The 115,343-nt window shown below is 31.6% G+C and carries 102 protein-coding genes, 1 other RNA gene, 4 pseudogenes, 1 riboswitch and 1 other annotated feature (2 of these 109 only partly in view); of the genes and pseudogenes, 17 read left to right on the top strand and 90 right to left on the bottom strand.

Features of this window, described 5'->3' with window-relative positions; translation table 11 throughout:
- From KTC92_RS15825 to KTC92_RS15810, 5 genes and pseudogenes are all read right to left on the bottom strand, one after another.
- On the bottom strand, positions 1–770 hold the 5' portion of the coding sequence (locus KTC92_RS15825) for an aspartate kinase (RefSeq protein ID WP_220286126.1). Its footprint begins 430 nt before the window's first position; 770 of the gene's 1,200 nt are visible here — the first part of the coding sequence; it begins with the start codon at positions 768–770; its stop codon lies off the left edge, out of view.
- Between the two features lie 184 nt (positions 771–954).
- Positions 955–1,126, bottom strand: a riboswitch (Lysine riboswitch).
- A gap of 56 nt (positions 1,127–1,182) precedes the next feature.
- Positions 1,183–1,326, bottom strand: a pseudogene (locus KTC92_RS18595) (cysteine synthase); the annotation flags it as partial.
- Positions 1,325–1,453, bottom strand: a complete 129-nt coding sequence (locus tag KTC92_RS15820) for a hypothetical protein (protein WP_258280624.1) — start codon at positions 1,451–1,453, stop codon at positions 1,325–1,327. The pseudogene KTC92_RS18595 and the gene KTC92_RS15820, both read right to left, overlap by 2 nt.
- Positions 1,437–1,889 (bottom strand): S-ribosylhomocysteine lyase, encoded by a 453-nt coding sequence (locus tag KTC92_RS15815; protein ID WP_220286127.1) that lies wholly within the window; start codon positions 1,887–1,889, stop codon positions 1,437–1,439. The genes KTC92_RS15820 and KTC92_RS15815 overlap by 17 nt, the downstream gene beginning before the upstream one ends.
- Entirely contained in the window at positions 1,882–2,523 is a 642-nt protein-coding gene (locus KTC92_RS15810) for a class I SAM-dependent methyltransferase (protein WP_165412454.1), read from the bottom strand. Before KTC92_RS15810 ends, KTC92_RS15815 begins: the two co-directional genes overlap by 8 nt.
- A gap of 124 nt (positions 2,524–2,647) precedes the next feature.
- Positions 2,648–2,879, bottom strand: a binding site (T-box leader).
- 194 nt (positions 2,880–3,073) lie between these two features.
- Between KTC92_RS15810 and KTC92_RS15805 the strand changes: the two genes are divergently transcribed.
- Entirely contained in the window at positions 3,074–4,186 is a 1,113-nt protein-coding gene (locus tag KTC92_RS15805; protein ID WP_216303944.1) for a PRK06851 family protein, read from the top strand.
- A 133-nt stretch (positions 4,187–4,319) separates the two neighbouring features.
- Here KTC92_RS15805 and KTC92_RS15800 read toward each other — a convergent pair whose 3' ends face one another.
- Entirely contained in the window at positions 4,320–5,633 is a 1,314-nt protein-coding gene (locus tag KTC92_RS15800) for a hemolysin family protein (RefSeq protein WP_220286128.1), read from the bottom strand.
- Between the two features lie 240 nt (positions 5,634–5,873).
- Here KTC92_RS15800 and KTC92_RS15795 point away from each other — a divergent pair, with 240 nt between their 5' ends.
- Positions 5,874–6,986 (top strand): DUF362 domain-containing protein, encoded by a 1,113-nt coding sequence (locus KTC92_RS15795; protein ID WP_216303942.1) that lies wholly within the window; start codon positions 5,874–5,876, stop codon positions 6,984–6,986.
- A 412-nt stretch (positions 6,987–7,398) separates the two neighbouring features.
- Here the strand turns inward: KTC92_RS15795 and KTC92_RS15790 are convergent, their stop codons facing one another.
- The 4 genes from KTC92_RS15790 to KTC92_RS15775 form a co-directional block, all read right to left on the bottom strand.
- Positions 7,399–8,592 (bottom strand): DUF2812 domain-containing protein, encoded by a 1,194-nt coding sequence (locus KTC92_RS15790; protein WP_220286129.1) that lies wholly within the window; start codon positions 8,590–8,592, stop codon positions 7,399–7,401.
- A complete protein-coding gene (locus KTC92_RS15785) occupies positions 8,585–8,911 on the bottom strand; it encodes a PadR family transcriptional regulator (RefSeq protein WP_220286130.1) in 327 nt (108 codons plus the stop codon). The genes KTC92_RS15790 and KTC92_RS15785 overlap by 8 nt, the downstream gene beginning before the upstream one ends.
- 166 nt (positions 8,912–9,077) lie before the next feature.
- On the bottom strand, positions 9,078–11,351 hold the full coding sequence (locus KTC92_RS15780) for an ABC transporter permease (RefSeq protein ID WP_220286131.1): 2,274 nt from the start codon (positions 11,349–11,351) through the stop codon (positions 9,078–9,080).
- Complete coding sequence (locus tag KTC92_RS15775; protein WP_216303940.1) at positions 11,351–12,055, bottom strand: ABC transporter ATP-binding protein; 705 nt, start codon at positions 12,053–12,055, stop codon at positions 11,351–11,353. The genes KTC92_RS15780 and KTC92_RS15775 overlap by 1 nt, the downstream gene beginning before the upstream one ends.
- A gap of 155 nt (positions 12,056–12,210) precedes the next feature.
- Here KTC92_RS15775 and KTC92_RS15770 point away from each other — a divergent pair, with 155 nt between their 5' ends.
- Positions 12,211–12,816: a TetR/AcrR family transcriptional regulator gene (locus tag KTC92_RS15770; RefSeq protein WP_216303939.1), complete on the top strand. Its 606-nt coding sequence runs from the start codon at positions 12,211–12,213 to the stop codon at positions 12,814–12,816.
- 186 nt (positions 12,817–13,002) lie between these two features.
- On the opposite strand, the gene KTC92_RS15765 is transcribed toward KTC92_RS15770, so the two are convergent.
- The 6 genes and pseudogenes from KTC92_RS15765 to KTC92_RS15740 all read right to left on the bottom strand — a co-directional run.
- Positions 13,003–13,254, bottom strand: a complete 252-nt coding sequence (locus tag KTC92_RS15765; protein ID WP_220286132.1) for a hypothetical protein — start codon at positions 13,252–13,254, stop codon at positions 13,003–13,005.
- 15 nt (positions 13,255–13,269) lie between these two features.
- The gene (locus KTC92_RS15760; protein ID WP_220286133.1) at positions 13,270–13,695 is read right to left on the bottom strand and encodes a hypothetical protein; all 426 of its coding nucleotides are present in this window, start codon (positions 13,693–13,695) and stop codon (positions 13,270–13,272) included.
- Between the two features lie 273 nt (positions 13,696–13,968).
- Entirely contained in the window at positions 13,969–14,391 is a 423-nt protein-coding gene (locus tag KTC92_RS15755) for a VOC family protein (RefSeq protein WP_216303937.1), read from the bottom strand.
- A 407-nt stretch (positions 14,392–14,798) separates the two neighbouring features.
- Entirely contained in the window at positions 14,799–15,071 is a 273-nt protein-coding gene (locus KTC92_RS15750; protein ID WP_216303936.1) for a hypothetical protein, read from the bottom strand.
- 498 nt (positions 15,072–15,569) lie between these two features.
- The gene (locus KTC92_RS15745) at positions 15,570–16,910 is read right to left on the bottom strand and encodes an MATE family efflux transporter (RefSeq protein WP_220286134.1); all 1,341 of its coding nucleotides are present in this window, start codon (positions 16,908–16,910) and stop codon (positions 15,570–15,572) included.
- Positions 16,911–17,166: 256 nt separating this feature from the next.
- Positions 17,167–17,289: pseudogene (locus KTC92_RS15740) on the bottom strand (MarR family transcriptional regulator); the annotation flags it as partial.
- 239 nt (positions 17,290–17,528) lie between these two features.
- Here KTC92_RS15740 and KTC92_RS15735 point away from each other — a divergent pair.
- On the top strand, positions 17,529–18,320 hold the full coding sequence (locus tag KTC92_RS15735) for an esterase family protein (protein WP_220286135.1): 792 nt from the start codon (positions 17,529–17,531) through the stop codon (positions 18,318–18,320).
- Positions 18,321–18,608: 288 nt separating this feature from the next.
- Here the strand turns inward: KTC92_RS15735 and KTC92_RS15730 are convergent, their stop codons facing one another.
- The 9 genes from KTC92_RS15730 to KTC92_RS15690 form a co-directional block, all read right to left on the bottom strand.
- The gene (locus KTC92_RS15730) at positions 18,609–19,136 is read right to left on the bottom strand and encodes a hypothetical protein (RefSeq protein ID WP_216303933.1); all 528 of its coding nucleotides are present in this window, start codon (positions 19,134–19,136) and stop codon (positions 18,609–18,611) included.
- A gap of 2 nt (positions 19,137–19,138) precedes the next feature.
- Entirely contained in the window at positions 19,139–19,345 is a 207-nt protein-coding gene (locus tag KTC92_RS15725) for a helix-turn-helix transcriptional regulator (RefSeq protein WP_216303932.1), read from the bottom strand.
- 442 nt (positions 19,346–19,787) lie between these two features.
- The gene (truA, locus tag KTC92_RS15720; protein WP_216303931.1) at positions 19,788–20,525 is read right to left on the bottom strand and encodes a tRNA pseudouridine(38-40) synthase TruA; all 738 of its coding nucleotides are present in this window, start codon (positions 20,523–20,525) and stop codon (positions 19,788–19,790) included.
- A gap of 102 nt (positions 20,526–20,627) precedes the next feature.
- The gene (locus KTC92_RS15715) at positions 20,628–22,310 is read right to left on the bottom strand and encodes an alpha-glucosidase (RefSeq protein WP_220286136.1); all 1,683 of its coding nucleotides are present in this window, start codon (positions 22,308–22,310) and stop codon (positions 20,628–20,630) included.
- 35 nt (positions 22,311–22,345) lie between these two features.
- Positions 22,346–23,017: an AraC family transcriptional regulator gene (locus KTC92_RS15710; RefSeq protein ID WP_220286137.1), complete on the bottom strand. Its 672-nt coding sequence runs from the start codon at positions 23,015–23,017 to the stop codon at positions 22,346–22,348.
- Positions 23,018–23,095: 78 nt separating this feature from the next.
- Positions 23,096–24,094, bottom strand: a complete 999-nt coding sequence (locus tag KTC92_RS15705) for a LacI family DNA-binding transcriptional regulator (RefSeq protein ID WP_220286138.1) — start codon at positions 24,092–24,094, stop codon at positions 23,096–23,098.
- Positions 24,095–24,237: 143 nt separating this feature from the next.
- A complete protein-coding gene (locus tag KTC92_RS15700; protein WP_220286139.1) occupies positions 24,238–25,098 on the bottom strand; it encodes a sugar ABC transporter permease in 861 nt (286 codons plus the stop codon).
- Complete coding sequence (locus KTC92_RS15695; protein WP_216303926.1) at positions 25,098–26,384, bottom strand: carbohydrate ABC transporter permease; 1,287 nt, start codon at positions 26,382–26,384, stop codon at positions 25,098–25,100. The genes KTC92_RS15700 and KTC92_RS15695 overlap by 1 nt, the downstream gene beginning before the upstream one ends.
- Before the next feature lie 84 nt (positions 26,385–26,468).
- Positions 26,469–27,737 (bottom strand): maltose ABC transporter substrate-binding protein, encoded by a 1,269-nt coding sequence (locus KTC92_RS15690; RefSeq protein WP_220286140.1) that lies wholly within the window; start codon positions 27,735–27,737, stop codon positions 26,469–26,471.
- Positions 27,738–28,217: 480 nt separating this feature from the next.
- On the opposite strand from KTC92_RS15690, the gene KTC92_RS15685 reads away from it, so the two are divergent.
- On the top strand, positions 28,218–29,942 hold the full coding sequence (locus tag KTC92_RS15685) for an alpha-glycosidase (RefSeq protein ID WP_216303924.1): 1,725 nt from the start codon (positions 28,218–28,220) through the stop codon (positions 29,940–29,942).
- A gap of 90 nt (positions 29,943–30,032) precedes the next feature.
- Here KTC92_RS15685 and KTC92_RS15680 read toward each other — a convergent pair whose 3' ends face one another.
- The 7 genes from KTC92_RS15680 to KTC92_RS15650 all read right to left on the bottom strand — a co-directional run bounded on the left by KTC92_RS15680 (position 30,033) and on the right by KTC92_RS15650 (position 39,072).
- Complete coding sequence (locus KTC92_RS15680) at positions 30,033–31,397, bottom strand: VWA-like domain-containing protein (protein WP_216303923.1); 1,365 nt, start codon at positions 31,395–31,397, stop codon at positions 30,033–30,035.
- A gap of 8 nt (positions 31,398–31,405) precedes the next feature.
- On the bottom strand, positions 31,406–32,524 hold the full coding sequence (locus tag KTC92_RS15675; RefSeq protein WP_216303922.1) for an ATP-binding protein: 1,119 nt from the start codon (positions 32,522–32,524) through the stop codon (positions 31,406–31,408).
- 12 nt (positions 32,525–32,536) lie between these two features.
- Positions 32,537–33,340, bottom strand: a complete 804-nt coding sequence (locus KTC92_RS15670; RefSeq protein WP_216303921.1) for a hypothetical protein — start codon at positions 33,338–33,340, stop codon at positions 32,537–32,539.
- A 126-nt stretch (positions 33,341–33,466) separates the two neighbouring features.
- Positions 33,467–33,655, bottom strand: a non-coding RNA gene (gene ssrS, locus KTC92_RS15665) — 6S RNA.
- 106 nt (positions 33,656–33,761) lie between these two features.
- A complete protein-coding gene (locus KTC92_RS15660) occupies positions 33,762–35,117 on the bottom strand; it encodes a serine dehydratase subunit alpha family protein (protein WP_216303920.1) in 1,356 nt (451 codons plus the stop codon).
- A 233-nt stretch (positions 35,118–35,350) separates the two neighbouring features.
- A complete protein-coding gene (locus KTC92_RS15655; RefSeq protein ID WP_220286141.1) occupies positions 35,351–37,138 on the bottom strand; it encodes a sigma 54-interacting transcriptional regulator in 1,788 nt (595 codons plus the stop codon).
- A gap of 83 nt (positions 37,139–37,221) precedes the next feature.
- A complete protein-coding gene (locus KTC92_RS15650; protein ID WP_216303918.1) occupies positions 37,222–39,072 on the bottom strand; it encodes a PAS domain-containing sensor histidine kinase in 1,851 nt (616 codons plus the stop codon).
- A 341-nt stretch (positions 39,073–39,413) separates the two neighbouring features.
- Here KTC92_RS15650 and KTC92_RS15645 point away from each other — a divergent pair, with 341 nt between their 5' ends.
- Both KTC92_RS15645 and KTC92_RS15640 read left to right on the top strand, forming a co-directional pair.
- Positions 39,414–40,118: a DUF421 domain-containing protein gene (locus KTC92_RS15645; RefSeq protein WP_216303917.1), complete on the top strand. Its 705-nt coding sequence runs from the start codon at positions 39,414–39,416 to the stop codon at positions 40,116–40,118.
- A 20-nt stretch (positions 40,119–40,138) separates the two neighbouring features.
- Entirely contained in the window at positions 40,139–40,504 is a 366-nt protein-coding gene (locus tag KTC92_RS15640) for a DUF4363 family protein (protein ID WP_216303916.1), read from the top strand.
- A 55-nt stretch (positions 40,505–40,559) separates the two neighbouring features.
- On the opposite strand, the gene KTC92_RS15635 is transcribed toward KTC92_RS15640, so the two are convergent.
- The 7 genes from KTC92_RS15635 to KTC92_RS15605 all read right to left on the bottom strand — a co-directional run bounded on the left by KTC92_RS15635 (position 40,560) and on the right by KTC92_RS15605 (position 50,470).
- Positions 40,560–42,722: a UvrD-helicase domain-containing protein gene (locus KTC92_RS15635; protein ID WP_220286206.1), complete on the bottom strand. Its 2,163-nt coding sequence runs from the start codon at positions 42,720–42,722 to the stop codon at positions 40,560–40,562.
- Positions 42,723–42,797: 75 nt separating this feature from the next.
- The gene (locus KTC92_RS15630) at positions 42,798–43,886 is read right to left on the bottom strand and encodes a dipeptide epimerase (protein WP_220286142.1); all 1,089 of its coding nucleotides are present in this window, start codon (positions 43,884–43,886) and stop codon (positions 42,798–42,800) included.
- A 236-nt stretch (positions 43,887–44,122) separates the two neighbouring features.
- Entirely contained in the window at positions 44,123–45,514 is a 1,392-nt protein-coding gene (gene pepV / locus KTC92_RS15625; RefSeq protein ID WP_220286143.1) for a dipeptidase PepV, read from the bottom strand.
- Between the two features lie 135 nt (positions 45,515–45,649).
- The gene (locus tag KTC92_RS15620) at positions 45,650–46,003 is read right to left on the bottom strand and encodes a PqqD family protein (RefSeq protein WP_216302657.1); all 354 of its coding nucleotides are present in this window, start codon (positions 46,001–46,003) and stop codon (positions 45,650–45,652) included.
- Between the two features lie 103 nt (positions 46,004–46,106).
- Positions 46,107–48,035 carry an OPT family oligopeptide transporter gene (locus KTC92_RS15615; RefSeq protein ID WP_216302656.1) on the bottom strand — a complete coding sequence of 643 codons (1,929 nt, stop codon included), beginning with the start codon at positions 48,033–48,035 and terminating at the stop codon, positions 46,107–46,109.
- 469 nt (positions 48,036–48,504) lie between these two features.
- Positions 48,505–49,020: a signal peptidase I gene (lepB, locus tag KTC92_RS15610; RefSeq protein ID WP_216302655.1), complete on the bottom strand. Its 516-nt coding sequence runs from the start codon at positions 49,018–49,020 to the stop codon at positions 48,505–48,507.
- A 199-nt stretch (positions 49,021–49,219) separates the two neighbouring features.
- Positions 49,220–50,470 carry a hypothetical protein gene (locus KTC92_RS15605; RefSeq protein WP_216302654.1) on the bottom strand — a complete coding sequence of 417 codons (1,251 nt, stop codon included), beginning with the start codon at positions 50,468–50,470 and terminating at the stop codon, positions 49,220–49,222.
- Positions 50,471–50,784: 314 nt separating this feature from the next.
- On the opposite strand from KTC92_RS15605, the pseudogene KTC92_RS15600 reads away from it, so the two are divergent.
- Positions 50,785–51,348: pseudogene (locus KTC92_RS15600) on the top strand (cupin domain-containing protein); the annotation flags it as partial.
- 455 nt (positions 51,349–51,803) lie between these two features.
- On the opposite strand, the gene KTC92_RS15595 reads toward KTC92_RS15600, so the two are convergent.
- From KTC92_RS15595 to uvrB, 20 genes are all read right to left on the bottom strand, one after another.
- A complete protein-coding gene (locus KTC92_RS15595; protein WP_216302652.1) occupies positions 51,804–52,493 on the bottom strand; it encodes a radical SAM protein in 690 nt (229 codons plus the stop codon).
- A gap of 18 nt (positions 52,494–52,511) precedes the next feature.
- Positions 52,512–53,219 (bottom strand): B3/4 domain-containing protein, encoded by a 708-nt coding sequence (locus KTC92_RS15590; RefSeq protein WP_216302651.1) that lies wholly within the window; start codon positions 53,217–53,219, stop codon positions 52,512–52,514.
- 86 nt (positions 53,220–53,305) lie between these two features.
- Positions 53,306–53,695 (bottom strand): LysR family transcriptional regulator substrate-binding protein, encoded by a 390-nt coding sequence (locus tag KTC92_RS15585; protein WP_258280623.1) that lies wholly within the window; start codon positions 53,693–53,695, stop codon positions 53,306–53,308.
- A gap of 43 nt (positions 53,696–53,738) precedes the next feature.
- A complete protein-coding gene (gene rlmD / locus KTC92_RS15580; protein ID WP_216302649.1) occupies positions 53,739–55,130 on the bottom strand; it encodes a 23S rRNA (uracil(1939)-C(5))-methyltransferase RlmD in 1,392 nt (463 codons plus the stop codon).
- Positions 55,131–55,286: 156 nt separating this feature from the next.
- Positions 55,287–55,646 (bottom strand): DUF1540 domain-containing protein, encoded by a 360-nt coding sequence (locus KTC92_RS15575; protein ID WP_216302648.1) that lies wholly within the window; start codon positions 55,644–55,646, stop codon positions 55,287–55,289.
- A 284-nt stretch (positions 55,647–55,930) separates the two neighbouring features.
- Positions 55,931–57,691, bottom strand: a complete 1,761-nt coding sequence (pyk, locus tag KTC92_RS15570) for a pyruvate kinase (RefSeq protein WP_216302647.1) — start codon at positions 57,689–57,691, stop codon at positions 55,931–55,933.
- 122 nt (positions 57,692–57,813) lie between these two features.
- The gene (gene pfkA, locus KTC92_RS15565; RefSeq protein ID WP_216302646.1) at positions 57,814–58,773 is read right to left on the bottom strand and encodes a 6-phosphofructokinase; all 960 of its coding nucleotides are present in this window, start codon (positions 58,771–58,773) and stop codon (positions 57,814–57,816) included.
- A 311-nt stretch (positions 58,774–59,084) separates the two neighbouring features.
- Entirely contained in the window at positions 59,085–62,648 is a 3,564-nt protein-coding gene (locus tag KTC92_RS15560) for a DNA polymerase III subunit alpha (protein WP_220286207.1), read from the bottom strand.
- Positions 62,649–62,692: 44 nt separating this feature from the next.
- Positions 62,693–63,997: a DRTGG domain-containing protein gene (locus tag KTC92_RS15555; RefSeq protein ID WP_216302645.1), complete on the bottom strand. Its 1,305-nt coding sequence runs from the start codon at positions 63,995–63,997 to the stop codon at positions 62,693–62,695.
- 8 nt (positions 63,998–64,005) lie between these two features.
- A complete protein-coding gene (gene whiA / locus KTC92_RS15550; protein ID WP_165412424.1) occupies positions 64,006–64,956 on the bottom strand; it encodes a DNA-binding protein WhiA in 951 nt (316 codons plus the stop codon).
- 4 nt (positions 64,957–64,960) lie between these two features.
- Positions 64,961–66,298 (bottom strand): uridine diphosphate-N-acetylglucosamine-binding protein YvcK, encoded by a 1,338-nt coding sequence (gene yvcK, locus KTC92_RS15545; protein ID WP_220286145.1) that lies wholly within the window; start codon positions 66,296–66,298, stop codon positions 64,961–64,963.
- Positions 66,295–67,179 carry an RNase adapter RapZ gene (gene rapZ / locus KTC92_RS15540; protein WP_165412422.1) on the bottom strand — a complete coding sequence of 295 codons (885 nt, stop codon included), beginning with the start codon at positions 67,177–67,179 and terminating at the stop codon, positions 66,295–66,297. Before rapZ ends, yvcK begins: the two co-directional genes overlap by 4 nt.
- 255 nt (positions 67,180–67,434) lie before the next feature.
- Positions 67,435–68,520: a histidinol-phosphate transaminase gene (hisC, locus tag KTC92_RS15535; RefSeq protein ID WP_216302643.1), complete on the bottom strand. Its 1,086-nt coding sequence runs from the start codon at positions 68,518–68,520 to the stop codon at positions 67,435–67,437.
- 23 nt (positions 68,521–68,543) lie between these two features.
- A complete protein-coding gene (gene murB, locus KTC92_RS15530) occupies positions 68,544–69,479 on the bottom strand; it encodes a UDP-N-acetylmuramate dehydrogenase (RefSeq protein WP_216302642.1) in 936 nt (311 codons plus the stop codon).
- 188 nt (positions 69,480–69,667) lie between these two features.
- Positions 69,668–71,533, bottom strand: a complete 1,866-nt coding sequence (gene uvrC / locus KTC92_RS15525; RefSeq protein ID WP_220286146.1) for an excinuclease ABC subunit UvrC — start codon at positions 71,531–71,533, stop codon at positions 69,668–69,670.
- A gap of 152 nt (positions 71,534–71,685) precedes the next feature.
- Positions 71,686–73,119, bottom strand: a complete 1,434-nt coding sequence (locus KTC92_RS15520) for a penicillin-binding protein 2 (RefSeq protein WP_220286147.1) — start codon at positions 73,117–73,119, stop codon at positions 71,686–71,688.
- Positions 73,112–74,356, bottom strand: coding sequence for an FtsW/RodA/SpoVE family cell cycle protein (locus tag KTC92_RS15515; RefSeq protein ID WP_220286148.1), 1,245 nt, complete (start codon positions 74,354–74,356; stop codon positions 73,112–73,114). The genes KTC92_RS15520 and KTC92_RS15515 overlap by 8 nt, the downstream gene beginning before the upstream one ends.
- 26 nt (positions 74,357–74,382) lie before the next feature.
- Positions 74,383–74,811, bottom strand: a complete 429-nt coding sequence (locus KTC92_RS15510) for an FHA domain-containing protein (RefSeq protein ID WP_216302638.1) — start codon at positions 74,809–74,811, stop codon at positions 74,383–74,385.
- Positions 74,812–75,035: 224 nt separating this feature from the next.
- Entirely contained in the window at positions 75,036–77,858 is a 2,823-nt protein-coding gene (uvrA, locus tag KTC92_RS15505; RefSeq protein WP_220286149.1) for an excinuclease ABC subunit UvrA, read from the bottom strand.
- A 25-nt stretch (positions 77,859–77,883) separates the two neighbouring features.
- Positions 77,884–79,869 (bottom strand): excinuclease ABC subunit UvrB, encoded by a 1,986-nt coding sequence (gene uvrB / locus KTC92_RS15500; protein WP_216302636.1) that lies wholly within the window; start codon positions 79,867–79,869, stop codon positions 77,884–77,886.
- A gap of 363 nt (positions 79,870–80,232) precedes the next feature.
- Here uvrB and KTC92_RS15495 point away from each other — a divergent pair, with 363 nt between their 5' ends.
- On the top strand, positions 80,233–81,612 hold the full coding sequence (locus KTC92_RS15495) for a radical SAM protein (protein ID WP_216302635.1): 1,380 nt from the start codon (positions 80,233–80,235) through the stop codon (positions 81,610–81,612).
- Between the two features lie 366 nt (positions 81,613–81,978).
- Positions 81,979–82,428 carry a hypothetical protein gene (locus KTC92_RS15490; protein ID WP_220286150.1) on the top strand — a complete coding sequence of 150 codons (450 nt, stop codon included), beginning with the start codon at positions 81,979–81,981 and terminating at the stop codon, positions 82,426–82,428.
- A 373-nt stretch (positions 82,429–82,801) separates the two neighbouring features.
- Here KTC92_RS15490 and KTC92_RS15485 read toward each other — a convergent pair whose 3' ends face one another.
- Positions 82,802–83,170, bottom strand: coding sequence for a DUF7010 family protein (locus KTC92_RS15485; RefSeq protein ID WP_220286151.1), 369 nt, complete (start codon positions 83,168–83,170; stop codon positions 82,802–82,804).
- Positions 83,171–83,485: 315 nt separating this feature from the next.
- Between KTC92_RS15485 and KTC92_RS15480 the strand changes: the two genes are divergently transcribed.
- Both KTC92_RS15480 and KTC92_RS15475 read left to right on the top strand, forming a co-directional pair.
- Complete coding sequence (locus KTC92_RS15480; RefSeq protein WP_220286152.1) at positions 83,486–83,653, top strand: hypothetical protein; 168 nt, start codon at positions 83,486–83,488, stop codon at positions 83,651–83,653.
- A 33-nt stretch (positions 83,654–83,686) separates the two neighbouring features.
- Positions 83,687–83,959, top strand: coding sequence for a hypothetical protein (locus tag KTC92_RS15475; protein ID WP_216302631.1), 273 nt, complete (start codon positions 83,687–83,689; stop codon positions 83,957–83,959).
- Between the two features lie 97 nt (positions 83,960–84,056).
- Here KTC92_RS15475 and KTC92_RS15470 read toward each other — a convergent pair whose 3' ends face one another.
- The 6 genes from KTC92_RS15470 to KTC92_RS15445 all read right to left on the bottom strand — a co-directional run bounded on the left by KTC92_RS15470 (position 84,057) and on the right by KTC92_RS15445 (position 88,795).
- Positions 84,057–84,488, bottom strand: a complete 432-nt coding sequence (locus KTC92_RS15470; RefSeq protein ID WP_220286153.1) for a hypothetical protein — start codon at positions 84,486–84,488, stop codon at positions 84,057–84,059.
- Positions 84,489–84,568: 80 nt separating this feature from the next.
- Positions 84,569–85,477, bottom strand: a complete 909-nt coding sequence (locus KTC92_RS15465; RefSeq protein ID WP_220286154.1) for an MBL fold metallo-hydrolase — start codon at positions 85,475–85,477, stop codon at positions 84,569–84,571.
- A gap of 136 nt (positions 85,478–85,613) precedes the next feature.
- Positions 85,614–86,114 carry a dihydrofolate reductase gene (locus KTC92_RS15460; RefSeq protein WP_220286155.1) on the bottom strand — a complete coding sequence of 167 codons (501 nt, stop codon included), beginning with the start codon at positions 86,112–86,114 and terminating at the stop codon, positions 85,614–85,616.
- Positions 86,114–86,899: a thymidylate synthase gene (locus tag KTC92_RS15455; protein ID WP_375294772.1), complete on the bottom strand. Its 786-nt coding sequence runs from the start codon at positions 86,897–86,899 to the stop codon at positions 86,114–86,116. Before KTC92_RS15455 ends, KTC92_RS15460 begins: the two co-directional genes overlap by 1 nt.
- 107 nt (positions 86,900–87,006) lie before the next feature.
- Positions 87,007–87,786, bottom strand: a complete 780-nt coding sequence (locus tag KTC92_RS15450) for a hypothetical protein (RefSeq protein WP_220286157.1) — start codon at positions 87,784–87,786, stop codon at positions 87,007–87,009.
- Between the two features lie 205 nt (positions 87,787–87,991).
- Positions 87,992–88,795, bottom strand: a complete 804-nt coding sequence (locus tag KTC92_RS15445; protein WP_220286158.1) for a lipid II flippase Amj family protein — start codon at positions 88,793–88,795, stop codon at positions 87,992–87,994.
- Between the two features lie 169 nt (positions 88,796–88,964).
- Here KTC92_RS15445 and KTC92_RS15440 point away from each other — a divergent pair, with 169 nt between their 5' ends.
- The gene (locus KTC92_RS15440; protein WP_220286159.1) at positions 88,965–89,300 is read left to right on the top strand and encodes a YnfA family protein; all 336 of its coding nucleotides are present in this window, start codon (positions 88,965–88,967) and stop codon (positions 89,298–89,300) included.
- Between the two features lie 132 nt (positions 89,301–89,432).
- On the opposite strand, the gene KTC92_RS15435 is transcribed toward KTC92_RS15440, so the two are convergent.
- From KTC92_RS15435 to KTC92_RS15325, 22 genes and pseudogenes are all read right to left on the bottom strand, one after another.
- Positions 89,433–89,816 carry a type II toxin-antitoxin system death-on-curing family toxin gene (locus tag KTC92_RS15435; RefSeq protein WP_220286160.1) on the bottom strand — a complete coding sequence of 128 codons (384 nt, stop codon included), beginning with the start codon at positions 89,814–89,816 and terminating at the stop codon, positions 89,433–89,435.
- A complete protein-coding gene (locus KTC92_RS15430) occupies positions 89,813–90,055 on the bottom strand; it encodes a type II toxin-antitoxin system Phd/YefM family antitoxin (protein ID WP_220286161.1) in 243 nt (80 codons plus the stop codon). Before KTC92_RS15430 ends, KTC92_RS15435 begins: the two co-directional genes overlap by 4 nt.
- 91 nt (positions 90,056–90,146) lie before the next feature.
- A pseudogene (locus tag KTC92_RS18725) lies at positions 90,147–90,532 on the bottom strand (helix-turn-helix domain-containing protein).
- Between the two features lie 376 nt (positions 90,533–90,908).
- Entirely contained in the window at positions 90,909–91,133 is a 225-nt protein-coding gene (locus KTC92_RS15415) for a DUF3791 domain-containing protein (protein WP_216302624.1), read from the bottom strand.
- Position 91,134: 1 nt separating this feature from the next.
- Positions 91,135–91,377, bottom strand: coding sequence for a hypothetical protein (locus tag KTC92_RS15410; RefSeq protein WP_216302623.1), 243 nt, complete (start codon positions 91,375–91,377; stop codon positions 91,135–91,137).
- Entirely contained in the window at positions 91,377–91,877 is a 501-nt protein-coding gene (locus tag KTC92_RS15405) for a DUF3990 domain-containing protein (protein ID WP_220286162.1), read from the bottom strand. The genes KTC92_RS15410 and KTC92_RS15405 overlap by 1 nt, the downstream gene beginning before the upstream one ends.
- A gap of 275 nt (positions 91,878–92,152) precedes the next feature.
- Complete coding sequence (locus KTC92_RS15400; protein WP_165412532.1) at positions 92,153–92,353, bottom strand: helix-turn-helix transcriptional regulator; 201 nt, start codon at positions 92,351–92,353, stop codon at positions 92,153–92,155.
- Positions 92,343–92,861, bottom strand: a complete 519-nt coding sequence (locus KTC92_RS15395) for a hypothetical protein (protein WP_220286163.1) — start codon at positions 92,859–92,861, stop codon at positions 92,343–92,345. The genes KTC92_RS15400 and KTC92_RS15395 overlap by 11 nt, the downstream gene beginning before the upstream one ends.
- A gap of 1,000 nt (positions 92,862–93,861) precedes the next feature.
- Positions 93,862–95,160 (bottom strand): PDZ domain-containing protein, encoded by a 1,299-nt coding sequence (locus tag KTC92_RS15390; protein WP_220286164.1) that lies wholly within the window; start codon positions 95,158–95,160, stop codon positions 93,862–93,864.
- Positions 95,161–95,412: 252 nt separating this feature from the next.
- A complete protein-coding gene (locus KTC92_RS15385; RefSeq protein WP_220286208.1) occupies positions 95,413–96,621 on the bottom strand; it encodes a S41 family peptidase in 1,209 nt (402 codons plus the stop codon).
- 344 nt (positions 96,622–96,965) lie between these two features.
- Positions 96,966–97,862, bottom strand: a complete 897-nt coding sequence (gene ftsX / locus KTC92_RS15380; protein ID WP_220286165.1) for a permease-like cell division protein FtsX — start codon at positions 97,860–97,862, stop codon at positions 96,966–96,968.
- The gene (gene ftsE, locus KTC92_RS15375; RefSeq protein ID WP_165412528.1) at positions 97,852–98,538 is read right to left on the bottom strand and encodes a cell division ATP-binding protein FtsE; all 687 of its coding nucleotides are present in this window, start codon (positions 98,536–98,538) and stop codon (positions 97,852–97,854) included. Before ftsE ends, ftsX begins: the two co-directional genes overlap by 11 nt.
- Before the next feature lie 237 nt (positions 98,539–98,775).
- Positions 98,776–99,714 (bottom strand): transketolase family protein, encoded by a 939-nt coding sequence (locus KTC92_RS15370; RefSeq protein ID WP_216302617.1) that lies wholly within the window; start codon positions 99,712–99,714, stop codon positions 98,776–98,778.
- Positions 99,714–100,538 (bottom strand): transketolase, encoded by an 825-nt coding sequence (locus KTC92_RS15365; protein ID WP_216302616.1) that lies wholly within the window; start codon positions 100,536–100,538, stop codon positions 99,714–99,716. The genes KTC92_RS15370 and KTC92_RS15365 overlap by 1 nt, the downstream gene beginning before the upstream one ends.
- Before the next feature lie 346 nt (positions 100,539–100,884).
- Positions 100,885–101,232, bottom strand: coding sequence for a type II toxin-antitoxin system PemK/MazF family toxin (locus KTC92_RS15360; protein WP_071614469.1), 348 nt, complete (start codon positions 101,230–101,232; stop codon positions 100,885–100,887).
- Complete coding sequence (locus KTC92_RS15355) at positions 101,192–101,512, bottom strand: CopG family ribbon-helix-helix protein (RefSeq protein WP_165412526.1); 321 nt, start codon at positions 101,510–101,512, stop codon at positions 101,192–101,194. The genes KTC92_RS15360 and KTC92_RS15355 overlap by 41 nt, the downstream gene beginning before the upstream one ends.
- A 159-nt stretch (positions 101,513–101,671) precedes the next feature.
- A complete protein-coding gene (gene alr, locus KTC92_RS15350; protein WP_216302615.1) occupies positions 101,672–102,832 on the bottom strand; it encodes an alanine racemase in 1,161 nt (386 codons plus the stop codon).
- A gap of 32 nt (positions 102,833–102,864) precedes the next feature.
- Complete coding sequence (locus tag KTC92_RS15345; RefSeq protein WP_220286166.1) at positions 102,865–103,479, bottom strand: germination lipoprotein GerS-related protein; 615 nt, start codon at positions 103,477–103,479, stop codon at positions 102,865–102,867.
- Positions 103,480–103,620: 141 nt separating this feature from the next.
- Positions 103,621–104,019 carry a holo-ACP synthase gene (gene acpS / locus KTC92_RS15340; protein WP_220286167.1) on the bottom strand — a complete coding sequence of 133 codons (399 nt, stop codon included), beginning with the start codon at positions 104,017–104,019 and terminating at the stop codon, positions 103,621–103,623.
- Positions 104,020–104,370: 351 nt separating this feature from the next.
- Positions 104,371–104,724: a DUF6514 family protein gene (locus KTC92_RS15335; RefSeq protein WP_165412522.1), complete on the bottom strand. Its 354-nt coding sequence runs from the start codon at positions 104,722–104,724 to the stop codon at positions 104,371–104,373.
- Positions 104,725–105,281: 557 nt separating this feature from the next.
- Positions 105,282–105,740, bottom strand: a complete 459-nt coding sequence (locus tag KTC92_RS15330) for a small multi-drug export protein (protein ID WP_220286168.1) — start codon at positions 105,738–105,740, stop codon at positions 105,282–105,284.
- Positions 105,741–105,789: 49 nt separating this feature from the next.
- Complete coding sequence (locus KTC92_RS15325; protein WP_220286169.1) at positions 105,790–106,680, bottom strand: DegV family protein; 891 nt, start codon at positions 106,678–106,680, stop codon at positions 105,790–105,792.
- 271 nt (positions 106,681–106,951) lie between these two features.
- On the opposite strand from KTC92_RS15325, the gene KTC92_RS15320 reads away from it, so the two are divergent.
- Positions 106,952–109,504 carry an FAD-dependent oxidoreductase gene (locus KTC92_RS15320; protein ID WP_220286170.1) on the top strand — a complete coding sequence of 851 codons (2,553 nt, stop codon included), beginning with the start codon at positions 106,952–106,954 and terminating at the stop codon, positions 109,502–109,504.
- Between the two features lie 65 nt (positions 109,505–109,569).
- Here the strand turns inward: KTC92_RS15320 and KTC92_RS15315 are convergent, their stop codons facing one another.
- On the bottom strand, positions 109,570–110,463 hold the full coding sequence (locus KTC92_RS15315) for an N-acetylmuramoyl-L-alanine amidase (protein WP_220286171.1): 894 nt from the start codon (positions 110,461–110,463) through the stop codon (positions 109,570–109,572).
- Between the two features lie 229 nt (positions 110,464–110,692).
- On the opposite strand from KTC92_RS15315, the gene KTC92_RS15310 reads away from it, so the two are divergent.
- Positions 110,693–110,836 carry a hypothetical protein gene (locus tag KTC92_RS15310; protein ID WP_216302609.1) on the top strand — a complete coding sequence of 48 codons (144 nt, stop codon included), beginning with the start codon at positions 110,693–110,695 and terminating at the stop codon, positions 110,834–110,836.
- Between the two features lie 243 nt (positions 110,837–111,079).
- On the opposite strand, the gene yidA is transcribed toward KTC92_RS15310, so the two are convergent.
- Complete coding sequence (yidA, locus tag KTC92_RS15305; protein ID WP_220286172.1) at positions 111,080–111,904, bottom strand: sugar-phosphatase; 825 nt, start codon at positions 111,902–111,904, stop codon at positions 111,080–111,082.
- Between the two features lie 258 nt (positions 111,905–112,162).
- Here yidA and KTC92_RS15300 point away from each other — a divergent pair, with 258 nt between their 5' ends.
- Positions 112,163–114,334 carry a diguanylate cyclase gene (locus KTC92_RS15300; protein WP_220286173.1) on the top strand — a complete coding sequence of 724 codons (2,172 nt, stop codon included), beginning with the start codon at positions 112,163–112,165 and terminating at the stop codon, positions 114,332–114,334.
- A 414-nt stretch (positions 114,335–114,748) separates the two neighbouring features.
- Positions 114,749–115,343 carry the 5' portion of a beta-propeller fold lactonase family protein gene (locus KTC92_RS15295; RefSeq protein ID WP_216302606.1) on the top strand. The gene runs 464 nt beyond the window's last position, so 595 of the gene's 1,059 nt are visible here — the first part of the coding sequence; the start codon lies at positions 114,749–114,751; its stop codon lies beyond the right edge, outside the window.

The following is a 115,343-nucleotide window of genomic DNA, read 5'->3' as shown; positions in this document are numbered from 1 at the left end:
GTTGCTATTCCTGTTACTGGCTTATTTTCCATATTCATATTTTTTACCTCCTTAATTACAGTTCCTTTAATATCACTATTACTAAGCCCTACATATATAGGTATGCTATATTTTTGAGCAAGTTCTATAGACCTTGAATGCATTATTTGAGCTCCCAAACTTGCTAGCTCGAGCATCTCCTCATATTCTATTTCATCTAATTTTTTAGCTGCGCTGTATGCTCTAGGATCTACACTATATATTCCAGAAACGTCCGTATATATTTCACATCTGCCATTAAGCTTCACAGCTAAAGCAACTGCAGTAGTATCAGATCCACCTCTGCCGAGTGTTGTAATATCACCTTCCCCATTTATTCCTTGGAATCCAGCAACTATTACGATTTTGCCTTCTTTTAAGCTTTTTTTAATCCTGCCACCGTGTATATCTTCAATTAACGCTTTACCATATTGTCCACTAGTCTTAATCCCAATTTGGTATGCAGTATAACTTATGGCATCATATCCAAGTCCCTTAATTGCCATGGCGAGTAGTGCACTTGAAATTATTTCACCTGTTGATAATAGAACATCCAATTCTCTCTTATCTGGTTTTTCTCCTATACCTTTTGATAGAGATAATAAATCATCTGTAGTGTCCCCCATAGCAGATACTACTATAACTAAATCTGTATCTTCATTTTTCCTCTTTACTATACTTTGTGCAATTCCTTTAATTTTCTCTGTAGTTCCTACAGATGAACCTCCATATTTTTGAACAACTACTGCCATAATTAAATCACTCCTATTATTTATCACCTTCGGTGCTATTATCACCTTCGGTGCTATTATCACCTTCGGTGCTATTTATCACCTTCGGTGAAATTTAGAACTTTATATATTGCTTCCAAAAAAAATAAATACAGCAAAGGAACACCTTTGCTGCATAAAATACATGTTTTTATACAAACTTCGTGTACCTTGTAGCTCACCACTGAAAAATCAGTGACAATTTTACATATATTATATGCAATCTCAGAAAATAATTTCACCAAATACATTTTCTTCGGCCATAGCTCCTTTTCTTATTCATCTTAGCCTGTCAGCTCCGAACAAGTACTCTTAGATACAGCACCTCTACCCTAGGTAGTTTACTTATTAAATTAGTTATTATATTATCACAGTATGTTTATAAGTACAAGCATTAATTACAGATGTTCTTACTAAAATGTCTATCTCCCCTCTCAGGCAGTATTGCAACAATGTTCCCACCTTCAATGGATTCTCCAAGTTTTATTGCAGATACTATGGCAGTCCCTAAAGAACTGCCTACAAATAGCCCCTCTTTACATTGTATCCTTAATTGATGGCTGCAGTTTTGCGAAGATATTTACACCTTCTTTTACACCCAAATTATTTAGCTTAATAAGTGGTGTATTTCCTATAATATTTAATATACTATTTATATATCTCACTGCTAAGACCTCTACTTAGAACTAATTTTGCATATTCTTTTGCACCATTTAAGGAATGATCTCTATAATTTCCACATTGAACTTCATTGGCTGCCGGGATTTCCTCTGTTTCTATCACCTTTTTCAATCCATAATTTAGGGCTTCTATAACCCTATCTACACTGACATCATTCCATACGATCATGTAAAAACCTGTTCTACATCCCATAGGTGAAATGTCTATAATTCCGTCCATTACTTCTCTCATATATCCAGCAAGCAAATGCTCTAAAGTATGGATAGCTGATATATTCATAAACTCCTTGTTTGGTTGCATAAATCTTAAGTCAAACTTTGTTACTTTATCACCCTTTTCGCCTATCTTTACCTCACATTTTCGTACAAAAGGTGCCACAACCTTTGTGTGATCTAATGAAAAACTTTCAACCTTAATCATTTACCCTTACCTCCTTATTTGCTACTGCAATGAAAATGCCAGTTTCAGTATATTCGCCTTTGCTAGAATAACCTTTGCATCTTAAATCTGTATTCTCAATGTTTACTATATTAAACCCTGCGCCAGTTAACCACTCTTCCATCTGATTATTTGAAAAACCAAGCCATTCGTCAAACATTTCAGTCCTTGCCCACTGCCCATTATGCTCTTCTACATCCGATATTATTAAAGTCCCACCTTTTTTAATTATTCTGTGCATCTCTTCAATAGCCTTTTTAGCATCGCTCACATGGTGAAGAGCCATATTAATGAAGACCACATCTACAGATTCATCAAACAAAACCAAGTTGTCTATGGAGGATTTTATTGGATATACATTATCGAATTTTTTAGTTTCCATTAATTTTTTGGATTCTTTAAGCATATTTACTGATTGATCTATAGAAAACACAATGCTTGCATCTAAGGCCAGCGCTAAGGATAAAAATCCAGCGCCGCATCCAAGATCAGCCACTACCTTATCTTTTATACTTACTTTGGATAATACCTTGTACTTTAACCTTTCATCAAAATACTCACTTCTTATTACGTTCCAACTTTTAGCTATTTCGTTAAAATAATCTAATGAACTCATAATATTACCTCCATTTATTTTTTTTAAGTTTAAATTTTACATTTTATACTTAAAAAATAGTGTTAAGGCCAAGTTTTTTTTAAAATTCAAATATTTTTGGTGTCAAAAAAACACCGTCTCATTTTATAGAGGCGGTGTTATTACACTCCGCGGTCCACTCTAATTAGATATAGAATCTCACTTAAATCCAAGCACAAAATGCTTTATCGCTTTAACGGGCGAACCCGTAGTACCCTACTATAATTTCAGGTCCATGCTCCAAAGGGCACTTCATATATATTTAGGTAAAAGCTTCTCAGCATCGCTTCCTCTCTGTACCCATGCAATATACTACTTTCCTTTTTCATTGCATTTCCTAGTATTCATATTGGAATGGTTATATTTTTATTATATGCCATATTTTATTTTTGTCAACCTCAATTTAAAAATAATAATTTACTATTATTCAGAATATATACAAAATATTTTCAACAAAAATATAAAATAATTATAATCAATTTCAACATCTATGAATAGTATGTATTGATATGATGAAATGGAGTGTGATATTATGCAAGGTACTATTAAAAATTTTTTCCCCGGTGGCAATACTTCAAGAGGATTCTATTCCTACTATAGGTATATACTAGGTCAAGATGAAGCAAGAAGAATAATATGCATAAAAGGAGGCCCTGGAACAGGTAAATCATCCTTAATGAAGAAAGTTTCTAAATACTTCAATGAAAAAGGCTACGATATAGAACAACATCACTGTTCTTCCGATAATAATTCACTAGACGGAGTAGTTATTAAAAAACTTAACGTTGCAATACTTGATGCAACAGCACCTCATATAGTGGATCCTATAAATCCAGGAGCCGTAGATGAAGTTCTAAACATGGGAGATTGTTGGAATGAAGAAGGCTTTAAGAAATATAGGCATAAAATAATTGGCATAAATAAAAAAGTTGGCAAAACTTTTAAAAGGGCCTATCGATTCTTTGGAGCAGCTAAATTAGTTTATGATGATTGGCAAAACTATAATGATGAAGCCTTGAATATTAATAAATTAAACATACTGAAAGAAAATCTAAAAGAATCTTTATTCACCACGCCACCATCTACTATAGGCTATGATAGACATTTATTTGCTACAGCCTTTACACCTAACGGTATTGTCACTTATATTGAAAACTTAAGCGCAGGTTATAAAAATATTTATGTATTAAAAGGCGGACCTGGTACTGGAAAATCAGATGTACTAGAATTTCTATCCACCGAAGCCTTAAGGCGTGGATACAATGTAGAAATTTTTCATACGCCACTTATCCCTGAAAAAATTGAGCATATATTGATTCCTGACTTAAATGTTGCCATTTTGACCTCTAATGAAATAAATAATTCAGATCTTCCAGGTATTGTAATTGATATGGAGGATTGTTTAAATCTAAGTACACTTGAAAATAACAAAGATGAAATAGAATATGATGCAACTGAGTTTTACACGCTATTAGACAAGGGTTTAGCTACAATAAAAGAAGCTAAATGTCTACATGACGAGCTTGAAACTTACTTTATACCAAATATGGATTTTTCTAAAGTGGATGCAGTATTCACAAAGATCATTAAAAAGATAAACGAGTATGAAGAAGATTATTTAAATGATCCGTATACAGATTTTTAGTTAAATCGTATATGATAAATTCATAATCCTCATAAATACAAGTAAAAAGAATATTTATGAAAATAATCACCTTTATATAACTTCCCTATATGAAAAAAAGATGCTCTACTTTTTTTTGAAAGTAGAGCATCTTTTATATATAGATTTTAATTTTTTCTATTCTTCTTTGTTTAACTTGCTCTATTTTAAATATTACATTCCCATATTCAATAGTTTGGGTTTCATTTTTCTTTGGAATACATCCTATAAGGCTAATTAAAAAACCTCCTATAGTATTGTAATTCTTCGACATTAAATTTAAATCAAGATGATCATTCAATTCGTCTAAAGAAAGTAATCCATTCACTATATAAGTATTATTATCAACTTTTCTTATATCAGGTTCGTCATCATCATATTCATCTTCAATATTTCCCATAACTTCTTCTATAAGGTCTTTAATAGTAACTACCCCTGAAAATCCTCCATATTCGTCTATAAGTACTGCCATATGATTTTTAGATATTTTTAATTCTCTAAATAATTCATCTATATTTTTACTTTGATAAACAAGGTAAGGAGAATGTAATATATTCTTAATGTTTACATTTTCAAAGCCCTTAATGCGAGCCTCCATTATAAAATCTTTCATGTGAAGTATTCCTATGATATTATCAACATCACCGTCATATACTGGCACTCTTGAATACTTTTTCTCTAATAACTCATCTAAGAACTGTGTAACATGATCATTTATATCAATCAAAAACACTTCAGTTCTTGGAGTCATAACTTCTCTAGCTGATTTATCATCGAATTCGATAATGTTATTTATCATCTTTTTGGCAGTTTCGTTTATAGCGCCGCGTTGTCGTCCAACTTCTATAAGTGATTTCATTTCCTCTTTTGATAACTTCTCCTCTAATTTTTCACTATTAAGACCAGTAATCTTAACTAAAACATCAGTGGATGCTGAAAGTAGCATTGCAAAAGGAACCAGCAGCTTAGATACATAGAAAACAGGCACTACGCAAAACATTGCAATAGCTTCTGATTTTTGTAGTGCTACTCGCTTTGGAAACAATTCACCAAACACAAGTGTTATATAACATAGACCAATTGTTATGCTAGCTAAAGCAATTTGCTTACTATAAGGTACATTCAAATTGTTTAAATATCCTGAAAAATGATTAGATATTCCAGTAGCCGCAGTTGCAATAGAAAAAAAACCAGCGAGCATAATTCCAATTTGAACAGCCGATAAAAACTTTGTTGGCTCCTCAATAAGTTTTACTAATAGCTGTGCTTTTTTGTTATCCTCTTGCGCAAGATGCTTAATTTTATTTTTGCTAAGTGACGCTATTGCCATTTCCGCCGATGCAAAGAATGCATTTATCAGTGTTAAAATACCAATTGTTATAAATTGCGCCATTATATTATTGGGCGCAGGGTCAGGGTCTGAATCCATTAAAATTCCTCCTCTTAAATAAAAACTTTTCATACTACAATAATATCACAAATATTGTATTCTTTATTGATAATATGAAAATTAATATTTAATTATATCTAATTTATTGCAATTATTTAAAATAATGTATGTTTCGATCTATACATAAAAAAAACAAACGCATACTGCAATATGATATAATATTATAATCAAATGAACCAACCCAATAACATTATGATAGAAATCATAGGAGGTAAATAAATGGATAAATCAAAAGTATACTTTACAAACTTAAGAACAAAACCAGGATGCAATCTATTAGATAAACTTCAAAAACTTGTGGTAGAAACAGGTATAAAAAATATTGATTTCAAAGATAAATTTGTAGCTATAAAAATTCATTTTGGAGAGCCAGGAAATCTTTCTTACATTAGGCCAAATTATGCTGCAAGTATTGTTAAGCTTGTGAAAGGACTAGGCGGTAAACCTTTCCTTACTGATTGCAATACACTATACACAGGAAGAAGATCTAATGCTGTAGACCATATTGAAGCCGCTATGGAAAATGGTTTTAATCCGATTTCAGTTGGATGTAACTTAATTATAGCTGATGGATTAAAGGGTGGGGATTATAGAGAAATCCCAATTAACCAAAAACATTGCAAAACTGCTAAAATAGGTTCAGCCATTGCTGATTCAGATATAGTTATTTCTATGACTCATTTTAAAGGCCATGAAATGACTGGGTTTGGTGGATCATTGAAAAATTTAGGTATGGGCTCAGGCTCTGTTGGCGGCAAGCTTGAAATGCATTCTGCATCAAAGCCATTTATGAAACATCGTAAATGTGTAAGCTGTGGTCAGTGCGTTAAAAATTGCCTACATGAAGCAATTACCTTTAATGAAGATAAAAAGGCAACTATAGATTATGATAAATGCGTAGGCTGTGGTCAATGTGTTGCCGTATGTCGCTATGGCTGCGCAACAGTAAAGTGGAATGAATCTGCTGATAGCGCTAATGAAAAAATTGCAGAATACACCTATGCAGTTATTAAAGATAAGCCACATTTTCATATTAGTTTCATTATGAATGTTTCCCCTAATTGTGACTGTTCACCGGAAAATGACGTTGCAATTGTTCCAGATATAGGAATAGCTGCATCCTTTGATCCAGTAGCCTTAGATCAAGCCTGTGTTGATATGGTTAATAGTGCAATTGCATTAAATGCAACTGAACTTTCAGATAACCACTATCATGATGGAGACGATAAATTTTCTACTATACATCCTGATACAAATTGGAAAGTTGGACTCGACCATGCAAAAGCTATCGGAATTGGAACTGACGAATATGAACTAGTAACAGTTAAATAAAAAAGTGCATCAGTATAACTTTCTCCTGCGTGACTTGAAATAAGAGATTGAAACGTGAAATTTCATTAAGGAATTCTAATCTTTTGCAAATATAAAATTCTCTGACGCTCACATTCGGCTTACAGCCGGTTCACTAGCCTGCCCTCCAGTCAGGCTCACGAGAATTTTATATTGGTAAAAGAAGAATTTCTAAATGAAATTTCAATGTTCCTGCTCTTCTTATTGCGAGTCACTTCAGGAGAAAGTTTATACTATTATGCATATCTATCTTCAAAGGAGAGACCCTTGCGTTACCATGGGACGATATTGTCGATCGGGAAAACATCAGTTTCCTATATAATAAAAAGTTTTTATGAAACTAAATAATTATAATCTAAAAATATTATGATAATACCTATCCCAAAGTAAGTAATTAACTAACTTTCCTTCTAATTCTTAAATAGTAGCCTAGAGATTTTACAACAAAACAACCAAATTCAACCATGCATATCAACATTACTATTAACGCTATTAATCCTGTTCGCATTACTGGAATACCTTCTAAATACATTTTTATGTTAAACCCGATTATAACTAAATACATTATAATTAAAGGTATAAATAAAAAGCAATACACCATACACTGCTTTTTTGCATGTTTAAGTATATGACTAGTATCTGAATATAACGCTGGCTTTTCATCCCAATATTCTTTTCCCCATAATGTATGTTTTGTAAAATTTGAATAACTTGTAAATATCATTTTCCACCCACTAGACTTATGAAATTCGAAATAACTATCATTTACAGTAATCTGAAAATCCAGAGAATATTTAACGTTTCTTGGTTCACCCTTCATAAAGTAAAAAGTATTACCTGATTTGCTCATTCTATACAGGTTATAACCCTTTAGTTCCATGTTTTCAAGCCATTCCTCTGTTATATCTGGAGAATAAAACCAACATAATTTAATTTTCTTAATAACTTTTCCATCTTTACGTAATTTTCTCTCTTCTTTATTATCTAAAATTGTGTCTTTAGGTCTTGTAAAGTTTAAATTTAAATCTGTATTATTTTCATTTCGAAGCTTCTTATCTGATTTATTAAGTTTTATCATAATGTAGACTAAAAAAACCAAAACTAATACAATTAACATCATTGATAATTTAGCTCCTGGCATAAAAGTAGCATTTAAAGACTCATCATTAAGATTAAAAAGTAACTCCGTAAGAAAAATCATTGGCACTATTGATATAATTATCCACATTGAAAGTAGTGTTCCTATAGAGTATTTTATAATACGACTTCTATTTAATAGACTTTCTCTTGAAGGATGTATTTTTATTTGAGATTTATCATTTTCATTCGCTAATATGTTCCATTTTTTCTTTGAAAAAGCACTATACCATCCATTTTTTAATAATGATTGCGAAGCACCATTAATTCGCGATTTATTATATCCAATTCTATAGTATATTTCTTTGCTTTCACCTTTTTCAAACACAAATACTTTAGTTACAGCTTTAATCTTTTTCAGGTGATAACCTTTGGCAGACATTTTACACAACCAATTTTCAGTTTCTATAATATCAAGGCTCCAAAATGGTCTAAATACCCTTTTACTCATAAAAGTCCCCCTCAAATCTTACTGCATTTTTATAAATTTCCTTTATTCTCTGTATTTCCATAAGAATAAGTTTCTTACCTATTTCCGTTATTTCATAAACAGTCCGTCTTTTGTCGTCTGAAAAAACAGAAATTATGCCCTTATCTTGTAACTTTGTAAGGGTTCCATAGACCGTTCCTGAACCCAACTTAATTCTACCCTTCGTTATCTCTTCCACATGTATTATTATTCCGTAACCATGTCTAGGCTCCGCTAAAGATAGCAAAATATAATAAGCTGTCTCAGTCATAGGCAGGAATTTTTTAAATACCTTATCCATATAGCTCCTCCATATTAACCTTAATTCTAGCTGTTGTATGTCACGACGTGACATGTCTCAATTCGACTATATCATATTACTTTATAATTGTAAAGTAATATGAAAGCTTCAGTGGAGCAGATAACAATTGAGAATTATTATCTGCTCCAAAGGTCTACAACGAGGCTTATTCTACACTTTTAAGAGAACTAACCATATCAATATCTTTAACTTTCTTTGAAAACATAAGGTTAACAAGAATAGATATCAAAATTGTTCCGAAAATACTGTAAAACAATGATTGAACAGATATTATGGTCATCATATCAAAGGTATCACCCATGAATGAAATCATATAGCTAATAAGCCATTTTCCGCAAGGTATCCCAATTATAATTCCAAGGGTTGTAATCCAAATGGTTTGTGTAAGAAGTAGCCACCTAATTCTCTTTGTTTTAAAGCCTAATACCTTTAGCGTGGCAAGTTCTCTTTGTCGCTCTGTAAAGGATAATATGCCGAGATTGTAAAGCACTACTATGCCCAAAATAGCTGCTCCTAAAATAAGTATATATACCATAATATTCATGGCTTCTGTCATGGTTTCATAACTTTTAGTTAAATCTACCCTTGACCAGATGCGCGTTACACCAGTAACATTAGAATTTATTTTTTTAGAAGTTATGATAGAGGTAGCTTTAAAGTTGTATCCCAGCCTTTCAAAATTATTTTTTGTCAATGTGATGCCTTGGGATATGGGTGTACGGTAAATGGCCCCGATTGTTGATGTAACGTAACGTTCATCACCATAAATGTGAAAGGAAATTTCATCGCCTACTTTAACTCCTAAAAGATTAGCCATTTTATAGCTTATTGATACTTTGTCTTGTGGTAATTGAATAGCCTCACGCTTGGCATTTTGAGGGTTAATAAGTGTTACATTTTCAGTTACAAGTAGCTGCGCAGTTTTCTTTTTATCCTTTGCTTTAATTTCGATAGTACCTTCCATTATTGATTCTCCAGCATAGCTATTTTTAATTGATGAAATTTCTTTTTTGGATACTTTTTCAGAAAGTGTCAACTTTGTTTCATAGTGGTTAATATCCGAATACTGCCAACTAATAACATCCTTTACGCTATCTTTCATACCAAAAGCACATACAAGCAGTGATGTACATCCCATTACACCGATTATAGCCATAATGGAACGAACTTTACTTCGAAACATATCCCGTAAATTCCACTGTGTATTGAACCCAATCTTTGCCCATAACTTTGTTTTTTCAAAAAAGCCTTGTTTCATAATCCTTGGAGCCTTAGGCAAAAGCAATTGAGATGGTATATCTTTTAGAACTTTACGGCAAGTAAGGTAAGTTGCCAAAGTACATGCAATTACAGAAACTAGAGCCATTATAAATGAAGAGACTGAAACTTCCGGTTTCCAAACAGGTAAGGTGTATGCTGTTTTTAATGAATCGTAGAAAAGATGTGGCAGAATAAGTGGGCCTGCTACTAATCCAATAACAGCACCAGCAATGGAAATCCATAAGCCATAAGAAACATAGTGGAATAATATGTGTTTCTTCTTGAAACCTATCGCTTTTAATGTGCCGATTTGCGTACGTTGATTATTGACTAAACGCGTCATAGTTGTAATTATTGTAAGTAAGGCAATTGCAAGAAATACAATTGGGAAGACCTGCCCTATCGCTTTATGCTGCTCGATTTCTTCCTGAAACATTGCATAACTTCCAAAATTATTTCTTGTTAAAAATACACTGTACTTACCGTCTAAAGCGGTATCAATTTTTTTTTCTAACTTTGAGTAATCTGTCCCATCGGTAGTAACCAAAAGGTCTGTGTAGAATATTGGTATTGATTTTGGTAAAGACTTGTCGGAGAGATAAGCAAATCCAAAGTTTTCATGGTTTGGAACAATGTCATTATCGCCTGTTGCATACACATATTCAGGATTTAAAACTGTTCCTAGTATTTCTTTTTTCATAGTAATACCATTGAATGTTGTGGATATAGTATCTCCAAGGGTGAGTCCCTTTGCTTTAGCAAATGCGTCGTCCAGCCATACACCATCTTTATCAACAGAAAATTCCTGCCCATCAATAAGCTGGCACTTTGAAATCTTGTTTTCATTTGTAAAATGTAGTGTTATCTTTGGTTTGTTTTCAAATCTCGCAACACTGTCTATTGTGAGCCTTCTTTGTACGGAGGTAACACCATCAACTGATAAAACCTTATCAGCATCCGATTTCGTAAACCCACTGCCATAAATCCAAACATTAGCAAAATTAGTATCCCGATAATACTCATTTGATGCAGTTTGCAATCCATACCATTCACTGTTTATACCTACGTATATAAAAACGCCTAAAATAGACATTATAAAAATTGAAATGAATTGAGTTTTGTTTAGCTTCATATCTCGAATCATTTTGAGAAAAAGCATTACCAGTTCACCTCCTTTACATCAACGGGTGCAGCATTAATACTTATATCCCTCACTTTGCCGTTTTTAATTCGGATAACCTTATCTGCAGCCTGAGCCAGTGCTGAATTGTGTGTAACAATAATAACTGACTTATTTTTCTCTCTGCTCATTTTCTGTAGTAAGGAAAGAATAACAATACCTGTTTCACTATCTAGTGCACCTGTTGGCTCATCGCAAAGAAGCATGGTTGGATTTTTGCATATGGCCCTTGCTATAGACACTCGCTGTTGTTCCCCACCTGATAGCTGTGATGGAAATTTATTTAAGTGATCACCTAGTCCAACTGAGGTCAGTATTTCGGCAGCATCCAATGCCCCTTTCACTACATCCTTTGTAAGTGCCACATTTTCAAGGGCAGTTAATGTTGGAATGAGGTTGTAGAACTGAAATACAAAGCCCACATTTTCTGCTCGATATTCCGTCAATGCATCATCTTTGTAATTCGCTATATTTTTACCATTAATAATGATTTCTCCATTTGTAGCAAAGTCCATACCACCAAGCAAATTAAGAACTGTAGATTTGCCGGCGCCACTCGGACCTAATATAACAACAAATTCACTATCATTAATAGTAAAACTGATATTATCTGCAGCAAGTAGCGTCTTTTCGCCTAAATTATAAGCTTTTGTAACATTTTTAAATTCAATTGTATTTTTCATAGTCCCCCCCTATAATCTGAAACATGTTTCAGATTATATTATACCAACCCGTCCCTTTGTTGTCAATATTAACCTGAAATATATTTCAGTTTTGTTGACTGCTTCACTTAAACTAGTTATAATTAAATTAAAATCTTAGTCTAAGGGAGGACACCATGAGTAATAACTCAATTAGAGAACCTAAACAAAAACGTTCTATTGAAAAGAAAAAAAAGATAATTGAAGTTGGATTTAAACTAATGTGCGAAAAGGGCTACCACAATACAAACTCAGTGGAGATTGGTAAAGCTGCTGGAGTATCAACTGGTATTATATATAACTACTTTACAGACAAAAAGGATATTTTTATTAGCGCTATTCAAGATTATGCTAACAGTCTAACAGCACCAATGTTTGAAAAAATAAGTACACTTAAAGAACCTATTGATTTGACAGACCTATTAAAGCAATTTATTGATATTTTTATACAGTCACACTATATTTCAAAGTCTGCTCACGAAGAAATGATGGCTATGGCTCATTCTGATAAAGATGTAGCTAAGTTGTTTTACCAGTTTGAAATTGATACTACAAACACCCTTATTGAGTTAATGAAACAAAAAGGTATTACACCAACAAACCCTAGAGAGAAAGTTCATATTTCTATTGGGCTAATTGAAAACCTTTGCCATGAAAGGGTGTACCATAAACACGAGTCTATGGATTATATGATTATGACAGACGAAGTTATAAATCTTGTGATTAGTATGTTAACAAATTAAATATTTGTTGAATTAGTGCAACATCTTTATTTTGCTTTTAGAGCCAATATCCACTTAAATCAAGTAACTCCATATCATTAGATATGGAGTTACTTGCGACGAAATATAAAGAAGATTGTAAAGCAATGATTCACTTTATTTTAATGCATTTTTTAGCTTTTTTAGATAAAATAATCATTTTAAAAATCAATTATTAAACCCATATATACTTGAGGTAAGACCAATTACGACAATAGTGAAGCCTATTAGATTAGCATGAGGGATCTCATTAGACGAAGCCCCCCCACCGATTACTATGATTGCTACTCCAACAATAGTAACTTCTATACCTATTAACATTATTTGTATTGGAGTCTTATTCTTTGTATGTTTATCTAAAATAACTATAGTTAAAAGTATTGGAATAAGTAAAATAACGATCAAAATCAAAGCTAACATAAAACACCCCTCATTCTATATTTGTTTATACAAATGCTTTAATAATAGTATTTTCTTTTTAAACTCATCTTCTACAATAATATTTTTTTGAGATAAATTGAATATAAATTTAACACTTTCATCGTATTTCCTGAAATTTTCATTGTCCTCATCAACTAAATTAAGATTACATAATGATTTTTCATATTCATCATCAGTAAGTATGTTATTGCTCTTTAAATCATCAAGTGTTGAGAGTACATCAACATCAAATTTAATTTTATTACTATGTTTGCTATCAGTGTATATTTTATTCAATTCATAAAATGAAGGACCAAAAAAACCAATGAACCCAAATAAAATAATACCAAAAACTCCAGCTTGACCACCTACATTTAAAATTACCGATGCCAATATTAGACCTAAAAACCCACAAATTATTGAGTATATAATTAACTTCATAGCCATCACCCCTCGTATAATATCTATATGCCGCAATTTTTTACAATTTCGACTAATAATACATATTCAATCATACCATAATTACCATAAATTGAGTATATTAAAAATTCTTTTGAAATGAGTAATAGACTCACTGTGAATGTAACTCAATTGGTTATTGTGTTACATTCAGAATATCAATATATATAATAAAGTAAACCCGTATTTACTGATATGGGTTTACTTGTGACGACATATTCGAATGTTGCATATTACATTTACTATAGAGTATGCTTATTTTACTCTTTGAGCAATTGGATGGTTCTCTTTAAATTGAACTAAATCCCATAAGTTTCCGTATAAATCTTTGAATACTGCAACTGTACCATATGATTGTTCTTTAGGTTCTCTAACAAATTCTATACCTTTTGCTATCATTTCGTTATAATCTCTCCAAAAATCATCTGTTCCAAGGAATAGGAAAACTCGTCCTCCTGCCTGATTTCCAATAAACGATAGTTGTTCAGGTTTAGAAGCTCTTGCGAGTAATATTGTAGTTCCTGACGAACTTGGTGGAGACACTACCACCCAACGTTTATCTTGGTCTTCTTGGTATGTGTCTTCTATTAATGTAAAATGAAGTTTCTTTGTGTAAAATTCAATGGCTTCATCATAGTCTTTGACTACTAACGCAATGTGTACAATAGATTGTATCATTTTATTTGCCTCACTTTCCTTACAAAATATAAGTAATATTATTGTGTCGTCTATTTTTACAAGTTCCTCATAAATATTTATTCACTTATACCACTATTGCCTTATCCAAGAGTAAGCATAATTCCCAATATGTTTAGGAATATTATTCATATCTATAGAGCAATCTTCAATTATTAATAGTTTCTTTTTTTTTAAAATATTCCACCTTAATGTTATTCTCCCCCCTCCTATGTAATCCTTACCTAATAATACTATGACATTATAAATAGCTAAACTTTAATTCCCCTAGGGAATACAATATAATATGGATGGGAAAAGAACAAATAACGTGAAACCAAAATTTCACGTTATTTTATTTTATAAGTATTTATAATGTTTACAAAAGGCTAAAGTAATAATAGACATACTTATTTACACAAGAAAGTAATCCCTAATACTGTTGTACAAACTCCAATTAACAATAATAATATAAAACCGATTATATTTTGTTTTTTAAGTTGCAAAATACTATAAAGTAAAGTATCGATACCAACACAAACCATTACTAAATTCAATAGAGACTTATCGTCTATACCATTGTAGGAATTAAATATATGAATAAAAAACAATATAAATATGGCCACAGAAACTATTTTACGTGAACTTTTATAAAATAAAGAATTTTCATTATATAGATTCATAAACATTCTCCTTTATTAAAAAATAAGATAGTATCTTATTTTTATATTTATATTTATATAAATATTTTAATACTTTGTGTAATTATTTTCAAGAAAATCAGTTTGATGCTACCCCCGTCATTCAATATAATAAGATGTTATAAAGATGTTATATTATCTATTTGGATCTGAGTTAATACATTGTTGTCTTTATTTCTTTATTTCAGATGTTCTTAATAATATTATCTAAATTAACTTCTAAAGGCGAAAATATATCCTGTAAGTACAATGTATCACCTTCAATTATGGAATTACAATCGCATCCTGCTCTATATAATGTCTTCTTTATTCTTAATTGTAAGTAAGGTGACTTACTTGCATGCTATACTTTGCTGCTTTTATTGTCAAGATATTTATTAAGGTACATTAATTTTAAATATACCGATCAATCAAACTAACTTATAAATACGCATATAAACATATAATAATTGTTATATTTTTAGTTGAATATATCTATTTTTACTCCTTCATAGAAATATCTCGTTGAAGTTGAATCCATAAATATAATCCTATTATGCAAGTTAATATTTCTGTTATAGTCATCGACCATATAACTCCATGTAAACCAAACGTATATTTTCCTAAAATCATAATAGGAATTAATAATGTTCCCTGCACTACAGACATTATGGTTGCATCTTTACCTCTTCCAGCTCCTTGGAATATTGCTATAAAAAGACCAGTAATGCCAGCAAACAAAGCTGAAATAAGCATAGCTAGCAAAATGTATATCCCAGTGTTTATTACGTAAGTATTATGGCTAAATAAATGTAATATTGGTTTTCTGAAGATAAATATTATCAATGAAAAGGCCATAGTTAGGATTGCAATATAGGCTGCAGTAATATTTATAATACTCTTCATTCGTTTTATATTGTTAGCTGCATACGCATAAGCAATTAAGGGAATAACTCCAATATATAACCCTTTAGCAGCAAATTGAGCAAGTTGGGCAATTCGCAGAGATATTCCAAATGCAGCAACAGCATAGTCGCCATAGTATGCTGAAAAATTATTTAACAATAAAACGGAAACAATCAAAAATGCATCTAATAGGAAAGAGGATATTCCTATCTTAAAAATATCTTTCAACATGCTAAGCGTTGGTTTGAATGTACTTATGGAAACTGTCAAAGTAGAACTTTTGTTTTTAAGGTAATAAACATAGTACAATACTGCACATGTATTCGCAACAACTGTTCCAATTGCTGCTCCTACAATATTTAAATGACATGTAAAAATTAATATGGGGTCCAAAACAATATTTATGATAACACTTATAAACATACCATTCATCGAGACTTTTGATGATCCCTCCGCTCGTACTACTTGTCCTAATGCAAAGTTAGAAATTACAAATGGACTTCCTAAGATAAGAACCATAATAAAATCTTTGGTGAACAAAACCGTATCACCTTTTGCCCCTAATACTTTTAGAATAGGATGAATTAAAGGTATCGCGAATAACATAAAAATAAATCCAGCTAATATACTTAAGAAAAAAGTAACTGATGAAACTTTTTTTGCATCTTCTAATTTTGTTTCCCCAAGTAACCTAGATATATAGGTTCCACCACCTACACCAAAAATATTTCCAATTCCCGATAATATGATTGTAAAAGGTAACGCTAAGGTGACAGCTGTCATCATCGATGTGTTATTTAGCATTCCAATAAAAAAAGCGTTAATAACATTATAAATCATAATAACGGACATCCCCAACATCATAGGCACTGCCATGTGTGCAATCGCTTTTGGTATAGTTGCTTGTTCAAAATAATAATTTTCTGTATTTTCCATATAATGATCCTCCTTAAATTCTCGGTAGTGTAAATTTTTTATTTCTTATCAACGGTTTGTTCTGTATATTGTGTATTGATTTTAAATTTACACATTTAAAATTCACCTCTCGCAAAAGAATATTTATGTTTCCTCGGCAACATAACTATTCTATCACTTTATTGTTTCCTTGTCAATAATAAAGGAGGCTGTATCATACGCTGATGTTTCAGCGCTTTGAAACAGCCCGCCTTAGGCTATTTTTTATACAACTCCATTATTCAGAACCATTTCGATTTGTTATATCTACACCTTGCTTCTTTATTTCTGCATCCAAATGCCTACTATGCTTTTCCACGAAGCTAAGCATGATATCAAATTGTTCCTCGGTTACCTGTTCAGTTCTGAATGTGACTCGATTGGCATTGTATTACATTCAGAATACCAATACACTTAATAAAGTAAACCCATATCTAGTGATATGGAATGCCGTGATTAGTGACACCGGCTCTTTTAGTAATTGGATTAATAACAAAATAATGCTAACAGCAATTAAGGTTATTCATGACAAATATGGTTAATAATGATATCATAAACATAACAATTTAAGTTTAAAATTTCAAATGAGGTGGTAAAAAAATGAATAAATCAAAAGTAGAAAAAGTAAATTTTTATAGTGATGTCCTTGGTAAAGAAATGCCAATGTTAGTGTATTTACCTGAATGCTATAATAGTTTAACTCCTCTACCGGTATTATATTTTCTACATGGAAGAAGTGGGAATGAAAATTTAATGTTTGAAATGGATATAAACGCTAAAGCTGATCGAATGATAAAAAATGGGGACATTAAGCCTATGATAATTGCATGTCCAAGAATTGAAAACAGCCGTGGTTTTAATTCATCCTTAATCTGTAAAGAGGTGCCTGATCCTGGAGATAATAATAGAATCATAAATTTAGGAATGTATGAGGATTACTTTATGAAAGAAATATTGCCTTTAACAGATAAAACTTTCAATACTATAAAAGATAGAAAAGGAAGATATATTGGAGGGATATCTGCTGGGGGTTATGCAGCTCTTCACAATACATTTCGACATCAGCACATATTTTCAAAAGTAGGAGGGCATATGCCTGCCTTAGAACTGAAACTTGAAGAGGAAGACAAGCCATATTATAAAGACATGGATGTATGGGAAAAATATGATCCAATATATATTGCAAGAAACAATAATATTTCTTCTGGTATTGATGTATATCTTGATGCTGGAGATAAGGATGAAGGTAGATTTTATGAAGGCTGTTCAATTTTACATAAAACATTGAACGAAAAAGGCATAAATTCTCAAAATCATGTATTCCCTGGTAATCACAGTGCTGAATATATACAATCAAATATTGAAAAATATCTAAAATTTTATGGATGTTAATATGTTGTGTACAGGCCTTGTGTAATTTATACAAGTATAAAAAATAATAAACCACTTTCTGTAGATGTATGATAAATCAATAGTAGGATAGTTTTTAATAAAGCTAAGAACTATTTTATATAATAGGGGTTGAAAAAACAAATGACGTGAAAATAAAATTTCACGGACATTTGTCTTTTACCTCTATACGTCCTATAGCTAATAGTTACTTTAATGTACGTAATAAACCATCATGTAATTGATATTTTTAGCCTATAATTGAGAATATACACTACTTTTTTGCAGGATTTACCCCTTTTTATATTCCAAATTCTTACCATTAATCTGGCAAAAACTATATTCACTTATGTAAGCTAAAATATATGCCACTATAGCTAAAACTTTTAATCCTTTTGAATCAAAATACTTGTAACTTATAACTATTGCAAATAGTACAATTAAATCTGTAACCATAGTTATACAAAATGTATTCCATATTAAGTTACTTTTTTCTTTTTTTTCCATTTTATTTATAAAATTCAAAGAACTAAACTCAGTATTAATATTTAATTTGTATAACAGAACAAAACAAAAACAACTAATTATAGCAATAATAAATATATACATAATTGGTAATAAAGTAACGCCATTTAATAGGTTCAAAATTATTATTAATCCGAGTACAAATACCGCAAGTATTAGAGTGGTTTTTAGCGCAGTAAATATTAATAAAATTTCCCGCTCGTCTCTTTTTCTAGGAAACAATATATTTCTTGCCATATTCCATATAATCAATAAAGCAATGCCCACTTCACCTATAATTTTTATATCATTCAAACTTAATCATCCTCCCTAATAAATTCAAAAACATCATCAATTTTCTTGTTCAAATAGTTAACAATTTTAAAAGCTAATTTTAAAGATGGATTAAATGCTCCTCGCTCTATTTCAAGGATTGTTCCTCTCGAAACACCAATTGCTTCAGCTAATTCCTCTTGGGTTATTTCTTTTTCAGCTCTTAAAACTTTAATCTTAGTTTTAAACATTTTTGTCTTAGTTAAATTTTAATGCACCTCCCTGTTAACCAATCTACTATAATATAATTATAGTAGTATATATAATATAAAATATCAATATTATATTAGTTTGAAAATAGTAATGGGCATACAACATAATAAGTCTTGTATTGAGCCAAAATAAAGACCCCTCTGAAATAATATAATGTATCCTATAGAGTAGACATTAAAAAAAAGTGAACTGCCCCCTGTCAAGTAGACAGGGGGCAGTTCATTAATACTTCTAACGCTGAACCTATATCTTCATAGGAGTTGGTTCTGTTAAATAACATAATATTTCTCCGAAGTAACCTTGCACTGAGTGCTTTGCAACAAGAAACGAAAAAACATTGAATTTCCATTTAGAAATTCTTGTTTTGCTAATATAAAATTCTCGTGAGACTTCCTGGAAGGAAAACTCGCATACTTTTATTTAATATTCAACATTTCTTAGAGATAATCCTTTTGCTTTTGCCATCGGTATATACTCTGATGCTGTTTCTTCATTTAGTAATTTTTCTATATCCATTGCCTTAATTTTTCCTTTACCCACTTCTAAAAGGCTTCCTATAATAATTCTTACCATATTCCATAAGAATTCATCTGCATTAATTTCTATTTCAATAATGCCTTCTTTTTCTGTTATATTTATATAATTGATAGTCTTAGTAGTTGATTTAGTATTTGTAGATACTGTCGCTAAATACTTAAAATCATGAGATCCAACTAAAGACTCTGCCGTAATTCTCATTTCTTCTAAATTAAGATTCATCTCAGAGTGATAAACATATTTTCTATTAAATACATTTCTTAGTTCATTATTATTTATTTTATACACATAAGTAATTGATTTTATATTATACCCTGCATGAAATTTTTCACTTGCATCCACCATGGATTTCACTACTATGTCCTCTGGTAAAAATTCATATAAACATTCTCTCATCTCATCTATGCTTAACTCACAATTAGTATGAAAGTTTGCCATATAATTTTCAGCATGTACACCTACATCAGTTCGCACGCAGCCTGTAACCTCTATAGGTTCTCCTGCCATTTTAGATAATGCACCTTCTAGTTTACCTTGAACCGTTAAATCGTTATCTGATTGTTTTTGCCATCCTTTATATCTACTTCCATCATATTCTAATATCATTTTTAAATTTCTCATATATATCCGCCTTTAACTTTTTTGATTATTCATGTTTTAATTTTACCCAATGAACATTTTAATTATAGCTTTTCTATTAAAATAAAGCTAATATATTTATCATTATTTAATTTCATATACCCTAGTTTCATAAGGTCTTAATTTTATATTCACACTAGCGGCATAACCTTCCACCACATAATTTGATAGCAATAGTTTAGCCTTTTCATAATGGATATGCTTTGGAAACTCAAATATTGGTTCATTTCCAAAGAAATTAACTATGATTAAGATCATCTCCCCCTCTAATTGTCTTAGATATGCATATATTTCCTCATCTTCTCTATTAATTTCCTCAAAGCTTCCATATACCAATACAGCCTTGTTTTTTCTTAAAGCTATCAATTTTTTATAATAATTTAGTATTGAATTTGAGTCTTCTATTTGTTCATCCACATTAATTTTTCTATAATTTGAATTAACTTTTATCCAGGGTGTGCCAGTAGTAAACCCTGCATTTTCACTATTATTCCACTGCATTGGTGTTCTTGAGTTATCCCGCGACATATAGCGTAGTCCCTTTAGATAGTTTTCTTCACTCACTAACCCGCCCTTAACTAAATCTTTGTGTTTATTAAAAACAGCCACATCTCTATAATCTTGTAATTTAAAGTCCCAAGCATTGGTCATTCCTATTTCATCTCCATAATAAATAAAAGGAGTTCCCTTTTGAGTTAATTGAAGACAAGCTAACATTTTTGCAGATTCTTTTAAATAATTCTTCTCTTCTCCTAGTCTTGATATAGTTCTCGTAGTGTCATGGTTCGAGTAAAACAAGGGGCACCAACCTTCTTCTTCAGGCCTTCCTTGCCATCCACTCATATTTTCCTTTATATCTTTTATTAAGTTTATAGGTTTCCTTTCCCAATCAGTTTCCCCTCTACCCACACTATGCATATCAAAATGGAAGGTAAAGTCTAATTCACCTTTATCTTTTCCTGTATAAACATAGGCATTTTTATAGTTTACTCCACCCGTCTCACCAATTACTACATGATACCCAGTGTTAAATACCTCTTTTCTTAATTCTTTTAAATAATCATGAACTTCAGGTAGATTTTGTACATATTTTATAAAATCACCATATACATGACCTTCTTCTATTATTCCATCTGGAAAGGAATGATCTTTTCCGAGATGATTAATAGCATCCATTCTAAATCCATCTACCCCTTTTTCCATCCAGTACTTTATCATGTTCTTTATTTCTTCTCTTAATTTTTCATTTTCCCAATTTAAATCTGGTTGTTTCTTAGAGAAAATATGAAGATAATATTCTTCTGATATCTCGTCATATTCCCAAGCGCTGCCTCCAAAAAAAGACCCCCAATTATTTGGAGGGTTACCCTTTGTACCTTTATTCCAAATGTAATAATCTCTATAAGCATTATCTTTGCTCTTTCTACTCATTTGAAACCAAGGATGCTCATCAGAAGTGTGATTTATTACCAAATCCATCACTAACTTCATTTTTCTAGAATGAAGTTCTTTAACTAACTCATGAAAATCTGCAAGCGTCCCAAATTCATCCATTATGTCTCTAAAGTCACTGATATCATATCCATTATCGTCATTAGGTGATTTATTTATAGGATTTAAATACAATATGCCTACTCCTAAGTCTTTCAAATAATCTAGTTTTTCTATTATCCCTTTTAAGTCACCTATTCCATCACCATCTGAATCCTTAAAACTTCTAACATATGCCTGATATGCCACTGCTTCCTTCCACCATTTTTTATCCATGGTTATCCCCCTCTTCAATTTTTTAGTTTTAAGACTTATGCGTAATTGCTATTTCTATACACGGTTGGAGAAACCCCCACTATAACTTTGAAAGTTCTACTGAAATGGCTTTGGTCATAAAACCCCAATAAAATCCCAATATATAAAATGCTTTCATCTGTACTGAGCAGTAGATTTTTTGCCCTGTCTATTTTTATTTCTTGCACATATTTCATTACTGAAATACCCATCTTCTTTTTAAAGCAATCGCTTGCATAACCCACTGAAATGTTTAAATCTCTAGCTAACTTATCAAGCGAAGAGTGATTTTCAATATTAATATGTATGTATTGAAGCATTTTATTAATCATAAAATTATCAGTGACTTCAATATCATTTATTAAAATATTAAAATATGCTGTGACCATGCTTATTTCTAAAGCTTGTAACTCAATTAAATCAGTAATACCTTGGACTTTATCATAGAAATTATTATATAGAGGATGCAGCGCACTTTTTGATACGCCATTTTTTATAATTTCCTTTGTGTATATAGCATTCCAAATAATTAAATCATTTTTTTTATTGCGAGCGGACTGTCCATTTTCTTTTTCCTGTAGATGTTTTTCTTTTAGGGTGCTTAATACTTTTGGTATATTTTTTGATTCGATGAAAAATGATATATCATTATTAAAAATATAAATATCTGATTCAAAGGTCTCCAGCATATTTTCACCTCTTTATTTTAATAATCACCTGCGGTGCTGCAATATTAAAGACTTCCGAAGGAGATTTACCACCTTGAGTTATTTAGTTGACTCTCTCTCAACTAATTTTGTATCAATAATATAATTGGTTATATATTCTTTCTCATCTTCCAATTTATTTATTAATAGCTTAACTGCAAAATAACCTAATTCTTCAGAATTAATATCAACTGAAGAAAGTGTAGGCTCTCTGTATGCAGTTAATGGTGTGTTATTAAACCCAACTATTGAAATATGGGTTTTGGACATTTCGCTTATTGCTTTTGATGCACCAAAGGCAATTAAATCGTCAGTGGTGACAACAGCTGTAGGGCTGGATTTTTCTAAAATTCTTTTCATAGCATCATAACCACTACTTTCTGTAAACTCTGCTACTTGTACCATATTTTCATCTATTTTCATCCCAATGTTTTCCATGGATTTCTTGTAACCTTCTAACCTATTTATAGTTACATTAAGTGTAGCCGGTCCTCCTATAAATGCAATTTTTCTCTCACCCTTTTGTATAAGATAATTAACAACACTATACATGGCGTGAAAGTTATCATTATCAACCCATAAAAGTCCTTCTGTATCTTCTGGTTTTCCTATTACTACGAAAGGATAATCTACCTTTTTTAAATAAGTGATGCATTTGTCATCCTTTTTTACAAATGGCAAAATAATTCCGTCAACTCTTCCACTATTTATTAAACTTGTTATATACTTTACTTCTTGATCCTCATTACTACTGTAAGCATACATAATATAATATCCCTTTTTTTGAGCATAATGGCTTATTCCCCTCATAATTTGAATGAAAAATGGATTAGAAAATAAATCTTCATCAGTGCTAGGTAAAATAAGTCCTATAGTTTTGGTTGTTTTACTAACTAAGCTCCTAGCTATTGCATTAGGGTGATAATTGATTTCTTTCATTACTTTATAAACTTTTTTCTTTGTTGCATCACTAATTGTAGAATTATCCGCAATAACTCTTGAAACTGTTGAGGGTGATACATTTGCTAGCTTTGCTACTTCCCTTATAGTTATCGACATGAAAACTTCACTTCCTACTTTCTAAAAATATTTATACGAGTTATATTATAATAAAACTTGATTTCTGAAATGTCGTTAAAGTTTTAGACATCATCTAAAATAACTAATTAGTATGTTATTCTAGATGATGTCTAATTATAAAACTAACCTTTAGTAGCACCAGATGCTAGTCCTTCTACAATGTGCTTTTGTAAATATACAAACAGCAATGTAATTGGAATAGCAACTAAAATTGCACCTGCAGCGAACATTGTAAATTGGGTGTTTTGTTGTTTTTGAACCCATTCAAATAATCCCATCGCAAGTGTTTTCTTCTCACTGCTTTTTAATATTATTTGAGGAAATATAAAATCAAACCAAGGTCCCATAAAGTTTGTAAGTGCAACTAATGTAATTATAGGCCTTGCCAAAGGTAATATTACCTTTACGAAAATAGTCATATTTGAAGCCCCATCTATTTTTGCAGCTTCATCTAAGCTTCTTGGAATACCATCGAAAAAGCCTTTACATAACCATGTATTATATGGTATTTGTCCACCTGCATACACAAGAATTAAACCCCAATGACTATTTAATAATCCTAACTTACTTATTAGAATAAATACAGCAGTCATAGCTAAGAAACCGGGGAACATTTGTAAAATCATCATTGTCATAAGCCCTTGTTTTCTACCCTTAAATTTAAATCTAGAAAATGCATAAGCAGAAAGTGTTGTTAGTATAACTGACAAAACCATATTAATTATAGCAATTTTAAATGTATTCATATACCATTTCGGAAAATCAGTTTGTGTAAACAACTCTTTATAGTGGATTAATGTTGGATTTTTAGGAATTATAGATGAACTAAATAAGCTTGTACCACTATTGAATGAGGATAAAACAATCCAAATTACCGGTGTCAATATTACTATACATAATAGCACCAATATAGCATATATAATTATTTTTTGAATTACATCGGATAAATTTACCTTTTTATTTTTTACTATTTTTTTATTCATTACATCATGTCCTCCTCTTTGAAGGCTTTGGTTTTACTAAAGCTATATGCTGAAATACTTGCAACAAAAATAAATAATATAATGGTAATTACAGATGCCATATGGTATTGATTCTGATCCTTTGTCATCTTATAGATCCATGAAATTAAGATATCAGTATCTCCTGCATATTGTAAACTTCCATTAACTGGATTACCGTCTGTTAACAAATAAATCATTCCAAAGTTATTAAAATTATAAGCAAAACTCATTGTTAATAGTGGCATTGTTTGAAAAAGCACTAGTGGCAAAGTTATTTTATAAAATTGTTGCCACTTGGTTGCACCATCAATTTCAGAAGCTTCATATAAAGACTTGTCTATATTAGTAAGTATTCCTGACATAAGTGCCATAAAATAAGGTGATCCTAACCAAACCGTTATTATTAAAATCATTATTTTCGCAATAGTGGGATCTGTAAAAAAAGGTATTTTTCCCATTCCAAAGGAAGCTAGCATATTATTTACTGGACCTGGTCCACTAAATGCTAATCTCATTATAAGTAAGGATATAAATGCTGGTATAGCATAAGGCAAAAGAAAAATTGTTCTAAAAAACTTTTTGAATCTTATTCCCTTAGCATTAGTTATTAGTGCTAAGAATAAACCAACAAAAAAGTTACAAGTAGTGCTTACTACAGCAAATATAAGTGTCCAAACTCCTACTTTTAGAAAAGTATTATTCCACATTTTTAAATTTACTAATTGTTTAAAGTTATCAAGTCCAACCCAGTCAACTAAGTTCCTTGGTGGCAAATGATTAGGACTTGAATAGTTAGTAAAGGCAACTACTACGGTGAACATAATAGGAAGCATAATAAAAAATACAGTAAACAAGAATCCAGGTGTTATCATGATATGAGGAAAATATTTTTCCCACACATAACTTAAGAATTCTTTTGTATTTAGTGGTTTATTACCTTTTTCTATACTTTCGCCTCCTCGTTTTGCATCATAGATATTAAGTATGTATACTGAAATTACAAGAAATAAAATTATAACAGCTATAAGACCTTCAATCATTAAGAAAATAGAATGATCTCCTGTTGCTTTCCCATTCACAAATTTCACACCAGAATCTCCTAGTGAAATTAGTCCCTTTATTGATGTTGAAAAATATCTTATATTAAATAATGCTACTATTTCTATAATTGCAAGAATAATTCCTTTGAATATTTCTTTGTTATATATTTGTCCTAGACCCATAAAGAGCACAGAGAAAAGAGTTGCTTTTTTTGATTTTTTCATTTCATACCTCCTAAATCAGATAGAATTTTATTTTAAATTAGTCATTTGCTATATAGCAAATGACTAACTTCTATTTACAACTAATTATTTTTGAGCAGCTATTGCGTCTCTTATAGTTTTAGCTGCAGTTTTAAGTGCTTTTTCGGGAGCAACTCCATCGTTCCACATTGATGAAAATGCTGCTCCGTATGGAGTCCAAACAAGTCCTATTTGAGGATTTGATGGCATTGGTACAGAATATTTTATTTGCTCTAAAAATGGTGCAACCATTGGATCATCTTTAATTTTAGCGTTTCCCATTAGTTTTGTTACTGGTGGTATTTGTTTAGTCAATTCATATCTTTTTAATAACATTTCATCAGATGTTGCTAAACTAGCGAACATTTGAGCTGCTATTGGATATTTTGAATAAGAACTAACAAATAATGTTCTTATTCCTGATAAACTTGATTGTTGCTTTCCATTAGTTAATTTAGGTAATGGTGCTACCCCAAAATTAACACCAGCCTTTTCTCTACCTGATACTGCCCATGGTCCATCTATCATAGCTCCTATTTTTCCTTCATCAAATAAACCTTCCACAATTGCATTAGTTGAATCTGCTGCATTGATTGGTAAAACTTTTTTCAAATCCATTAAAGATTTTGCTCCGTCAATTGCTCCAGCTGAATCAATACCTACGTCTGTTTTATCAGTTCCATTTTTAAAAATATAACCGCCGCTTCCTGCTATAAAACTATGAGAGAAGTAAGCATTTCCGATATCCCACATAAATGCATATTTGTTTGTTTTTGCATCATTAAATGTTTTGGCTTTTGCAATTATCTCTTCATAAGTTTTTGGTGCTGTTTTGAATACATCTTTATTGTAAAATAATCCGTAAGTATCTACTGCTGTTGGATATCCGTAAACTTTACCCTCATATGATACTGCATCTAAGGCTGATTTTAAATAGTCCTTCTTAACTCTTTCTGCAAATAGGTTATTTTCTAAAACTAAACCTGATGATACAAGTTCTCCAGTGTGATCATGTGGTGCATCAAATACATCCGCCCCTACTCCAGCTGGTCCATCTGTAGCCATTTTGGCTTTAGTATCAATAGCTCCAACTTCTTCATATGTAACTTTTACTCCGTATTTCTTTTCAAACTCAGTACCAATAAGCTTCATATAATCTGTTTCAACGCCTTTAGCCGTCCAAACTACTAGTTTAGCTCCTGATTCAGGTTTCACTTCAGTTGCAACTCCTTCTTTAGCTGCTGTTGCTTCTACTGCTACTTTTTTAGTACCACATGCTGCTAACGATACAGTGCATGATAAAGCTAATAATAGACTTAATACTTTCCTTTTCATATTTAATCCCCCCAAAATAGTATTTTTATAACATCTCTGCAAGCGTTTGCATATTTTTATTGTAAACCGAATTTTCAGAACTGTCAAATAATCTTTTTACTGAATTTTGTTTAATTAACTATAGTAAAATACTATGTAATATTATTATGAAATCAATTTCAAAATCACTTTGAGCCCTTATAATCTCTAGTTTAGATTCTCTCAATAACAATACTGCTTTACTTTATTACAACAATATTCTAAGGAAATTTTGTACAAACGTATACGCAAATGCACAATTTTATATTACAATTCAATAAATACAAATAAATTAACATAGTGTATATACATATTTTATTAAGTATATACAATCATCAATAAATGCTTATGATATAATTGCACCCATAAATATACTAGGGCATACAGGAAATATCCATGACAACTTCCACTATTTACTTTTTTCATATGCCTAGAATAAACATAAAAGTGAGGTAGATTAAAATGAATAAGCATGCAATATATCATATTACTGAAACACCCTATGCCTATGGCAGAGATTTAAACACTCTAGTGCTGCGTTTAAGAACAGCAAAAGATGATGTTAAAAAGTGCAATTTATATTATAAAGATAGATATAACTGGGATGATCCATATGATGTTAAAGAAATGAAAATTACAGCTCAAGCTGACTTATTTGATTATTTTGAAACAGAAGTATCCGTTGAGAGAAACAGATATAGATATTACTTTGAGCTAATTGATTGGGATAATAATATAATATGTTTTGATGAAAGAGGCTTTAGAGATAAGACAACAGATCTAAAAGAAATCACAGCTTTTCAATTTGCCTATTTGGCAGAGGGCGATTTGTATGAAGAAGCTCCTTGGTTACAAGAATCAGTTGTATATCAAATTTTTCCGGATCGTTTTTATAATGGAGATAAAAGTAACGACCAAGAGAATACTTCCAAATGGGGCAGTGTAGTAAACACTGAATCTATGTTTGGTGGAACTATTAAGGGAGTGATTGATAAGTTAGACTATCTAGAGGAATTAGGCGTTAATTTAGTTTACTTAACTCCAATATTTAAATCCACTTCAAACCACAAATATAATACAGCAGATTATTATGGCATAGACCCTCAGTTTGGGACCTTAGACACAGCAAAAGAGTTAATAAAAAAATGTCATGAAAAAGGAATGAAAATTATTTTTGATGCTGTATTCAATCATTCAGGAAGTGACTTCTTTGCCTTTGAGGATTTACTAGACAAACAAGAAGCTTCAAAGTATAAGGACTGGTATTTTATCGACAGTTACCCAGTTAGTACTGATACTGTGAACTACTATACTTTTGCTGATGACGTAAGCACAATGCCGAAATTAAATACTCATAATAGTGAAGTAAGAGAGTATTTATTAAAGGTGGGAGAATATTGGGTAAAAGAAATAGGAATTGATGGTTGGAGACTGGATGTTTGCGATGAAGTTGACCATGATTTTTGGAGAGCTTTTAGTAAAGTAGTTAAAGCAGCTAATAAAGATGCGGTTATTGTTGGTGAAATAATGCATGAAGCAAACTCCTTCTTAAAAGGAGATCAACTGGACAGTATAATGAACTATCCTTTTAAATCTGCTTTAGTTGATTTTTTCGCTAATAGAAGCATAGCTGCAGAAGAATTTGACAATATATTATCTTCTAATAGAACTCTTTATATGAGTAGCATCACAAGGCAACTCTGGAATCTAATGGGTAGTCATGATACTAAGAGATTTTTAACTGAATGTGAGGATAATGTAGACAGAATGAAGCTTGCAATCGCCTTCCAATTTTGCTACCAAGGAGTTCCATATATTTATTATGGAGATGAAATAGGTCTTAATGGTGGTGAGGATCCTCAGTGCAGAAAATGTATGATTTGGGATGTAGAAAAACAAAATATAGAATTATTTAACCACTACAAGACTATGATATCTCTTAGGAAAAATAATAGTGCTTTAATTTATGGTGGCTACAAAAAACTCTATTGCAAGGACAATGTATTAGTTTTTGAAAGAAGTTATGAAGGTGACTCTCTATTAATTGCTATTAACAATAGTGATGAAGAGTATAATGTTAAGCTATCTTTAGATAACACCGCTATAGATATTTTCACATCACAGGAAACAAAATTAAACAATGGATTAATATTAGACCCTATGGAATTCAAAATATTAAAGTTATAGGAAATAAGAAAGCGGGGCAGTCGTTGATAAAAGGCGTGCCCCTTTTTTAATATATACTTTTCGTTATAGCATAATATAAGAAAGAAGCTCCTAATATATTGGTTCATGATGATTCATAGAAAAACCATCAACCATTACATCTAACCTCTCCGAAGTATCCTCTTTTATCTCTACAGGTTTTAGTTTTTTCACAATTCCAAGAGGCTCCTTTAATGAAAGTTTATCGGTGCGTCCTGATATAACCCACAAAATTTTATACCCTTTTGGCATTACATCCAGTTTTTCTTCACCCTTTCCATCTGTAAAATATATTAGTATATTGGTATCCGTATTATTTACATACTTAACTACCGGTGTAAATTTTGTACCACCGCGCGAACTACAACGCTTTCTTATACTACTAATAGACTTAGCCTTGTATACTTGCCTTATTTGCGAATCACATTCAATCAAGGTTATTTCATGCTTATAAGTTTTTACAATATTAAAAACTTCCTTTATTGCTCCATGAAACTCCTCATCACTTATGCTACCGCTTATATCTATAGCCAAGGTAATTTTAGCTGTATGTCCTCTTAGTTCTCCCCTTAAATCTAATCTATTAGGTTGACGTCTGTTCCTTCTTGACACAGTCTTTTTTTTATCACTTTCTAAGGTTCCCATTATTTTTTTCAGATATAAATTCCAAGGAATTTCACCTTTACTCGCTTTTAATCCTTTGAGAATTCCCTCTAAATAAAGAGGAACCTTGCCCTTTTCTGCAAGTTTCGCAAATTTTCGCGTAAAATCTTTAAGGGTCTCCTCATCTGTCTCTATAGATTCTTCCCATAAATCATGAGTTTTAGATGCATTAAATTCTTTTTCTATGTGCTTATCCTTAGAGTCATCTTTTTCTCTCTCATCTTCTTGTTCTAATAGATTTAAGGCTTCTTGAATTGTATGCGCATAATACTCCATAGTCATATAATGTTGCATCTTTAAACTATACTTAAAATTTATACTGTCTATTGTCGTGGCATAGGGCGGCAAATAATCTATATACTGGTTCACTACTATATCCATTGCCATATTAATAGAAAGGGTACTATATTTTGTTTTAAGACTCCTTGCACGATTCAAATGGGAGGATAATATGTGATAAATCTCGTGTTTAATAGAGCCCATCATCTGCCTCGGTGTAAGATTTAAAAAGATATAGGGATTAAAATAAATAACGTACCTAGATAATTTAAAGTTTACAGCCGTGGGCGAGGTTATGTCATATTTTATCTCCCTAGACATTTGAAGCAGAAAATACCCATAAAAGTTTTCGTTATCTTCTATGAGCATAAAATTAACCTTTTGCACAAGCTTCAAAAAGTTTTCCACAAAATCCTTTGGCATTTCTTCAATGCTTTTCACATTAGAAATTTCATCATAAAGCTCATTTTTAAGACTTTCAAAGTTTTTCACCATAATTTCACCTAGCCTTTTATTTCATTGTAGGCCTTAAAATACATTTCAACGAAATCCTCATTTTCCAAACATAATTTATAAACACTATTATGACTTTCTTTAATATCCTGCATAATTCCTACCCCTAGGTCCACAGGGTAAATCTCTAGGAATTCTACAAGTCTTTGTATATCACTATTTAAATTTTCTTTCTTATCTAAGATACATAAGATATTATTTGCAATCAAATATAATCTAGTATGACTTTCCTCTTTCACCTTTGCAATTACATCTTGTTGTAATTGCATGCCATTAAATACCTCCTCATAAGAAATTAGAGGTTTATTATCTTCCTGTGAAAATGCCATAAACTCATGAGCTATTCTATTGCCTAAATTCCCTTTTAATATATTTAAAAATATTCTTTTATGGATTGTCTCTTTATTTTCCTTGTAAATCCTATAGCTTTTAGAAACCCGTTCATAACTTCTAGGGGTTGCTCTTATTTGCTCATCCTTTTGGTTATTAAGTAAATATTCTGGGAAAGTAGATATAAATTCTATAACCTTTTGCTCTATTTTATTCTCAATAGCCCATGAAATCCAAGCTAATGAATCACATTCCATTTGTAGCAAAACAAATCTATTTTCTTGCGCTGCATCCATATCAACTACTTGATAATCAAAATCTTCCCCGTATTTACTAGAAGGATTCATTGCAGCTAATATTTTAACTTTTTCATTTAGCTTGTACCCATTTATCTCCCTATTTAGTATAAGATTCATAAGCTCCTGCTGCACCGTATGTTCACAACGATTTATTTCATCAATAAATAAAAACACCTCTTTACCGCTAGATATCAAATTATCTATTTCTTGTAGCTTTGTGTGAACCGCGTAAACAGTATTTTTCTTACTAACAGTCTTTCCTCTATCATCTTTAAAGCTATAATCCTCAACTGTTGGAAGACCACCTATTTCTCCTTCTTTCAAAAGGTTTCCATCTATAATAACTAGGCTCCAGCCTTTAATTTTTGAAAGTGTCTTCGCTAAGGCAGTTTTTCCTATACCACTTTCACCTATAACTAAAGGTACTTCATCCGTTTGTATAACAAGATCTACACTTTGCATTGTATCTTTAAAATTCATCATTCACCCTTCTTACATCATATTCAGTTTTTCATCAACTGCTATTTTTTTGCAGACTTTACTACCATATTTATAAATAAAAATTATTTTATCCATAGATATATTTCCATATTTTTCATTTATACTATCACAGTTTATAAAATCTCTCACGTATTTTTCTGATATAGTTTCTTTAGATAATACATCTTTGAAAGCCAGCTCCGTAGCATCCATTGGTAGGTCATTAATGAAATATTTCATTACCAAGGCATTGTGCTTTAAAAATGATATTTTTTTATTTTCATCTATGTTTGAAATGAACTTTATTGCAGCTTCATTTTCGCAAACAGCCAAAATTTCTGCATTTAAGGTTGCATTTTTTATATACCTTAACGCATTATAATTTATTTTTATAGCCAAAATTTGTATTTCCTCATTTGGGTTGTCTATATATTTTATAGAGTCATAATCTTTTTCTATAGCTAGTTTTTGCAATAAATTGCTTGGTTCTTTTGCATATTTTATTGCATAGCCTTTTTGATCAATGCCTATTTTTATCAATTCTTCGCAGGGATTTTCAATAAATTCCAAAGTATTCCACAGCTTTGACACAACATATTTTTTCATATCATAACTTGGATTTTCTACAAACTCAATTGACCGTGGATTACTTCTTATTGCTAGCTCCTTCATTTCTTTTGTAGGGTTTCTTATATAACGTAGCATTACCCCATCTTTCTTTATAGCCATTATCTTCATTTGATCACTAGGATTTTCAATATTTCTTATAACAATTGGATTACTCTCTATCATCGCAATGACTTTATTTTCTATCATAAAATTGCACCTCGATACTTATTAATTTAAATTAATTATAACATGAAAAATGAATTTATTATTTCTTGGAAATAAAAAAAAGAGATATTTCTATCTCTTTCATAAACGATCTAAAATTTTATATTTTATATTCCAAAATACCGTTGCCCCAATTTTTACACCTATCTTTTCGATAGGTGGGTGTCCTCAGAGATGTTTAATAGTCCTTGCCACTTAAAATATTGGTCTTATAGGCCAAATCCACACCTAGATCTCGAACTCCCGTATTAATACTGTAGGTTGAAAATAAGAGCTTCACGAATACCTCAGAAATACAAACTTATAAAATCAATGAATACGTTTAAGTATTTCTTATTAAATTTATTATATCAGATTATAAATAAAATTCAATAGTAATTTATAATTTCTTTAAAAATTTTTTTTATGCAATAATGCCTTGTTTTTTTAAATACACTTTTGAGTTTTTATCTGCTTCTGCAGAAGTATATTCTCTTTGCATTTTTTTCATGGTCTTTAATATAACAGCATCTGCTGTACTCATACCGTCTATGGATAAAACTGCCAAATTTTTAATTGTGTCTTCTGCGGTTTCTGCAACAATCCCATTTCTTGCAGGTATAATAGAATTATTTATAGCCAAAATTGCTGATTGTACAGCGACTGATGCAGAAGTTGAAAGCTTTAATGCACAGCCTTCCTTTGCCCCATCACATATCATCCCACTGGTGTTTGCAATGGTATTTTTTATAACCCCATCTATTTGGTCATAACCAGCACCCATTAACCATGCTATAGCAACGCCAGCCCCGGTTCCAGCTGCAACACCACAAGCACACAGTGCTGATAATCTCCCTATATAATGTTTTATATAGCTGTTCGTAATATGACTTATTGCCACTGCCTTAGCCAATCTATCATCACTTACATTAAATTTATTTTTATATGCAACCAATGGCAAAATTGCCGTAAGCCCATTGTTTCCGCTTCCACTACTACTCATAACAGATAAATTCATCCCTGACATTCTCGCATCACTAGCTGCTGCTGTGAGCATCATTGAAGAGGTCATTAAGTCTTCTGACAGAATCCCTTTCTCTATGCTTTTCTTAAGACTAAACCCAACTCCCATGCCCATTTTCTTTTTAAGTCCTACCTTGGCTATATTTTCATTCATCACTATTCCTTCTAACATAAAAGCGATATCCTCATGAGGAATTTTCTCAATTTCTTTTATAATGTCTCTTATTTTCAAATTATATAAAATATTCTTTCCCTTATTGCTACTCTCATCCTCATTTGTTAGATCTATTAGAACTTCGCCTAATCTTTCAATATAAATAAATCTATTATGTTTTCCGCTTATAATTACACTACAATTACCTTTATCTGTTACAAGATTTACTTCTACATAGACTTTATCTCCAGTATCTTTAATGTCTAGTCTTAATTTCCCACTATATAAAAACTCTTTTGCAAGTTGAACTTGCATTTTGTTAATTCCTTCAAGTACCCTTAAATCCTTTTTACTTTCTCCACCAATAAAACCCAGTGAAGCTGCAATCGAAAGCCCAACCTCCTGCGTATTTGGTATACCAACTGACAATCCATTTTTATATATGTTAGGACTAACAAAAACTTCTGCACTTACTATATTATTAAAAGTTATTAGTTCTTTAGCCTTTGCACATGCAAGAGCAACAGCTACTGGCTCAGTACATCCCATGGCAGGGACAACTTCTTCCTTAAGTGTTTGAACTATAAGATTTCTTAATTTCATGAAAACACTCCCTCAACGAATTATTCTAAGACATACCTATAAAATTAAATACATTAAAAACTTATGTAGCTTTTATTAACATTTTTTTAAATATGCCTTATACATATAATAGCAATACTCATGCCAACAAAATTATACTGAGAATAAACCTTTCAGTGGTGTTTTTTCTCAAAATGATAAAAAAATCAGTATCAAAATGAGAATTAATTCTCATTTTGATACTGATTAATGATTTACAGCTTTGAAAAAGATGATTTGATCCCATATTCTTTTATTTTTCTATATAAAGTTGCTCTACTTAATTCTAAAGCCTCAGCAGCCTTTGTAATTGACTGTTTACTATGTCCAAAATACTCTAGAGCTTTTTCAATTTCTTTTTTTTCTAATTCCTTAATAGGTATAATCTCTACATTCTTATTCGACTTTAAAGTGCTCTCGCAACCTTTCAACCTCTTCGGCAGATCCATACATTTTATAACACTACCACTGCACATATTTACAGCATATTCTATGGTATTTTCAAGTTCACGTACATTGCCAGGCCACTTATAATTCATAAAAATTTCTAAAGAATCATCATCTATTTTATTTATATGCTTTTCTAGCTTAGAATTACATTTGTCTAAAAGATAATCCACAAGAACTATTATATCATCTTTTCTATCTCTTAAAGGAGGTATATTAAGTGGAATTACATTTAATCTATAAAATAAATCTTGCCTGAACTCTCCTTCTAATACTTTTTTTTCTAAATCTTTATTGGTAGCCGCAATTATTCTTACATCTATAGGAATGGATTCTTTTCCACCAATTTTTTCGATAACGTATTCCTGTACTACCCTTAAAAGTTTAGTTTGAAGATGAATAGCCATGTCTCCAATTTCATCCAAAAATATTGTTCCCTTATTTGCTAATTCAAATTTCCCTGCCTTGCCACCCCTTCGCGCTCCTGTAAAAGACCCATCTTCATACCCAAAAAACTCACTTTCTAGCAGTTGTTCTGGAATAGCCGCGCAATTTATTGTAATAAACGGCCCTTTCGCTCTATTACTATAAAAATGAACAGCCCGTGCAAATAGCTCTTTTCCAGTTCCACTTTCTCCCTGAATAAGTACTGTAGAAGTAGATTTCGCTGCTTTTTCCGCCTCTAATTTAACTTGTTCTAAGCAGTAACTACTACCTATAATGCTGTCAAAAGACGTAACCATAGTCCCTGTGGTAATATTATTTACTGTTTTTAATAAATCGGATATATTACTAAAAGAGCATACTATACCAAAGTTTTTATCACCGATACTAATAGGCTTCGCATCAAGTACTCCTCTGAAATGATGACTACTACCATTATAAGTAAAGTCTTTATTCTTTAAATTCTTATGTTTTTCGATAAGTTTATTGAAATCTAAGTCACCAATAAGATTTTTTATATTTGTATTTAAAATTTGGTTTCCATGAAGTCTAAATAGCTCTAATGCTTTGGTGTTATAATGAAGAATATTTCCTGCGTGGTCCGCTGCTATAATTCCTTTATCTACAGCGTCAAGAACTATCTCAAGTTCCCCTGCCAAAAGCTTTATTTTCTCTGTATTTTCCTGTTCTAATAGCTTTGAGGATATTAAATCCGCCATTCTATTTAAAAAGTTCATTAGGTTTACTTGATTATTTATAATAGCATCCCTTTGTTCTTCTTCAAAAGCAATAAGCCCAATAACTCCAATAGTATCATTACCAACATGAATTGGGCAACAAACCTCGGCAAACTCCTTGCAACTGTAAGCATTATCACACTTTAAGCATGCAAAATGTTTTCTAGGATTTTCAATAACGAAGCTTTCTCCCTGCGTCAGCGCAAATCCAAAAACAGATTTTTCATTTACTTTTTCTCCGATACAATTTCTATACCTTCCCGTCCCTGCTATTCTATTATAATTATTATCTACAACCGTCACATCTACTCCTATGACACTTGATATCGCCTCAGAAATCTTCTGAACATTTGAAACTATTTTTATCAAATCCATACTTATCATCCTTTTAATTTTTTTACATAAATCTGAATTTATTATACCATAGTTAAATCATCTCCTGGGTCGCTGAAATGTCGTTAAACATCTGAATATATATCAGAAAATTCTATATTAATTCTTTCTGTACTAGTTTTATACTGAAATTCATCATCTACATAATGCTTTGTTAATGTTTTTGTTGGAAGTTTAATTATAGCCTCACTTCCTATGTTAATCTCACTTTTTATTTCAATGCTTCCTTCATGCATTTTTACAAAAGATCTTACAAGGGACAATCCTATACCTGCCCCTTCACAAGGACGTTTTAATGTTTTATCTATTTGTGCAAATCTCTCAAATACAAATTTTAACTTGTCCTCTGGTATACCTATACCTGTATCCTTTACAGAAATGAGAATACTATCTTCCTTATCAGTCAATGCCACTAAAATTTTACCACCACAATCAGTATATTTAATGGAGTTAGATAGTACATTAAGCATAATCTTCTCTATTTTATCCGGATCAAAGGTCATTATCTTTTCTTCTACATCTGTATCAAAAGTAAGTTGAATTTGCTTACTTTCCACGTAGGACGCAGCAGATAAAGCTATATTTTCAATCACGCTTACGATGTTAACCTCTACCATGTTTGGTTTAAGTAACCCTGAATCTACTTTCGTAATGTCTAAAAAATTATTAATTAACCTCATAAGCCTGAAACAATTTTGTTTCATTACAACTAGATATTCATCTTTTTTCTCCCAAAATTCTTCTGTATTGTTATATATACTCAATACCTGAATAGCCGAATATATAACATTTAAGGGAGTCTTTAATTCATGAGAGATATTTGTAAATACCTCTGTAATCAATTTATTCAATTTAATAGTTTCATTTAATAATTGAAGATTTTTTTCTATGTCCAATTGCAGTTTTTCAACCTGCTTTTCAGGAGTAATATCACGTATTATACTTAATATCACGGGTTGTCCTGCATATGTAAAATAAGTAGAGGTATTTTGCACATTAGCAACTTTACCATCCTGCTTAAATATTTTTCCTTCAAAATTTACAAGTGTGCTTTGCTTATTGTATATTTCATCAAACTTCTCTTTAATATTTTCACTCTCATCTATATCCATAAAGTCTAAGATAAGTCTCCCAATTAATTCATCTTGGGTATTTAAGCCCACTAATTTTATAGCACTTTCATTAACAAAAATCACTTTATCATTTCTATGAACAAATATAGCTTCTCTTGAATTTTCAATAAGTAAGCTATGGCAATCTTCATTTTTCAATAATATTTTTTCTATATATATACGTTGATTATCCGTGTCCTTTAATTCATCATTAAGTGCTTGAAGTTGTAAATTTTTTCTGTATGAATTTTCTTTTTCAATTTCTACGTAATGACCTAATGGCCATGCAGTTAAAATAAATACTGCTGCCATAATTAAATCATTTTGAAAATATAAATTAACACTAGTATACGGTGCATAAATCAAATCTATAACTAGTATTATCCCTGATGAAATAACAGCCGTAGTAACACCATTTTTCATACCTAATTCTAATGTGGAAGTAACAATTATAAATAGGAACAATAATTTATATTGACTAGTACAATTATTCGATAAAATAATTGTAATTGAAAAAATCATAATAAAAACTAAGTTCTCAATAATTTGTATTAACTTTACATATTTACATTTAAATCTTCTTATAGAAAAAAATGACCATAACCAATAAATACATATACTACTTACTGATAGTAGTGCCGTTGGAATTATATTAATATACCCACTTGAGTTTTGAAGAATCTCATTATTTGATATAAGAAGTTCATTGTATATTACAATTCCACAAAATAATAAGGAAATTAATTTAACAATAGATATAATATCATTTATTTCTTTTTTTCTGCCTCCGTCAATATTACTCATGTTTTTTCACATCCAATTAAAGCATTTATATTTAACAGCAATATAAGGATCATCACTGATCCTTATAACCTTTTTAAGTTCTTATTTTCCCCTAAAGCATTTTGATTCTTCAGCTTTTACATTTTAATACATATATCGCCTAAATTCACTTTATTTCTAATATTATTATATCTTTCTCCAATCATTTTAGCATCAATTTTCATGTTTTAAATTATGTCAATTTTCTACATAGAATGCAAAATACCACAAACCTCCTCTAATCTAAATATAAATTTCAATAAAATACATATAAATATAAATATAAAATATGGATATACTATCATTGAAAGGAGATGGTATTAATGAATGAAGGTCTAATAGTACTAGCGAGAGGAATCATCGGATTTTTCACCTTATTAATATTTACTCGTGTTCTTGGAAAGCAGCAGATTAGTCAACTAACTTTTTTTGATTATGTTGTAGGCATAACTATAGGCTCCACTGCCTCCACTCTAACTACAGATTTAACTAGTAGGGCATGGCCTCATTGGGTAGGCTTGCTTACTTGGGCTGTTTTATGCTTTATTCTTCAATTAATAACTGTTAGCTCAAAGACTGCTGAAAAATACTTAGATGGTGAACCTACCATTGTTATTATAAACGGAAAAGTACTTGAGAAATCCATGAAAAAATTTCGCTACACCATAGGTGACCTTTTATCACAGTTAAGAGATAAAGGTGTTTTTGACTTAAGCGACGTAGCTTATGCAATACTCGAAAAAGATGGACAATTGTCTATCTTAAAAAAAACTCAATGTGATACTGTTACAGCAAATGATTTAAAAGTTAAAACTACCCCTGCTAGTATTGATTTTGAAATAATTTACGATGGATCTATTTTGCAAGATAACTTAGATAAAATTAATAGAAATGAAAAATGGCTAATGACTAAACTAAAAAAGAAAGGTATTAATGATGCTTCCGAAGTATTTTTAGCTATCTATAACGCAACAACTGGTTTACATATAGATCTTTATAAAGATGATATAGAAGAAAATAATAAATAGCAGATAAAGGGGCTTAAACTATGAAAAAATTTATATCATATGCTATACCAATAGTTACTTTAACAATTTTCGTACTAATAATGTTAGGAGGTAATTATTTGAAAAAGCCTCGCACTCCTTCAGAAGACGTAGTTTCTTTTGTAGAGCTATCTATAGAACATGCAAAATCTGAAAAGTGGGATATGCTTGAGCAAGATATCGTCAGAATTGATACTGCCTGGAAAAAAATCATACCTCGCATTCAATTTAGCGTTGAACGAGATGAACTATATAATATAAGTTTAAACATCGCCAGTCTTCGCGGTTCGATAGCCAGTGAGGATAAAGCTAGTACCTTGATTGAATTAAATCAAATTATTGAAAATTGGGATGAACTAACAAAATAATACCTAGTGACCTAGGTATTATTTTTGTTAGTTTATTATTTTTTCTTTTTGAAATTTAGAATGAACTTTTCAAAACCACATGAAGTTCGTGTAATGCTCTAGTTGCCATTACATACCTAAGTTTATCCTCTTGCTTATATTCCCCCTGCAAACCTTCTGTTTTAAGTCCACAAGGCTCATCTAATATCATGATAACTGCATCAAACTCAAGTCCCTTAGCAAAATATGATGGGATTACAACAATCCCGCTATGATACACTGCGTTTTCTTTATTTATAATCTTAACATTAGCATCCTTGTTAATTAAATCAAAGATTTTTTCTGTTTCACTTATATCTTTACAGATAATCGCAATATTTTCATAAGTCTTACTTTTGAACTCAGAAATTTTTTGGGTCATAAAACTTTTAAGTTCATCCTTATCAGAAATTAATTTCTCTTTTACCACTTCACCATTTCGTACTACAGGAACAATAGGATCTGCATGCAAATATTTATTAGCGTACTCCATAATTTCCACTGTAGATCTATAGCTGGTACTTAGTCTAAACTCCTGAGTATTACACCCTGGAAGTATATTCTTTATATCATGCATAGGTAGCTTCCCGTCATATGGAATCAGTCTCTGATTGCTATCTCCAACTATCGTTAAAGAAGAACACTTTGTTAATTCCTTTATTACCATGAATTGAAGTTCATTATAATCCTGAGCTTCATCTATTACTACATGCTTTATTTCCTCAGAAATCTTGATCCCTTCTAGCTTAATTTTAAAATATAAGATACCACCTAAATCATTTTCTGTTAATGCTTTATGTCCATTTATTTTGTTGTATAAATCAACACAGTTTCCATTTTCAATCCAAGTAAGGTTTCTTTTCACTGCTAATATCTCTTTAATTACTTCTCTAATTTTGAGTCTTCTATTAAAATCTAAATCATTTATTTTAAAATCCTTTTCTTCCTCAGGTAACTCTACCACACTTTTTTCATATTCTTTTTGTATAAATCTAACTTTTTCATCTCTAGCGTCTCTAATCTTAGAATAAATAATTCTTTTAATTTTCTTACTTCTTCTGAATAAAGGCATAGTTTTATAGTGATTATAAAACATTTCCATTATTTCCTTTTTAGATAATACTATCTCATTCATAAATAATAAATCTTCTATTTTAAAGTATTCGTTATCTAATTTTTCTACTGAGGTGTCAAGAAAGTTTTTATACTCTGTAGAATTTTTATACATAATATCTCTAGCAAATTCTTTTTCTCCACTAAGCACTTTCTCCATATACTCTTTTAGGCTCATTACTTCCATAGGCCCTAAAATGTCAAAGGCAAAGTCTCTAAATGTTGTTTGCTTAACTCCCGATTCTCCAAGGCTTGGTAGCACTAAAGATATATATTCCATAAATACATTATTTGGCCCTAATATTAGAACCTTGTCTTGGAGTATTTTTCTATAATTATAAAGCAAATATGCTACCCTATGAAGAGCAATAGTAGTTTTTCCACTACCAGCAACGCCATCCACTACAATAGTTTTGGTTCTTGGTTGCCTTATTAAATCATCCTGTTCCTTTTGTATTGTCATTATTATATCTTTGAGCTTTTCTGACGCATTGCTACTAAGCACCATTTGAAGTATCTCATCTTTTACATCTAGCGCTGAGTCGAACATGCCTTTAAGCTTTTCTTTTTTAATAATAAATTGCCTCTTAGCTAAAATGTTTACTAGTATCTTTTCCTTAGGAGCATCATAAAAAGCTTCCCCTAAAGCCCCGGTGTAAAATAAAGATGCAACGGGGGCTCTCCAGTCTACTACTAAAGGTTCATAAGTATTTTCTGGAGTAACTCCAAACCTTCCTACATACATTTTATTAATACCATAGTCTTCTTCAGAAAAATCAACTCTTCCAAAATAAGGAGAGCTCTTAAGCTCAGTTAACTCCATTACTCTTCTATCAATAGTTTTAAATGCTTCCTCCTTTACATATACCTCATGATCAAAATATTCTATTACCATATCTTCATCATCTCTATAATCTTCAATCACTTTTTTCCTATATTCTAAAATATATTTTGTAATTTCTTTTCTCTTTTGAATATATTTTAGAATTTCTTCACTAATGATTTTAATAATGCCATTTAATTTTTCTTCTTCTACATTAAATTCTAATTGTTTCTTTAATTCAACTTCTATTAAACTAGCATCCATATCATATTTATTATTATTCAAAACTACCACCCCATTTAACGATTTTATTTTTTCGTATAATTCGCACTCGTATATTTAAAAAATTTCATTCCATCCAATTATATCTATAATGCCGAGACCTGGAGAATCATTAATAGTTATCGTATTCCCTGTAATACATGCACCACCAACTATTGAATCATGTTCAAATAGCAACATAGTATCTAGATCAGCTTTAATCATATTGGATTTTGACGCTGCAAAACTCGTTGCTGCTGTAATGCCTATTCTACTTTCTAGCATACATCCCATCATACATCTTATACCCATATTTTCTGCCATATTATACATCTTTATTGCATTATTTATACCACCGCATTTCATAAGCTTTATGCTTATGAGGTCTGCCGCTCTTTTTTCAATGATCTTAAAGGCATCTGATGGACCAAAAACTGCTTCATCTGCAAGAATTTTTGTTTCCACATTATCTGTTACATATTTTAGTCCATCTATATCCCAAGCATTAACTGGTTGCTCAACAAACTCAATATCTAACCCCATGTCTTCGAACTTTCTAATAGTACTTACAGCTTCCTTTGGGCTCCACCCTTGGTTAGCATCTACTCTTATTTTTATTCCACGCCTTACCGCTTTTCTTACTGCTTTTACTCTCTCTATATCACGAGCCATATCATTTCCAATTTTCACTTTTAAATATGTATAACCATTCATTACAGCTTCTACTGATTTTGTCACCATTTGTTCCACTGTATCATTTGCTATTGTAATATCTGTAGATAATGAAGTTTTATATCCACCTAAAAATTTGTAAAGTGGCACTCCATATTTTTTGCAAAGTAAATCATATATAGCAACATCAATAGCTGCCTTAGCACTATTATTTCCGTGCATAGAACCATGAATTACTTTCATAATTTCTTCAATATTATCAATATCTAAACCTATAATTTCAGGTTTAATATACTCTATTGCTCCAATAATTGAACTCTGGGTTTCCCCAGTTATTAAAGGTGTTGGGGCTGCACTACCATATCCTATTTCTCCTGTATCTGTAACCATTTTTATAACTATTTCATCAGAAAAATTAAGAAGTCTCTTCCCTACTTTATATGGTTGTCTCAAAGGAGTATTAATTTTACCTATCCTAATATCTTGTATTTTCATAATTATCCCCCACTAAAAGTTTAATATTTTAATAGTATTTAACTTACTTAACCTATTTATACAATAAGAAGTAAATTGTTAACAGTACAATATTTCATTATACCTCTATATCTACTTTAATTCTATTACTTTTATAAAATTCTTTACTAATTATTTTTATAAAATTTAACCCTAAAAAAACTAAGGTCTATATCTTATAAAATAAGATATAGACCTTAAGGTTATTCTATTTTTATTTACTTTGCAAGTTCATATAGTGCATGAGCATATATCTTAGCATTCGTAATTAAATTGTCTATTGTGATATATTCATTTTTTTTATGAATAGTATCTGGTTCCCCTGGGAACATTGGTCCAAAGGCTACAGTATTAGGCATTTCTTTAGCATAAGTGCCTCCACCTATGGATAGCAATTTAGCTTCTTTTCCAGTCTGCTCAGCATAAACCTTTTGAAGTGCCTTAATAATTGGACTATTTGGTGAAAAATATAATGGTTCTTGATGTTCAAACTTTTCTACCCTTATTCCAGTTCCATCAATTTTACTATTAAATGGAGTCATCATATCCTCTAATTTCTTTGTTACAGGATATCTTAAATTTAAAGTCATTGTAGCTGAATTTTCATTCATATCTACAACTCCAACATTAAATGATAACTTACCTGAATTCTCATCTTCAAGGCAAACACCAAAAGACTCTCCGTGTGTTTCCATACCTATGTTTTCATTTAAAAACCCTACAAATTCTGACGCATCATTCGATCCAAGGTCTAATGTTCCAACGAAAGCAAATAATTGCATTATAGCATTTTTACCAAGTTCCGGTAAACTTCCATGAGCTGCTTCGCCTATAGATTTAATTATTACCATATCTTTATTAACTACTGCAGAAAGCTTGTAATTATTATCTTTTATAAAAATCTCCAACGCTTTAACAATGCTTCGTGCGTTAGTAGCCACGATTCCTGCCTCACAATAATCAGGTACTATGTTAGATACTTGACCACCCTTAATATATTTTATAAAGTTTTCACCCTTATTCTTGATCTTAAAATCTTTTACAATGTTAAAAATAGTTATACCTTTTTCTCCATTGATTATTGGATACTCTGCATCTGGAGTAAATCCAGCAACTGGTGCTTTTTCTTTTTCTAAGTAATATTCAAGTTCCTTGCTTCCGGTTTCTTCATTAGTTCCAAATAGAACTCTAATTCTTTTAGATATAGGCAATTTCGCATCTTTAATAGCTTTTAATCCATAAAGTGTTGCCATTATTGGTCCTTTATCATCTGTAGTTCCACGTCCGTACATTTTTCCATCATGAATTTCTGCAGCATAGGGTGGATGAATCCATCCTTCACCTTCAGGAACTACATCTAAGTGACCTAATGCTACAACATAATCTTCACCTTGTCCATATTCTGCATATCCAACATAACCATCTAAGTTAACTGTATGAAAGCCTAAATTCTTTGCAGTGTTTAAAGCACATTCTAGTGATTTAGCTACTCCATCGCCAAAAGGCATTCCTGGCTTAGCTTCACCTTCTACACTCTTAATTCTTATTATTTCTTGAGTAGACTTAACAATATCCTCTTTCATAACGTCAATTAATTTATTTAATTCCATATTCGTTCCCCCCCACTTATAGTCTACGTACGTAGCTTTATCTACATTCGTAGCTTTGTCTACATTCGTAGCTTTATCTACATTCGTAGCTTTATCTACATTCGTAGCTTAGTTAAGATATCATATTATTTATTATTATTTTTCAAAGGTAATCCATCCTTTTTGAGATAAATACCTCAGAAACATAATTAACCTATTAATAGCATTCTGCTCAGTATCATCAAATTTTTGAGCCAGAGCTAAAGCTATATCATAAACTGTTTTAGTGCCATCACAAAGTTGCCAAACCATAGAACCCATTTCATCGAGCTCTATATCATTAACTTTTGATTTTTTTATGAGCCATCTCACAAATTTTTCCACTGGCTTATTATGGTTAAAAAATAGTTTTACTTTTTTATCACTTACAGACCATTGTTCAATCTTTCTTAATGGCCTGTAAATCATAAAATTTTCTTGTGATTTTTCTTTGTTTTTTTTATTAAACATATATTTCTCCTACAAAGAAGTTAAGAGCCATAGTGGCTCTTAACTATATTTTTTCTTTATTTTTCTTTAAGTTAAATTTTGTTTACCATGTCTAATTTTAACATTAAACAGTAGTTTTGTCCACTTTTGTAGCAAACATGTAGATCCATAATCCTAATCCCAAGAACATTATTGCAGCGAATTCGGGGCTTGCGGATAAAGCTGGGAATAACTTCGCTCCAAATCCTATGTCAAGCTTCGCTGTTGCAACTCCTGCTACAACTATACCCATTAAAGCATCTCCTGCAACAAGTCCTGATGCAAGAAGTATACCTTTTTCCACTTGTACCTTTTGTTTTTCTTCGTCTTTCTTGAATTTCTTTTCAACTAATATTCTAATAATACCACCACAAAGAATAGCTGAGTTTAAATGTATTGGTAAATATATTCCAAGTGCAACTGGAAGTATTGGAATTCCTGCCATTTCACAGAATATCGCAATTGTAACTCCAACAAATACTAGAGCCCATGGAAGTTCACCAGTCATTACACCTTTGATAACCATTGACATTAATGTTGCTTGAGGTGCAGCAACGTCCTTACTACCTATACCGTATGTGCTATTAAGCATTAATAATACTCCGCCAGCAACTGCTGCTGCTGCAACTATTCCTAAATACATACCAATCTGAACACTCTTTGGTGTTCCACCAATAACGTAAGTTGTTTTTAAGCTTTGTGCAGTACCACCAGAAACACAGATAGCAACACAAACTATACCACCTACAATAACAGCTGCAATCATTCCTTTATCACCAACGTTACCTGTAAGCTTTAATATTGATGTTACAAATAACAATGTAGCTATAGTCATTCCTGAAGCTGGATTATTTGAACATCCAATTAAACCAACCATTCTAGCTGATACAACTGCAAAGAAGAATGAGAATACAACTGCAAGTATTCCACCAACTATACCCACATTAATTATTGGTAACAACCATGAAAGTAAGAATACTAATACTGCTGCGCCTACAACCCAAGTTATTGGTGCCTCAATATCTGATCTTTTTTGGGTATTTGCCCCACCTGCTCCAATACCAGACATAGCTGATTTAAAAGATTTGATGATTGTTGGAGCTGATTTTCCAAGACTTATAAATCCACCTGCTGCAACCGCACCAGCGCCTATATATCTTATATAATTTTTCCAAATATCCCATGCTCCCATTTCACTAATAAGTTTTACTGATGGGAATAATGGTGCTTGCAAACCATGCCCAACATACATTATTAATGGCATAAGTCCAAACCATGCTATTAAAGAACCTCCAAACATATAAAGTGATGCTTGGACTCCAACTATATAACCGACACCCATAAGAGATGCTAACGTATCAACACCAAATAATGTTGATTGCACTGGTTTGATAGTCCATTCAGCTTCTTCGACCCAGAATTTAAATCCACCAGAGAATAATTTGAAAACTGCTCCTCCTATAAGTCCTGTCAATACTGCCTTAAATCCTGAACCCCCTTCACTACCAGTTACAAGAACTTCAGCAGCTGCCATACTTTCTGGATATATAAGGGTACCATGTTCTTCTACTATTAAGAAGCGTCGTAGAGGTGTAACAAATAGCACTCCTAAAAGTCCTCCAAGTAATGTTACAACAATTATAGTAGAGAGTTTTAATTCCATACCCCAAAGTATAATTGCTGGAAGTATAAATATAATTCCACCTGCTAATGATTCTCCCATAGCAGCAATTGAAGATACCATATTAGCCTCTAATATGTTATTTCTTTTAAATAAACCTTTAAGTATTCCTGTAGCCAAAATTGCTCCTGGAATACCTGCTGAAATTGTCATACCTACTTTAAGTCCTAAATAAGTGTTTGCAGCCGCAAATATCATTGCAAATACCATACCCATTATTATGGATATTGCCGTAAGTTCTGGCATTGCCTGACTCGCTGGTATAAACGGTAAGTAATCCTCACCTTTAATACCACCGTAAGCTGTATGAGACAGTTTTTTTGATTCCGCCATGATATATCCCCCTCTTGATTATATATGTTAATCATCTATTAATATAATTCATAATACCATATGTTGTAATAATAACTAATATGAAAATTTATCGTATTTAACCAAATTTTCTCATTTTAATAATTTTTCAGTTAAATCCCTACAAAATGCTCGTTTTAGCTTAATATATCACTATAATTTTATTCTTAATATGGCTTTTGAAACCGTACAATTTTTTTTATTCATTTTCAAATATTTAGTTAATGTTGATTTAAATTACATCTTAAAGTACAAAAGAATATTGGTGTTTTTTCATCAAATAAATTGCCAGTAAATGTAAAGCTTTACCATGGTTTTTTTATTGCAAAACCTTTTAGCTAGAGGGATACTAAATTCAATTATTAGACTATAATATAAATTCCTAACTAATTAATTTTCAAAAAATGAAAATAGCAGATATATAAACTTGCATTTATATCCTGCTATTTTATTATTTTAATTTTCCAAATCTACTAAACGGACTAATTATAATTCCTGCCTTACCCATTATATCTTTTTTAGGTATAAAAGGTTTATCCCAATATCTTGCATCTAGAGAATCTACTCTATTGTCACCCATAAAGAAGTAACTATCTGCTGGCACTTTATATTTCCCTGTTTTACCACCTGGATATACAACATAACTTTCATTTATTTTTTTATTATTTATATATACAGATCCATCTTCTTTAACTTCTACTATATCATTTGGAAGTCCAATAAGCCTCTTTATTAAATCTTCACCCAATTCATCAGAATGAAATACTACTATATCTCCATGTTTAAGGTTATTTTTGTTATGAACTATTGTTACTAAAATCTTATCATTCAGATGTATTGTTGGTAGCATAGATCCAGTCGGAACAGTTACATTAAAGAAAACAACCTTGCGTATTACAAATGCTATTATAACGGCCACTACTATAGGTACTATCCAATCTTGAAATATTTTTTTAATAAAGTCCATAATTATCTCCTCCGAAATCTAACACATTAATATCTTATCACAATATTTACAATATATCAGTAATTAAAATTTATTTTCTTGTTAAATCATCTATTGCGGAGCTGCAATATAATTTGGTATATAAAGGTGAAAAGAGAAGCCGACCTATTAAAAGTCACTTCTCCAAATTTGACGGAAATATATAAAATTACTGTATGTACTATTCCATGCGATGCGCAAAATGTTCCATGATTTTTGCCCAAATACGTTGTGTTTCGATGAATTCAGCATAATGTTTTTCCACATTTCTATTGTATTTCTCGAGTTCTGCCAAGACATTAATAAACTCAGGCTTTCCAAAATAAGCACTGATTTTAGGCAATGTTACTCTCAGCTGCTCTTTTATCTCTCTAATCTTATCCGTGTAGTGATCTGGCTGAGTTATATAGAGCAGTAATGGCTTATAACGAATCCAACCTATACATGCATTATAAAAGCGAGTTTTAACCTTGTCCGTATCAGCTTTGATAAACTTCAATCGAATTGGGAGAACGCCTTCTAAAAGGTGATTATATGTAGAAAATCCGTCATGGAATGTGTAACATGGCACCCTCAAAACTTTTCTCTCACTTAGACATGTGCTTAAAAACGTATCCTCCCCTCTAGCTCCTGGTGGATTGTAAAAAGGGAAAATACGCTTAGGCTCAGTTAGGTTAATACACAGATTAGCACCTGAGATGAATTTAGAATGATTTATTTCTTCTACCTCTCTGGCCTCATGGCTAGTCAATGTCTTTGTATCTGCATATGTTATCCCACCATTTTTCATAACAGATTTTAATTTATCCCACTTAATAATATCATTACTAATAGCCTCAATAAAAGACCTAAAATCACCTTCGGTCATAGTGTCATTGAATTCCATATATGGAATTGGAGATATATAACCACAGTGATGTCCGTGAGTGATGTCTGCTTCAGTGATATTATTAAGATGTTCTGCCAAAACAAACTGACCTCCCCAAATTGCAGTATCAAGCGTATTAGTTACTGCCATTGGGTATTCGTCATCATCCAAAAAAACAAGATAATCCATTTTGTTTTTTATAGCATTATATAGCACAGCGTTACGCTTGGCTGCATATCCTTTGCCAAAAATCATTTGAGTCTCCTCAAAACTAATGACGTTTTCTCTAATTAAATAATCAATTTCTTCTTTTATAGCAACGCTTCCAATAAATTTACTACTATCAATTTGCTTTACCAAATCGGGATGTACATTTGTGTAATCAGTTATTTCAGTTTTATTATAATGAAGATCATAGGCAACAAAAAGGTTTAAACTTAACCTTTTATCTGCTACCAAACCAGATTCCTTCCAATTGCTTATGTTAGTTCTCAGCACCTTTTGAAAACTCTTTCTTCCCGTCGCAAAACCTATTCCGACTTTAATCTCTTTGACGTTCGGCATTTAATCACTCCCTTTTATGAAAACCTTATGGTAAAGTCTTTCTGTATTGTATATTATACCATAACTAACCCATAAAATCACAAATAGCATTTCAGACTAAATACTACATTTTTCTTTGTCCAAATTATATTTTAATTAGACATTATTTATTATATATTGCTTTTTTTCTTGCAAAAATAAAGGGAGTCGTGAAATTCATGGATTTTCAATTTAAGTGTTATGACCTCAGGGACTTCGGCTTCCTGTTAATCGAAGCATATTTTCTAAACAGAGGTCATATAATGATTTTGTAATACTATGAAAGGATTAGCAATATGTATAATGTTTATGACCCATATCCTTATGGTGTTAATACACCTATGTATAACCCATACAATATGTATAATCTTTATAGAACCTATCAATGTCCTTATTACATTAACCCATCAATGCATACCTCAACTGATGAAATAGAGTATGATTCAATTCAGTTAAAGGATTATGGACCAGAACCGTTTGTAGTTAATATTAATGAGGCTACTAAGCAAAACAATACTTATCGTACCGCTTTATGGACAGGAAGCCATTTGCAACTTACCTTGATGAGCATCAAGGTTGGGGAAGATATAGGTTTAGAGGTTCATCCAGATCTTGATCAATTTATACGTGTTGAAGAAGGGCAAGGGCTTGTTAAAATGGGTGATAGTAAATATAACTTGGATTTTCAAAAAAACGTCTATGATGATTTTGCATTCATCATACCTGCTGGTAAATGGCACAATTTAATCAATACAGGTGACATACCACTTAAATTGTACTCTATTTATGCACCACCTCAACATCCACATGGTACAGTTCATGAAACTAAAGCAGATGCAGAAGCTGCTGAAGAGAACCACGACCACTTATATCAAAAGGGACAAAGAGCTCTTAGGCAAAACAAGGAATTTACCTTAAGTGAACTTGCTCAGTATGATGGTACTATGGGAAACCCTGCTTATGTAGCAGTTAACGGAATTGTATATGATTTAAGCGCTAATTCAAAATGAAGCGGTGCTACACACTATGGCTTAACTGCTGGTAAAGATTTAAGCTCTCAGTTTGAAAGCTGCCATGGAGTATCAAGCAAACTAGCTAAGCTTCCTAAGGTTGGTGTGCTTAAAGTATAAGCAAAAAAACTATAAAATAAAATGAGATAACTTAAATACTAAGCTATCTCATTTTATTTTTATACTCTAGTAATAGTAACCTCTTGCTATTTTTGTGTCTCTTGATAAACCAAATGCGGTCTTCCGGGCTATTGTTCGCATTTTGATTTTAATTCGTTAAATAAGAATATTATATATTAACAAAACTAAACATTTAGTATTTCATTTGAAATTTCTTCAAATCTTTCATCAGTTATACCAAGTTTTTTCTTAAATATTTCATCTTCCATTCTTACAGTAATTATCTTGTTAGGAGATATCTCCTTAATAATATTTTTTATCTTCTGAATTGATTCTTCATCATCGGTATAGCCCTTTAGAATAGTTACTTCTAATATAAATTTGCCTTTATATTGCTCTCTAAAAGCTTTCATATTTGAAATATGATTCTCAAAAGTATACCCTCCAATTGGCCGCTGGATTTTTTGAAAATCTTCATTTGAAATAACCTTTATTTCGCCAATAACTTCCTCACACATGTTAGCAATCTCTTTAAATTCTAGCCAATTTAGAATATAACCGTTTGATAGCAGCTTAACTTGCAACCCTTTACCTTTAATAATATTAATCACATCAATAATTTTTTCATTCACTAAAGCTTCACCTTTTGAGTTAATAAAGATTACTTCTGCTTTTGTACTTTCTATCATACCTTCTAGTTCAATCAATGAACTATCTGTTTTATCAAATGATTTTTGGGTATCTACTTTATTTGGCGACCTTCCAATAGGACAAAATATGCAGTCAAAATTACAATGCTTTTCAGGCAGTATATTTACTTCCAGTACCCTTTTACCATCTTCAATATAAATCTCTTTATAACTAAACCCACCCATTGCTATATCCTCCTAAAATTACTCTATTACTACTTCCTTATTATTGATATCTAAAATTGAAATTTTGCTTGTTCCACCTAAATTGTCTTGTACTGCTTTTGCTAGTTCTTTTAATGCGTCCTGAAATTCTATTAATCTACTTTCATCAGTTAATTCAATACATAAAAAAGCATTAGTTGTATTTTCAGTAAGCATTGTTCTTACTGCTTCACGCCAATTCCAGCACCTGCAAATTGCTCCCTCATTATCTTTATATATTATCTCACCTTCATATGGTGGTTCACTTTTATCCGTTCCTAATGTAATAAAATTTTCATTTCCAACTGCCTTAGTCAATCTTATATCAGAAGCAAATGTATCGATATCCTCACCACCGCAGGGCAATGCATATCTTAATGAAATACAGTTGTAAATATCAACTAGTGGATTAATAGTCCCTAAATGATTTCCATTATTCACTCTCTTTAGTAACGCTTCTATTGATGCCCTTGCACCCTTCTTTGTTTTAAACTTTTGAAATGCCTCTCTCCATACTTTTATAACTTCGTTACTGCTAAATTCTGCATTCTGCAAATATTTTAAGGCTTCCTTTTCTGAATTTAAAATCATTTCCTTATATGTTTCTTTATCTTTTATAGTGTTATCTATTCCATAACAAACAACAACTCCGATCCGTGCACTGGGAAATAGGCTCCAAAAATCATCTTCAATGACAAACTTTTTCATTAAAATTCCTCCTTCATATTAAAATGTGATAGCTACATATTTTACCCTTATCACTTTTCTTTAGCTAATAGTCTACTTATTTTTTGCTATTCTAAACTATATACGATACCACTCTCAACAATTGCGATAATGGATTGATCATCATCTATAAAAAATTGCGGGCGGATGGATAAATTGTATTTTTTAATAAAAGAAATGGTGTCTACATTATAACCTTCTCGTTGCAAAATAAAGGGCTGATCCCTGATATCTTCAATGGTAACATATTTAGAATGAACAGGTTTGAAATTTTTCGGTGTAATGCATAAAAGTCTATCGATATACAGCGGCGTTTCTACCAAATCTTCCTTAACAGGCAAAGTAGAAAGGCCAATACCTACAACACCCGTTTTTGCCCAGAAAAGAACATCTTCATAATCACCTTGCATAATATTGATATCAATATTGGGACTCTCGTCTGAGGGAACATAAAACACACTATATTAAATTACTCAAATCCTCTAACCCTTTGCTACCAGCCTATTTTCTCTCTATCCTCGCAACGCACTCTACATGAGCCGTCTGTGGGAACATATCCACAGGTTGAATTTCTAAAGTTTTATATCCAAGTTCATCTAAAATCCCAAGATCTCGAGCTAAAGTGCCTGGATCACAAGAGACATATACTATAGTTTTAGGCTTCATGCTACTAATTGCTTCTAAAAGAGTTTTGTCACAACCCTTTCTTGGCGGGTCAACTACCACAACATCAGCTTTTACTCCCTGATGAAGAAGCTCTGGAATAATTTTTTCTGCCTCGCCTACTATAAATTCTGTATTAGATATATTGTTTTCTTTTGCATTTATTTTAGCATTTTCAATGGCCTCGGGTATTATCTCTACTCCATATACTTTTTTAGCCTTCTGAGATAAAAATAAGGATATAGTGCCTGTACCACAATAAGCATCAAGCACCACTTCTCCACCACTTAAATTTGCATACTCTAGCGCTTTACTGTACAGCACTTTTGTTTGTATTGAATTAACTTGAAAAAAGGATAGTGGAGAAACTTCAAATTTAAATTCGCCTATGTAATCTGTTATAGTATCTTTTCCCCATAGAGTTACGCATTTCGCTCCTAATATTACATTTGTTTTTTCACTATTAATATTTTGGATTACACTCACTAATCCTTTGATTTTTTTAGTCATTAAGGCTATAAATTCTTCTTTGTAAAGAAGTGTTTTACCATTAGTAACTAATACCACCATTACTTCTCCAGTCTCAATCCCTTTTCTAATCATAATATGTCGAAGATTGCCTTGGTGATTTTCCTCATTATAACACTCGATATTAAACTCTTTTATCCATTGTCTTGTTAGCTTTACCACAAGATCTGCAACTGTATCTTGAATATGGCAATTTTCCATATTTATTATGTCATGACTTCTTTGCGCATAAAACCCAATATTCACTATAGAATTTATATTGCTAACAGGTAGTTGAACCTTATTTCTATAATTATAAGGACGCTCCATGCCTATTGTAGAATGTACTATGACCTCTTCTAATTTCCCTATCCTATTTATAACCTGTACTACTCTATTAGTTTTAAAATCCAATTGAGCCTTATAGTCTATATGTTGCACGTTACAACCGCCACAGTTCTTGTATATACTGCAAACTGGATCTATTCTACTTGCTGATTCCTCAATTATCTCTAATAGTTTACCAAAAGCAAAGTTTTTAGAAACCTTAACAATTTTTATTTTTACCACTTCACCTATAATTGCACCAGCTACAAAAACGGTAAAATTATCTATTTTGCCTACACCTTCGCCCTCATATCCCATATTATCTATTGTCATTATATAATCTTCATTTTTTTTAACAGGAATAATATAATCATCAAACTTTCTCTTACTTTTCATTGTTTTTCCTCCCTAATTCTACCTTTATCCTCTTTACTAAAGCACATGAAAATAAATAGCAAGCAAGCTATGCTCGTATATTTACTCCCATGTGCTTATTAATTTTGATTTTATAATACCTAAAAAATGCCTACATCACAATTAAAAAAAATTCTATTATTCTTTAAAAGTCTCACATTGTGTTTTTTCAGTAGTTAAAGCACCTGTACCATTAACCATAATATTATCTGCAGCACATAAATTTTCTCTATTGTGTATACAATTTTTAGCAATGCATCTAATATTCGGACTCATCTCTATAGAGTCACTATTAAATACTTGTTTAAATTCACCAACTACATTCATATTAAGTACATTAGTTAATGAATTCTTTAATCCTTTTTCAGCAAATGTTTCACACTTCGTTGCCTCACTACTATGAGCATTTGACCCCGAGACATTGATAGTACTAGCTGAGCAAATTCCTGACATATTATTGACGCAATTTGTTGCGCTGCAACTTAGAGTTCCGCTCATGTTTATCACTCCCACTACTTATTTCTTATTATAATCTGTAGCTTTAGCTTTTATTATACTATAAAAATGAAAAATAAGTATAATAATTATTATTTTGCGAAAGCTGTTTCTTATATAATAAAAAAAAGCACCATGTAGGTGCTAAAAAAAAAAATCAGTTGCCATGTTGTTTTGTTTACACTTATAACTATATCCATATTTGTTTTCAATATACATGTCTATTGAAATTTTAAAAAAAGATTGCCAGTTAACTGACAATCTCTTGAGCTATAAACTCATTTTTTTTAGTTTTTTACATTAGCCCTACCACTATACACAATGCCTCTAGCTGCATCCATTGTTATAAATGAACCAGTTTTAATAACTTCTTCTGCTCCTATTGCACTATATATTATTGGAATTTCTCTTGATGTACATTCAATAACAACACTTGAACTTAATTCATCTTCTTCTACAATAATTCCTGAAACTCTATCTAATATGTCAATATATTCTCTATTTAATGTTTTCATTACTAAAATGTCTCCATCTCTCATAGTGTCTTTAGCTTCTTTTGCACTTTTTACATAATAAGCTGTACCACAAGCTGAAGCACTTATATTTCCCTTACCTTGAAGTAATATATCACCAACAATATGAACTTTCATCATATTTGTACTACCTACATAATTTGCTGGAATTCCAGCAGCAATAACTACTAAATCTCCCTTTTCTACATAGCCTTCTTTTAAAGCAATATTTACAGATTTATCTATAAGTTCATCTGTAGATTCTACCTTCTCTTCACATATTGCAACTACACCCCAGTTTAATGCAAGACTTCTAGCTATCTTTTCATAAGGAGTAACAGCTATAACAGGGCATTCTGGTCTGTAAGCTGAAACTTTTTTAGCTGTACTACCACTTTGAGTTGCAGTAATAATAGCTGAAGCCTTAAGTTCCATAGCTGTATTGCAAGTAGCTAAACTAATGGCATTTGGTACATTAGGAATGTGATATTTGCCCTTATTCTTTAAATTCTCTTCATAATTAAGAGCATTTTCAGCAGCTTTTGCTATTTTAGACATTATAGTTACTGCCTCTACAGGGTATTTACCATTAGCAGTTTCACCACTGAGCATTATAGCATCTGTACCATCGAATATTGCATTTGCAACATCTGATGACTCGGCTCTAGTTGGTCTTGGATTTCTCATCATAGAATCTAACATTTGAGTAGCTGTTATAACTGCCTTTCCAGCAGCATTACACTTTTGGATAATCATTTTTTGAACTATTGGAACTTCTTCAGTAGGGATTTCAACTCCTAAATCTCCTCTTGCAACCATAATACCATCAGAGAATTTAATAATATCATCAATATTATTAACCCCTTCTCTATTTTCGATCTTAGAGAAAATTTGTATATCTCCGCCACCATTTTCGTTAAGTACACATCTTATATCAAGTACATCTGATGCTTTTCTTATAAAAGATGCTGCAACAAAATCAACACCTTGCTCAGCTCCAAATTTTAAATCACTGATATCTTGCTCTGTAAGTGCAGGTAAGTTTATTGAAACACCAGGCACATTAACTCCTTTATGGTTACCTATCATACCAGTATTTGCAACCTTGCAATGTATTCTTTTACCTTTTACTTGTTCTACAATAAGTCCCACTAAACCATCATCTATTAGTATAGTATCATTCGGTTTAACATCTTCATATAATTTATTGTATGTTACTGAACAAATAGTTTCATCTCCAACAACTTCTTCACCACAAACAACAGTAAATTTTGCGCCTTCCTTTAATTCAACTTTACCAGCTGCAAAATTTCCTGTTCTGATTTCTGGTCCCTTAGTGTCTAGTATTATAGCAATATGTTTATTAAGCTCTGATCGTAGCTCTTTTACTAAGTCCATTCTTATCTTATGTTCTGCATGATCTCCGTGAGAAAAATTATGCCTTGAAGCATCCATTCCCGCATCAATTAAGCTTTTTATAGTTTCACTATTGTCACTTGCTGGCCCTACTGTACAGATAATTTTAGTTTTTTTCATAAATTACTCCTCTTATTGTTAGTTTTTTTTATTTAATACATTATTACGTTGTCTTATATTTAAATCCCTTAGCAGATGCGCAACTCTGAAAGAGATGATTAACAGCTCTGAAAAAGAGATTATTAGTAAGAAAGAATTTTTGAAATATGATAAAGTCTTTCATTAAATTTTCTTGGTATTTCTAATGCTTCATTGATGTCTTCATCCATTATTTTGCCATCTTTCATACCAATTACTCTTCCTGATTTACCTTCTATAAGAACTTCTACAGCTGCTACTCCCATTCTTGAAGCAAGCATTCTATCAAAGGCACTTGGGCTTCCACCTCTTTGAATATGGCCGAGTATTGTAGCTCTTGATTCAATTCCTGTTGTTTCTTCTACTTGCTTTGCAAGTTCATTTGCTCCGCCTACACCTTCAGCAAGAATTATCAGATTGTGCATTTTGCCTCTTAGTTTACCTTCAAATATAGTTTTGCATAAACCATCTATTTCATACCCTTTTTCAGGAATAATAACTTCTTCAGCCCCTCCGCCAATACCAGCGTATAAGGCTATATCTCCACAATTTCTTCCCATTACTTCAACTACACTAACTCTTTCATGAGAACTTGATGTATCTCTTATTTTATTTATAGCATCCAGTACTGTATTTAGTGCTGTATCAAATCCTATAGAATATTCACTATAAGGCAGATCATTATCAATAGTTCCAGGTATACCAACCGTTGCAATACCTAAATCTGATAAAAGTTGTGCTCCTTTGAAAGAACCATCTCCTCCAATTACTACTAATCCATCAATTCCAAATACCCTTAATACATTAACTGCCTTTGCTCTTCCAGCTTCTGTTTTAAATTCTTCACAACGGGCAGTTCTAAGAATAGTTCCACCTCTATGTATTATATCCGAAACAGAATGTCTATCCATATCAAAAATTTCACCGTTTATAAGGCCACTATATCCTCTTTTTACGCCCATAACTCTTATGCCTTTAAATATACCCATTCTAACTACTGCTCTAATGGCTGCATTCATTCCCGGTGCGTCGCCTCCACTTGTTAATACCGCAATTGTTTTCATAAAAATAACCTCCTTGTTGTTCTCTGTCTAAGATATCAACTATTGATTGTTACCTTATTGTACCAGAGGGACAAGTATAGTCCCACTGTAATTATAATATATTTATGTTTCCAAACAAAACATTACTACTAATTTTAAAATACCTTTATAGTCTAATATTATACAAATTTCTCGAAATATTCAACATTTTATATGAAAAAAAATATTTTTTTATTAAATGGTATAGTATTAACACTTTGTAAACCTTTTATTGAATAAAAACGGGAGAAAAGAAACATCGCTCCCATTATTTTACCATTATATGGTGTTATTTATTGAACTTTTATGTTGTTTTCTCCAAATATACTTCTTAGAAGTACCATAGTATCTGTTTCTTCACTTAACCACAACCCTTTATCTACAGCGTACATTTTTCTTGGCTCTTTTGTACAAAGATATACAGGAGTATTCCCTCTGTAAATAGCTAAATTCTGTTTTAATTTTTTTAGTGCATCCTTCATCATAAGTTCATTTTCTATTAGGATATAAATTTTTTCACTGTTAATCTTTAGGAGTGGTTTAATATCTTCACATAATATCTTTGGTTGCTCTTCTTCCCTAATGCTAACTCTACCTTTTAGTATTACTATTTCATCCTCTTCCATTAATGATTTATACTTTTCAAATGTCCTCGGAAAAACTATTACTTCCACACTTGCGTATAAATCCTCCAAATTAATAAAAGCCATCATATCATTATTCTTTGTAACTTTCTTATTAACAAATGATATTATACCACCAATAATAACTTTATCACCATCTTTAAGTTTAAAGCTTTCACCTAACATGTCATCGCCTTCTTCAAGGCTTTCTTCTGCTACAATATCAGAAATTCTTGTATTAGTTTGTATTTTAAGTGTCTCTTCATATTCATCCAGTGGATGACCAGATAAATATATCCCCGTCATTTCTTTTTCCATAGCTAAAAGGTGTTTCTTTTTAAATTCTTTAATATTAGGATACTCTATTTCAAAATTATTATAAGTATTTTCAAAATCTAAAAATAAATTTATTTGCCCCTCAATATTTCTCTTCCTATCATTATTTACTCCATCTAATACTTTTTCATAGATTGCTAGTAGTTGTGACCTGTGAATTTTGAAATCATCAAATGCTCCTGCCTTTATAAGACTTTCTACTGCTCTCTTACTTACACAGGAAGTATCTATTTTATTACAAAAATCCATAAAACCGGTGAAATCACCTTTTTCTTCTCTGTTTCGTACAATGCTATCTATCACATTTACCCCTACATTTTTTAAAGCTGTAAGACCAAATCTTATAGTATCACCTTTTACAGTAAACCCCGCAAAGCTTTCATTTATACTAGGAGGCAGCACTCCAATGTTAATTTGCACTGCATATCTAGTATAGAAGGCTATTTTCTCACTACTACCCTTTACACTATTCAGCATAGCAGCTATAAATTCTGTTGGATAATAACACATTAAATATGCTGTTTCATATCCCACAACTGCATAGGCTGCCGCATGAGATTTATTAAAAGCGTATGACGCAAATTCCATCATTTGATCAAATATGCGGTTTGCTGCCAACTCTGTAATACCATTTCGAAGACAACCTTCAACTTCTATATTGCCAGCCTCGTCCACTATGCCATGGATGAAATTATATCTTTCCTCTTCCATAACTTTATGCTTCTTTTTAGACATTGCACGACGGACAAGATCAGATCTTCCCATTGAATACCCAGCAAGCTTTCTAACAATTTCCATAACTTGTTCTTGATATACCATTACGCCATATGTAACGCCTAAAATTTCTTCGAGTTGTTGAGTTTCATATTCCACCTTATCCATGCTATTTTTATTTCTTATATAACGTGGAATTTCGGCCATTGGGCCCGGCCTGTACAAACTTATACCTGCAATAATATCTTCTAAATTATCTGGCTTTAGTTCCTTCATAAAGCTAGTCATTCCTGCAGATTCAAGTTGAAATATCCCTACAGTCTTTCCTTCTCCGATCATCTTGTAGACCTTGTGGTCCTCAATGTCTAAATTGTCTATATCTATAGATACATTCCTATTTTCTTTAACGAAGTCTACACAATCCCTCATAACTGTAAGTGTACGAAGTCCCAGAAAATCCATTTTTAAAAGACCAAGTTCCTCAAGGGTTCCCATCGGAAATTGTGTTACTATCATTTCATCATTTTTCTGAAGAGGAACATAACTTACTAGAGGTTTTGACGCAATAACTACTCCTGCTGCGTGAGTGGAACTATGTCTTGGAAGTCCCTCTAATGCTTTTGCTACATCTATAAGCGCTTCAACTCGATTATCATCTTCATATAATACTCTGAGCTCTGCATTCATTTCAATAGCCTTATTTATAGTTATACCAATTACAGTTGGTATCATCTTAGCAATTCTATCTACCTCTGCATAGGAATAGCTCATAGCCCTTCCTACATCTCTTATGCATGCTCTAGGAGCCATTGTTCCAAATGTTATAATTTGTGATACGTTATCTGATCCATATTTTTGCACTACATAGTCAATTACTGCTTGGCGTCCCTCATAACAGAAATCAGAATCTATATCTGGCATTGAAACTCTTTCAGGATTTAAAAATCTTTCAAAAATAAGACTATATTTAATAGGGTCTATCTTGGTTATGTCCAAGGTAAAAGCAACTATTGAACCTGCCGCAGAGCCCCTGCCAGGACCTGTCGGAATATCATGCTCTACTGCAAACTTTATAAAATCCCATACTATAAGAAAATAATCTACGTACCCCATTTGTTTTATTATATTGAGTTCATATTCAAGTCTATCTACGTACAACTTAGCGAATACATTTCCATCCGCTATTTCATTTATATATTCTATAGAAAAACCATTAATCATTACGTCACTAAATACATCATACCGCGTTACCATACCTTTGTAGCAGTTTTCTCTTAGGTATTCGTATGGTTCTACCCCAGGAGGTAATGGAAATTTTGGAAGCTTTGACACATGAAATTCATAATCAAAGTTACACTGCTCTGCAATTTTGACTGTATTGCTAAGCGCTTCTGGGACATATGCAAAGTTCTTTTTCATTTCCCCTGGAGCTTTTAAATAAAATTGATCTGAAGGGTATCTCATTCTGTTTTCTTCATCAACAGTTTTCGCTGTTTGGATGCAGAGTAGCACATCATGAGCCTTAGAATCCTCTTGCTCAATATAGTGAGTATCATTAGTACAAATTAATGGAATCCCTGTGTCTTTTGACAACTTAACTAAAAGCTCATTTACCTTAAACTGTTCCTGCATACCATGATATTGTAATTCTAAGTAGAAACCATCTTTGAATATTTCACTATATTTTAACGCTATAACCTTTGCTTTTTCATAATTATCTTTTAGAAGAAGGCTCTGAATCTCACCACCAAGACAAGCGCTACTTGCAATTAACCCTTCACTATGCTTTGATAAAAATTCAAAATCAACTCTTGGTTTATAATAAAAACCCTTAATTGATGCAGCCGATACTATCTGCATCAAATTCTCATACCCCAATAAATTCTTGACTAAAAGCACTAAATGATGAGTACTATTATCCCTATCAGCTTCTTTTATATTCATAGATTTAGCCGCTACATATATTTCGCAACCAATAATAGGCTTAATTCCCTGCTCTTTTGCCTGCTTATAAAATTCCACACATCCATACATTACTCCATGGTCTGTTATAGCGATACTCTTCATGCCAAGCTTCTTGGTTTTAGAAATAAGATCTTTAATCTTTCCCGAACCATCCAGCAGGCTATACTCTGTATGCACATGAAGATGCACGAAACTTCCTAAGTCCTCTTTTTCTTTTATAGCTAGTTCTTGGTTCACATTTTCACTTCCCTTCAACTTTAGAATTATTTACAAAATACCCTTGCAGAAATCATAGCCTTTGCCACAGGTTCCTTAAATGCATTGTACATACTAATTTCAACCTTAGAAAAGTGTCTTCCTTTATCCACAATTTGTGCATATATATCAATATCACTACCCATTTGTACAGGCTTCATAAAGTATGCCATAATACTATCTACTGAAATATTAATATTATTATTCTGTCTTAATGCCATTATACCCATTGTTGATAATAGCATATTAAGTGAACTCCAAGAAGCAGTACCAAAATGGTCTAGCATTTGAGGAATAATCTGGCCATTAAAGTGTAAATCATCGCCCTCATGTAAACATATGAAATTTCTTAAAATAAGATCTTCTATAGTTTCCGCAACTTGTGGCTGCCTTAATGCAAACTCCATCGCCTTTATAACATCTTCTATACTTAGAACTCCTACTAGTTTTTTCTTATTAAGTACAGGACAAATCTTTATACCATCCCATCCCATAATATGAGCAGCATAAGCTACAGTTGTTTTCGGTGTTACACTTATAGTATTTTTATTCATAACCTTATGTATTAGTTCATTTTCATCATCATGCCCTTGCAAATCTCTTAAAGTAACTATGCCAATAAGCTTCATATTCTCGTCCACCACGGGATATCTCTCATGATTAGTTTCAAACATTAATTTTCTCCAAGTAGCAATAGTATCGGTCCCTTTTAAATACTTAACATTAACTTCCATTACATCTTCAGCTAAGATAATTTCCTTCTTAATCATACTCTCATAAATAGCTTTATTTATCATACTTGCTACTGTAAAGGTATCATATGTTGAAGATAATACAGGAATACCTTTTTTATTTGCCAAGGCCTTTACTTTTTCACTACAATCAAACCCTCCAGTAATTAGCACCGCTGCCTCATTTTCAAGGGCAAGCTGTTGTGCTTCTTCGCGGTTTCCAACAATAAGTAAGTAACCTGGTCTTATATATTTGCTTATTGATTCAACATCCATTGCCCCTATTATAAATTTATTTAAGCTTCTATTTATTCCTTCTTTTCCGCCTAAAATCGTTGCATCAAGGATGCTTATAACTTCAGCATAAGTCAACGTCTCAATATTTTTTTTATTTACCTTTTCAACTCTTACGGTTCCAACCCTTGGCACGGTATTAACAATGCCTAAGTTTTCAGCTTCTTTTATAGCTCTATAAGCTGTACCCTCGCTAAGCCCTAATATACAACCGAGACCCCTTACTGAGATTTTAGTTCCAATCGAAAGGGAAAGAATATAGTTAATAACTTCTTCATGCTTTGACATTATATAATTTACCTTCCTTCTTTCCTTAGTTCTTCAGCAATTTTCTCTATTCTTCTTAATCTATGATTAATCCCAGATTTACCTACTGGAGGCTCAAGTATTGCGCCAAGTTCCTTTAGTGATTCATCTGGGTATTCTAGTCTTAACTCAGCAATTTCCCTTAAATTTTTAGGTAATCTTTGAAGCCCTATTTCCATTTGTATTAATTTAATACTTTCCACTTGTCTTACTGACGCATTTACTGTTTTACTAAGATTTGCCGTTTCGCAGTTCACAAGCCTATTTACATTATTTCTCATTTCCTTCATTATTCTTACATTTTCTAGAAATAATAATGAGTTATGTGCACCAATTATATTGAGGAGGTCTACAATCTGCTCACCCTCTTTAATATAAATTACGTAACTGCTTTTTCTTTGTATTATTTTTGATAATAGTCCATAGCTATTAATAAGAGTGCATAGTTCCTCCGCATAGTCATTATCATGCGTAACAAACTCTACATGGTAGTTTTTCTCTGGATTACTAATACTTCCACCACCTAGAAAAGCTCCTCTTATATATTTACGCTTGCACTCTTCAGCATCAATTAGTCTTTCAGGTATAGTATAATCTATTGAAAAAAAGTTCTCATCCTCGAGGACTGCCACTTGCTTTAATAAATCTTTAACACCCATTTCTTCAGTAATTATAACCACATAAACATTCTTTTTCTTAAGTGAATTACTTCTCTTAACTAGTAATCTAGGATGAATATTAAAATGTTCCTTTAATAATTTAAATATAAGTCTTGCTATTGCAGGATTCTCAGTAGTTATTTGGAAATTAACTTGTTTATTTGAACCAAGTCCAATAGTTCCACTAACCTTCATTATAGCAGCCAGCTCAGACACCGCTTCTTTCTTACTCATTTCTGTAAATCTACAAATTTCATTTTTAACCTTAGACGAAAATGACATTATACTACCCCTTACTGCGTTTATTTTCTTTAAGCCTTTGTGATAAATAAACATACTCTACTATTTTCTTTTTATCATTAAATAGCTTTTTCTCCATAATTGTTTCTACCAAAATGGTTGCAAGCTTATCTTCATCATGCCTTATATACCCTTTTCCAATTTTAACAAAATCACTCTTAATTACCTCTATGCCTTGCTTTGTAATTTCATCTTCATTTATCTTAACCATATTGGAATTATCGTTAAGATATTTTTGTTCTAAATCACTACCTATTTTCCCTATATTTACTAAAACGCAATCAATAACCTTGCATTTAGCATGTTGATGTATAGCATTTATATGGTCTTTCACACCAAAGTTATCACTTTCCCCTGGCTGGGTCATGATATTTGCCACATAAATTCTTAAGGCTCTCGTTTTATCTAATGCATTTCTTATTTCCCCTACTAACAGATTGGGAATAATGCTAGTATATAGACTTCCCGGTCCGAGTATTACAGCATCCGCCTCATTTATAGCAACTAATGCTTCTTTAATTGCTTTCGCATCTTTAGGTTCTATAAAAACCTCTTCAATAGCACTATTATTTTCAAGAACGCCTTTTGGTATATTTGATTCTCCATCAATTATCTTTCCGTTCTTAAGTTTTGCTTTTAAAATCATATTGTCTAAAGTAACTGGGATAACCCTTCCAGTTACAGCCAGGACTGAACTCATTTTCTGCACAGCTTCTTCGAAATTATTTGAAATTCCATCCATCGCTGCTAAAAATAAATTACCAAAGTTTTGGTCCTTTAATCTTCCATCTTTAAATCTATAGCGCAATAATTCGTCCATTAGTGGTTCCGTATCTGCTAAAGCTAATATACAATTCCTAATATCCCCCGGGGGAAGAATACCTAAATCTTCTCTTAAAACCCCTGATCCCCCACCATCATCTGCTACTGTAACTATTGCAGTTATATTATTGGTATATTTCTTTAATCCTCGGAGCATAGTTGATAAACCAGTACCTCCTCCGATTACTACAATTTTAGGTCCTTTTATAAGTACCCTCTTTTCAAATATTAAATCCCCTAAGCCTTTTGAACTTATAGCTACATCTAGCTTTCCTGTATTTACTAGTATAATAAAATATTTAACAATTTGTATTATAGCTACATATATCATCAACGACCCAATCACTATGAAAAGCATCGGAAAACTTATACTTCCCACAGAAGAATGTCCTTCATTTATAAGTTCAACAACACCAAAAACTAATAACAAGACACCCATAATCCCTAGAAAAATCCATCTTTTTAAGTTGATTCCAGGCTTCAGAAAATCACTCAACATCATAGCTTGTTGCCGCCTCTACTCACGTCTTCATTTATATCCCTGTGATCTATATTAGCGTTATAACCATCTTGTTCTAACATTTCATGGATTTTATTCGCTATAGCTACCGATCTGTGTCTTCCCCCAGTGCATCCTATAGACACTATGAGTTGTCTTTTTCCCTCTTTTTTATAATTTGGAATAAGAAATTGTAGCATATCTTGAAGCTTCTCTATAAATACTTTAGTCCCCTCGCACTGTAATACATAATCTCTAACAGGTTGGTCATTCCCTGAATACTGCTTAAGTTCTGGAATATAATATGGATTTGGCAAAAACCTAACATCAAATACTAAATCTGAATCCACAGGTATTCCATATTTAAATCCAAAAGAAAGCACAGTTATAATAATTTTAGTTTCTATCTGACCTTCCTCTGCATAAATATTATTTATTTCTTCTGTAAGCTCTCTTGCTGAAATTTTCGTAGTATTGATTATATGGTCAGCACGCTCACGTATATCCTTAAGTGTTTTCCGCTCAGAAGCAATTCCATTTAAAACCCTTCCCTCCGGTGCTAGCGGATGCTTTCTCCTTGTCTCTTTATATCTTTTAACAAGTACTTCATCTGTTGCTTCTAAAAACAAAATTTCATATTTATAATCTTGTTCTTTTAAAAAGGTTAAGCTTTCAAATAAATCATCAAAAAACTTTCCACCTCGAATATCTATAACTAAAGCAATTCTATCTATATTCCCGTTAGATTGATAACACGCCTCCGCAAATTTCGGAATCAATATAGGTGGCAAATTATCCACACAAAAAAATCCTAAATCCTCAAGATTTCGTATTGTTTGTGTTTTTCCAGCGCCTGATAACCCTGTCAATATAACAAATCTCATTTAAAAACCCCCCTATATAAAAAAAGTAATAACTACTACAATTGTTAATATTTTAATATTAATAATAAATTCGCTTTAAAGGCTCATTTACTGCATTGTACTAGCATAGTTTCACTTTTTATTATAACACATGGAGCGTTTATAGAAAGGTAAACATAAAAAAGAAAAAAAGTATATATTACTATTAGTGCATTCACTTCAATGCATTATACGTAATATATACTTTTTTTGCGCATAAAAATATTTGTTATTTATTTATAAAATTTCTTTTAAAGCTTTTATAAATAACTCATTTTGTTTTAGTGTACCAATTGTAACCCTAAGCCATCGGGGCATACCTAATAAATGTCCTGGTCTTACAATAATACCTTTTAAAAGTAACTTATCAAAAACTTCCTTATCATCAATTTTTGTATCCACCATAAGAAAATTAGTGTTCGTTTCTATGTACTGCAGATTCATTAACTCAAACTGCTTATATAAATACTTTTTTCCAGCTATATTTGTTTCAGATACTAGTTTTAAAAACTCTTCATCCCTAAGTGCTGCTACCGCTGCTTTTTGTGCATATAAATTAACATCAAAAGGCCCAATAACTCTATTAAGATATGAGCATAATTCCTCGCTAGCTATTCCATATCCACATCTTAGAGATGCCAATCCGTAATATTTAGAAAAGGTTCTTAGAATAATCATATTAGGGTAATCATTTAAATATTCTAAAGAATTCGGGAATTCTTCTGAAGTTACATATTCATTGTAGGCCTCATCCATAATTATTAATACATGGTCTGGTATTTTGTTTATTACTCTCGCAAATTGTGCTTTAGTAAATATAGTTCCTGTAGGATTATTAGGGTTACAAAACCATATGATTCTTGTTTTCTCAGTTATTGCATCTACCATTTTTTCTATATGTATTGCATTATTATCCATAGGTATTACGATACTAGTAGCTCCCATAAGTTTTGTCGAATCCTCATACCTAGAGAATGTAACCGCCGCCGTTATAGATTCATCTCCTGGCTCTAAAAAAGTGTTTGCAATTACTCTGATCAATGAATCGGAGCCTGTACTGCACACAATCTGTTGGGGATTTACCCCTAGTTTTGCGCTTATTACATCCTTCAATTCGTGATTTGATGCATCTGGGTACATATGAGTTTCCTCTACTAATTCTCTTAATGCTTTTTTTACCTTTGGCGAACATCCTAATGCATTCTCATTGGACGCAAGCTTTACAACCTCCGCAAGCCCCAATTCTCTCTTAACTTCACTTATAGGCTTGCCTGCCTTATAACTCCTTAAACCCAAAATTTCTTTACGTACCATGTATTCCATAATTTCCCCCTATATGATTGTACTTACTCCTCCTTGGAAGCTCGTTCGTCTTCTCCCCATATCTTTACTTCAGTAGTAAGCTTTACCTCAAATTTCTCATAAACTACATGCTGCACAAGCTTTATCAAATCCAAAATATCCTTAGCACTAGCATCTTTTTTATTAATAATAAAACCAGAATGTTTCTCAGATACTTGAGCATCCCCAACGCAAGTACCCTTTAAATCGCAATCTTGTATAAGAACACTTGCATAATGACCCTCTGGTCTTTTAAATGTACTCCCCGCTGATGGGTATTCTAAAGGTTGTTTATCACTTCTTTTTTTAGCAAGGTCGTCCATCCTTGCTTTTATAATCTCCTTATCTCCTTCTTGGAGACTAAGGGTAACACTTATTACCGTATATCCGTGTTTTAGAATAGCGCTACTCCTATAAGAAAGCTCCATTTCGCCTTTTGTTAAAGTTAATAATTCTCCATTATTATCAAGGGCTAATATACTCTCCATAACCATAGACATTTCACCATTATATGCTCCTGCATTCATAGCTGCCGCACCACCAATGCTACCTGGAATTCCATTTGCAAATTCCATACCTTTAAGTCCTTCACCCAGTGCCACCATGGTAACATCATATAAACTTGCTCCACTTTGAGCGATTACTTTATTTCCTTTTACCTCAATTTTATTAAACTTACATAGCTTTATAACTACTCCACGAATTCCACCATCACGTACAAGTAAATTAGAACCATTTCCTATTAAATAATAATTCACATTATTATCTTTACAAATTTTTATTATTGACTGAGCTTCCATCACATCTTCCGGAGTCACTAAAATATCAGCTGGTCCCCCTACTTTAAAAGAAGTATGATTTTTCATAGGCTCATCTATCTTTATGTTTGATCCTCTAGTAACTTTATCTATTTGTTTAATTAGTTCCTCATATTTTTTCATATTCTACTCCTTGAAAATATTAATATATTTACATAATTCCAGAGCATAAAGCATATAATATATGCTTTATGCTCTGGAATTATATAGTGCTTTTATTTTACCCTTTTTACTAAGATATTTCAACAATTTAACTAATCATTATTAATTATTAATTTTTCTGACATATTTGATTATTATTTCAATATTCTCTATTTAGTCTTTTTAAAATATTCTAAAACACATTCCGAGGCCTTACTGTCCATAGAGGGAGTCTCCATTAGTTCCTTAACACTTGCACTTTTTATCCTATCAATGCTACCAAATTTCTTTAGTAGCTCGCGTCTTCTCTTTTCCCCTATATTAGGTATATTATCTAATATAGAATACAGAGTTCTTTTATCTCTTAAAGTTCTGTGATAAGTAATAGCGAATCTATGGACTTCATCTTGTATTCTAGTAATCAAGTGCATGCTTTGAGAATTGCCTCTCATAACTCGCTCTACATTATTATATATTAACCCTCTAGTTTTGTGCTTGTCATCCTTAACCATTCCACATACAGGTATATTAATATTAAGACTATTTAAAACCTCAAGGGCCACATTGACCTGCCCTTTTCCACCATCCATAAGAATTAAATCAGGAAATATACAGAACTTTCCTTTACTTAATTCTAAATTTCTTTCTTTTATTTTTTCCACTTCGTCTAGTCCACGAGTAAACCTTCTCTCTAGTATTTCTCGCATACTATCATAATCGTTAGCTCCTATTACTGATTTTATTTTAAACCTTCTATAATCACTACTTTTAGGCTTTCCATCTTCAAAAACCACCATACTACCTACAGAATCCACGCCCATTATATTTGAGATATCATAGGATTCAATTCTTTCAGGTATTTCATCCAGTTCCAATAAGCCTGTAAGCTCCTCCAGTGCAATTTTGTGAATTTCCTTATCCTGCATATCCTTTAATTTAAATTGTTCAAGGGTTATCTTAGCATTATTTTCTACCATCTCTAATGTCTTTTTCTTTTCTCCCTTTTGAGGAACCTTAATCATAACTTTTGATTCTTTTTTGGAGCTGAGCCACTGCTCTAGAATCTCACCCTCATTTATGAACGGCACATATATTGTTTTAGGAATAAAGGCTGCCCCTCCATAAAATCGCTTTATAAATTCTTCTATAAGCTCATGTGCTACCTGGTCCGCTTCATCATTTAAAATAAAATGTTCACGTCCTACTATCTTACCATCTCGAAGAAAAAATACCTGAAGGCAAACATCTTTTTCATCAACATATAGATTAATAAAGTCTTCATTCTCGCAATTTCCTATTATAATCTTTTGCTTCTCATTTATTTTATCTATGGCCATGATTTTATCGCGAAACACCACCGCTTTTTCAAATTCTAAATCTTCCGATGCATTTTCCATTTTTCGCTTTAGCTCATCTTTTATATTCCTGTCTTTTCCTGCAAGTAACTGCATTGTACCTTTTATGATTTCCCCATAATCTTCTTTACTAATAAGCCCTGCACAAGGGCCTTTGCACAGCCCAATATGATAGTTCAAGCAAGTCCTAGTAGGGGGCAGTCCCTCTTTAATAGTTCGTCTACACGTCCTAAGTGGGTATATTTGTTTTATAAGTTCAATAATGCTATATACAGCTGCTGAATCTGTATACGGCCCAAAATATTTTCCGCCATCATTTGCAATGTTTCTAGTTACAAAAACCCGTGGAAATTCCTCATTTATAGTTATCTTTATAAAGGGATAGTGTTTATCATCCTTAAGCAAAATATTATATCTTGGGCTATATCTTTTAATAAGATTACACTCTAAAATAAGTGCCTCCATTTCCGAATCCGTTACTATATATTCAAACTCAGATATATTTTTCACCATAGCCTTTACTTTTACAGAATGATTTTTTGAACCCTTAAAATATTGCCTTACTCTATTTTTTAATATTTTAGCCTTACCCACATATATTATTTCACCAAGATGATTACTCATAAGATACACTCCTGGTGCATCTGGAAGAATCTTTAGTTGATATTCAAAATCAAACACATTAGCACCCCTTTAAAAATGTCGTTAAATTTCCTGGGCAATATACTACAAATTGCTCCATATATCATGTAGCTATCTTATTTCTAATAAGAAAGCCAGATATTATTTCAATATCTGACTTTCTTTACTATTATATGCATATTTTTTATGCTTTATTTTAAATAACTTTCAATAAGATCTCTAGTTACTTGGGCAGCTTTTTTACCACCAACTCCACCCTCTTCTACAATTACCGATATGGCAATTTCAGGATTATCATAGGGTGCAAATCCAGTAAACCAGGAATGAGCACCTCTTTGTGCACTAACATCAGCTTTATGATCTGCAGTACCCGTTTTTCCACTAACCTCGATGCCTGACACAGCTGCATTAGTTCCTGTACCTTCAGTTACAACGCCTCTCATTAAATCCTTCATAGTACTAGCATTTTCCTTTGATATCACTTCTCCTAGTTGCTTCGGTTCTATTTTTTTTAAAGATTTACCTTTGCTATCCAATATTTCTTTAACAAGCATTGGTTGCATCATAATACCATCATTAGCAACAGCGCTTACAACTAATGCCATTTGCATAGGAGTAGCTAAAACCTCCGCCTGGCCTATAGCACTTTGAGCGATATTACCTTTCTCATAGCTTTTATAGCTTGGAAATCTACTATTCTCTATAGTTAACCCTTCAGATGGGATATTCTTGTTAAAATAAAACTTTTCTGCGGTTTCCTTTAGTGCTTTATTTCCTAAATCAATACCTAAAGACCCAAAAAACGCATTACTAGAATGTTCATAAGCAGATTTAAAATTTAAACTTCCTAAAACCTCGTCATCAAAGTTTTTCAACAGTTGTGTTCCATTGACAACTAATTTACCATTATCCTGGTATCCCTTATTATAAACATTAGTGATATTTTCTAAAGCGCTTATCGCCGGAATAGTTTTAAATACAGACCCTGGTGGATATAATCCAGATGTCGCCCTATTAAGTAGTGGTGTACCTTCTTTATCTGCATTTAAATCTTTCATATCTCTTTCTAAATTATTTGGGTCATAAGACGGATTAGATACCATAGCTAAAACTTCTCCAGTTTTAGGATTCATCGCCACTATCGCACCTTTACATCCTGTATCCTTTAAAAGCTCATAAGCTTTGTTTTGAAGCTTTGAATCAAGAGTAGTTCTTAATCCATTTCCAACTTTCTCTTCAGTATCTTTACTAAAGAAAACAAACTTTGGAATTGCTGTCTCTCCAGCCCCCATAAGTTCTTTATCGTATTTTTTTTCAAGACCAGCAAGATTATATACGGTATCCATATACCCTATAGCATGTGCAAACACTGGACCCTTTAAATATTCCAGCTTTTGAGTAGTTTCACTTGTTTTCGTACTTTTTGTTAAAGCTTTCATATCTTTATCGTAAATTGTTCCCCTTAATACCTTATTTCTCTCAGCCGAAGTTCTCCTATTATATGCACTATCTAAAGTCTTTTCGCTCCTAAACATATATGAATAAGTTATGTAGGAAATTAAAGCAATAAAAAATATTAAAAACACCAACATGACTTTTTTTATATTATCCACAAAATCATTCATAACTTTGACCGTCCTCCGAAATTTTTTGAAGTATACCTAGTGCAAAGAAAGTTATTAACATAGAACTACCACCGGAACTAACTAATGGTAGTGTTATACCTGTTAGTGGAATAGCTCCAACTACCCCTCCTACTATAACCAATACTTGGGCAGCTATCATTGTGCTATAACCCACCGCAAGTAGTCTTGTAAATTTATCTTTGCTATAAACAGGTACCCTCATGCATCTATAAAACAGTAAAAAATATAAAATAAGGATAGCAAAGCCAGTAAGAAGGCCCATCTCCTCAGCAATAGCGGAAAAAATAAAATCTGTAGTGACTACAGGAACCATTCCCGGGTGCCCAAGCCCAAAACCCGTTCCAAAAAGACCACCGGAAGCTATAGAAATTAAAGATTGTACCACCTGATGGCCTTCATTGCTACCATATTTCCATGGGTCATTCCAGATCATAACCCTTACACGAACATGTCCAAAAAGTTTATAGCTTATAAATCCGCCTATAATAAAAAGTCCTAAACATACTAGAACATATTTAGAATTTGAAGTAGCAATATATAACATGGTTACTGAAATAGCAAAAAATAAAAGTGCTGATCCTAAATCCGTTTGCTTTACCATGAAACCAAGGGATATCATAACTACAATTCCAGGCTCAATTAAGCCCTTAATTTTCATAAGCTCTGACTTTCCCTTAAGATTTTCTCCATAATTCTGTAATGATGCTGCTAAATATGCTACCAAAGATAATTTAGCAAATTCTGATGGTTGAAAAGTAAATCCACCAATAGATATCCAGTTTTTAGCTCCATAAAGCGACTTCCCAAATATACTTCCCAATGACATAAGTATAATAGTGCATACCAAATAAAAATATTTGTACTTTCCAAACTTAGATAAGCTAGGAAAAAGCACTACTACTAAGATGAATATGGCAATTCCAACTGCATAAAAAATAAGTTGTTTAAGTGCAAGAGGTGAGTCTAACCTATATAACATGGCCATACCTATAACCGCTAAAACATTTGAAAACAGCAAAATATATTTGTCACCATCCGGGAAAAATCTTCTTATTATAAAATGAGAATACGCAAACATTAAGCATATTATTGCGCACATTATTATTGCGCCTTTGTCAAACTCATTTTTACCAATAAGAAACATATTAATAAATAAAACTATGCATAGAAGATAAGTATACCTTAGAAGCTTCCGCTCCTCTTTTATCTTTTCCATACTATCACCTCTCTCGCACTCATAATTTACCCTATAACTTTAAAAATTGAAGTTCCTATTTTAATTTCATCGCCCTTTTTTATGATTACCTTGTCCGTTACTTTTTTGTTGTTTTTAAGGGTTCCATTAGTACTTCTCAGGTCTTGCAAAATATAATCTGTGTTTTTAAGATATATTCTTGCATGCTGAGATGACACGTATTTGTCCCCCAAAATTAAAAGATTATCTCCCTTTCTGCCTATGGTAAGCACATCGTTTAGAGGAATAACCGCACCGATTCTTAAATTAAAATTTTCTCCTCTTTCTATAACCTCAAGCCCCATAGTTTTCTTAATAACTGGTTTCTTCTTTGCACCACCTTTTATGTCCTTATACATTATTCTCAAAGCAAATATTATTATAATGTAAATAATCGCTATAATTGCATATCTCAAAAACAAGCTTATATTAGCCATAACTCACTTTCTCCTCTTTAAATCATAATCAAAGACTAGCATTAAATCATCTCCTGCGGAACTGCACATTTTAGCAGTAGATAAATTGGCGACTTCAGAAGGAGATTTACCCCTTTGTAGACCTCTAAAGGGGATACCAATTATTAATCGTTATCCCCTCACTTATAGAAATTGGGGAGTTCCTTCTGAAATATCGTTAAATTAGTATGCTAGCTTATTATGAATTATAACATTTTTTTAAGATATTGTCCTGTATATGAATTCACATTTAAGGATATTTCTTTTGGAGTACCACTGCACAAAATGCTACCTCCCTTATCTCCACCCTCCGGACCTAAGTCTATAACATAGTCCGCGCACTTTATAACATCTAAATTATGCTCAATTACGACTACTGTATTCCCTGAATCTACAAGTCTTTGAAGTATTTTGATAAGTTTACTAACATCATCAATATGAAGTCCTGTAGTAGGCTCATCTAAAATATAAAAGGTCTTGCCAGTGCTTCTCTTAGATAATTCAGACGCAAGTTTAATTCTTTGAGCCTCGCCACCAGACAATTGTGTTGATGGTTGACCTAGCCTTACATATCCGAGTCCAACATCCATCAGTGTTTTAAATTTGCTAGAAATTCTAGGAATATTTTCAAAGAACTTTACAGCTTCCTCAACAGTCATATTTAAGATTTCATCAATATTTTTCCCTTTATACTTAACCTCTAAAGTTTCTCTATTATACCTTTTCCCTTTGCAAACCTCACAAGGCACATACACATCAGATAAAAATTGCATTTCTATTTTAATTATTCCATCACCCTTGCAAGCCTCACATCTTCCGCCCTTTACATTAAAGCTAAATCTACCTGGCTTATAACCCCGCATCTTAGCTTCTGGACTCATTGAGAAAACATCTCGAATGATATCAAATACTCCTGTATATGTAGCTGGATTAGATCTTGGAGTACGCCCTATAGGACCTTGGTCAATATTTATAATTTTATCTATATTCTCATATCCTAAAATATCTTTATGAAGTCCAGGATTCTTCTTAGATTTATTCACCTTTTTATTAAGACCTTTGTATAGAATTTCATTAACTAAAGTACTCTTTCCAGAACCTGAAACACCAGTGACTGCAGTGAATACACCTAGCGGAAAGTCCGCGCTAACATTTTTAAGATTATTTTGCCTTGCATTAAGTATTTTTATACTATTTCCATTAGATACTCTCGTCACCTTCGGAACATCTATCTTCTTTTTACCACTTAAATATTGACCTGTAATTGACCTTTCACAGTTTTTTATATCCTCAATTGTTCCGGTAGCCACAATTTCTCCACCATGTTCGCCAGCTGCTGGCCCAACATCTACAATAAAATCTGCTGCCTTCATGGTATCTTCATCATGTTCTACCACAATTAATGTATTACCTATATCTCTTAAATGCTTTAATGTCTTTATAAGTTTATCATTATCCCTTTGATGAAGACCAATACTAGGCTCATCTAAAATATATAAAACTCCCATAAGGCTTGATCCTATCTGAGTAGCTAGCCTTATTCTCTGCGCTTCTCCACCAGACAATGTACCTGCCGCTCTAGCTAAATTCAAATAATCAAGTCCTACATCCCTTAAAAAATTAAGTCTATCATTTATTTCCTTAAAAATTTGATTAGATATAATCTTATTTTTCTCTGAAAATTTGATATCTTTTAAAAATATAACTTCATCTACAATAGACAATTGACAAAACTCGCTTATATTCTTATCCCCAACAGTTACGGCTAGTGCCTCTGAGCTCAACCTTGCCCCCTTGCACTTAGGGCATGCATTATCACCCATATATTGTTCAATTTCTCTTTTTATATAATCTGACGAGGTTTCAAAATATCGTCTTTTTAAATTGTTTATAATTCCTTCATAAGAATGATTAAAAGTACCTGATCTAAACTCCTTAACATACTCCACCTTAACTTTTTCTCCATTAGTTCCGTACAGTAATATTTTAAGAATTTCTGGTTCATAGTCTTCTATAGGCGTATCTAAGCTAAACTTATATTTTTCACTTATTGCCCGAAGCACCGAAAAAGTCCAGGAATCCTCCTTAAGACTACCTTCCCCAAAAGACATAATGGCGCCGCCTTTAATACTCTTACTTTTATCTGGTATTATTAAATCCTCTTCAATTTCCATAAGAGTACCAAGGCCGTCGCAAGTATCACATTTACCATATGGAGAATTAAACGAAAACATCCTCGGAGCCAATTCTCCAAGGCTAATGCCGCAATCAATGCAGGCAAAATGCTCACTAAAAAGAATATCTTCACCACCAGAAATGCTAGCAATTGCAGTCCCCTCTGCTAGTTTTAATGCACTCTCTAAAGATTCAGAAAGCCTCCCTCGAACTTCTTCTTTTACAGAAATTCTGTCTATTACTATCTCTATATTATGTTTCTTAGTCTTTGCGAGTTTTATTTCCTCTTCCAGAAGCTCTACAGTAGTACCATCTATCCTAGCGCGAACGAAACCATTTTTTTTAATATTTTCTATTATCTTGACATGTTCACCTTTTTTTCCCCTTATCACAGGAGATAAAATTGAAATCTTAGTTTTCTCTGGCATATCCATTATTCTATCCACCATCTGGTCTACAGTTTGCTGAGAAATCTCCTTACCACATTTAGGACAATGAGGCGTCCCTACTTTAGCATAAAGAAGTCTCAAATAATCATAAATTTCAGTTACAGTACCCACTGTGGAACGTGGATTTCTGTTAGTAGTTTTCTGATCTATAGAAATAGCAGGCGATAACCCCTCTATGTACTCAACATCTGGCTTATCCATATTACCTAAAAATTGCCTTGCATATGCAGATAATGACTCCACATACCTTCTTTGCCCCTCTGCATATAATGTATCAAAAGCAAGTGAAGATTTACCAGACCCTGAAAGTCCAGTAAACACTACAAATTTATCTCTCGGTATCTCCAAATCAACATTTTTTAAATTGTGAACCTTAGCACCCTTTATAAAAATTTTATCCCTCATATTTTCCTCCTCTGTTACAACACAATTATATATTTTTAATCTGCTTTTTGAGTTTATAAATTATATCGCGAAGCTGCGCCGCTCTTTCAAAATGTAAATCCTTAGCTGCTTGCTTCATCTCATTTTCATACTTATCCATTAACTTTTTAGTTTCATCGTAATTCGCATCCATTGCAGCTTCAAGGGTTTCATATACCTCTTTATCTTCCGCAACTGTTATAGATCCGATTACTTCCCTAATATCTTTTACAATAGTGGTTGGCACTATATCATGTTCTTCATTATATTCCATCTGAATTCCTCTACGCCTTGTAGTTTCATCCATAGCCTTTTTCATAGATTTTGTAATTTTGTCTGCATACATTATTACCTTGCTCTCTGAATTTCTTGCAGCTCTTCCTATTGTTTGAATTAATGAGGTTTCAGAACGTAAAAACCCTTCTTTATCTGCATCGAGTATTGCAACAAGAGCTACTTCTGGAATATCTAATCCTTCTCTCAAAAGATTTATACCTACTAGCACATCAAAAGTACCTAGCCTAAGATCTTGGATAATTTTCATTCTTTCTATGGTATCAATATCCGAATGTAAATATGTAATTTTCATATCCATTTCTTTAAAGTATTTAGTCAAATCTTCTGACATTTTTTTTGTAAGGGTCGTAACTAAAACTCTAAAGCCTCTTTTTATTGTTTCCTGAATGATCGCATATAAATCATCTATTTGCCCCTTAACAGGCCTTATAACTATTTCAGGATCCAATAACCCCGTAGGTCTTATTACTTGTTCTGCCACATTCTCACTATGTTCTGCTTCATAAACGTTTGGAGTTGCACTTACAAAAATCGTTTCATTCATAGTACCCTCAAACTCCTGAAAAGTTAGCGGTCTATTATCATAGGCTGACTTAAGTCTAAATCCATAATCAATTAAATTAGTCTTTCTTGATTTATCCCCACCAAACATAGCTCTAACCTGCGGAAGAGTTACATGGCTCTCATCTATAAACATTAAGAAATCCTTAGGGAAATAATGCATCAATGTTTGAGGTGCTGTTCCAGCAGCCCTGCCATCTAAAATTCTAGAATAGTTCTCTATACCAGTACAGTAACCAACCTCTCTCATCATTTCAATATCATAGTTTGTTCTTTGCTTAAGTCTTTGTGCCTCTAAAGCTTTATCCTCTGAAGTAAGCTCCTTTAACCTCTCCTCAAGCTCCTGCTCTATTTGAGCTATGCCAAGTTCCAATTTATCCTTGGATGTAGCAAAATGGGAAGCCGGGAAAATAGATACATGTTTTAGGGTTCCAATAATTTCTCCTGTAAGAGAATCAAATGATCTAATCCTTTCTATCTCATCTCCAAAAAACTCTACCCTAATTCCTTCACTTGACGATGAAGCAGGGAATATATCTATAGTGTCACCTCTCACTCTAAAGGTTCCGCGAATAAAATTAATATCATTTCTTTCATACTGTATATCTACTAACTGTCTTATTACTTCATTTCTATCCTTTTCCATGCCAACCCTTAATGACACTGTAAGTTTTTTATACTCCTCGGGGTTACCAAGTCCATATATACATGAAACCGAAGCCACCACAATAACATCGTTACGCTCTAGTAATGCCGATGTAGCTGAATGTCTTAATTTATCAATATCATCGTTAACAGATGAATCTTTTTCTATAAATGTATCCGTCTGTGCAATATAAGCCTCTGGCTGATAATAATCATAATATGAAACAAAATACTCAACACAATTATCAGGAAAAAATTCTCTAAACTCTGAGCAAAGCTGTGCTGCTAAGATCTTATTATGAGCAAGCACCAATGTAGGCTTTTGAACTCTCTCAACAATATTAGCCATGGTAAAAGTCTTACCTGACCCCGTTACTCCTTTAAGAGTTTGAAACTTTTTACCTTCTTCAATTCCGCGCACAAGACTATCAATTGCCCGTGGTTGATCTCCAGTAGGTTTAAACTTTGAATGTAACTTAAACTCATGCATAAAATCACCGCCTTGTATTCCTTCTTCTGAACATTTGTTCGTTACTTCTATTTTAACTATAAATTTTTAATATGTCAATATATCCTATACTAATTCACAAAAACTATTCACCTACTATAAATTAAAAAAATCTAAAGATTATAATTAACACCCTTCATAGTTCTTTCAACAATATTTCTTGCTAATTTACCGTTAAAAATTTTCATTAGTTGCATTTTATTCTAAATTATAAATATAGATACTATATATATATATATATAATCACCTATTTGCATCTAGACAAAATTAACGATTAATATTAGTTGATTCTCATTAAATAATAATATACTGCATAAAAAAAATATTTTAAATGGAGGAATTGTTGTGAGTATTATGAATTCTGTAGAAAAAGGTGTAAAATCTAAAATCATGGAGACTTTAATTAATTATCTAGAAAAGAACCCAGAAAGAAATGTTGACAAAATTTTTGATACTATAAAAAAACTAATAAAAGATGAGTCTCAACTAAAACAAATAGATTTTGTCTATAGTTATTACAAGAGTAACCCACCAACACATGAATATATACAAAATATATTAACTAATACAGACACAAAGTGTCTTAAGAAATTGGTTACTAATTTCTTTGCAAATGCAAATTGGTATGCTGGTGCAAAACGCAACAAATTCTTAACTGACGAAGATACAAAAATACCATTTGTTTTGCTAATCAGTCCATCTATGAGATGTCCTTTGCACTGCGTTGGATGCTATGCATCTAATTATAGTAAAGATACTGATATTCCACCTGTAGAAGTAGAGAGATTAATTAAAGAAGCAAGAGATTTGGGAATATACTGGATAATAATACTTGGGGGTGAACCTTTCTATAATGACTATCTGCTCGATATATATGAAAAATTTGATGACATGATGTTCTCCCCGTTTACTAGTGGCATTCTTATAACTGACGAAATTGCCAATAGGATACAAAAATGTTCAAATGTATTCCCAATGCTCTCGATTGAAGGCTTTGAAGAAGATACAGAATCAAGAAGAGGAAAGGGTACATTCGCAAAAGTTATACATGCTATGGATATGCTTAAAGAAAGAGGAGTTTTATTCGGAGTTTCAACATGTGTTACAAGAACTAACATAGATGATGTATTATCTGATAAGTTTACTGATATGCTAATTGAAAAAGGTTCTAAATTAAGTTGGTATTTCTTGTTTATGCCGGTAAGTTCACATCCACAGTTTGATATGATGCTTACACCAGAGCAGAGAATAAGACTTGGAAGAAGAACTAATGAAATAAGAACAACAAAACCATATTTTACAATTGATTTCTTTAATGATGCTCCATTAGTAGGGGGATGTATAGCCGGTAAATACTTCTTTCATATCAACTCGAAAGAAGACGCAGAACCATGTATATTTGCACATTTCTCAACAGTTAATTTAAAGGGAAGACCATTAATTGACGCTTTTAGGGATCCTTTCTTTAAAGAATTAAGACATAGACAGCCCTATAACAAAAATATGTTAAGGCCATGTATGATGATAGATAATACCAATGTAATAAGAGATGTATGTCAAAAGGTTGGCGCTAAACCAACTGATGCTGCTGGAGATGTTATGCTTAATGATAAAGAATTCCATGAAAATATTGACAAGGTTGCAAATGCTTTCACACCTTACGCCGATAAAGAGTGGAAGGAAACTTTTAATGAAAAAGGAAATGATGAATTATCAAAAGGTTAATTATGAACTTTCTCCTGCGTGGTTTGAAATAACAGGTTGAAACGTCAAAGTTATCCACATTATTTTTCGCAAGCTATTCCTCTATAATAAAAAAGAGAAAAGTATATAATACTTATTAATGCATTATAAGTATTATATACTTTTTTTGCGCATAAAAATATTTGTTAGCAATCCTGGTAAGTTGGGATTAGCTTATGAAGGAATTTAACGACATTTCAGCTCCGCAGGAGATGCGTTAATACAAAATTTATAGAAAATACACAAAGCAAACAAAATAGACATTATATTGACACCTCGTTGACACTCGCAATTGCTATGATTAAAAGATAGAATCTATAAAAATAAATTAATGAGGGAGATATTAAAATGAAAATTATATCTATAAAAACCAAAATTCTATCTGGCTCACTAACAGTTGGAATACTTTTATCATCTGCGAGTACAGCTTTCGCAGCAACTTCTAACCCATTAAATATTGGTAAAAAAGCGCCTTTCACAAATGAATGTAAAAAAATAGACACTAAAATAAAACAGGGTTTAGGCGCAAATGTTGAAAACCTTGTAACTGCTAATACTATAACTCAAACTGATGCGAATAAAATTAAAGCTGTACTAAATAGATCTGAAGGTTCAGAAAAAACTAAAACTATTACTACTCAAGAAAATAAACTATATATGGATAGTAATAAGATAACTCATATAAATCCTTTAACATCCCTTGTAAGCAACGGAACTATAACTCAGGATCAAGCCGATAAAATTGTACTGAAGCAATTACACCTATACCACACTAGGGTGTTACATAGTTTACTTTAAAAATCCACTCAATATGAACTTTCTCCTGCTTGACTCCAAATAAGAGGTTGAAACGTGAAATTCCATTAAGGAATTCTAATCTTTTCGAATATAAAATTCCCTGGCGCTCACATTCGGCATCCTGCTTCAGGTTCGCTAGCCTGACTTCCTGTCAGGCTCACGAGAATTTTACATTGGAAAAGAAGAATTTCTAAATGAAATTTCAATGTTTCTGCTTCTCTTATTTGGAATCACTTCCGGAGAAAGTCCATACTATTATGCATATCTATATCCACAGGTTGGATGAAATCTAAGGGCAGAAAAAAAAGTTATCCACATTATTTACCACAAACTGTTTCCTATATAATAGAAAAGGGGCTTGCCAAGGGTATTCCTAGCATGCTCCTGATTTTATATTTAAAGATTTATTTTCAATCATTAACCATATAGAAAATATAATTTCAAATAATATCATAACTATTGAAACCACCACCGCACTAAACATAATTCCGATAATAAGTGTAGTCAGAGATATAAGTACAGACATCACTAAATATGCCTTTGATTGATATAACCATCCAAAAGGCAGCAAATGTGCGCCGAAGATAATTGCCAAAACCATTACCATTTTATCTGGAACTGTTGGGTATACCCACATAGCAATTAGTATATATAGAAATTGATTACATGAAAATAAAACCCCTAATTTATTTAAAGGATTATCACTTGTTGAGAACTCTGCTTTTATTATCCTTGAAATCATATATGAAAGTGAATCTAGTTAAGTTTAATTAAATCCAGTTAAATATAGGTAACTTTAACTAACTGCTTAACAACACGTATAAATCAACTCTACAAAACAAAATATTCACTTAATTATACTATCATTACCGTAAATTGAATATAGTAAAAAGGAATGTAGTGTTTTACCCGAAACCCTCAATAACATCATAAAGACTATTTATATGTATTTTGTTAAATATTTGAAGTTAATATTGATATTCTGTATACTATAGTAAATGTCTCAATAGTATACAGAAGTTAATTACTATTAATGGCCTTTATAGGGGGAGTAAATATGAAAATATGGCAAAGACATGTATTAGGAATAGCTGTAGTTCCAATAATTTGGGGTATAATAGTTGATTTAAAATATGGTCACATTGCTTCATTTATAACAAGAGTAATAGGTGTAACTTTAATTGCACTTTTGTTAGAAACTGTATATGAAAAAGCTTCCAAATAATTTTGAACTACTTTATAAAAAGGAGATTTTATTTTGATTAATAAAAAAAACATATATTATATTATATTTTTTGCATCCTTATTTTCAGTTGGATTATTTACTTTTATAGCAGCCCATTTAGATAATATTGGATTTGGAATTATATATATAAAAATCCTAAGATCAATTGGTAACACATTTATTGTTATTATCGCAATTTTAGAATTTAATAAACATAAACTTATAAATAAAGATAAAAATATTGTAGTGTCAATTTTTATTTTATTTGTTTCAATTATTAATTTTATAATTATTTGGTTTTTATAGGAATAGTTCCTTAGAAGATATTTTTTATTTATTTATTTTAAAATTGATAAAAACCCCTGTAAAGTATGTATATAATACTTTATAGAGGTTTTTATACTTATTTTCCTTTTAAGTTGAAATCCAGAACTTTTGACAGCGAATTTATGTCTCCTTTAAATGGGAAACAAAGTAGTTTGTTTTCATTTTCAAAAACCATAAGAAATGGTGCTTCACTTTCGGGTATAATTATATAAACTTCATTTATAAGTGCGTTTAAACATTCTCTCTGTACCTTTACAGGTGGATCAAGCGGGATTTTAATTGCATAACCATCATCTGTAAGAGGGTCACTTTTAGCATAGATATTATCAACATTCTTTATAAAGTTTGCAACCATATTATGAATTTCTGGATTTAACTGAACTACTTTCACCACCTTTCCTTGCTTTGGATCAAAAATTTCAGCATATTTTAATCCTTCAGCATGAATCACTGTTGAATTCAACAGTATAATAAATAAGAACATAACTGACAGTGTTTTTTTAATCATAAACATCACCCATTTATTAATGTTCCCATAATGAATTGTAGTTATGTTACAGGGATTCATTTAATAAAAAAATTTAAAATTTATTTATCTAAAATCACCGCTTTTGAATATTTAAGAAACCCCTCATCCATATTTAAAACTATCATTCCTGTTTCATTCAAATATTCAACATATGACCTAAGCATTCTTACTATTGTTGTATATCTATACTTGCTTTTTACATTAATATTAAAGCTTATAATAACAGCCTTTAGAATATCCTCCATTGTCATAGTACCATCTATGACATTATATATTCTTAATGCTCTATCCTTATAAAAACTTATATTGTCAGCAATAAGTCCTGTAATATCATCAAATATACCTTTGTGTGCCACGACATATTTGCTATATTTTAGATCATAAAGTTTTAATTTACTTAACAAATCCACACTCAGTATATAAGCGTAAGGCATTTTAGCCCCCCTCATGACTTCATAGCTTATGAGTGAATCTCCCAAATATGCAACATCATCAGGAGTAGTAATGCATATATGTGCAGGACTGTGCCCTGGTGTATGAATAATTTTAAATTTAACACCACACACAGTTACGCTATCTTGGTTGTCCAAAATCATAATATCTGTTTCACAAACCATATCTCCAAAATGCTCTAGAACATCGGATAATGTTTGGCTACTGTAATAGAGCTTTAGATTAACCGTTGAACTGCAAATAAGAGCTTCATAGGATGGCATAGCAATAATACAGTTATATTTTTCCTTCAAATATGCATTATTTCCTACATGGTCTATATGAGCATGACTGCAAATTATGGCGACTACCTTAAAGTTGTTTTTTAAAAGAAGTTCATCTATTCCTTTTCTTTCTCCTTGTGCCCATCCTGAATCCAACATAATAATTTCTTCATGATTAATTTTATAAAAAGGTATGTATGTCATCCCTGTATCAATACAAAATGTATTTCCCTTTATTTCTTTTATCTCCATATATTCACTTTCTTCCTTTTATACTCATTTATGTGATTACCTATTAATGGCTATGTATCTAATATATAATGTAATAGAAAACATTATAACAAAATACCTTAGATTTCTCTAAGTCATTTTGTTATTTTATAAACTATTATTTTACTAAAGTAATACGTTCCAGTGTTAAAAAACTGTATGGTGCTGCTTTATCATCATCAATATAACCAGTTTCTTCTTCTCTAATATTCCACTCCAAATAATTCAGCTCTGGGAAGAATACCTCAGCATCATATTCCTTATGCACTTTTGTTAAATGTATTTTGTTACAATGGGGCAATAATAACTTATAAATCTCTCCTCCCCCTATAACAAAATATTCTTTACTGTCTTCTAAAGTTTCTAATAATTCTTCCTTAGAATTTAAAACAGTAACTCGTTCATCATTTACTACAAAATCCTTATTTTGAGTAATAACTATATGGTGTCTTTGAGGAAGAATACCCGGAAGAGATTCAAATGTCTTTCTTCCCATTATAATAGTATTTCCACTTGTAATCTGTTTGAATCTTTTTAAATCTTTTGAAAAATGCCAAAGTAATTTATTATTTTTCCCTATAGCAAAATTTTCTCCAATAGCAACAATACACGTAAGCATTATACAGCCACACTCCCCATATTTATTTTCCCAAGGTGTTTATAATCTATTAGTTTAACATCTTCAGGCGTAAAGTCATAAAAGCTTTTAATTTCTGGATTAATCCAAATCTTAGGTGCTTCTAAAGCTTCTTCTTTTCTTGAAATCTGTAATTTTAAACCTTCAATATGATTTTCATATACATGTGCATTATTTATAACATGAGTAAATAATCCTGCTTTGAGTCCTGTAACATGTGCTATCATATGAACTAATGATGCATATTGACTTGTGTTAAATGGAATTCCGAGTGCCGTATCTCCAGACCTTTGTATTAACATACAATTCAGCCTTCCATCAGTTACATCCCACATAGTTAAAAAACAGCAAGGTTGAAGCGCCATTTCAGGAAGATCTTCTATATTCCATAAGTTCATCATCATTCTTCGGTCTTGAGGATTCTTTTTTAAAGCCTCAATAAGTGTATCAATTTGGTGATACTTAGCTATTTGAAAACCATACGCCTTCCCTATTGTGCCATCTTCCAAAGCCCATTCATCCCATATATGTACATTTTGTTCTTGAAGTTTTTTAACATCATTAGATTGGTCTTTGAAAATCCAAAGCAATTCTTTTACTGCAGTTTTAAACGCAACAAATTTAGTCGTTAATATTGGAAATTCTTCTTCTAAATCAAATTGCATAATTTGGTGAGGAAGTTTTAAAGTTGCAACCCCAGTACGATTTTGGTCATAATATCCTTTTTTAATAATTTTCTCTGCCATTTTAATATATTGTCTATCCATTTCATTTGACATAATTTATCATTAGTGAGAAAGTATCCATTAAGTATCCAAGCCCACTAAATATTCACTTCCTTTCTATATTTCTTTTTTATTATATAGCTCAGCCTTTATTTAGACTTTTTTAATATTAACGACTCTTTTTTCCCATTCCATTCTATCTTAACTAACATATCCCTATCAGTAGCTTTTGGAAGTCCTGCCGTCAGTTTCAATATGCCAGCATGCACCTTGCTATTATGATTTTTAAATTCGCCACTTTCTCCTTCATTATACGTATCTATAGAGTATTTAACATCTTTTACCAACTTACCATTTATCCCAGTGTACTTAAATGTATAATATGTGTCATGTGAGTTTTCATTACCATCGATTTTATACCCTACAGCCCAATTTGGACTCTTACCTTCATAATTAATTAAAACATCTTCAATGTCTAAACGTAAATTATTTGCAAGTCTAGAAAGTGCTTTGCAATTACTTTTGTCATTAGGATTTATAACTATATAATGTAAATAATTATATATAAGTTCCCTCTTTTCAGTAACAGCTTTCCACCTACTATTAGTTGTATTATTTTCTGATATACAGGAATTAAGTTCATTTATCGCGTTAAATAATTCATTACTATTCTCAACATTAGCATACGAAGTCGAATTTAATAAATTCAAAGCTGTATGTAGGTTAGATGCAGCCTTTATATAGTAATATTTTTTTTCATTCTCGTTTAGTTTACTGTAGTCCTGTGCAAAACAAGTTTGGGTTTGAGATAAACTGGATATAAATAATTCAGTCGCAGTTTTTTCTTGCTGCTTTAAACTAAGAAAATTATAAGCCCCAAATATCAAACTAATTATTAAAGCTATTATTAATAGATGCTTTTTCTTCATTAGAATTTCACCTTTCATACAAATTATATTTTAGAATCTAAACAAAAATTTTTTTTTTAATATTATGATATATTAAGTTACAATTGAGTTTTAATTATAACATAAAGTATGCCTTTATATCATACATACTCTTCCCTCATCAAAACAACACACTTGTCATTTTTTTATAAATAAAAATTGTTGATTCGTGTTTTTAAATTTTATTTTAAATTGCTTTGGCTATAAAAGATATTATATGTGCTGCTGGAACTAATAAAAGCTGGGCTAAAATAGTACCCACTATCAATCCTCCAACAATAAAAATTATACATCTATCAAATTGCAATTGACTACATTCTCCTTTTAGTACATCGTCTGTCAGAATCGATATATATGGATCTACGAATATAACCATAAGTATTGCTGCCATGCCCGTTATCACACCTGATAATGTACTGCATGTACTTCTTAGTTCTGGATTTAAACATCCTGCATACAATGATGCTAAAACACCAACAGTTAATATTGAAAAGGCTATGGTGTTAATTAAAACTATTTTCTTAGGTATCATTTTAAAACTTTTAAATTGTCCCAAATTTTCTTTTCTAGGTTTTGTAACACTACTTTTAAACTGCTCTATTCCTGATTTTGAAAACGAGTGTAATAACAATTTAGCTATAGAACGATTATAACTAAATGATTCTACAAGTTTTCCAAAAATTTTTATAAATGTTGGCATGAGTGCTGCGCCAATAATTGTTGCTATTGTTGTAGAAAATAGAATCCATCTAAATGTAGATAATAAACTTTGAGGGTCCCCGGCTTTTATAGTCTCTTCAATCCTTTTAGCTAGTAATGGTGCTTGTACTGTATTTGCAGTTCTAGAAATTAACGAAAAAATATTAAATACCGCAAAAGATACCGCTATTCTTCCCGTTCTTACACCAACAATTCTTACAGAATAGGCCAGTGTTGAAATTATGGAAATGACAACCGTAAGAATTAAAACAATTATTACTTGTTTAGACATATACTCCCCTCCGTCTTCCTTAATTTTTCTTAATATACTATTACGTCTTTGTTTCATTATATCGAATTTCAATAAACATTTCCAATATCATTATCATTAAACATATATATATTCATGATATAATATCTAAATGTGTCTTAAAATCATAAATAGGTAAGGAGATATACATTTGGAAATTATAAAGTCAGTTTTCTATTTTGTGCTAGCAGGTATATTTGAAATAGGCGGAGGATATCTTGTTTGGTTATTTTTACGCGAGGGTAAAAGTCTTTGGTATGGAGTTGTAGGCTCGATATTATTGATATTATATGGCATTATTCCTACACTACAGCCTCAAAATGCTAACTTTGGCAGAGTATATGCAACTTATGGGGGAATATTTATTGTCCTTTCAATCTTGTGGGGATGGAAAGTTGATAACGTACTCCCAGACAGATTTGATTTAATTGGCGGAGGCATTGCACTAATTGGGGTTATTATCATTATGTATGCTCCAAGAGGATAGAAAAGAAAAAAGTATATATTACTATTAATGCATTCACTTCACTAAGAACTACAATGCATTATACGTAATATATACTTTTTTTGCTCAAACATTCTGTACCCATAGGCAATTTCGTCATAAAATACCATTTTGTTAGCAGACGTCTCTATGATTTTTTATCCACTCAGATATTTTTTTCTGTTCTAATTCTCCTTTTGCTATACCTAATCCTAAATCCATTAATTCCTTTTGTGTAAACAATAATTTAATTCCATTATATTCCAATAAAATTAACATTACATATATGCCTGTTCTTTTGTTTCCATCTATAAACGTATGATTATTTATTATGCTATAGCATATATTAGAACATTTTTCCTCAATGCTTTTGTATAAATCTTCTCCACCAAATGTTGTTTTTGAGTTTTCAATTGATGATTTTAAAAGTTCCATATCTCTTATTCCATTTGAACCACCAGTAGCCAATATCAACTTTTCATGCAGTTTCAATACATATTCAATTGTTATATACTTCATTTAGCTAACTCATTAAATGCTTCTAAATTTTCAAATAATATTCTATCGGCAATTTCATCTAATTTTTCTTCCGATGATATTGACTCTTTACTAAACTCCTCAAAATCTAAAAGAATATATTTAGGTTTATTATTTTTCATTATAACTACAGATTTGTCCACATCTACTAATTTTGCTATTTTAGAAAAATTCTGATTAGCTTCTGATATCGAAACTATCTTTTGAGTGTTCACTAACATATTTATCCCTCCCATTATTTTTAGTTCTTATATACTTATTATATCATGTTTAGGATAAATTTAACCTAAATTTTGAAATTTATTATTTTATTTAAATTTTTCTTTTAAATCCTTTAAAGATATAAGTAACTCCAATACCCCCAAAAGCACCTATTGCATACCAATTAGCATTTCCTGTAATAAGTCCAATGGCTGCCCCTACCATCATACAACCAATCATTAGCCCACTACCTTCTTCATCTTCTTCCCTTTCATCATCCACACTATCAGTACACCCTGTATTTTTATCCTTCACTAGATCATCTAACGTTATTTCAAATAAATCACTCAATATTATAAGTTTGTTTATTTCCGGATACGTTTGTCAGACTCCCATTTCGATATTGACTGACGAGATACATTTAATACCTCTCCAAGTTGTTCTTGTGACAAACCTTTTTCTTTTCTTAACGTTTGTAATTTTTCTGAAAAACTCAACTTCATCACCCCACCTAAATAATACCCTAACATCAGCTAGCATACTAGCAATTTCCATTTGCTTTCTTGTCAACTTACGGTTGCAATTACTATAGCAACCTAAAAGCGACTGTTTGTTAATATAATTACTCTTCGCTAATACCGTTTTTCTCTTACTCTCTTCATGGTAATAATTACTCAAAAGTAACTGTACCCACTAAAATTAAAAATGGAAAGAGCATAATGTGAATTTTTAGACTTAATTCTTTTTCTTAGAGAATGCTAACAAAAGTATATATTGCGTAGAATGCGTTCGAACACTTAGCGACGTGAGCGCATTTCAGCAATATATACTTTTTGTTATAGCATTCTCTAAGGCTCTGAAATTTTTAAATTATTAATGTGCAATCCCTGAATCAACCTTTTGCTTTGAATTAATGTAAATACTAAGGTCTTCTATAATATATTCTCTTCCAGTGGTATGCAAAGCTTCATAGCTCGCATCAATATAATCAAAAACACGATATCTGTTAAAAAACTCTAAAGCTTCCTTGCCTTTTAAACCTTTTTCATTTTTATAATTTTCTATACAATATACTAAAAAGTCTAATTTTTGTTCCATTTTATGCCTCCTCTGGAAAAATAATTTTACCTGTTTTTATTTCTTCAACATAGAGACTATAAAGGGTAGGCACACTTAAATGCCAAACTTTCGTCTCCTCTTGCTCCAGCTTTTCATAAAGCTTTGATGAATAAAAATTATTTAATGCATCCTTATCAGAAATATTCATCTCTTTGGCAATTATTTGTACCAAGCGAGATACGATCACTTGTAAAATAGCTTGAAATTCTTTCGATTCACTCATCATATATCCTCCTCTATATCAGTATTTAACTGACCAATATAATGCAAATAGGTCAATGCCTTCTCTGTACAAAAGGTAACTTGATCATATAATTTTTTAATCTTCAATCTCTTGAGAGTTTCTTCTCTATCCAAGAGTCCTGCTTCATACAAACTGAAAACCCTATATATAGTATCATCAGCTACTGCTCCAATTATCACATCATACTGTTTTCCGCTATACATACCCTGTCTATTAGAAAAAACAAAATCCAGCCAGTCTCCATCAAGCTCGTCGAATTTTAGCACTTCAACTATATTTTTTATGTTGTCAAAATCAATCTCATACATACTAACTGCTTTAGTTTTACTATCATTTCTAAGCATTACTTTATGGGCAAAACTTATTGCCTGATTTTTATTTGTTGTTGTATAAAAACCTGTACCAAAATCCAATGTTCGTTTTGGTGTTAATAAAATAGGTCTCTCAACAATCACATTGCTACCATGGTATACAATCATACACGTCCTCCTATAACCTTTTGTATTAATCTATTTTCTTTTTTTAACTCAGCAAGTATATTTTTAATAATATATACAACTTATAATAAAATCATAACATGTTTTCTACATATTAGCCACAATATATTTTACTAATAATGGGAGTTACATACCGTAACAAAGCGAAAAATTTAATGATTCTCTTAATCATTGATTTTATTGATACCATACGCATCGGCGATAATAAAAAATATAATATTGATTTTAAAATTAGATCTTTATGTTTGTCTTTATCTCTATTCCTTATCTTTCAATATAAACAGCTCTTCAACTCTAACATCTAAATACTTTGCTAACCTCATAGCTAATTCTAATGTTGGATTATACTTATCATTTTCTATAGCTATAATTGTTTGGCGAGTAACCCCTAAATTATTAGCCAATTCCTCTTGCGTTAATTTATAACTTTTACGATGTTCTTTGATGCTATTTTTCATGATATTTCTCTTTGAAGTTGTGAAGTATTATCCCTTTAGTTATGTTATAAATAATGAATACCACTCCAATTATTATAAGAGGTAATCCTAATTTTCCACTAATGAAAATGTCAATAACAGCCCATATGATAAGAAATATATTAATATAAAGAAAAGTTACACTGATAGCTTTATCTGATACTTTCCGCTCCCTTTCATCCATAAATCTGAATCCAGCAGTTCCACTAATTAATGATTCCCTCTTTCCTCCAAAACGCTTATTGAATATTGCTTGAGCAGCAAACATAAACAAAATTTGTGTATTCACTATAAAGGCTATAAGTGGATCAAGTGAAATTGAAACATAAATAGAAGAGTTAAATAAATATAAAGGTGGCATCAATATTAAATTCTTATACATAATTGATAGAATACATAAAACCGATATACTCAGTATTTCAAATAAATAAGTATAGCGAACTGCAATGCGTTTAGAGTTTTGTACACGCTCATCTTCTCTTAAAGTCATTTCTAAATCCCTCCTAAATGTTAATACATCTTTACATTTTATTGTAATAATATTTAGATAAATGTCAATGTTTTTTTACATTTATTACCTTTAACAACATTTCATAAGGAAAGTCTCCCACTGCTATAATATATTCTCATCCTGCATATGTGTCATTGATTGCAGTGGAATTGAGAATTTTTAAATATTAGAAATTCTTTTTTTTTAAGTGGTTGGAGGTATGTAAAACAGTTCTAATAATATAGAATTTGTTTTATTTAAGTCTCTCTAATTGTAACGGAAGTACTGCTTGGACTTCCGTTACAATTAAAAAAAGCCTATTTTAAAGGCCTTTCAAAAAATTCTCCTTTAAAATAAAGCTTAACTTAGTACCACCAACAAAATATAGATATTCATTTTATCTATAAATCACCATATAGATAATCAAAGATAAAGATGGTAAAAGTAAAAGTATATTTATTATATTAAAAATATAATCTTTTTTATTTTCATATTCTGCATTTTTAAAAAATTTATTTTTTAGTAACGAATACACAACTACGAATACAACAATTAAAGTAGTATGGTTATATTGAAATTGTTGCCAGGTGGAAAATAAAATTAACAATAAACATATTATTGTGCTGATTTTTTCAAAATAATATTTTTTTTTCATAGTCACCTCACTAAAATCAGTATCTGTTAACGATTATAGACGCCTAATTTAATTCAATTTTAACTAATTTTAACACATTTAAAGTATTTATTCAATATCACTCTTTTGAGATCATTTTTATCATTCAGGCTTTACTAAGAGATAAAATAACAAGTATGAAATTCTTCTTTTGCGAACATAAAATTCTTGTAAGCTTGCACAGGAAGTGCAAGCTAGCGAACCTGAGGCAAGACGCCGAATATGAGCGTTAAAGAATTTTATATAAGCAAAAGATTAGAATTTCTTAATGTAATTTCTAGTTTTTAGTTCGTTTGCAAGGCACGTAGGAGAAACTTCATACTTTTTCTATTTCTTATCCTTTTCTTTATTTCTCATTTTGTTCATCACATCTTTAAAGGTTTCATTATCCACCTTTACTATAGCAGTATCTTTTGGTAACTCCCTTGGTACAATAACTACTCCTAGTCTTTTGTCTCCAGCCATACTGCTATAACTAGTATCTTTTAGTTCTCCGGAAGGTTTTTTAATTTTAAGATTTATTGAATTAAATTTCCCTTTAACTATGTTAATAAGTTCTTCTTCATTCTCTATTTTACTCTTGTTCATCTGCACTATTAAATCTCCACTTTGAATCCCCATTTCAAAAGCAGGAGACTTAGGCGCTACTTCCAGTACCATAATTCCCTCTTCACTACTCATAAATTTTGGTTTTAAAGTGAGCTCCATGTACTTTTCTAGTCGTAGCATTGCCTCATGCAATATAGCTGCAAATATCAAAATAAATATTTGAAAGACTGACCCTGATACTGGTAATTGTGATACAGCTGTTAGCGCTATACCATAAGTAAGTACTAATGCTCCCGAAGTAAGCGCCTTCCTTTTCTTAAGCTTTGTAAATGTAATGCTGCTATATCCAATAACTCCATACAGTGCCATAGATGCTATAACCGAATTTTTTACAATCCGATTGACTATATCCCCTTTTATTAAACCCTTCCAATCAGTCATCATGAAGTTCTGCCCAACCGCTAATTCTGATGAAGACGCACTTAATAGTATAAGTAAAGCAATTGGTAGTGCCCAATATCTTTTTAAGGCGAACCCACCTATAATTTTTTGATCTCTATTAGTAAACACAGGAATAGCTCCTCTTGAGCCATCTATCATGACTAAGATTCCCTCTATAATATGTAATATTCCAACCAGTGTCATTAAGGTCAGAATATCTATGTTTATAATATTCAATTGTGGCATATGTAATGTACTGGATGCATATTTAAACACCAGGCTCATTATTCCCAGAACTGCACCAGAATAAGAAAAACTAATATATCTAGGCTTAACTGCCATAAAAAATAACGACACCATAAACAATAAATAAATATTTGAATTTTCATCAAAAACTAACCCTGAAAATGTAAATAATAGACTTGCCACAGCACCGGCAAAAATTCCTATTACAATTTGAGATATAGTTAGTTCAAAAGGTGAATCTAAACTTTCTCCCATTATCATTTTCTGCATAGCTGCAGTCTTCTTATTTTTATTATAAAAAATTATTGCAATTATTATTAAAATAAACGAATTTGAAGGGTCAACAATTGCAAACGCAACTGCTCTTAAAGTATGTATTGCAATTTCCATTGATTAAAATTCTCCTTTCATATCACTATGAAACACGTAATATTATAAGCTATTAAAATGTCGTCAAATCATCACCTGCGGTGCTCAATATTAACGACTCCAGAAGGTGATTTATATTCCCACTGAACTTCTATTTGTTATATTATATAACTTACGATTATAGAAGTAGGAGACTTCCCTTCTGAAATGTCGTTAAAAACCAAGTATCTACCAAATTTATTGGTAGATACTTAAATAGATACTTTTATTTTATTATTTGATTTTATCTTTAGCTATCTCTAAAGCTTTTTTAAACTGCGGATCCAAAGTTCTATCATATGGTTTCTCTTTAAGTGCTTGTGGATACACAACTGGCACTTCCGGTTTTATTCCAATATGATGTATATTCTCACCACTCGGAGTATAATATTTTGATATAGTAATTTTTAATGCTGTACCATCATCAAAACCATCAACGCTTCTGTAAAACATCCTTTGAACTATGCCTTTACCAAAGGTTTTTTCTCCCACTAAAGTACCAACTTTGTAGTCCCTTATAGCACCTGCAAAAATTTCTGAGGCACTTGCTGAACCTTCATCTGTTAATACTGTTAATGGCATGCCTAATGCTAGGCCTCCCTTAGATTTATCTTCAGTTTTTCTCTTATTCTTATCTATAGTAGATACAATAACCTTTCCTTTAGGTACAAAGTTAGATGTTAAATCTACAACCTGATCTAAAAGTCCGCCAGGATTTCCTCTTACATCTACTATTAGACTCTTCATACCCTTATCTTGTAATTCTGACAATTTCTTTTCAAAATTCTTAGCAGTATTCTCATCAAACATTGTAAGCTGAATATACCCAACCGTGCCTTCTAGCATTTCGCCTTTAACTGTTATCAAATCGATCTTAGCACGTTTCATACTAATGTCAAAACTACCTTTTTCTTTTCGATTAATAGTTAAGGTAACTGACTCATTTGCCTTGCCCTTCATCATTGTAACAGCTTTTTCTAGTTCTTTTCCAGAGACTTCTGTTGAATTAACCTTTTCTATAACATCTCCAGAAATTAATCCTGCTTTTTTAGCTGGTGATCCATCAAAGGGTGCAATTACAACTATCTTATCGTCTTTAACTCCTACTTGTAATCCAAGGCCAGTATAAGCTCCTTGTGTTTGAGAATTAAAATCTGAAAACTCTTTCTTGTTCATAAAAGTTGTATAAGGATCCTTTAGAGAATCAGTCATGCCCTTTATAGCTCCTTCAACTAAAACATCATCACTAATTTTGCCATCATAGTACTCATACAATTTATTTCTGACTAAAAATAGTTTTTGAAACTTTAATACCTGGTCATAAGCTTCTCTTCCAATAGCTACTTTTCCATTTGGAATACCTAATGAAATTTGAGTGGAGACAAATAAAGTTATGGTATTAGTAATAAGTACTAAAACTATAATCCATATAACACACTTCATTTTCTTTGCTTTAGGTTTTCCACTACCATTTTCTAAAACTCTAAATTTTTCAGGCTTATTTTCATCGCCCATTTTATACACCTCTTTATTATTCTCTATATATTATTCTCTATATATTATCTATATATTCTCTATATATTATTTATGTAAATATAATAAATTTATAACACTGATAAGAAAATAAATAAATTTAATGACATTTCAGAAGGATAGTTCTCCCTTTCTATAAGTATATGTTACATTCTATAATAAATACAGAAATTCAGTGAAAGCATAGATCTCCTTTTGAAGTCGTAAAAGCATCCTCTGCGAAGCTGTGCAGATTCGCAGAAGATGCTTTTATACTATACAACCAAGAATTTTCTTATCGATATAGAACTTCCTATGGCTCCAATAACTAAGCCACCCAACATAAATTGCCATAAAGTAGTACTTAATATCATATGAGGGTTTATAAGGGTAGCTCCTAATAATCCATTAGTAATCTTTAAGAAAGCCATTTTATAAGCATAATATAGTAATCCAGTAGAAATAAGTGCTCCTGCTAAACCTAAAATCATGCCTTCGATAATAAATGGCCATCTTATAAACCAATCCGTAGCACCTACAAATTTCATAATACCTATTTCTTTTTTTCTAGAGTAAACTGTAAGTTTAATTGTGTTTCCTATTAAGAATAAAGAAACAGTTATTAAAACTGCAAATAATGCAATTCCTATTATTTTAAGAGTATTTGTTATCTTTACAATTTTATCAACATATTGTCTGACATCTTTAATTTCCTCTATGCCTTTTAATCCTGTAGCATTCTTAACCACATCATTTATTACTTCAGGTTTGGTAACACTTACAACGTATGCAGTCGGAAAAGGATTTCCCCCTTTACCTTCAAATCCTTTTACTAAGGCTTGGCTATCTTTGCCAAATTGTTTCTTTACTTTTGCTAGTGCATCGTTCTTATCTTCAAATCTAACATCTGTTACTCCCGGCGTTTTGCTTAAAGCATTTTCAACAGCTGATTTATCTGCTACTGTTATATCATCCTTAAGATAAATTCCCACCTCTAACTTAGCTCCTAGTTCTTGAATTCCTGCGTTAACATTAAAAACAATTAATAAAAACACCCCTAGAATAAATAGAGTAGCAGCCACCGTAGCCACTGACGCTATACTAACGGTTTTATTTCTTTTTAAGCTTTTTAAAGCATCCATAACAAAATTTTTAATTGTACTAATCTTCATAACCGTATCTTCCCCTTTGCTCATCTCTAACTATAACACCCTTTTCTATAGCTATTACCCTCTTCTTCATAGAGTCTACTATATTTTTTGCATGTGTTGCCATAACTACTGTGGTACCCGACTTGTTAATATCTTTTAAAATATCCATAATACCTAATGCAGTTTCAGGATCTAAGTTTCCTGTTGGTTCATCTGCTATTAGCAAAGTAGGATTATTTACTATAGCTCTCGCAAGAGAAACTCTTTGTCTCTCTCCACCTGAAATCTCATGAGGGAAAGCCATATATTTCTTTGATAATCCAACTAAATCTAAAACATAAGGTACTTTTTTCTTAATATCCTTTGCAGAACATTCTGTAGCCCTTAGTGCAAACGCCACATTTTCATAAATATTTAAAGACTCAATTAATCTAAAATCTTGGAAAACCACTCCAATTTTTCTTCTATGATAAGGTACCTTTTTTCTAGGTAATTTTGTTATATCCGTATCATTTATAATAACACTTCCCGTAGTTGGTTCTACCTCTTTTAAAAGTATCTTAACAAAAGTAGATTTTCCTGCTCCACTAGGACCTACAATGAATATAAATTCCCCTTTTTTAATAGTTATGTCAATATTCGACAAAGCCGTTACATTATTATCATAAATCTTAGTTACTTTTTTAAATTGTATCATATTAAACTCTCCTTACCATACTTATGTAATTTGTTTCATTAAATTCATCACTAACATTATAACATACTGATTAAGCCTGTAATAATTTATAATATAAAATTTCCGTGAATATTATAAATATTATAAATAAATCGCTCGTTATGATTTCCTAAAAAACAAAGTTTATTATAGTTAAACAATATTATCCTATAAATTATTTAGAGACTTTTATACATACGTGCATAAAAGTCTCTAAAATTATTTTAAGGAAAGACCCTTTTTGAGAGCTTTAACTATTTCATCTGTAGTTAATCCATATGCTTTTAAAAGTTCTTCTGGCTTACCACTCTCACCAAAGGTATCTTTAACTCCAACTCTCATAACTGGTACTGGATGATTAGTCGTAACAACCTCAGCTACTGCCGATCCAAGTCCGCCTATAATGCTATGTTCTTCAGCGGTAACAATTAATCCAGTTTCGCGAGCTGCAACAATAATTGCCTCTTCATCAATAGGTTTAATAGTGTGTATATTAAGCACCCTAACCTTTATTCCTTCCTCAGCCAATATGTTATAAGCTTCCAAAGCAGCATCTACCATAATACCTGTAGCTATTATAGTTGCATCATGTCCTTTTCTAAGCGTTACAGCTTTCCCCAATTCGAATTTGTACTCAGGATCATCATTTACTGTGCAAACACCTGATCTTCCAAGCCTTACATAGCAAGGTCCGTGGTACTTTATAATAGCCTTTATAGCAGCTTCCGTTTCAACATCATCACTAGGGCTTATAACTACCATATTTGGTATACTTCTCATTAAAGCTATGTCTTCTATTGCTTGATGAGATGCTCCATCTTCTCCTACTGTGAGTCCTGCATGCGTTGCGCAAATTTTAACATTTAATTTTGGATAACAAATAGAGTTTCTTATTTGTTCAAAAGCTCTTCCTGCTGCAAATATAGCAAAAGTACTTGCAAAAGGAATTTTGCCACAAGAAGCAAGTCCTGCAGCTACGGACATCATATTTCCTTCGGCGATACCCATATTAATAAATCTTTCTGGAGCCACTTTTTTAAAGTCTGCAGTTTTAGTGGATTTAGATAAATCCGCATCTAAAACAACTATATTTTCATTTTCTAATCCTAATTTGGCTAAGGCTTTACCATAAGCTTCTCTTGTTGCAACTTTACCCATTATACAGTACCTCCAATTTCGTCTATTGCTTCTTGGCATTGTTCTTTATTTGGAGCGCTTCCGTGCCAACTAGCTTCATTTTCCATGAAGGATACACCTTTACCCTTTACAGTTTCGCAAATTATAACTGTTGGTTTTCCTTTTGTTTTTTTAGCTTCTTCTATAGCACTTTTAATTTGTACAAGATCATGTCCATCGATAGAAATAACGTTCCATCCAAAAGCTGCAAATTTAGCATCTACTGGATCAGAACCCATAACTTCCGAAACCTTACCATCTATTTGTAGTCTATTATGATCTACAAAAGCGGTTAGATTATCAAGCTTATAGTGTGCAGCTGACATAGTTGCTTCCCAAACTTGACCTTCTGCAAGTTCACCATCTCCAAGCAGTGAATACACTCTGTATCCTTTTTTATCTAGTTTTCCAGCTAATGCCATTCCTACTGCAGCAGAAATCCCTTGGCCTAAAGAACCTGTAGACATATCTACTCCTGGAATAGTATTCATATTAGGATGTCCTTGAAGCATTGATCCAAGTTTTCTTAGTCCCATTAATTCACTTTTATCAAAGTATCCTTTTCTAGCAAGCACGCTATATAACGCTGGTGCCGCATGCCCCTTTGAAAGTACAAATCTATCTCTGTCTGGATCATTCTTATTTTCTGGACCCGCATTCATCTCATTAAAATATAAAGTAGTTATGATTTCCACAGCAGATAACGATCCACCTGGGTGCCCAGACGCTGACTTTGTAACCATAGTTACGATATCTTTCCTAACTTCTTTAGTAATTGCTTTTAATTGTTCTAATGTTTTCTCCATATGTCTCCTCCTAATATTGCTTTGGTGTAGATAAGAACCAATAATTGTTATCTACCTGTATTCCTATTTATCTTATTTAATTATTATAACATAATTTTTAAACCTTTTATAAAATACAATAAAAAAGAAAAAGTATATATTACTATTAATGCATTCGCTTCCCTAAGAACTACTAATTTTATTTAAAATTAATCTGCTAAAAAACATAAACTCGCTATCTCGCTCAACCATATGTTTTTCTTAACGCATCTTAATTAAAAATAAAATAAGAAGTTCTAAATCTCGCTTCAATGCATTATACGTAATATATACTTTTTTTTGCGTATAAAACTATTTATTATTTATTTTATAACCCTACACTAATTAAAAGCGCAGTATCTACTTTTTTCATATCTCCATCAGTCATATGACCAATTTTTTCTTTTAATCTTTTTTTATCTAATGTTCTTATTTGTTCTAGCAAAACTACAGAATCTTTATTTAATCCATACTCTTCTGAAGAAATTTCAACATGAGTAGGGAGTTTCGCCTTATTTATCTGGGAAGTAATAGCTGCAATAATAATAGTGGGACTGTACTTGTTACCAATATCATTTTGAAGTATAATTACAGGTCTAATCCCGCCTTGTTCCGAGCCTACAACCGGGCTCAAATCAGCATAAAATATATCTCCTCTTTTTACTATTGTTGTCATTTGACAAATCACTCTCCGAAAGCTTAACTTCGTATTCTTTAAAATCTTTAATATCAATTTCAAAACCCATATTAGCCATTTCTAAATTTAACTCAGCCATTTCTAAATATCCTTGTTTCATTTCATCTATATATTTAAGATTTTTCTTTCCCTCGATATATAGTATTATAGCTTCCCGAATAAATTCACTTCTTTTTTTACAATCTTTCGAAAGTATCTTATTAAATTCACTGTAAAGTTTTTTTGAGAGGTTTATTACTAATTTCTTTGAAGTTGACATAGAAAATTTAATACCTCCTAATAAGTAAAGCAACAATATGTATGAATATATTATAATTCAACCTACGTCAATCTGTCAAAGAAATTATTCGCGTTTTCGTTTTTTTTCGACAAGTAATTTTATGTTTAAATGGTTCATTCTACATATAATGCATGAATATTATACATATGTTTTTATCTTTACAACTCTACCTTCACTAACATAAACTCTTGGAACTCTTTTTCCAATCATGCAGATTACTTCGTAGTTTATCGTCCCTATTAATTCTGCTACTGTGTCTGCTGTAAATTTATTATTTTCATCCTCACCTATTAATATTACCTCATCGCCAATTTTGGCTCCATCAATTTCAGTAACATCAATCATGCACTGATCCATACAAATTTTACCTATTACTGGAGCGAATTTCCCCCTCAATATAACCTTTCCCTTTTGAAATAAGAGCCTTGTATACCCATCAGCATATCCAATTGGAAGTGTAGCTATAATACTTTCCTTCTCTGTTTTATACTTTCTTCCGTAACTCACATATTCTCCAGCAGGTAGTGTTTTTATGTGCACTACATTTGTTTTTAATGTCATTACAGGTTTTAAACTTATGTTTTCCTTATTTACCTCGCCTGACGGATAATAGCCATATACTATTATCCCTGGCCGCACTGCCTCATAATGAGTTTCTGGCAAATCTATAATAGCAGCACTATTAGCAATATGCCTCATTTTTATGTACACTTTTTTCTCTTTTAACTTTTCATAAAAAGCGTCGTATTTTTTTACTTGATCATAAGTATAGGTCTTATCTTTTTCATCCGCTGTAGAAAAATGACAAAATAACCCTTCTATGATTATGTTAGGTAGCTTGCTGATATTATATACCTCTTCAGCGCTTTCCTCATTTGGTAGATACCCTATCCTCCCCATACCGGTGTCTACCGCTATGTGAATTCTAGCTACCTTATTTTTCTTTTGAGCCATCCTCGAAAGCTTGCTTGCAAATTTATAAGAGAATACTGTTTGTTCAATATCATATTTCAATAAATTATCAATTAAATTTGGTGGTGTAAACCCCAAAATCATTATTGGGCATTCTATACCTGACCGCCTAAGTTCCACCGCTTCACTTTGCTCTGCTACAGCTAATCTATTGGCACCATTTTTAATGAGTACCGGTGCTACGTCTACAGCTCCATGCCCATAGGCATCTGCTTTCACAACCGCTATAATATTCTCACTTCTAGCTACCCGCCTAATTTCTCTCATATTATGAGCTAACTTATCTAAATCAATCTCTGCCCACACGGGTCTTAAGTGTTTAAACATGCCTTCACCTCATTTGTTATTTATAGCTAACACTACCGAACTGAAAGCTCTGATTGTTCAATTTTTACGTTAGGAAGAAAATCCTTATATTTTATCTCAATTTTTTCTTTATCATTGATATCATAAATAACCATTCTAGCTGGCAACATACTTTTAGTATTAACATAGAGCAATGCCTTATTAATATTTTTATTATTACCAGGGATAAATAAGTTAATTACTGTGTATTCAATACCATTAATGGTTTTGATATCATATTCTACTTTCTCATTAGTATATAATAATCCTATGTATTCGCCGATAAAACTTAATTTAAGGACTTCATCAAAATCTTTGCTCTGTACATACTTTGTTCCATTGTTTTTGTCACTAATATAAATTTTATCATCAGCTTTAAAAATAAATACTCTGTTTTTGTTTAGCTCTAGCTTGTATCCGCTTCCCCTTAAATAGGTTTGTCTTGCCTTATAATTAATTGTCTGTTTATCATTCTTTACATCCATATTCATTTGTGTAGTATAACTTTCCATGTTTTTTAAAAATGTTGTAATATCATTAGTATCCTTTGGTTTCTTATAGCATGAAGTTAATAATAGCGAGCTTAAAATCAGCAAAAAGCTTAAAATTAATAGTGAATTTCTTTTCATTGTTATCCTCCTAGCGTTTCTCTAAAGATGCAAAAGAATTTTCAATTGTTAGATATCTAACGAAATATTCTACTATTAATCTATTACTAATAGTTGCATACTATTACTAAAATAACTAATTCCAATGAATAATGCCCGTCTCTACTTACAAACTTCTTCAATCTTTTTTGTAGCTTCCACTATAGCATAAGCCACAGCACTGTCTTCCCCATGAGATATACTAAGGTGAATATTGTATTCTCCTTCTTTTTTAGCTATTAACTTTGCCTTCCCTTTTAAGCTCACTACAGGCTTTCCAAGAGTTGTCCTGTCAATTTCAATATCTTTAAAATCAAATCCTCTAAATCCTGTCCCTAAAGCTTTTGCTACTGCTTCTTTAGCAGCAAACCTTCCGGCCACATATTCTGCCCTTAAATTTCTGCTTTTAAGATATTCTAATTCAACTGTTGTGAAGATCTTCTCTAAAAACTTCTCATTGCTCTCCATAGCCTTTTTTATCCGTCGTATTTCAACAATATCAGTACCGACACCAAGAATCATAACCATCACTCCCACTCATTGATCTATATTTATAAGTTTAGTTTTTGTATTTCGTAAAATACAGCTGTTAATTTTATCATTAGATATCTATATATAATACTCCTACTACCACAATAATATAATACAATTTTGATTATTTATTGTACAAATTGATCTATTATTTTATTTTTACAATAATTATAATATTGTCATCATTAAAAAATTGTTATACTAAGAATATATAGTTTTCAGCTGCATTGTTCTTTTGGAGTAATTTTATAACAGTCTCATAACTTTCCATTGTAAACCAAAAAGAGGAGCATTCTCCTCAGGAAGAGGTTCAGTTTCCTCATATGTTAGACTAATTAAATATTAGCAAGTAGCTATATTTTTTAAAATCTCATCAAAGTCACTAGTATATTCATCAATATAATCACCCAATATGTCAATCATGTGAATAGGTGATACCGTATTGTCATATAACATTTTTAAAAGATTCTTAACTTTATGTCTTTGTGGGCTTATGTTTTCTACGCAATCTCTTTGTATACCTACCACTGATCCATCAACTATGTCTTGTCTTTCTATTTCAATACCATAAGCTTGTATTTCAGTAAGTTCACCATACATTGAAACGGAAATTTGACTTTTTACTAACCTATAAAAATAATTATGGTTTACATCACCATCTGTTACTTTTCTTAATAAATTCTCTATAACTACCATATATGTTTTCCCCCTATACTTATGTTATGAGAATACATTAACATTACTTTTCAAAATAATCTGTCACTTTATGAAACGCATTTCACATATATTATCTCTTTAAAATGACAACTTAAACCTTTTCCACCCATAATGCCACGATTAATAAAGAATAGTAAACCATCCACATATATATGAGCTAGATTATTTTGTCGAAATTATAATAAATATAACTAAAAGTTTTTAATATAAAATCGAATATTTTTTAGCAAATTAGAACTATTCTTTATAATCACCTTCATTATTATGAAAATTATGATTATAATGTAAACATTTGTCATGATAATCTGGTATTCTATTTACTATTTTCTCTATTCTTTAATTTCATTACGTAATTGTATTTTTTTCCTTTATTCTCTTAACCATTTTATATCTATAAGCCCCAATTAATTTTCATAAATATTCCAATATTGATAATGCTGTAATAACTACAGTACACTCATCTTTACTATAATCCTCAATAAAAATAAATAACCCCTTACCAATAGGTAAGCTACCTATTGGTAAGGGATCATAATTTATAGCATCTTTAAAAACGCTGGGAATGCTACAGATAATCCTGTAATAATAAGTCCACATAGAAAAGATCCTACAACAGCACACATGACAGATCTTTTAAAATCCAACTTTAAAAAAGCAGCTATCGCAGTCCCTGTCCAAACGCCTGTGGTAGGAAGAGGTATCGCTATAAAAGTTATAAGCGCTATTTCTTCAAACTTTTCAAATTTAGATTTGTTCTTGCTTATTTTTTTATCAATTAGATTATATATACCACTAGTTAACTTATATTTACCTAACAATTCAAATATTTTATTAAAACATATCAATACAAAGGGAACCGGAAGCAAACTTCCAACAAAACTTAATAGGAATACTACTATTGGATTCATATTGTACAAATTTATTCCAAGAGGTATAGCACCTTTCTGCTCCATAAGAGGCACTGCGGATAACAATAATACATTTAACCAATTCATATAAATTCTCCTTATTTATAAATTATCTTCGTAATTATTTTTCAAAATTTTAAATATCTATTACGTGATGTTGTCTGCTCTCACCGATGAAAAACACTGCCAGAGCCCCTGGGCCACTAAATCTTCCAACTACTGGTCCGATATAATGAATAATTACTTCTTTAACCACAACCTTTGCGAGTATTTCCTCTTTAAGTCTTACAGCTTCATCATAACAATCTGCATGACAGATAGCTATAGTTTGAGTTTCAGGATTTTTAATCTTCTCCTTCACTATTTCTGCAAGCTTAGTTAGAGATTTTTTACGCCCTCGAACCTTGAGTACTGGCATTACACGTCCGACCTGGTTAATAGTAAGTATAGGCTTTATATGTAGTACTAGCCCTAGGGTAGCCGCTACATTAGATATCCTTCCACCTCTTTTTAAAAAGTTCAAATCCTGCACAGTGATGTAAGTATTTAAATTTTGTATGTTTTCTTCTATTTGGCATACAATCTTCTGCAAAGTGTAGCCTTCATTTTTCATTTCCACGGCTTTTTTAACCATAAGACCTTGACCCAGTGATGCTGTTAACACGTCAACAATATATATACACGAATTAGGGAACTCTTCTAATATAGCAGTTTTACCAATATTAGCACTGTTATAGGTGCCACTAAGGCCTGAAGACACTCCAATATAAATTACATCCTTACCATTTTCTACAGCTGATTTGAAAATTTTATAGAAGCTTTCAGAATTTGCTTGAGAGGTATTAGGTAATGCTCCCTCCCGAAGGTCATCAAAAAATTGTTTGTGACTTAGGCTTTGTCCTAAATCATCTAGGTACTCTCTACCATTGTAACTAAATGGCAACATAGCAAAAGGGATATTATTACCGTAAATATATTCCTTGGGCAAATCACAGCAAGAATCTGTCATAATAACAAAATCTCTCATTTGCATTCCTCCTACGTTTTATATTAATCATATTGTGGCAACCTTTAAGAAGGAAAATACATCTTTTTCACATAAAAAAATGTTTTGCCATTTTTCTTTATAATTCTTCAAATTTGTTACACAATCATTTAAAAACTATAGCATAAAAAGCGTTTACTGTAAAATAAAATTGCTCTAAATTGGTAAATTGTTATTGCTTTCTAAATATTCCTATACTATACTTTATAGCAATAACTATTATTTTCGAATAGTTATTAAAGGAGCGATATAAATGAATGCATTAGAAGTGACAAAGGATATTTACTGGGTAGGTGCACTAGACCCTAATCTTAGAATTTTTGATATAATTATGTATACCCCTTTTGGTACTACTTATAACTCTTATGTAGTAAAAGGTAGTGAAAAAACTGCAGTATTTGAAACGGTAAAAGAGAAATTTTTTGATGAATATCTGGAAAGATTAAAATCTTTAGACATTAATATAGAAAACATTGACTATATAGTAGTAGATCACACTGAGCCAGACCATGCAGGCTCAGTAGGAAAACTTTTAGAAATTGCTAAAAACGCTAAAGTAGTAGGATCACCTGCAGCAATTGGATTTCTTAAAGAAATCATAAATAGAGATTTTGAATATATAAGTGTAGGAGATGGGGATAGTATAAGTCTTGGAAATAAAACCTTATCTTTTATTTCAGCACCTTTTCTTCACTGGCCAGATTCAATTTATACCTATGTTGCACAAGACAAGCTACTTATCACTTGTGATTCCTTTGGAAGTCACTACGCAAGTGATGCGATGTATAATGATTTAAACCGAAACCAAGAAGATTATTGCGAAGCCTTAAAATATTACTTTGACTCTATTATGGGACCCTTTAAACCTTATGTGTTAAAAGCTATAGATAAAATAAAGGACCTTCCAATAGATATAATATGCCCAGGTCATGGTCCTATTTTAAGAGAAGATCCCTTAAGTGTCGTAAATCAATACAAACAGTGGAGCCTTCCCGAAAAATCACCCCAAGACGAAACACAGGTTACCTTATGCTACGTTTCAGCTTATGGTTATACTGAAACTGTAGCTAAAAAAATAGAAGAAGGTATAAAATCCAATAGTAATTTCAAAGTTAACATGTATGATGTTATCTATCATGATATGAATGATATTTTAAAAAGCATAGATAAGTCTGAGGGAGTAATTTTTGGTTCTCCTACCATAAATGGAGACGCTCTAAAACCTATATGGGATATTTTGGTAAATTTAAATCCTATAGTTCATGGTGGAAAAGTAGCCTCCGCATTTGGTTCTTATGGTTGGAGTGGTGAAGCTGTTCCAAATATAGAGGATAGATTAAAACAAATTAATCTAGATTTATATCCTTCTATGAAATTTAAATTTAAACCTTCTGAAAAAGATTTAAACTTTGCCTTTAAATTTGGAGAAAGTTTTGCGGAGAAAATAGCTGAAAAAATTAAAATAAAAAACAGTCCCGCTAAACCTTCTACAGAGAAACGATGGAAATGCATCGTTTGTGGCGAAGAATTTGATGGAGAGAAACCACCTGAAATATGCCCTGCTTGTGGTGCAAGTGCTGATCAATTTATTCAAGTATCAGAAGATGTAATTACCTTTAGTTCTGATAAAAAAGAAAAATTCTTAATTATTGGTAACGGCGCTGCTGGATATTATGCTGCTGATGCCATAAGAAAAAGAAACAAACAATGCGTTATAGAAATGATATCTAATGAATCACAATTAACCTATTACAGACCTTCAATTTCCGATGGCATAAGTGAAGACCTTAAAGATGATACTTTCTACCTCTCTCCAAAAGAGTGGTATGTGGATAACAATATAAAGCTTACCTTAGGAGTGCAAGTTCAAAGCTTAAACCCTGAAGAAAAGCAAATATTACTTGAGGGTGGTAGCGCTATAAGTTACGATAAACTAATATTAGCAAATGGGAGTAAAAACCATATGATTCCTGTAGAAGGAGTAGATAAACAAGGAGTATTCACACTGCGAAGTCTAAAGGATTTAGAATCCATTAAGAATAAGATGAAGACCTCCAAAAGCGTAGTTATTGTAGGTGGTGGACTTTTAGGTCTTGAAGCTGCATATGAAATAAAAAAGGCTGGCCTCAAAGTTTCAGTAGTTGAATTTAGTGATTCCCTACTTGTTAAGCAATTAGATAGTGAAGGTAGCCTTATACTTAAAACTGCAGTTGAAAACGAAAATATTGAAATTATATTGGGAGATTCAGTAAATCTTATAAACGGTGAAAACGGTGTTACATCAGTTACACTCAAAAGTGGAAAAACAATAGATGCAGACTTAGTACTATTTTCAACAGGTATTGCACCAAACAAAAACATAGCTGATAACACTAATATAAAAACTAACAGAGGCATACTAGTCAATGAAAATATGGAAACTAATATTAGTGGCATATATGCCTGCGGTGACATTGCAGAATTTGAAGGCACCGTATATGGAAATTGGCCTGCCGCTGTAGACATGGGTAAGATTGCAGGTATAAACGCAGTAGGAGATAATAAATCCTATGTGCACGCACTTGGTGTTATATCCTTTAACGCCATGGGCCTAGAACTATTATCTGTAGGTGAGATTTCAAAGAATCAATTTAAAGCTATTAGCTCGAAAGATAGTGAAAACAACCTATACAAAAAATTGTTCTTCAATAAAGACATCATAACCGGTGGAATTATAATTGGAGACAACAAATCCTCCGCCAAACTAATAAGTGACATTGAGGAGTCAAAATCACTTGAAGAAGTAATGAAGGAATCTTTGATCTAATAAGACAAAAAGGCACATATGACTTTACGGTCTTATGTGCCTTTTTTATTTTATTAATTATACTTTTACTTTAGTGCCTGATCAATACCCTCTGCCAATGCCCTCGCTATCTTATCTTGGTAAGAGTCACTTGCAAGCAATTTTTCCTCAGAAGCATTAGATTGAAAACCCATTTCCACTAAAATAACAGGTACCTTAGACCAATTAAATCCTGTCATATCATTTCTTTCCACAACGCCTCTATCCTTCATACCAACCTTATTAATTAAACTACTAAAAACTATCTCTCCATATTTTTTACTTGTCTTATATATGGCATTTGTATTTTTAGTATCTGCAGGTACAAGCATTGATGCTCCTTTAACAGATGAATTATCATCTCCATCCGCATGGATTCTTATAACTAAATCCGCCTGATTATCGTTGCCGAACTCGGCCCTTGCTTTACTTCCCATAACTATGTTATTTTGCGTTTTAGTCATTTTTACAGTATATCCTTTTTCCTGTAGTACACTTTTGAGTTTAACTGCTACCGCCATATTAACCACGTATTCAGGAGTTCTTGTATTAACACCCTGAGCACCACCCGGTTCAATTACTTTCATTGTACTTGAACCTGGATCTTGTTGCTCTTTTTTGCTACTAGTAACACTGCCATGTCCTGGATCTATAACAACAACTTTTTGAGAACTTCCAATTGAGCTTTTCTTATCTTCATCAGTTTTAATCTGTGATTTTTTCTCTATCAAAGCTTTTGCTTTTGCTTCTTCTTTTGCTTTTGCTTCTTCTTCTTCTTTCGCTAATTTTTCTTCTTTAGCTTTAGTTAATGCTTCTTCTTTAATCTTCATAGTTTGTACAGATCTTTCATGTTTTTTTACGGCATAGTTTGTACTATATAATGCACCACCCAAAATAGCTAAACACATGAACGCCAATATTATTTTTTTCTTTTTTAACATTTTAAATCCCCCAGCCTTTCTCTGCATACAACAAAAAATATTATTGCTTATTTCCCCATTTATTTATTAACATAACCATAATTATATCAGATTAGCAGCTAAAATAAAAAAGCATATGTTCACTGTTATGTTTTGTACATTATATTCCAAAAATTTCATAGTATTACGACGAGCTAAAAAGCCTAAGATAATAACATTAGTAATCAAATTTTAAAAAGGAGGAATTTTAATGCCACACAAAGACGATATATATTACGATGAAGACCGTGATAAAATAGAAAAAGCTAATAAAATAGAGGATCTCCAGAACTTAGAAAAAGTCCTACTAGAACCGAGCGATGCCTTAACTAGCACTATAATATTGCATCATTAGAATAGGTCAGTAAATCAAGAGAAAAAACTGAAATATCTATACAAAAAAAATAAAAAGCTAGCAAAATTAAATTTTGCTAGCTTTTTTATATTTGTTTAAATAAAGGGATTGGGTTCTAGCATTAACTTAGTCTCTTCCTTGGGGGGATAAAGATTATTAGTACTATATGTATTAGAAGTTTCTATAGTTTTATTGTATATTAATTTTGCCTATTTGTCAATAATTATTATTATTTAATATCTTTTATATCGCGAATTCTTCTTCGCCATTTAAAATGAACTTATTAATAATATGTGCAACCCCATCTTGCTCGTTAGTTTTAGTTATAAAATTTGCAGCTCTTTTAACTTCTGGGAATGCATTCCCCATAGCAACTCCTAAGCCGGCATATTTAATCATATGAATATCATTACCTGCATCTCCTATGCATATAACCTCTTCTTGTTTAATATTTAGCTCCTTCGCTAGAGCCGCTACCCCTGTACCTTTATTAACTGATTTATGAAGAAACTCTAAATAGAAAGGTGCACTTCTAACTATTGTGTACTTATCACTTACTTCTTCAGGAATTCTTTGCATTACTTCATCTATAATGTCTGGCTCGTCCACAAACATAACCTTAACTATAGTAGTACCTTCTTCTACATCCTCAACAGCTATTACCTCATTAGAAATATGATTCATTTCTGCTTCATTTCTAGTGTATTTAGTATCCTTAGGCGAAATTACCGTATTCTCTGTTAATGCATGTATATTCACCTTTAGCTCTTTGCTTAATTCATACAAATATTTATAATCTTCAATAGTTAATGTTGTTTTAGCTATCGTTCTGTTACCTTCAGTATTTTGAACTAAAGCTCCATTAAATGCTACTGCATAATTATCTTCTGAAATTAAGTTAAGTTCTTCTAAATATCTTTTAAACCCAACTAAAGGTCTTCCTGATGCTAGTACAACTTTTATTCCATTTTTTTTTGCTTGTTGTATTGCGTCAAAATTCACTTGTGAAATTTGTTTTTTATCATTTAATAATGTTCCATCCATATCTAGTGCTATTAATTTATACATTCAATTACCTCCGTGTTAAAAACATTTCTTAGACCAGTTTAAGTATAACATATAATTTTATAAGTAATGGATTTCATTCTCTATAAATTCTCCGGTAATTTTACATTCAAAATAACTAAATTCATATATTTATTATGAATTAAAGCATATCATACCGTTAAGTTGCAGATAAAATAATGTCATTTTTACTATACTTAGGTAATATACTGACTATAATATGTAAAATAGCACACTTACACTTATAAGGAGGTTATATATATGATGCTAAAAAAAGAAAAACCATTGATTATTACTCTATCTATCCTTATTTTAGCAGCAATATTATATGTCGTTTTCTCCTTAAATAAATTGGCTACGCCCAATGCATCTTCAAATATTCCTTCACAAAAAGGAGTACTTGAACTTACAAATTGGGATTTTCATAAAGATGGATATACTTCCCTTGACGGGCAATGGCAATTTTACTGGCAGCAATTACTATCGCCAAAAGATTTTACTAATAATTCTCCCCTTCCCTCTTATATAGAAATGCCAATGCCTTGGAATAAATATAATAAAAATTATGATTCTAATGGTTATGCTACATATAGTTTAACAATAAATTTAAATTCAAAATATAAAGATACACTTTTAGGCATAAGTGTTCCTCCCATGTTATCTTCATATAAATTATGGATTAATGGACAGCTCTTTTCATCTAATGGTATTGTTGGCAAAAGTAGTTCTTCCGAGCTTCCTAAATCTCTTCCAATTACCAGCTATTTTATGAATAATAATGACAAAATACATTTAGTACTTCAAATTTCAAATCATAACTTTAGAGAAGGAGGTACCCGTGGCAATATTTATCTAGGATTGCAGTCCCAAATGGCGAATAAAAGAGACGCATCAATTGCACTTGGATTTTTTTACTTTGGTATACTGCTTATAATGGGCTTATATCACTTATGGTTATATGCTTTTAGAATAGATGATACTTCTAATCTTTATTTTGGTATTTTTTGCATAATTGCATCTTTAAGGGCCTTAACTGTTGGTAACAATTATTTTTTAACCTTATATGATAACGTAAGCTATATCCTAGCTCTTAAACTGGACTACTTAACTTTCTATGCAGCAGTTTATTTTATACTTATTTACACATGCGTAGTTTTTAAACTAAATTACTCAAAAAAAATTATAATAATCTATAACTTTTTTTCCCTATTCTTTATAGTTACTACTGTTTTTATTTCCCCACTAATTGCTTCAAAACTCCTTAGGATATTTCAAATATTCAATAATTTAAATGACTATTCTTTATTAGGATTCTTCATTATCGTACTTTTAAATACTTTTATATTGGCAATGAATCATTCTAAAGCATATAAAAAAATCGAAACTTTATCTAAGGAAAATGAACAGTGTCTTTTAAGAGAGAAGCTTAGAGAATCTACCTTTCTTCTAAATTCAACCTTGAATTTAGAAGAAGTTCTAGATAAATTATTAAAAAATTTAAAACAATTAGTGCCTTATGACAGCGCATCATTTTTTATGGAAGAAAACAACCATTTCAATATTATGGCGGGAACTGGTTTCAAAAACATAAATGAGGTATACAAAATTCACATAAGTAAAAAAGATGATAAGCTATTTAAAGAAATATATGAAACTAATACTACTTTATTAGTTTCGAACGTTAAACAAGATCCACGTTTTACGCATTATATAGGTCTACCCAATATTGAAAGTTGGATGGGCATCCCTATAATCTTCAAAAATAAAATCATTGGAATCTTAACATTAGATTCAGTTCAAAAAAACATTTATACTAAGAATCACTGTGATATAGCCTTATCCTTTTCCCACCATGCAGGAATGGCTATAGAAAATGCTACCTTGCATGGCAAAGCTAAAAAGCTAGCTTGCATTGACTCTCTAACTAATTTGTACAACAGACGAAGTTTTTTTGAACTTGCAAATATAAGCTTTGATAAGGCTAAATTATTGCTACAACCTATTTCATTCATTATGATTGACATTGACGATTTCAAAAAAATTAACGATAGCCTAGGCCACCATACTGGAGACTTAGTTTTAAAACGTCTATCGAAAATTTGCTTAGAAAATCTAAGTGAAAATCATGTTTTAGGTCGTTTTGGGGGTGAAGAATTTATTATACTATTACCTAACACCTCCTTTGAAGGCGCTGAAATAATCGGAGAAAATCTGCGCAGTGCTATAGAAAATAATCCTTTAATTATTAGAACATCAGATTCAATACCTATCACCTCAAGCCTTGGAGTTGCTACACTTACTCCTACTGTTCAAGATTTGAATTATTTATGCATAGCAGCGGATAAAGCCATGTACCGAGCAAAGGCTCTTGGTAAAAATAAAGTTGTATCAATAAATTTGGACTCTAAGAGTAATTTATACACCGCTGAGTGAATTAGAAAAAAGTTATCCACATTGTTTTCCGCAAGTTGTTCCTATATAATAAAAAAATGTAGCGTAAAGGAGGAACTAATGAAAATGCTGGGATTACTATAGGTGATCATAAAGTCAGTGACGAGCAACAAATTTACAATATCAGAAATGCTTGGAATTATTTATTTGATACAGTGAGGAAGAGCTAGAATGTTGCTTAACTTACAAGAATGCCAGCAATGTAAACTAGGTCATATCATCTTTTCGATTTGATTTTTCCTCCATCCATTTCATATACTGTATCCGGTAACCCAAATACGATTATTTTAAAAACATTATAAAACTTTTATTTTAGAGCACTATTTTACCGATGATACATAATATGAATTGTAGTTGGATTTTACATTCAGCTATAATTTAAAGGAGACTGATAAAATGTCTTGTAATGAAAATAATTGTATTAGTATGGTATTTTCTATGACAAATGAAATAAATAACAGTGTTGTTGCTTTTATTCGCGATAACATGGGAACTTTATCATGTCCAAAAGCTTTTAGAACAGGTGGAAATGGGACAGGCTTGCAACAAGTAGATCCTCTTGGTTCTCAAGGGTCAATTGCTTTATCCTCTGACCGTAAATTTCTCTTTGTGGTTAACGCTGGCAGTAATAATATAAGTAGTTTTCGCGTATGTCAAGGGGGCCTATCTCTTATTGAAGTAGTGCCATCAGGTGGTATTTTTCCTAACAGCCTAACTATAAATAACTACAATATTTATGTAACAAATGCCGGTAACCCACCTCAATCCACTGCTAATGTTACTGGATTTCATATTGATTCAGATGGACACCTTAGCATTATAAACGGTTCTCAAAGACCATTGAGTTCCAGTGATGCTCAACCAAAATGTATTGTTTCAAGACCTTACAATAATAAACTTGTTGTAAGTGAAGCTGTAACCAATAATCTCAGTGTTTACAATGTAGATTGCAATGGAAGGCTAAATGGTCCAACTGTAACCCCATCTAATG

The organism is Clostridium sp. CM027, from assembly GCF_024730565.1.
Lineage (GTDB): Bacteria > Bacillota > Clostridia > Clostridiales > Clostridiaceae > Clostridium_AD > Clostridium_AD estertheticum_B.
The sequence above is the reverse complement of the archived record's forward strand: the minus strand, read 5'-3'. Positions and strand labels throughout refer to the sequence as shown.

Excerpts from the sequence above, each read along its gene's own strand:
- KTC92_RS15815 (WP_220286127.1), bottom strand. The coding sequence starts at position 1,889 with ATGATTAAGGTTGAAAGTTTTTCATTAGATCACACAAAGGTTGTGGCA.
- KTC92_RS15810 (WP_165412454.1), bottom strand. The coding sequence starts at position 2,523 with ATGAGTTCATTAGATTATTTTAACGAAATAGCTAAAAGTTGGAACGTA.
- KTC92_RS15805 (WP_216303944.1), top strand. The coding sequence starts at position 3,074 with ATGCAAGGTACTATTAAAAATTTTTTCCCCGGTGGCAATACTTCAAGA.
- KTC92_RS15800 (WP_220286128.1), bottom strand. The coding sequence starts at position 5,633 with ATGGATTCAGACCCTGACCCTGCGCCCAATAATATAATGGCGCAATTT.
- KTC92_RS15795 (WP_216303942.1), top strand. The coding sequence starts at position 5,874 with ATGGATAAATCAAAAGTATACTTTACAAACTTAAGAACAAAACCAGGA.
- KTC92_RS15790 (WP_220286129.1), bottom strand. The coding sequence starts at position 8,592 with ATGAGTAAAAGGGTATTTAGACCATTTTGGAGCCTTGATATTATAGAA.
- KTC92_RS15785 (WP_220286130.1), bottom strand. The coding sequence starts at position 8,911 with ATGGATAAGGTATTTAAAAAATTCCTGCCTATGACTGAGACAGCTTAT.
- KTC92_RS15780 (WP_220286131.1), bottom strand. The coding sequence starts at position 11,351 with ATGCTTTTTCTCAAAATGATTCGAGATATGAAGCTAAACAAAACTCAA.
- KTC92_RS15775 (WP_216303940.1), bottom strand. The coding sequence starts at position 12,055 with ATGAAAAATACAATTGAATTTAAAAATGTTACAAAAGCTTATAATTTA.
- KTC92_RS15770 (WP_216303939.1), top strand. The coding sequence starts at position 12,211 with ATGAGTAATAACTCAATTAGAGAACCTAAACAAAAACGTTCTATTGAA.
- KTC92_RS15765 (WP_220286132.1), bottom strand. The coding sequence starts at position 13,254 with ATGTTAGCTTTGATTTTGATCGTTATTTTACTTATTCCAATACTTTTA.
- KTC92_RS15760 (WP_220286133.1), bottom strand. The coding sequence starts at position 13,695 with ATGAAGTTAATTATATACTCAATAATTTGTGGGTTTTTAGGTCTAATA.
- KTC92_RS15755 (WP_216303937.1), bottom strand. The coding sequence starts at position 14,391 with ATGATACAATCTATTGTACACATTGCGTTAGTAGTCAAAGACTATGAT.
- KTC92_RS15750 (WP_216303936.1), bottom strand. The coding sequence starts at position 15,071 with ATGAATCTATATAATGAAAATTCTTTATTTTATAAAAGTTCACGTAAA.
- KTC92_RS15745 (WP_220286134.1), bottom strand. The coding sequence starts at position 16,910 with ATGGAAAATACAGAAAATTATTATTTTGAACAAGCAACTATACCAAAA.
- KTC92_RS15735 (WP_220286135.1), top strand. The coding sequence starts at position 17,529 with ATGAATAAATCAAAAGTAGAAAAAGTAAATTTTTATAGTGATGTCCTT.
- KTC92_RS15725 (WP_216303932.1), bottom strand. The coding sequence starts at position 19,345 with ATGTTTAAAACTAAGATTAAAGTTTTAAGAGCTGAAAAAGAAATAACC.
- truA (WP_216303931.1), bottom strand. The coding sequence starts at position 20,525 with ATGAGAAATTTAAAAATGATATTAGAATATGATGGAAGTAGATATAAA.
- KTC92_RS15715 (WP_220286136.1), bottom strand. The coding sequence starts at position 22,310 with ATGGATAAAAAATGGTGGAAGGAAGCAGTGGCATATCAGGCATATGTT.
- KTC92_RS15710 (WP_220286137.1), bottom strand. The coding sequence starts at position 23,017 with ATGCTGGAGACCTTTGAATCAGATATTTATATTTTTAATAATGATATA.
- KTC92_RS15705 (WP_220286138.1), bottom strand. The coding sequence starts at position 24,094 with ATGTCGATAACTATAAGGGAAGTAGCAAAGCTAGCAAATGTATCACCC.
- KTC92_RS15700 (WP_220286139.1), bottom strand. The coding sequence starts at position 25,098 with ATGAATAAAAAAATAGTAAAAAATAAAAAGGTAAATTTATCCGATGTA.
- KTC92_RS15695 (WP_216303926.1), bottom strand. The coding sequence starts at position 26,384 with ATGAAAAAATCAAAAAAAGCAACTCTTTTCTCTGTGCTCTTTATGGGT.
- KTC92_RS15690 (WP_220286140.1), bottom strand. The coding sequence starts at position 27,737 with ATGAAAAGGAAAGTATTAAGTCTATTATTAGCTTTATCATGCACTGTA.
- KTC92_RS15685 (WP_216303924.1), top strand. The coding sequence starts at position 28,218 with ATGAATAAGCATGCAATATATCATATTACTGAAACACCCTATGCCTAT.
- KTC92_RS15680 (WP_216303923.1), bottom strand. The coding sequence starts at position 31,397 with ATGGTGAAAAACTTTGAAAGTCTTAAAAATGAGCTTTATGATGAAATT.
- KTC92_RS15675 (WP_216303922.1), bottom strand. The coding sequence starts at position 32,524 with ATGAATTTTAAAGATACAATGCAAAGTGTAGATCTTGTTATACAAACG.
- KTC92_RS15670 (WP_216303921.1), bottom strand. The coding sequence starts at position 33,340 with ATGATAGAAAATAAAGTCATTGCGATGATAGAGAGTAATCCAATTGTT.
- KTC92_RS15660 (WP_216303920.1), bottom strand. The coding sequence starts at position 35,117 with ATGAAATTAAGAAATCTTATAGTTCAAACACTTAAGGAAGAAGTTGTC.
- KTC92_RS15655 (WP_220286141.1), bottom strand. The coding sequence starts at position 37,138 with ATGGATTTGATAAAAATAGTTTCAAATGTTCAGAAGATTTCTGAGGCG.
- KTC92_RS15650 (WP_216303918.1), bottom strand. The coding sequence starts at position 39,072 with ATGAGTAATATTGACGGAGGCAGAAAAAAAGAAATAAATGATATTATA.
- KTC92_RS15645 (WP_216303917.1), top strand. The coding sequence starts at position 39,414 with ATGAATGAAGGTCTAATAGTACTAGCGAGAGGAATCATCGGATTTTTC.
- KTC92_RS15640 (WP_216303916.1), top strand. The coding sequence starts at position 40,139 with ATGAAAAAATTTATATCATATGCTATACCAATAGTTACTTTAACAATT.
- KTC92_RS15635 (WP_220286206.1), bottom strand. The coding sequence starts at position 42,722 with ATGGATGCTAGTTTAATAGAAGTTGAATTAAAGAAACAATTAGAATTT.
- KTC92_RS15630 (WP_220286142.1), bottom strand. The coding sequence starts at position 43,886 with ATGAAAATACAAGATATTAGGATAGGTAAAATTAATACTCCTTTGAGA.
- pepV (WP_220286143.1), bottom strand. The coding sequence starts at position 45,514 with ATGGAATTAAATAAATTAATTGACGTTATGAAAGAGGATATTGTTAAG.
- KTC92_RS15620 (WP_216302657.1), bottom strand. The coding sequence starts at position 46,003 with ATGTTTAATAAAAAAAACAAAGAAAAATCACAAGAAAATTTTATGATT.
- KTC92_RS15615 (WP_216302656.1), bottom strand. The coding sequence starts at position 48,035 with ATGGCGGAATCAAAAAAACTGTCTCATACAGCTTACGGTGGTATTAAA.
- lepB (WP_216302655.1), bottom strand. The coding sequence starts at position 49,020 with ATGGACTTTATTAAAAAAATATTTCAAGATTGGATAGTACCTATAGTA.
- KTC92_RS15605 (WP_216302654.1), bottom strand. The coding sequence starts at position 50,470 with ATGCCGAACGTCAAAGAGATTAAAGTCGGAATAGGTTTTGCGACGGGA.
- KTC92_RS15595 (WP_216302652.1), bottom strand. The coding sequence starts at position 52,493 with ATGGGTGGGTTTAGTTATAAAGAGATTTATATTGAAGATGGTAAAAGG.
- KTC92_RS15590 (WP_216302651.1), bottom strand. The coding sequence starts at position 53,219 with ATGAAAAAGTTTGTCATTGAAGATGATTTTTGGAGCCTATTTCCCAGT.
- rlmD (WP_216302649.1), bottom strand. The coding sequence starts at position 55,130 with ATGAAAAGTAAGAGAAAGTTTGATGATTATATTATTCCTGTTAAAAAA.
- KTC92_RS15575 (WP_216302648.1), bottom strand. The coding sequence starts at position 55,646 with ATGAGCGGAACTCTAAGTTGCAGCGCAACAAATTGCGTCAATAATATG.
- pyk (WP_216302647.1), bottom strand. The coding sequence starts at position 57,691 with ATGAAAAAAACTAAAATTATCTGTACAGTAGGGCCAGCAAGTGACAAT.
- pfkA (WP_216302646.1), bottom strand. The coding sequence starts at position 58,773 with ATGAAAACAATTGCGGTATTAACAAGTGGAGGCGACGCACCGGGAATG.
- KTC92_RS15555 (WP_216302645.1), bottom strand. The coding sequence starts at position 63,997 with ATGTCAAAGCATGAAGAAGTTATTAACTATATTCTTTCCCTTTCGATT.
- whiA (WP_165412424.1), bottom strand. The coding sequence starts at position 64,956 with ATGTCATTTTCGTCTAAGGTTAAAAATGAAATTTGTAGATTTACAGAA.
- yvcK (WP_220286145.1), bottom strand. The coding sequence starts at position 66,298 with ATGATGTTGAGTGATTTTCTGAAGCCTGGAATCAACTTAAAAAGATGG.
- rapZ (WP_165412422.1), bottom strand. The coding sequence starts at position 67,179 with ATGAGATTTGTTATATTGACAGGGTTATCAGGCGCTGGAAAAACACAA.
- hisC (WP_216302643.1), bottom strand. The coding sequence starts at position 68,520 with ATGGAATACATGGTACGTAAAGAAATTTTGGGTTTAAGGAGTTATAAG.
- murB (WP_216302642.1), bottom strand. The coding sequence starts at position 69,479 with ATGAAAAAATATGAGGAACTAATTAAACAAATAGATAAAGTTACTAGA.
- KTC92_RS15520 (WP_220286147.1), bottom strand. The coding sequence starts at position 73,119 with ATGAATGATTTTGTGGATAATATAAAAAAAGTCATGTTGGTGTTTTTA.
- KTC92_RS15515 (WP_220286148.1), bottom strand. The coding sequence starts at position 74,356 with ATGGAAAAGATAAAAGAGGAGCGGAAGCTTCTAAGGTATACTTATCTT.
- KTC92_RS15510 (WP_216302638.1), bottom strand. The coding sequence starts at position 74,811 with ATGGCTAATATAAGCTTGTTTTTGAGATATGCAATTATAGCGATTATT.
- uvrA (WP_220286149.1), bottom strand. The coding sequence starts at position 77,858 with ATGAGGGATAAAATTTTTATAAAGGGTGCTAAGGTTCACAATTTAAAA.
- uvrB (WP_216302636.1), bottom strand. The coding sequence starts at position 79,869 with ATGCATGAGTTTAAGTTACATTCAAAGTTTAAACCTACTGGAGATCAA.
- KTC92_RS15490 (WP_220286150.1), top strand. The coding sequence starts at position 81,979 with ATGAAAATTATATCTATAAAAACCAAAATTCTATCTGGCTCACTAACA.
- KTC92_RS15485 (WP_220286151.1), bottom strand. The coding sequence starts at position 83,170 with ATGATTTCAAGGATAATAAAAGCAGAGTTCTCAACAAGTGATAATCCT.
- KTC92_RS15480 (WP_220286152.1), top strand. The coding sequence starts at position 83,486 with ATGAAAATATGGCAAAGACATGTATTAGGAATAGCTGTAGTTCCAATA.
- KTC92_RS15470 (WP_220286153.1), bottom strand. The coding sequence starts at position 84,488 with ATGATTAAAAAAACACTGTCAGTTATGTTCTTATTTATTATACTGTTG.
- KTC92_RS15465 (WP_220286154.1), bottom strand. The coding sequence starts at position 85,477 with ATGGAGATAAAAGAAATAAAGGGAAATACATTTTGTATTGATACAGGG.
- KTC92_RS15460 (WP_220286155.1), bottom strand. The coding sequence starts at position 86,114 with ATGCTTACGTGTATTGTTGCTATTGGAGAAAATTTTGCTATAGGGAAA.
- KTC92_RS15455 (WP_375294772.1), bottom strand. The coding sequence starts at position 86,899 with ATGGATAGACAATATATTAAAATGGCAGAGAAAATTATTAAAAAAGGA.
- KTC92_RS15450 (WP_220286157.1), bottom strand. The coding sequence starts at position 87,786 with ATGAAGAAAAAGCATCTATTAATAATAGCTTTAATAATTAGTTTGATA.
- KTC92_RS15445 (WP_220286158.1), bottom strand. The coding sequence starts at position 88,795 with ATGTCTAAACAAGTAATAATTGTTTTAATTCTTACGGTTGTCATTTCC.
- KTC92_RS15435 (WP_220286160.1), bottom strand. The coding sequence starts at position 89,816 with ATGAAGTATATAACAATTGAATATGTATTGAAACTGCATGAAAAGTTG.
- KTC92_RS15430 (WP_220286161.1), bottom strand. The coding sequence starts at position 90,055 with ATGTTAGTGAACACTCAAAAGATAGTTTCGATATCAGAAGCTAATCAG.
- KTC92_RS15415 (WP_216302624.1), bottom strand. The coding sequence starts at position 91,133 with ATGGAACAAAAATTAGACTTTTTAGTATATTGTATAGAAAATTATAAA.
- KTC92_RS15410 (WP_216302623.1), bottom strand. The coding sequence starts at position 91,377 with ATGAGTGAATCGAAAGAATTTCAAGCTATTTTACAAGTGATCGTATCT.
- KTC92_RS15405 (WP_220286162.1), bottom strand. The coding sequence starts at position 91,877 with ATGATTGTATACCATGGTAGCAATGTGATTGTTGAGAGACCTATTTTA.
- KTC92_RS15400 (WP_165412532.1), bottom strand. The coding sequence starts at position 92,353 with ATGAAAAATAGCATCAAAGAACATCGTAAAAGTTATAAATTAACGCAA.
- KTC92_RS15395 (WP_220286163.1), bottom strand. The coding sequence starts at position 92,861 with ATGACTTTAAGAGAAGATGAGCGTGTACAAAACTCTAAACGCATTGCA.
- KTC92_RS15390 (WP_220286164.1), bottom strand. The coding sequence starts at position 95,160 with ATGGAAATTGCAATACATACTTTAAGAGCAGTTGCGTTTGCAATTGTT.
- KTC92_RS15385 (WP_220286208.1), bottom strand. The coding sequence starts at position 96,621 with ATGAAGTGTGTTATATGGATTATAGTTTTAGTACTTATTACTAATACC.
- ftsX (WP_220286165.1), bottom strand. The coding sequence starts at position 97,862 with ATGAAGATTAGTACAATTAAAAATTTTGTTATGGATGCTTTAAAAAGC.
- ftsE (WP_165412528.1), bottom strand. The coding sequence starts at position 98,538 with ATGATACAATTTAAAAAAGTAACTAAGATTTATGATAATAATGTAACG.
- KTC92_RS15370 (WP_216302617.1), bottom strand. The coding sequence starts at position 99,714 with ATGGGTAAAGTTGCAACAAGAGAAGCTTATGGTAAAGCCTTAGCCAAA.
- KTC92_RS15365 (WP_216302616.1), bottom strand. The coding sequence starts at position 100,538 with ATGGAGAAAACATTAGAACAATTAAAAGCAATTACTAAAGAAGTTAGG.
- KTC92_RS15360 (WP_071614469.1), bottom strand. The coding sequence starts at position 101,232 with ATGACAACAATAGTAAAAAGAGGAGATATATTTTATGCTGATTTGAGC.
- KTC92_RS15355 (WP_165412526.1), bottom strand. The coding sequence starts at position 101,512 with ATGTCAACTTCAAAGAAATTAGTAATAAACCTCTCAAAAAAACTTTAC.
- alr (WP_216302615.1), bottom strand. The coding sequence starts at position 102,832 with ATGTTTAAACACTTAAGACCCGTGTGGGCAGAGATTGATTTAGATAAG.
- KTC92_RS15345 (WP_220286166.1), bottom strand. The coding sequence starts at position 103,479 with ATGAAAAGAAATTCACTATTAATTTTAAGCTTTTTGCTGATTTTAAGC.
- acpS (WP_220286167.1), bottom strand. The coding sequence starts at position 104,019 with ATGATTCTTGGTGTCGGTACTGATATTGTTGAAATACGACGGATAAAA.
- KTC92_RS15335 (WP_165412522.1), bottom strand. The coding sequence starts at position 104,724 with ATGGTAGTTATAGAGAATTTATTAAGAAAAGTAACAGATGGTGATGTA.
- KTC92_RS15330 (WP_220286168.1), bottom strand. The coding sequence starts at position 105,740 with ATGAATTGGTTAAATGTATTATTGTTATCCGCAGTGCCTCTTATGGAG.
- KTC92_RS15325 (WP_220286169.1), bottom strand. The coding sequence starts at position 106,680 with ATGAGAGATTTTGTTATTATGACAGATTCTTGCTGTGATTTGCCCAAG.
- KTC92_RS15320 (WP_220286170.1), top strand. The coding sequence starts at position 106,952 with ATGAATGCATTAGAAGTGACAAAGGATATTTACTGGGTAGGTGCACTA.
- KTC92_RS15315 (WP_220286171.1), bottom strand. The coding sequence starts at position 110,463 with ATGTTAAAAAAGAAAAAAATAATATTGGCGTTCATGTGTTTAGCTATT.
- KTC92_RS15310 (WP_216302609.1), top strand. The coding sequence starts at position 110,693 with ATGCCACACAAAGACGATATATATTACGATGAAGACCGTGATAAAATA.
- yidA (WP_220286172.1), bottom strand. The coding sequence starts at position 111,904 with ATGTATAAATTAATAGCACTAGATATGGATGGAACATTATTAAATGAT.
- KTC92_RS15300 (WP_220286173.1), top strand. The coding sequence starts at position 112,163 with ATGATGCTAAAAAAAGAAAAACCATTGATTATTACTCTATCTATCCTT.